Raw genomic sequence first — 115,343 nt, 5'->3', positions numbered from 1 at the left:
GCTGGCCGAATTGCTTTGGCCTGGCGAAGAACCAGGAAGCGGCAGGCGCAAGCTCAAACGCATCCTGTTCGACGTGAAAGCGGCGCTCGGCGAAGAATGCTTCGAGATTCATCGTGATCTGCTTTGCCTGCGGCCGGACGCGCTGCCGTGGGTCGACGTTCATGCGTTGTCTTTGGCGATTGGCGAGTTGCCGTCCGACGACCGGCTTGCGGAGGCCGCCGCGGACGCAGCGCCGGAACGGCTCGAAGCGTTGTCGGAAACCGCGGCGCTCTACCGGGGGGAATTCCTCGCCGATATCCAGATCGACGACGCCGGTGAGTTCGAACGCTGGATGGATGCGCGTCGCGTCGCTTACCGTTGTGCGATCTCGCGCTTGCGGCGGTTTCTCACGGAAGGATTTGCGCAGCAGGGCGAGTTCACCCGCGCGGCGGCCCACGCTCGCCGCCTGACGGTCGAGGAGCCTTGGGATGAATCCGCGTGGCAGTTGCTGATCGGTTTGCTGATGCGCGCCGGCCGCCGGAGCGAGGCGCAAGCCGAACTCGAACACTGCCGGGCCGCGCTCGACGTGCCGCCGCACCGCGACACGCTGGCGCTCGTCGCGACGCCGACGCTCCCGGTCGCGCCGATGTTTGCCGAGGTGGCGGAGCGTCGCCAGATCACGGTCGCGTATTGTCAGCTGACCGTGCCGCGCTGCGACGATCCGGATAGCTGGGCCGCCGCGCTCGTGGCGCCGCGCAAGCGCTGTGAAACGATCCTGCAGGCCGCGGGCGGCTACATCGTGCACGCGCCGGGTGGCGGGATGTTCGCGTACTTCGGCTTTCCGGTCACCCATGAAGGTGCCGTTCGCCAGGCCGTGACAGCCGCACTCGAATGCCGCGATTCGATCAGGGCAGACGGGGCGGCCGGTGCGCCCGAGCGCGGCAGCGTCGACATTGTGTTCGGCATCCATACCGGGCTGACGCTGAGTGCTGCCCACGAGAATCAGCCGGATCTCGGTTGCCGGCTGACGCGCATCGTCGGCTTGCTCGCCAATAGCGCGCGTGCCGGCGAAGTCCTCATGAGCGATGCGACGGCCGAACTGCTGCCGGAATGCGATTTCCGCGCCGTGCGTCAGGTGTTCGTCAGCGATGCCTCCACGGGCGAACGAGTAGAGGCGCTGCTGGCGATGCCTCTGGATGCCGCGCTGCCGGCGCAGGAGCGCGGCACGCTGATCGGACGCGACACGCAATTGACACAGTTGGACCATGCGTTACGCCAATGCGCTCAGCTATCCATGCGCGCACTGCTGATGACAGGTGACGCGGGGACAGGAAAATCGTCGCTGGTCAGGCAATTTGTGAAGAGCCGGGGCATGGCGGCGCTCGAATTGCGCTGCCGGCCCGAATTGGCGGCCACGCCGTTTCATCCGTTCCGGCGCTGGCTTCGCGATGCCGCGGTACCGAAGACCCCACGCGCTCAAGCGGCGCTCGAAGCTTTGAGCGATGTGTTCGGCGACCGGTCGAACCGGCTCGAAGGCGCGTCGCCTGAGGTCGAAACCATCGTCGCTCACCTGCTCGCGTTACTCGAAGAAGCCGTGCCGGACGGCGGCCTGATCTGTCTCGATGACCTGCAATGGGCCGACCCCGGCACCTTGCAACTCGTGGCGCGCCTGGTTGAAGCACCGCTGCATCGGCGCTTGCCGATACTTCTGGGGCGCGACGATTTTGCTGTGCCGTGGCCGTCGACCACCGCAATTGCCCGCATCCAGCTCAAGCCGTTGTCGCCCGAATCGAGTATGGAGCTGATCGCAACACTCACGCAGGGCGCCGCGCTCGAGCCCGACACGGAGGCGCAAATCGCGAGGCGTGCGGACGGGGTGCCGCTCTACCTGGTGGCGCTCGCGCGTGCTGCGGCCAATGCCGAGCGCCTACCGGCCAACACCGTGCCGCCGTGCCTGCACGAGTTGCTGATGGGGCGCATCGATTCCGCCGGCGCTGCCAAGCCATTGGCGCAGCTTGCTGCCGCGAGCGGCCGGGATTTCACCGCCGCATTGCTCGCCGACGTGGCAGGGCGCAGTGTCGGCGAAATCGAGCCGCTGCTCACCACCCTGCTGCAAGCGCGGCTCATCGTGGCGACGGGCGCGGGTTGCTATGCATTCCGTCATCCGATGCTGCGTGAAGCGGCCTATCAGTCGCTCTCGCGTGAGCGGCGGCAATGGGCGCATCAGCGCGTTGCCGGTGCGCGTCTCGCACTCGAAGGTGTGTCGAAATCGAACGCATAGCCATGACGTGAGCTTCGCAAGGAAGCTCGCGCTGTGCGCGTCGCGGCACTTGCGCGTGCCTGCATTCAAGGCGCTGAAGCGCTTGCATCAAGGACGGAAACGTTTCGGAAACGCGGTCTTCCCATCATGACGGCAATTCGCTGAACCTTGCGGGCACGTTATTCAGGGTTCGGCGAATCGCAAGTTAGGGAGCGTTGCGCATCGCACGCGAAAGAAACATAAAACGACCGTCCGGGCTTTCATCCAATGCCATCTTTTCCGTGCAGGACGCCGACACGCTTTAACGTGTTGCATCGCACAGCCTTGCTGACGGCAGGCCTGTGTGCCGCATGGCCAGCATTCCCGCAGACTGCGCCGATCCCACCCACTTCGGGGCAACTGCTCGAAGCGATCAAGCCGCCTGCCCAGGTGCCGCCTGCCGACCCGAACGTGGTCGTCAAGCCGCCCGAGACGCCGCCGGCGCCGAAGGTCGAAGCGCCCGATCTGCGCTTTACGCCGCAGGGTTTTCGCTTTACCGGCAACACCGTCATCTCGAGCGAGGAACTGACCGCCTTGCTCGCACCGTATGCGTTTCACGAGGTCGATCTGGACGGTCTGAACGAGATTGTCGACAAGGTGAAGACGCTCTATCGCCAGCGCGGCTACTTCCTTGCCGTCGCATTCCTGCCGAAGCAGAACATTTCGGACGGTGTCGTGGCGATCGGCATTCTCGAAGGGCGTCTCGGCAAGATCACGGTCAAGCATCCTTACCCGGCCGAAGCACGCGTAAGCGAAGATCAGGTGCTCGGCATGCTGCGCGCGCGATTGAAGGAAGGCGACATCATTACCGAGAAGTCCGTCGAAACTCCGCTGCTGCTGATTCGCGATCTGCCCGGCGCGGTGATTCGTTCGACGCTCAATCGCGGCGCACAGGTCGGTACCGCCGATCTCGAAGTCGAGGTGCTGGCCGAAAAACCCAAGCGGATCACCGGCGAAGTCGACGTGGACAACTACGGCAATCGCTATGCGGGTGCCTATCGGCTGGGGCTGAAGGCCAGTCTCGTGAGCCCGCTCGGGATCGGCGACCTGCTGACGGTGCAGGGCTTCATCACCAACCAGAACCTGAGCGACTTCGGCGACGTGAGCTACCTCGTGCCGGTGGGGCACCTGGGAACGCGCGTGGGTATCGACTACGGCCGGCTCAACTATTCGCTCGGCAAGGAGTTCGCCGACCTGAATGCGCACGGCACCGCCGACGTCGTCAATCTGTTCGTCCTTCATCCTATCGAGCGAAGCAAGGACGTGAATCTGTTCGCGCAGGTGGGTCTGACTTATGAACAGCTGAACGACAAGCAGAGCGGCGCGCAGGCGCAACAGAAAAACATCGTTGGACTGAAGGCTCAAGTGAACGGCGATTCGCGCGACACGGGCTATGTCAACGTGTACACCGCCGGCGTGATGTTCGGCACGCTCAGCTTTGGCAGCGACGCCGAGAAAAGCGATGACGCCAGCGTGAACGGTTTTCACACGAAGGGCTTCTTCACGAAGTTCTATGGCGACTATCAGCGTCTTCAGCAGCTCGCGCCGAATCTCGCCTTGTTCTTCTCCGCGTCCGGCCAGGCTGCCTCGAAGAATCTGACTGCGGCGGAGAAGTTTTCGCTGGGCGGCGCGAACCGCGTGCGCGGCTATCCCGAAGGCGAAGCGATCGGCGACGACGGCTTCGCCACCACGCTCGAATTGCGCTACACGGTGCCGGGACTGCATATCGGCGCAGGCGGCTTTGTGCTGACGAGCTTCTTCGACTTCGGCTACATCCGGTCCAACGCCAAACCGGGCGACGCGCCTGCACCCGATCCCGGCCAGTCCAACAGCGTGCGCCTGCTGAGCTACGGAGTCGGGATGAACTTCGGCGCGCCTAACAAGTACCTGTTCCGCACCAGCATCGCGTGGCACGGCGGCAGGAAGCCGACCTCCGATACGCACGACAACACGCCGCGCGTCTGGGTGCAATGGGTGCAGTTCTTTTGATGCGGACCTGAGGTCCGTGCGCAGGGGAAACGGGATGCGGCGGAAAAACGGATCGGTGAGTCGCTCCGATCGTGCTTTTGACGAGAGCTGTCATTGCACGCGCGCCCTCTCATGGGCGCCAGGCGCGCTGGCGCTCGTCGTGGGGTCCGCGCTGCTGCTGACGAGTGCGGCCGTGTTTGCGCAGACCCTGCCGGGCGGTGCCAAGGTGGTATCGGGCAATGTCACGGTGACGCAGCCCAACGGTCAGCAACTGGTGGTCAACCAGGGGAGCAGTAGCGCGATCATCAACTGGCAGAGCTTTTCGATCGGTTACGGTAACAACGTCACGTTCGTTCAGCCCAATGCGAGTTCCGTCGCGCTCAACCGGGTGGTGGGCGGCTCGCCGTCGTCGATCTTCGGCAGCCTCACGGCGACCGGCAAGGTCTTTCTGGTCAATCCGGCGGGCGTGCTGTTCGCGCCGGGAGCGTCGGTGAACACCGGCAGTTTCGTCGCGTCGACGCTCGGGATCTCCGACAGCGACTTCCTCGCTGGGCGCTATACGTTTCAGAACGACGGTTCGGCCGGTAGCATCGTCAATCAGGGGGCGGTGAACGCGCGCGACGGCGCGGTGGTTTTCATCGCGCCGCAGATCGTCAACGCCGGCAATGTGAGCGCGACAGGCGGCGTGGCACTGGCCGCGGGCGATCGCGTCAGCATGACGCTGGACGCCGAGAGTCCGTTGTCGGTGAGTGTCGATGCGAGTGCGCTGAAGGCCAGTATTACGCACAGCGGCACCATTTTCTCCGGCGGCCCGGTGTTGCTGAGCGCGCAGACGCGTGACAGTGCGCTGGATACCGTCATCAATAGCAGCGGTGTGATTCGCGCGCGGTCGATCAGCTCGAATGGCGAAGACATTCAACTGAACGGCGGCGCTCAAGGCATCGTATCGATCAGCGGCACGCTCGACGCGAGTGGCGCAGGGGCGAGCGGCCACGGCGGCAATATTGCGGTGAGCGGCGATCAGTTGGCGCTCGCCGGTACGGCGAAACTCGACGCGTCGGGTGCGGTAGGCGGCGGCACGATCCTGGTGGGCGGGGCCGCGCATGGCGCGGGGCCGTTGCAGAACGCCTCGACGACGACCATCGAGAAGGGCGCGGTGCTGGACGCGAGCGCGATGGATCAGGGTAATGGTGGGCAGGTCGTCGTCTGGTCCAATGATCGCACGCAATTTTCCGGAGCGATCGCCTCGCGCGGTGGAGCCAACGGCGGCAATGGCGGCAACGCGGAAATATCGAGCAAGGGGGCGTTCGTCGTGGACGGCTCGGTCGATCTGAGCGCGCTGCACGGTCAGCGCGGCACCTTGCTGCTCGATCCGTTCGACCTGTGCATCGTCTCGACAGACCCCGGCACCTGCGGGACTTTGGCATCGGGAAGCGGCACTTACACCGCGGGCGCGAATGATTCGTATGTGTTGACGTCGACGCTGGTGGGGCTCTCGTCGACTACCAACCTTGTGCTTCAGGCCACGAACTCCATCATCTTCATGGCGGATCTGGCGCTGAACGCGACGACTACGCCGTCTTCGCAGGGATCGATATCGCTCGAGGCCACCAATGCCATTCTGATGAATGGTCATTCACTGTCGACTGACGGCGGCAACATATCGATGCTCGCCGGGGCGGGCGGCATATCGCTTGGCAACCTGAGTTCGGGCACGGGGGCGATCAGCCTTGGATTGACGAACGCGAGTGGGACGATAACCCAGGCAAGCGGCAGTTCGATTTCAGGGTCGGGCGGATTGACGTTGAGCGGCGGGATTGTCGAACTGAGCCAGGGCAACACGTATAGCGGCGGCACGAACGTCACGGATGGCACGTTGGTCCTGACCGGCAACGGTGCGGCAGGCGCTTCGACAGGCGCGATCACGGTGGGCAGCGGTGCTGCGCTGAATGTGCAGAACATACTTGGCAATGGAGTGGCGCTGAATGGTGGGACGCTGGAGACGACCACAGGTAGCGGCACAGTGAACGGCCAGGTGACGCTGAACGGCAGCAACACGTTCTCGACCGGCAGCAACGCGACGCTGACTGTCAGCGGTGCCGTTATCGATGGTTCGTCGGCAGGCGTGCTGACCGTGAACGGTGCGGGCACAGTGACGCTGACCCGCACTAATACCTTCAGCGGTGGCACGACGATCAACGGTGGCACGTTGGCGGTGACCAGCATCGCCGGCGCTTCGACCGGCGCGATCACGGTGGACAGCGGTGCAGCGCTGGACGTGCAGAACACGCTTGCCAACGCGGTGACGTTAAATGGCGGGACGCTGGAAACGACCACCGGCGCCGGCACCGTGAGCGGAACGGTTGCGCTGAGCAGCAGCGGCACTTTTGCGACCGGTTCCGGCGCGACGCTCACGGTAAGCGGGACGGTGAGCGGCGGCGCATCGCCGAATGCCCTCACCGTGGGCGGGCCGGGGACGGTGGTGCTGAGCGGAGGCAACACTTATACCGGCGGCACGCTGGTGAGCGGTGGCACGCTGCAGGGCAATACGCAGAGCCTGCGGGGCAGCATCACGAACAACGCGTCGCTGGTCTTCGATCAGGCAACGAACGACACGTTCAGCGGCACGATCGGTGGGACGGGTGCGGTCACGAAACAGAACACCGGCACGCTGACGTTCGACACGACGCAAAACTATGGCGGCGGCACGAGCGTCACGGGTGGCACGTTGGCCCTGACGGGCGGCGGCATGGCCGGCACTTCAGCGATCACGGTGGGCAGCGGTGCAGCGCTGGATGTGCAGAACACGCTGGCCAATGCGGTGACGTTAAATGGCGGGACGCTGGAAACGACCACCCGCACCGGCACCGTGAGCGGAACGGTTGCGCTGAGCAACAGTGGCACTTTTGCGACCGGTTCCGGCGCGACGCTCACGGTAAGCGGGGCAGTGAGCGGCGGCGCATCGCCGGATGCACTCACCGTGAGCGGGCCGGGGACGGTGGTGCTGGGCGGAGTCAATACATATACCGGCGGCACGCTGGTGAGCGGCGGCACGCTGCAGGGCAATACGCAGAGCCTGCGGGGCAGCATCACGAACAACGCCTCGCTGGTCTTCGATCAGGCATCGAACGGCACGTTCAGCGGCACGATCGGTGGGACCGGTGCGGTCACGAAACAGAACACCGGCACGCTGACGTTCGACACGACACAAAACTATGGCGGCGGCACGAGCGTCACGGGTGGCACGTTGGCACTAGCCGGAAACGGGACCGCAGGCACTTCAGCGATCAGTGTCGGCAGCGGTGCAGCGCTGGATGTGCAGAACACACTGGCCAATGCCGTGGCGCTAACCGGCGGGACGCTGGAGACAACTACCGGTACCGGTATCGTGAACGGCCTGGTGACGCTGAACGGCAGCAACGCGTTCTCGACTGGCAGCAACGCGACGCTGACTGTCAACAGCGTGATTGCCGACGGTACGCCCGCCGGAGCGCTGACCGTCAGCGGGGCAGGCACGGTCGTGCTGACCGGCATCAACACCTTCAGCGGTGGCACGACGATCAACGGTGGCACGTTGGCGGTGACCGGCACCGGCACAGCGGGCGCTTCGACAGGCGCGATCACGGTGGGCAGCGGCGCGGCACTGGATGTACGGAACACGATTGCCAACGCATTGACGCTGACCGGCGGCGGCACGCTGGAAACCACAACCGGCAGCGGCATCGCGAACGGCGTCGTCACGCTGAACGGTAGCAACACGTTTGCGACTGGCAATAACGCGACATTGACTGTTAGCGGCGCTGTTGTCGACGGTACGCCTGCCGGCGCGCTGATCGTGAACGGTACGGGCACCGTAGTGTTAACCGGAGTCAACACGTACTCCGGCAGCACGCTGGTGAGCGGTGGCACGCTGCAGGGCAATACGCAGAGCCTGCAGGGCAGCATCACGAACAACGCCTCGCTGGTCTTCGATCAGGCATCGAACGGCACGTTCAGCGGCACGATCGGTGGGACCGGTGCGGTCACGAAGAAGAACACCGGCACGCTGACGTTCGACACGACGCAAAACTATGGCGGCGGCACGAGCGTCACGGGCGGCACGTTGGCCCTGACGGGCGGCGGCATGGCCGGCACTTCAGCGATCACAGTGGGCAGCGGTGCAGCGCTGGATGTGCAGGACACACTCGCCAATGCGGTGACGTTGAACGGCGGCACACTGGAGACGACCACCGGCGCCGGCACCGTGAGCGGAACGGTTGCGCTGAGCGGCAGCGGCACTTTTGCGACCGGTTCCGGCGCGACGCTCACGGTAAGCGGGGCAGTGAGCGGCGGCGCGTCGCCGACTGCACTCACCGTGAGCGGGCCGGGGACGGTGGTGCTGGGCGGAGTCAACACGTACTCCGGCGGCACGCTGGTGAGCGGTGGCACGCTGCAGGGCAATACGCAGAGCCTGCAGGGCAGCATCACGAACAACGCCTCGCTGGTCTTCGATCAGGCATCGAACGGCACGTTCAGCGGCACGATCGGTGGGACGGGTGCGGTCACGAAACAGAACACCGGCACGCTGACGTTCGACACGACGCAAAACTATGGCGGCGGCACGAGCGTCACGGGTGGCACGTTGGCACTAGCCGGAAACGGGACCGCAGGCACTTCAGCGATCAGTATCGGCAGCGGTGCAGCGCTGGATGTGCAGAACACACTGGCCAATGCCGTGGCGCTAACCGGCGGGACGCTGGAGACAACGACCGGTACCGGTATCGTCAGCGGCCTGGTGACGCTGAACGGCAGCAACGCGTTCTCGACTGGCAGCAACGCGACGCTGACTGTCAACAGCGTGATTGCCGACGGTACGCCCGCCGGAGCGCTGACCGTCAGCGGGGCGGGCACGGTCGTGTTGACCGGCATGAATACCTTCAGCGGCGGCACGACGATCAACGGCGGCACCTTAGCCCTGACCGGCACCGGCACAGCGGGCGCTTCGACAGGCGCGATCACGGTGGGCAGCGGCGCGGCACTGGATGTACGGAACACGCTTGCCAACGCATTGACGCTGACCGGCGGCGGCACGCTGGAAACCACAACCGGCAGCGGCATCGCGAACGGCGGCGTCACGTTGAACGGCAGCAACACGTTTGCAACTGGAAGCGGCGCCAGACTGACGGTAAACGGCGTCATCGGCGATGGCACATCGAAAGGCTTGCTGACGGTCAGCGGACCGGGAACAGTGGTGCTGACCGGCCTGAACACCTACAGCGGCGGCACGGCGGTTGCGGGCGGTACGCTGCAGGGCAATGCCACCAGCCTGCAAGGCCATATCGGTCTCGCGAGCGCCACTTCGCTGGTGTTCGATCAGGCGGCGAACGGTACCTTCAACGGCTCGATTAGCGGTGCGGGTGCGGTCACGAAGCAGAGTGCCGGCACGCTAACGCTCAATGGCGCGCAGAGCTACAGCGGCGGCACGACGGTAACGGGCGGCGCACTGCAGGGCAATACCACCAGTCTGCAAGGCGACTTCGCGCTAGCCGGCGGGACGGGGCTGGTGTTCGACCAGGCATCGAACGGCACTTTCAACGGCAAGATCAGCGGCGCCGGCGCGGTGACAAAACAGAACGGCGGCACCTTGACGATCGGTACGGACCAAACCTATACCGGCGGCACGAGCGTGACGAACGGTACGTTGACCCTGACGGGCAACGGCACAGCGGGCGCTTCGGCAGGCGCGCTCACGGTGAGCAGCGGCGCGGCGCTGGACGTGCAGAACACGCTTGCAAACGCGGTGACATTAAACGGCGGGACCCTGGAGACGAGCACGGGTAGCGGCATCGTGAACGGCGCGGTGACGCTCGACGGCAGCAGCCTCTTCGCGACCGGCAGCAACGCCGCACTCACGATCAACGGTGCACTCGGCAACGGCGCATCGGCGGGGGCGTTGGTCGTCGGTGGAGCGGGCCTCGTGACGCTGAACGGCGTCAGCAGCTTCACGGGCGGCACGAGCGTGACAGGCGGCACGTTGCAAGGCAATACGGCCAGCCTGAACGGCAACATCGCGCTTGCCGGCGGCACACGTCTCGTCTTCGACCAGGCGTCGAACAGCACCTTCGACGGCGCTATCAGCGGCGGCGGCGCGGTGAGCAAGCAGAACACCGGCACGCTGAGCTTCGACACGGCCCAGACCTACACCGGCGGCACCGCCGTGACTGCCGGCACGCTGGCACTGAAGAACAGCGGTACGGCAGGCGCTTCGACCGGCGCGATCACAGTCGGCAGCGGCGCCTCGCTCGATCTGCAGAACACCCTGGCGAATGCCCTCACGCTGGCGGGCGGCACGCTGGAAACGACAACCGGCAATGGTGTCGCCAACGGGCTCATCACGCTGAGCGGCGGCAGCACGATATCGGCCGCGTCGAGCGCAACGCTCACCGTCAACGGCGTGATTCGCGACGGCGGCACAGGCCAGTCGCTGAACAAGCAGGGCGCGGGCCTCGTTACGTTGAACGGCGCCGATAGCTATACCGGCGGCACGTCGATCATCCAAGGCACACTGGCCGTGGGCGCCGGCGGTTCGCTCGGCAGCGGTCTCGCGACGGTGAACGGCGGCGCCACGCTCGCGCTCGCCGGCGCCACGCTCGGCAACAACGTCAGCCTGCTCGACGGCAGCACGCTCGTCGCGAGTGGCGGCCTCGACACCTTGTCTGGCGCGCTCAACGTGCGCGGCGCCACGTTCGACATCGGCGCCGGCTCGACGCTCAACGCCGCCAACGCCTTCAATCACTTCACCGGTGCGACGACGTTCACCGGCGGCGGGTCGCTCGCGCTCAGCGCCGACACGGGCGGCATCCAGCTCGGCACGACGACGCTCGCGAATCTGAAATTGCAGTCGGATGGCGCCGTCACGCAATCTGCCGCCGCGACGATCACGGGTACGACCTCGATTGCGACGACCGGCGGCGCCGCGATCACGCTCAACCAGGCCAATCAATTCGGCAACGCGCTGCAATTGAGCGGCGGACCGGCCAGCGTGAACAGCGCGGCCGCGCTGAACTTCGGCGCGTCCAATGTGGCGTCGCTGAATGCGAGCGCGGGCGGCGACATCACACAGACCGGCGCGCTGCAGGTGAGCGGCGCGACCACGCTCAGCACGCCGAACGGCAATCTGATTCTCGATCTGGACAACACCTTCGGCGCACTGGTTACCGCTCGCGCCGCAGGCGGCTCGCTCAAGAGTGCGCAGGATCTCGCGTTGGCACTGTCGACACCGGGCACGATGAACGTGACGGCGGGCGGTGCGCTCACCGTCTCCGGCACGGCCGGCACCTTGTCGACGACAAGCGGCGGCGCCACGACGTTCGGCGCCACGCTGATCGGCGACGCACTCACGGTGGTCGCGGGCGGTCCCGTCACAACGGCGAGCGGTGCGTCGGTGAGCGCGAACAGCATCACGCTCACGTCGAAAGCGACCCAGAATATCGGCGCGGCGCGGCCAGGCGAGTTCGCTTTGAACAACGTCGGCAAGCTGTCGCTCGTGTCCGGCTTCGACGCGTTTTTCCTGCTGCCAAACGGCCAGCAGACCCGCTTCTCGATCGGCACGAAGGTCAACTGCGCGCGCGTCAACATGGGGCCGTGCCTCGGCAATAACGTGCTGATCAGCGCGATTTCCTCGGTGCAGGCGGGGATTCAGTCGGCGATGGTGAACCAGATGCATCAGGAGGACGAATTCACGCTCAAGGTGAAGTACGGATTCGCCGGCGATCTCGCGCAGGTTCAGACCTATCCGCATGAGGGCGATCTCGAGGTGCGCCAGCCCGCGCCGTGCCGACTCGCCGATCATGCCGTCGCCGAACCGCGCGACGAGAGCGTGCGGTTGCGCGCTGCGGAGGTTTGTCCGTGAACTCGCTCGTCAGAGTGCTCACGCAATCGCTTATGACGGCGCTTGTGAAGCGGCTAGCAAGGTGGTTCCTGAAACGGACGATTGTGTCCACATTCGCCGCGGCCGTATGGTGGACCGCTGTCATCGCCACTGCCGTCGCGACTGTCTCTGCCGTCTCTGCCGTCGCTGCAGAGCCACAAGCGGCGTGCCCGCTCGGTTACCCGCTGCCGCCACCCGCGCACGTGCCGAAGGAAACGGCCGAGGCACCCCACCGCGTGCCGCTCGCGCGCATGGACGATCCGCGCTGCGCCGGGCAACCCAGCGCAGCGGTGGACCGGCTTGCGGCCTATCACTGCGCGCAACTGTACGACGCGGCCGGCCGGCTCGAAGAAGCGCTTGGGTGGTACGGCATCGCAGCCGTAGCGGGCTATGGCCCCGCGCAAAAACGTCTTGGCAACCTGTACGGCGGCGAGGGCGACGTCGCGCGCGATTATGCGTGTGCCGTGTACTGGCAGCGCCGGGCGCGCGAGTCCGGCGAATCGATCGATCTTCCGCACGTTTTCATGGGGGGCACGCCGCCTTGAGCGGCCGCAGCGATGGAAGAGCTACAACAACTCGGCAGATATCAGATCCGGCGCGTGCTTGGGCGCGGTGCGATGGGGGTCGTCTATGAGGGCGTCGATCCGAAACTGAACCGGCCGGTCGCGATCAAGACTATTCTCAAGAGCCAGCTCTCCGATCCGGAAATGGCGGCCGAATATCAGGTGCGCTTCGAGCGGGAAGCGCAGGCCGTGGCACGGCTGAGCCATCCGCATATTGTCGGCGTGTTCGATTTCGGCGAAGAGAATAACGTCGCCTATATCGTGATGGAGCTGATTCGCGGCGAGGAGCTCAAGGCGTACCTCGACAAGGGCACGCAGTTCGCCGTGAAGGACGCGGTACGCATGACCGGCGAATTGCTCGACGCGCTCGGCTACGCGCACGAGCAAGGCATCGTGCACCGCGACGTGAAGCCGGCGAACGTGATGCTCGACGCGCAGATGCGTGTCAAGCTGACCGACTTCGGCGTCGCGCGTCTGTCGGATACCGGCAGCGACGGCACCCAGGCCGGCACGATGGTCGGGACGCCTAGCTATATGTCGCCCGAACAGGCGATGGGCAATCCGGTCGGCACGCGCTCCGACATCTTCGCGGCCGGCATCGTGCTGTATCAGTTGCTGACCATGAAGCGGCCGTTTGTCGGCGACGGCCACTGGGCCGTGCAGCGACAGATCATCCAGGACGACCCGGTGCCGCCGTCGGTGCAGAATCCGGCGCTCGACCCGGTTTTCGACGCGATCGTGTTCCGTGCGCTCGCGAAAAATCCCGAGGAACGTTATCCGTATGCGCGGGCGTTCAAGGAAGATCTGCAGCGCGCGCTTGCCGGTCAGGCGATCGACGAGGACGAAGCGACCATGCTCGCCGTGGCCGCGGCGCGGGCCAGGCCGCCGGGCGAGACCGGGGCGGCTCGCGGCACGCGCGTCACGAACGATTCGAGTGCGGTTGAGATCGAGTTCTGGAAGACCATTAAGGACAGCAGCGATCCGGACGAATTCGAGCTTTATATCGCGAAGTTTCCGAACGGGACGTATGCGGATCTCGCGCGCCGCAAGCTGGCGAAGCTGCACGGCGATGATTCGGCGGCGTCCCGCTCCGGTGTGCGTGATGAGGGGGTAGCGGAAGGGGGCACGCGGCTCGCGCTCGATCGGCCAGGTCAGCCGGGGTTGCCGGCGGCTTCGAGCGATGGGTCGGTGCGGGTTGCGCCGGTTGCGAAGAAGTCCGGCAGGACCGTGCTGATCGCGGTCGCGTCGGTGGCCGTGTTGGCCGTGGGCGGAGGCGGCTATTTCATGCTCAGGCAAAGCGCGCCGGTTCCGGCGAGCGGCGGCGGGTCCTCGGCAAGCGTGGCGCCGCCGGTCAATGCGAATGGGTCATCGTCGCTCACGGCTGGAAAAGCGGCAGAGGCATCTGCGTCGCAAGGTTCTGCGTCTGGTGCCGAGGCACGGATTGCGCAGACGCCACCCGCGAGCGCGACGGGCAGTGCGAGCGCCTCAGGCGCCACGAATACGGCCGTGGCCACAAGCACCACAGGCAGCGCAAGCAGCGCGAGCACGGCGCAGCGCGAAGCCGCACGTTTGAAGGCTGCATCCGCTGCCGACGCCGAGCGCCGCGCGCGCGAGGCGCTGGCGAAGAACCGCGCTTCAGAAGCGGTGGTGAGCGCGAGTAAAGCTGCCAAGCCGAATGCTGCACCGACGGCGGCATCAACCGCCGTTGCCGCAGTGCAGACGCCGCATACGACCGCTGCTCAAGCTGGGGCGCCGGTTAGCAGCGTAGTGGCGTCGCATGCTGCCCCGACGTCTTTGTCACCGACGCCTTTACAAGCAAATGCGGCCAACGCGGCCAACGCACAAGCAACGCCGCTCGGCACAACTGCGCCCACGGTCGCCGCCAAGCCGACCGAATCGCCCGCTGCCGCCGAGCCGAAAGTCTCGTCCGCCGATCTGCTTGCGCAGGCGGCGAAGCTGCAAGGGGAAGGCAAGCTTAACGACGCGGTACGGCTCTACAAACGCGCGGCGCGTGGCGGCAACGGTCAGGCGGCGAAGCAGCTAGGCGACATCTACGGGAACGGCGCGGGTGACGTGCCGCGCGATTACGCGGAATCGATCCGCTGGTACAACGTCGCGCGCACGGCGGGGGTGGATGTGCCGGATGTGAGCAAGCGGTAGGGACCCTCGCACGCTTCCCGGCTGCAGTCGGGAAGCGTGCCAGCCGTTGCCGATGCAATAGATGCCTCTTCATGCAGCCGTGATGCTGCCCGCGGTGAGCAGGAATGAACGGGCGGCGATCATTCAAAGGAGTGCAGCATGAGCGTACCCAAGGAACATTTCGAGCAGAAGCAAGGTATGTCAGAGTCGACTACCCACGCTCTTGCATCATTCTGGAGTGAGGTTAAGGCGGCAACCGGTAACAACACGCTCGGCGTGATACGGATGACTGGCCTACTGGATGCCGAACGGAGTCGCACAAACCCTGCGGGTCCACTACCGGTTAGCGCCACATCCGTGCTAGGCGGATACGAACTGGGAAACGTTGAGCCGCATCAGAAAGGGGACGTGCAACAGGTTTACTGGCTGCCCTGGAAAAACCAGAGTTGCGAATACGTACCGATGACTACGCTAACTGAGTCTGGGTGCCGATATTTCTTGACCAGCATGTTGACTGGCTGCAGATTCGTCGTCACGGAGACCTATGTAGCGCATATCTCCACCCAGTCGTGAAATCGTCACCAGTCAGGCAGGAAGGGATGTCGCCGAGATCATGATGTACTCGGCGAAAGCGAGCCTGCAACCCACCGTCTCAAGGCGGCGTTTGTCGATTTCTGAAGCCGGAGGGGAAACGATGACAGAAGCCGAGACGCATCAGAGCTATCTGCGCTCAGGCACTCGTGGGTCAGGCAGCGCTTTCGTCATTGGCTACGTCGAGAACGATGTCTGGGTATTCAAATGGCTGAAACATGAAGTATCTCAGCACTTTCCAAAAGGGTCCTGGTCGATTCTTCAATAAAGGGCAACCCACCACGGAAACGTTTGGGAAACGCACCCTCTCAATAATTCACCCCGCAATCAAAAAAAAGGGGTGAACGTGTTCGATGCCGATGCAATCCTGACCGAGTTATCCGTGGACGCGCCGTGCGGCAGCGACCTGGAATACGACGCGGCTTTTCTCGAGCTCGAAGAACTCGCCAAGGGTAAGGAAGAAGCGCAGTTCGGCGCGACGGTCATTGCGGGCGAGCCGCCTGACTGGAAAGCGATCCGCAAAGCCTGCCTCGCGTTATTCACTCGCACGCGCGATCTGCGCATTGCCATCCACCTGACCCGCGCGATGCTCGAAACCGAAGGCATCGCCGGGTTCACTGATGGTCTGGTAGTGCTCGACCGCCTGCTCGACGCGCACTGGGACCACGTGCACCCGCAACTCGATCCGGACGACGACAACGATCCGACGATGCGCGTCAACGCGCTCTCCGCGCTGATCGAACCCACTACCGTGTTGCGCACGCTGAAGGCCGCGCCGCTCATCGACGCCGGCGTGGCGGGACGCGTGAGTCTGCGCGACATCGAGATCGCCAACGGCGAGATGCCGGCCCCGGAAGGCGAGGAAGCGCCGACGACGACGCTGATCGAAGGGATCTTCCTGAACGTCGATCTCGGCGTGTTGCAGCAGTCCGCAGCGGTGCTCGAGGAAGCCTGCGCACGCATCGAACACATCGAATCGCAGCTCACGCAACGGGTGGGTGCCGCACGCGCCATCGATCTCACCGAACTCACCCGGCTGCTCAAACGCGCCCGCGATTTCACGGCCCAGCGCTTGCAGCGCCGCGCGCCGGCGGATGCAGTCGAAGCGGGCGAAGCAGCCGCCGCGAACAACGCAGACGGCGACGCCACCCAATCCGGCGCGAAGGCCCCTGCACGCAAGGATGAAATCACCGGCCGCGACGACGTCACGCGTCTGCTCGACAAACTCTGCGCGTATTACGAGCGCCACGAACCGTCGAGCCCCGTGCCCCTGATGCTGCAGCGCGCGCGGCGCCTCGTGACGATGAATTTCCTCGAAATCGTCGCGGACCTCGCGCCGGAAAGCATGGCATCCGTCCGCCAGGTGGGCGGCATTCAGTCGGAGTAATCCCAGCAACCCCTTCGTAAGCGGAGAGTCATCGTGGCCAAGGAAAGCAGTCAGAAATTCATCGCTCGAAACCGGGCGCCGCGCGTCCAGATCGAGTATGACGTCGAGGTGTACGGATCGCAGAAGAAAGTGCAGATCCCGTTCGTCATGGGCGTGCTTGCCGATCTGTCCGGCAAACCGGCTGACCCGCTCGCACCGGTCGCCGATCGCAAGTTCCTCGAGATCGACGTCGACAACTTCGACGAGCGGATGAAGGCGACCAAGCCGCGCGTGGCGATCCAGGTGCCGAACACCCTCACGGGCGAAGGCAATCTCTCGGTCGATATGACCTTCGAGAGCATGGACGACTTCTCGCCCGCGGCGATCGCCCGCAAGGTCGGCTCGCTCAACCAGTTGCTCGAAGCGCGCTCGCAGCTCGCCAATCTTTTGACCTACATGGACGGCAAGACCGGCGCGGAAAGTCTGATCGCGCAACTGCTCGAGCAGCCGGCGTTGATGCAGGCGCTCACCTCGGCCCCGAAGCCGCAGGAATAACCTCAATCGCTACCGACGGAGTTTCACATGGCCGAGACCAGTACCGAATCACAAGCGTCGCCAGGCGGCGAGACCGTTGAGCTCAGCGAGTTCGCGAGCCTGCTGCAAAGGGAATTCAAGCCGAAAACCGACAAGGCGAAAGAGGCCGTCGAAGAGGCCGTCAAGACACTCGCGGTGCAGGCGCTCGCCGGCACCCATCTGGTGTCGAGCGACGTGCTGGCCACCGTCGGCGCGTTGATTGCCCAGATCGACAAGAAGCTCACCGAGCAGATTCATCAGATCCTGCACAACGAGGAGTTCCAGGCACTCGAAAGCGCCTGGCGCGGCTTGCATTATCTGGTGAATAACACCGAGACCGACGAGATGCTAAAGATCCGCGTCTTCAACGTTTCGAAGAACGAACTGGGCAAGACCCTCAAGAAATACAAGGGCACCGCGTGGGATCAAAGCCCGGTGTTCAAGAAGATCTACGAAGAAGAATACGGCCAGTTCGGCGGTGAACCGTTCGGCGCACTGGTCGCCGATTACTACTTCGACAACAGCGCGCCTGATGTCGAATTGCTCAGTTCGATGGCGAAGATCGCGGCCGCGGCGCATGCGCCGTTCATTAGCGCGGCCGATCCGGCCGTCATGCTGATGGACTCGTGGCAGGAGCTCGCCAATCCGCGCGATTTGACCAAGATTTTTCAGACGCCCGAGCATGCCGCATGGCGTTCGTTCCGCGATTCGGACGACGCACGCTACGTCGGCCTGACGATGCCGCGCTTCCTTGCGCGCGCACCCTACGGCGCGAATACGAATCCGGTCGAGGAATTCGACTTCGAGGAAGAGACGAGCGGCGACCCGAAGAACTACACGTGGTCGAACGCCGCGTATGCGATGGCCGTCAACATCAACCGCTCGTTCAAGACCTATGGCTGGTGCTCGCAGATTCGCGGCATCGAATCGGGTGGGGCGATCGAAGGTTTGCCGGTGCACGCGTTCCCGTCGGACGACGGCGGTGTCGACATGACCTGTCCGACCGAAATCGCGATCAGCGACCGCCGCGAAGCGGAGCTCGCGAAGAACGGCTTCATGCCGCTCATTCACAAGAAGAACACGGATTTCGCCGCCTTCATCGGCGCGCAGTCTTTGCAGCGTCCCGCTGAATACGAGGATCCCGACGCGACCGCCAACGCCAACCTCGCGGCGCGCTTGCCATACCTGTTCGCGACTTGCCGCTTCGCGCATTACCTGAAATGCATCGTGCGCGACAAGATCGGTTCGTTCAAGGAACGCCGCGACATGGAGATCTGGTTGAACAACTGGATCGGCCAGTACGTGGAAAACAACCCGGCCACCGCGACCGAGGCCGACAAGGCGCGCAAACCGCTCGCCGGTGCGGAAGTCGTGGTGGAAGAAGTCGAGGGCAATCCGGGCTATTACGGCGCGAAGTTTTTCCTGCGCCCGCATTACCAGCTCGAAGGACTGACCGTGTCGCTGCGGCTCGTCTCGAAGCTGCCGTCGGCCAAGAAGTAATCGGGTTAGCAGCTCCGGCAGCCCGGTGTCCATCGGGTTGTTGCTCACTTATCAAGAGGAAAAAAATGATTCTCCTTAACTTCGGAACAAAGATCAAAGGCACCTCAAAGGTCGAAGGCCATACGGAATGGATCGCCGTCAACTCAATCCAGCTGGGCGTCGGCAGAGCCATCTCGACGAGCAGCGACGGCGCGACGGATCGCGATACGAGCAATCCGTCGTTCTCGGAGATGACTTTCACGAAGCCGACCGATATCGCGTCGGCCGACCTGTTTGCCCAGGCGACCTATGGCAAGTCGCTCGGCAAGGCGGAGATTCACTTCATCCAGACGGGCGGTGCGGACAAGACCGACCAGGTGTATCTGAAGATCGAGCTCGAAGAGGCGATCGTCAGTTCCTATTCGCTGTCGAGCGGCGGTGATCGCCCGTCCGAATCGTTCTCGGTGAACTTCGCGAAGATCTCGTACCAGTACGACCAGTTCGACGGCGCCAAGGTGACGACCGGCACGCCGAAGAAGTGGGACCTGAGCACGAACAAGGCGACGTATTGATTCCGACGGTTGAGCGATAACGACCTTCACCGTTCTTCATGCCGCGGCGCTCGCGCCGCGTGCCGGGGAACTCAAGAGACACGCCATGACGACTCAGGATCTGTTGCGAAGCGGCCGGCTCGACGACGCACTCGCCGCGCTGACGCAGGAAGTACGCGCCAATCCGGCCGATCCGAAAAGCCGCGTATTCCTGTTTCAGCTGCTGGCCGTGCTTGGGCAGTGGGAGCGCGCGAATACTCAGCTTGCGGTATGCGGCGAGCTGGACGCCGGCGCACTGGCCATGGTGCAAAGCTACCGCGAGGCGTTGCGTTGTGAGGCGCTGCGCGCGGAGGTATTCGCGGGGCGGCGTACGCCGGTCATCTTCGGCGAACCTGAAACGTGGATCGCGCTGATGCTTGAAGCACTGAAGCGCGATGCCGACGGCGCCCTCGCCGAGGCCGCGCACATTCGCGAAGAAGCCCTCGAGTTGGCACCGGCCAGCAGCGGCACGCTCGACGGCGAGCCGTTCGAATGGATTGCCGACGCGGATGCACGCCTCGGGCCGCTGGTGGAGATGATCGTCAACGGCCGTTACTACTGGGTGCCGTTTCACCGGCTGACCCGGATCGCGTTCGACGCGCCGACGGATCTGCGCGACACCGTGTGGATGCCTGCCCAGGTGACCTTTGCGACCGGCGGCGAGAGCGTCGCCTTCGTGCCAACCCGCTACGACGGCACACTCGCCACGGCGAACGACGCGCTGAAACTCGCGCGCCGCACCGAATGGCATGAGTCGCACGGGGGTGTGTTTGTCGGTGTGGGACAGCGCGTCTTTGCAACCGACGCGGGCGACCACGCGCTGATGGACGTGCGCGAAATCCAGATCGACGCAGCGCCCGCAGCGCCGCTGCAGTGAGGCGACCATGGCCGAACTGACCGCCAGGGAGCGTCTTCAGCCGTCGCTGCTCGACCGGCTGACCGACGACGAACCCGACAACGCGCAGGAATCGCGCGAGCGCCGCGTGCTGTCGATGCGTACGCTGCGTCAGGCGGTGCTGCGCGATCTCGCGTGGCTCTTCAACTCGAACGGCATCGGCATTCTGCAGGATCTCGAAGCATTTCCGCTCGCGGCGCAATCGGTCGTCAACTATGGCATGCCCGATTTTTCCGGGCAGACCGCCTCGGGCATCGACATCGAAGGTGTCGCGCGACGCATGCGCCAGGCGATCTGGGACTTCGAGCCGCGCATCTTGCGCAACACGGTACAGGTGCGGCCGATCGCGTTCGACCAGAGCTCGCATAACCAGCTCGTCTTCGAACTCGAGGGCGAACTGTGGGGGCAGCCCGTGCCCGAGCGTCTGTTCCTGAAGACCGAACTCGACCTGGAAATGGGCGAGATACGCGTAACCGATTTCGACGCGGTGTTTTCCTGATGGACACGCGCCTGCTGCGCTACTACGAGCGCGAACTCCAGCATCTGCGCGAAACCGGCGGCGAATTCGCACGCGAATTTCCGAAGGTCGCCGGACGACTCGGGCTTGAGAGTTTCGCGTGCGCGGACCCTTACGTCGAGCGCTTGCTGGAAGGCTTCAGCTTTCTCGCTGCACGCGTGCAGATGAAAATCGACGCGGAGTTTCCACGCTTCACCGAACATCTGCTTGAACTGGTCTATCCGCATTATCTTGCGCCGACACCGTCGATGGCGGTCGTGCAGTTCGCGCCGGACCTGGCCGAAGGCAGTCTTGCAGCGGGTTTCACGCTGCCGCGCGGCACGGTGCTGAAAAGCATTCTCGGCAAGAACGATCAGACGCCGTGCGAATACCGCACCGCCCACGAGACCACACTCTGGCCGCTCGAGATCGCCCACGCGCAGTATTTCGCACACGCGGGCGAGATTGCCGGGCTCGATTTTTCGCGGCTCGGCACCGTGCGCGCCGGCTTGAGACTACGCTTGCGTAGCACCGCCGGTCTGGCGTTCAACGAACTGTCGCTCGAACGCCTGACGCTGCATCTGCGCGGCGGCGATGCGCTGCCCGCGCAGTTATACGAGCAGATCTTCGGTCATGCGCTGGCGCTGGTCGCGATGCCGGCGAGGACAAACGCCAACGGCAACGCTGTGTGGCACGAGGTGATCGACCGGGCGCAGATCGGCCGGGTCGGTTTCTCGCCGGACGAAGCCTTGCTGCCGCATGGGCCGCGTTCGTTTCACGGCTACAGGCTGCTGCACGAGTATTTCGCCTTCCCGCAGCGTTACCAGTTCGTCGAACTCGGCGGTCTTGCTCGCGCCGTCAGCCGGTGCGCGGACAACGAACTCGATCTGGTGATCCTGTTCGACCGGTTGCAGCCGTCGCTCGAAGGCGGCGTTGGGACGGAAACGTTCAGCCTGTTCTGCACGCCGGCGATCAACCTGTTCCCGAAGCGGGCCGATCGCATTCACCTGACGAAGCAACATGCCGAGTTTCATCTGATTCCCGACCGTACCCGGCCGATGGATTTCGAAATCCATCAGGTGGTGTCCGTCACCGGTCATGGCAGCGGCAAGGACGAGCAGCAAGTCTTCCGGCCGTTCTATGCAGCCAACGATCTGATGAACGAGCGCGAGGCGGGTGCGTACTACCAGGTGCGCCGCGCGCGCCGCGTGCTGTCCGAGCGGCAGCGTCGCCAGGGGCCGCGTTCGAGCTATATCGGCAGCGAGATGTTCGTCTCGCTGGTCGACCCGCTGGAGGCGCCTTACCGCAGCGATCTGCGCCAGCTCGGTGCCGAGCTGTTGTGCACCAATCGCGATTTACCGCTGTCCATGCCGCTCGGACTCGGCAAGACCGATTTCACGCTGGAGGCGAGCGCACCCGTGCAGTCCGTGCGCTGCGTCGCGGGCCCCACTGCGCCCGCGCCATCGTATGCGGAAGGGGAAGTGGCGTGGCGCGTGGTCAGCCATCTGTCGCTGAACTATCTCTCCCTGCTCGATCAAGGCGAGAAGGAGGGCGCTTCGGCGTTGCGCGATCTGCTGCGCCTGTACGTGGGCGTCGCCGACACGGTCGGGCACCGGCAGATCGAAGGCGTGCGCTCGGTGGCGTCGCAGCCCGTCGTGCGGCGCATTCCGGCGCCGGGACCTATCGCCTACGGGCGTGGCTTGCAGGTCACCGTGACGATGGACGAAAGCGCATTCGAAGGCGCGGGCATTTTTCTGTTCGGCAGCGTGCTCGAGCAGTTCTTCGCCAAATACGCGTCGCTCAATACCTTTACCGAGACCGTCGTGCGTTCGACCACGCGTGGCGACATCATGAAATGGCCGGCGAGGAGCGGACGATGCGAGATCCTGTAGCGCGCCTCGCGCCGCTCGCTGACGAGCCACGGCGCTTCGACTTTTATGCGGCCCTGCGGCTGATCGAAGCCGCGTACCCGGACAGTCCGCGCTTGGGCCGCTCGCAGCGCGCCGCCGACGATCCCGTACGGCTCGCCCAGGCCGTGACGCTCGCATTCGAGCCGGCGATGATCGAAAAGCTCGAATGGCGCGGCGAGAAGCCGCCGCGCATGGAGGTCAACTTCCTCGGACTGAGCGGACCGAACGGACCGTTGCCGCTGCATCTGACCGAGTACATCCGCGACCGTTTGCGCAATTCGGCCGATCCGACGCTGGCGCGGTTTCTCGATGTGTTTCATCACCGCATGCTGTCGCTGTTCTATTGCGCGTGGGCCAACGCGCAGCCAGCGGTCAGTCTCGACCGCCCCGAAGCCGACCGTTTCGCGGCGTACGTCGCCTCGCTCGTCGGGCTCGGCATGCCGTCGCTGCAGCATCGATCGAGCTTGCCCGGCGTCGCGAAGCTTCACTACGCGGGGCGTCTCGCCGATCAGCGCCGCAATGCGGAAGGTCTGGCTGCGCTGCTCGCCGATTTTTTCCGCGTGGCAGTGCGTGTCGAACCTTTCGTCGGGCATTGGATGCGCTTGCCCGTGGACGAGCGCACGCGTCTGAAGACGGGCGTGAGCGCCGAACGGCTCGGCGTGAGCACGGTGCTGGGCAGCGCGGTATGGAACGTTCAGCACAAGTTCCGTTTGCGCATCGGTCCGCTCGACTTCGAGCCCTTCTGCACGCTGTTGCCGGGCGGCGCGAACCTCGCGCGCCTGATCGATTGGGTTCGGCAGTACGCGGGCGATGCGCTCGCCTGGGATGTGCGGCTCGTGCTCAGAAAGGAACACGTGCCGCCGCTACGGCTCGGGCGCACCGCGCGGCTGGGTTATACGACCTGGGTCGGCGCTCGCGAGCACAAGCGCGATGCCGATCAGTTGCTGTTCTATCCGGTTCCTTCGCGATCCTGAGACGGCGAGTCTCTCGTGTCGGAGAAAGAACATTTCGTTAAACGTGGGCACCCATACGCTCCAGAGGACATCCATGGCTGAGATCAGTCGCGTCGCGCTGTTCGGAAAGTTGAACGGGCTCGCTTACCGGGCGATAGAAAGCAGTACGGTGTTCTGCAAGCTGCGTGGCAATCCGTACGTAGAGCTTTCTCACTGGATTCATCAGATCCTGCAACTGCAGGACTCCGACCTGCATCGCATCATTCGTCATTTCGACCTCGACGCCGCGGTGCTCGCGCGCGACCTGACGGCGGCGCTCGATCGCATGCCGCGCGGCTCGACCTCGGTCACCGATCTGTCGTCGCAGGTCGAGGAGGCGGTGGAGCGCGCATGGGTGTACGGCACGCTGATGTTCGGCGAGTCGCAGGTGCGCACCGGCTACATCATGGTCGGGTTGCTGAAGACGCCGGGTTTGCGCCATTCGCTGCATGCGATCTCGCGCCAGTTCGAGAAGGTCAAGAGCGAGACGCTCGCCGACGCATTCAATGAAATCGCTGGCGGCTCGCCGGAGGCGAACCTCCCGGCGACGGACAACTTCCAGATGGGCGCGGCGGCACCCGGCGAAGCCAGCGGTGCGCTCGCGCCCGCCGCGCTCGGCAAGGGCGAGGCATTGAAACGCTTCACGCTCGATCTGACCGAACAGGCGAGAAGCGGCAAGCTCGACCCGATCGTCGGGCGCGACGAAGAAATTCGCCAGGTGATCGACATCCTGATGCGCCGGCGCCAGAACAATCCGATCCTCACTGGCGAGGCCGGCGTCGGCAAGACCGCGGTGGTCGAAGGATTCGCGCAGCGCATCGTGGCAGGCGACGTGCCGCCGCAGTTGCGCGACGTGCGTCTGCTCACGCTCGACGTCGGTCTGCTGCAAGCGGGCGCGAGCATGAAAGGGGAATTCGAGAACCGTCTCAGGCAGGTGATCGAGGAAGTGCAGGCCTCGGAAAAACCGGTGATCCTGTTCATCGACGAAGCGCATACGCTGGTGGGCGCGGGTGGCGCCGCGGGCACCGGCGACGCCGCCAACCTGCTCAAGCCGGCGCTCGCGCGCGGCACGCTGCGCACCGTCGCGGCGACCACCTGGGCCGAATACAAGAAGCACATCGAGAAGGACCCGGCGCTCACGCGCCGCTTCCAGGTCGTGCAGGTGCCGGAGCCGTCGGAGGACAAGGCCCTGCTGATGATGCGCGGCATTGCCTCGTCGCTGGAGACGCACCATCGCGTGCAGATTCTCGACGAAGCGCTCGATGCGGCCGTCAAACTGTCGCATCGCTACATTCCGGCGCGGCAATTGCCGGACAAAGCCGTGAGCCTGCTCGACACGACGTGTGCACGCGTTGCGGTCAGCCAGCACGCCACGCCCGCCGCGATCGACGATGCCAGAAAGCGCATCGCCGCGCTGGAAACGGAGTTGGCGATCATCGGCCGCGAGACGGCGGTCGGCGTCGATACGCTCGAGCGCGAAACGCTGGCGACACAAAAGCTCGTTGCCGAGCGTGCCCGGCTCGCCGAACTCGACGCCCGCTGGCAGACGGAAAAGACGCTGGTGGATCGCATCCTCGAGCTGCGCGGCAAGCTGCGCGACGCGACCGGCAAGGTCGAAGGCGCGGCGGATACCGGCAGCGCCGAAACATGGCTCGCGCAGTTGAAAGATCTGCAGGCGCAACTTGCCGCGCACCAGGGCGAGACGCCGCTGATTCTGCCGACTGTCGATCACCAGGCGGTCGCCTCGGTGGTGCAGGACTGGACCGGGATTCCGGTCGGCCGGATGGTGAAGAACGAAATCGAGAATGTGCTGAAACTCGCCGATACGCTGTCGCAGCGGATCATCGGCCAGCGTCACGCGCTCGACATGATCGCCAGACGTATCCAGACCTCGCGCGCGGGTCTCGACAATCCGGGCAAGCCGATCGGCGTGTTCATGCTGGCCGGCACCTCGGGCGTGGGCAAGACCGAGACCGCGCTGGCACTCGCGGAGGCCTTGTACGGCGGCGAGCAGAACGTCATCACGATCAACATGAGCGAGTACCAGGAGGCGCATACCGTCTCGTCGCTCAAGGGTGCGCCGCCGGGGTACGTGGGCTACGGCGAAGGCGGCGTGCTGACCGAGGCGGTGCGCCGCCGCCCGTACAGCATCGTGTTGCTCGACGAGGTGGAAAAGGCGCACCCGGATGTGCATGAAATCTTCTTCCAGGTCTTCGACAAGGGCTGGATGGAAGACGGCGAAGGCCGCGTGATCGACTTCAAGAACACGCTGATCCTGCTGACGACGAACGCCGGCACCGACCTGATCACGAGCCTGTGCAAGGACCCGGACCTGATGCCCGACGCCGACGGCATCGCCAAGGCCTTGCGTGAACCGCTGCTGAAGGTGTTTCCGCCGGCGCTGCTGGGCCGCCTCGTCACGATTCCGTACTACCCGCTGAATGACGAGATGATCGGCGCGATCATCCGCCTGCAACTCGGACGTATTGCGCGGCGCGTCGCGCAAAGCCACAAAGTGCCGTTCACCTATGACGACGAAGTGGTCAGGCTGATCGCGAGCCGCTGCACGGAGCTCGAAAGCGGCGGCCGGATGATCGACGCGATTCTCACCAACAGTCTGCTGCCTGCCATCAGCGGCGAATTTCTCACGCGCCTGATGGACGGCAAGCCGGTGCGGCGCGCTCACATCACCGTGTCGAACGGCGAGTTCGGTTATGCATTCGATTGAGGAGCGGCGCTGCCATGGCTAGCCAGGTCTCGATGGGCGCGACCCTGAAATGCTCGTTCGGCGCGGCGCCGTCGAGCCTGGTCGTGCTGCCTGCCAACAAGGTGTTCGCGGAAGGGCCGCCGGCCGCGAACATCATGGATCACATTCCGCTCGTGAACATCATGACGTTCGGTACCTGCAACTCGGCCTCGAACCCGACGGTCGCCGCCGCGACGGCCGCCGCGCTCGGCGTGCTGACGCCGATGCCCTGCGTGCCCGCGACGGTGTCGCCGTGGACGCCCGGCGCGCCGACGGTGACGATCGGCAATTTCCCGGCACTCGACAACACGTCGACCTGCCTATGCACCTGGGGCGGCGAGATCAGCTTCGTCGCACCGGGCACCGTCAAAACGATGATTCCCTAGAGGTTGACGCGTGGCGACCTTGGCGACCACCTCCATGACCACTCAGAAGAACCGTCCGTGCGCCGTGTCGAGCCCGCTCGGCGAAGACGTGCTGCTGTTTGCCGGCATGAACGGCAGCGACGAACTCGGCAGGCTCAGTGAATACCGGCTCGACCTGCTGAGCGAGAGCGATTCGATCGCGCTGCACGACATTCTCGGGCAGCCGATGGGTGTGCGCATTGACCGGCCGGGTAGCAACCCGCGGCATTTTCATGGCTACGTCACGCAGTTTGCGCACACCGGCTGGCGTGGCCGCTTCGCGACCTATCAGGCGACGCTGAACCACTGGCTGTGGTTTCTCACGCGCGCACACAACTGCCGCGTGTTCCAGAACAAGACGGTCGTCGAGATCATCAAGGATGTGTTCAGCGAGTATCCGGCGAGTTTCGATGCGTCGCTGTCCAACACGTATGAAGCGCTGCCGTATTGCGTGCAATACCGCGAGACCGACTTTGCCTTCGTGAGCCGCCTGATGGAGTCGGCCGGCATCTACTATTTCTTCCGTCAGGATGCGTCGAGCCACACGCTCGTGCTCGCCGATTCCTACGCGGCGCACAACACACTCGACGACGCCGGATCGATCCGTTACGTGCCCGGTGGTGCGGGCGGCACGCGCGGCATCGAATGCATCGGCGAGTGGACGCTACAGGGCGCGTTGCAGACGCACGAGCAGAGCGCGGCGGATTTCAACTTCGAGATGGCGACCAATCGCGAGGCCAGTATTCCGCTGGCGCAGGCCGCGTTGCAGTCGAGCTTCGAGAACGCCAGCGCGGCGCGCTTCGATTATCCTGGCGGCTTCTCGACCCGGGCAGCCGCCGAGACCGTGGTCCGCACGCGCATGGAGGCGATCGAGGCGCGGGCCCAGCGCGTCAGCGGCCGCTCGAATGTCTGCGCGATCAGTCCCGGTGGACTGTTCGATCTGTTCGACCATCCGCGCGCCGATCAGAACACGCACTATCTCGTGACGGGCGCCCGCTACGCGATTTCATACGGCGGCTACGAGCCGGCAGGCGGTGCGGCGGAAGGCCTGCTGTTTTCCTGCACGTTCGACGCGCTCGACAGCACGCACGCCTTTCGCACGCCGCTCACGACACCCAGGCCTTCGATACGCGGCCCGCAGACCGCTTTCGTGACCGGCAACACCGATCAGGAAATCTGGACCGACCAATACGGCCGCGTCAAGGTGCGGTTTCACTGGGACCGCTCCGGCGTCAGCGATGGCGACAGTTCGTGCTGGGTGCGCGTCGCCCAGTCGTTCGCCGGCAAGCGCTGGGGAGCGCTGTTTGTGCCGCGCGTCGGGCAGGAGGTGGTGGTCGAATTTCTCGACGGCGATCCCGACCGGCCGCTCGTCACGGGCACGGTCTACAACGCCGGCATGATGCCGCCCTACGCACTGCCGGACAACGCCACGCGCACGGCGATCAGAAGCGATTCGTTCAAAGGCGGCGACACCTACAGCGAACTGCGCTTCGACGACAAGGGCGGCAGCGAGCAACTCTTTCTCTTTGCGGGCCGCAACCAGGACAACACCGTCAAGAACGATTCGCTCGAATCGGTGGGCAAGGACCGTCATCTGTCAGTGGCGGGCAATCACTACGCCAAGGTTGCGGGCGATCGGCACGACACGGTGCAGGGCGCGCACAACGGCAAGATCGGCGGGACACTTTCGTTCGACGTGACGGGCGACACCCAGCACAAGTCCGGCGGCAATCTCGCGCTGAGCGCCGGCGGGCGCATCGATCTCAAGGCCGCGACCATCACGCTGGAAGCGGATCAGATGCTGACCTTGAAAGTCGGCAGCAGCACGATCGTACTGGCCGCGGATGGCGTCTCGATCTCCGGCACGACGGTCGCCATCGTCGGTTCGGCGATGGTCAATATCAACGGCGGCGGCGCGAACAGCGGAGGATCCGCGCAAGCGGCCGCGCCGCAAGCGCCCGACGCGCCCACGGAGGCCGACGATGGCACGAGGTAATCCGTCATGTTCCTGATACTTCGCGTCGAACACTATCGCAACGCAGCGGCGCCCGCGGCGATCGAAAGGAAGTTCGGGGTGGACGGCGGCACCATCGGCCGTTCGACCGACAACGATCTGGTCTTGCCGGACCCGGACAAGCTGATCTCGCGCGCCCATGCCCGCATCGAGTTCCGCGACGGCAGTTTCCTGATTCAGGACGTGGGCAGCAATCCCAGCGTGTTGAACGGGCGGCCGTTGGGCGGTTCGCGGCAGGCCCGTCTGACGCACGGCGACGATCTCGCGGTGGGCGAGTATCTGTTGAGCGTGGTGGTGCAGGCCGAGGCGCCGGTGGCGGCGCCGTCTCCGGCGGCGGCCCGCAATGGTCTCGACGATCTGCTGGGTTCCGGGGGAGGCTTGCCATTGCCCGATCCGCTGGCGTTGCCGCCGGGCCTCGACGCGTTGCAGATCGGCAGCGGACCGGCGGACGATCCGCTCGGACTCAATGGGCCGTTGAACTCGCACGCGGGGCCGTTGGCCGACGCGCTGTTCGAGCGCCCATCGCTCGAGCGGACGCCGGGCTACAGTGGCTCGATGGGCGCGCAAGCGGCTCCGGAGTCGTTGCCGTTCACCGGCGCATCGATGGGGATTCCTACGGATTACGATCCGTTTGCGGATCTGGGGCAGGGTGGTCGCGGTGGTCGCGGTAGTCATGACGGGGTGGCGGCATCGCCGCAGCAGGCGCAAGTGCGTGTGCATGCGCAGGCTGTGAGCGAAGCGCCGGTGGCGGCGCCCGCGCCGGTGTTGCTGCCGGAGTTTACGATTTTTGGTCGCTCCGAGCCGGGGCCGGCTACGCCAGTGCCGGCCGCGTCAGCGTCGCCTGCGCCGTGGCCGGTTACGCGTGATGACCGAGCGGATTCGCTATCGGCGGGCTTGCAGAATGAGCGGGCGGGCACGCCGCCTGTGATTACCCGGCCGGGGCCGGTCAGGCCGATGCCGGACGTCACGCTCGCCGAAGTGCCGGCTCAGCCAGCGGTGTTCGCGCAGGGCGCCCACGCCGCCTTGCCGCCTGTTTCCGCTCGAGTGGAGCACGCGGCGGCGTCGCTCGCTGTTGCCCACGCAGCCCCCACGCAGGCAATGCAGGCGCTTGCGGCGATTCCCGCATCTCACGTTCAGGCGGCCCCTGCCGAGGCAGTTCAAGCGACGCCGGCAGCGCGGCCAAATCCAACGACCCAGCCCGCGCCGGCGTCCGCATCCGCTCCGGCACCGGCATCCGCATCCGCATCCGCGCCAACCCAGGACGCCATCCTGCAAGCGCTCCTCAAAGGGCTCGGCGTGCCCGATCTGCCGCTTGGCTCGCGTAGCGCGGTGGACCTTGCCGAACTGGTCGGCCAGATGCTGCGCGAATCGCTCGGTGGAACCATCGACGTACTGATGGCGCGCGCGCTGACCAAAAAGGAGATCCGCATCGACATGACGGTGATCGGCGTGCGCGACAACAACCCGCTGAAATTTTTCCCGGACGTGGACAGTGCGCTCATGCAGATGCTGTCGGGACGCGGCGTGGGTTATTTGCCGCCGCTCAAAGCGATCTGGGCTTCCTTCGACGATATCAAGGCGCACGAACTGGCGATGGTGGCCGGCATGCGCGCGGCGCTGCTCGACGTGCTCAAGCGTTTCGATCCGGCCGCGATCGAGAAGCGCATCGCGGCACCGACGGTGATGGACAAGATGCTCGGTGGCAACCGCAAGGCGCGCCTGTGGGACCGCCAGGTCGAAATGTACGACGAGATGGTGCGCGAGGCCGACGACGACTTCCAGCGCCTGTTCGGCGAACGTTTCGCGAGCGCTTATGAAGACCAGATCGGACGTATTCGCTCGAAATGAAAACTCGCTCTCCACTGGACCTGTTCCACCGCTTGTTCCACCACTCGCCGTCGACTTCGCGCGAGAACGCGCCTGTGCGGCCAACGCGCACCGATGACATGCGCCGCCTGCTCGTCCTAGGCGCGGCAAGCTCATTGCTGGCCGGTTGCGGCATGCTGGACAAGCTGCCCTTGATCGGCAAGGCCAAGCCGCCGCCACCTCCACCGGCTCCCGCCGCGCCGCCGCCGCAGCTTATCGACGTCACGCTGAAGGCCGCCGCAGAACTCAATCCGGACGTCACCGGCCGGCCGTCGCCGCTCGCGGTCCGGCTTTACCAGCTGAAGTCGGCGAGCAAGTTCAGCAACGCCGATTTCTTCGCGCTGTTCGATCACGACAACGCGTTGCTCGGCGCCGACCTGCTGGCGCGCGAAGACCTCCAGATCGAGCCGGGCGCGAGCCGCACCGTGGTGCTGGAGCGTGCCAGGGAGGTTCGCCAGGTCGCCGTGCTGGCCGCGTATCGCGAGGTCGACTCGGCGAGCTGGCGCGCGGTCGTCGACGTATGGGCGGCCGACGTCAAACGGGTCGAGGTTCGGCTCGAGGCGCTCGGCGTCGTGATCGCGGCAGGAGCAGGCGCCGCAGTCGCGGCAAGTCGAGGCGGCGCTCCCCACTCGTAGATTGCGCAGCACACCTGGGCCGTCGGCGGGTGGCCAGCGACAGTCCCGAACGCGTCAGGCAAGCAGACGAATCGATGAATCGAAGCATCACCGGAGTTACCACACACGATGTCCTGGAACAATAAAGTCATCTGGTCCGAGGGGATGTTTCTGCAGCCGCAGCATCTCCAGCAACACGACCGTTACCTGCACGCGCTGGTCGAAGCGCGAGCGGCCGGGCTGCGGCCGTATGGCTGGGGCTTCACCGCGCTCAAGCTCGACGACGCGCAACTCGCGCTCGGCAAGCTGGCGATTCTGGAATGCGCGGGCGTGCTGCCTGACGGCACGCCGTTTGCGCTCTCCGCCGACGACGCCCCGCCGCCGGGCATCGAGATTCCCGATGACGCGCGCAACGCGCTCGTCGTGCTGGCGCTGCCGGTGCGCCGACCCGGCATTCCAGAGGCCACCGCCGCGCCGTCCAGCGAAAGTTTCGCGCGCTACGGCACGCTCGAATACGAAGTGAACGACAGCAACGCGGACGGCACCGGCGCGGCGCTGCTGCAGATCGGCAAGCTGCGCCTGAGACTCGCGTTCGAATCCGAAGTGGTGAACGCGCATGCGTGCCTCGGCGTCGCGCGTGTGATCGAACGGCGCGCGGACAACCGCGTCGTGCTCGATCCCGATTACGCGCCGCCGTGTCTCGACTACCGGGTGGCGCCGCGGCTCGCTGCTTTTGCCGACGAATTCACCGGACTGTTGCGCCAGCGCGGCGAAGCGCTCGCGAGCCGGCTGACCGCGCCGGGCACAGGCGGCGCTGCCGAGATCCAGGACTTTCTGCTGCTGCAACTCGTCAATCGCGCCGAGCCGCTGATCGCGCACCTGGCGAGCATGACCGGTTTGCACCCGGAAGAGCTGTTCCGCGTCGCCGTGGCGCTGGCCGGCGAGTTGGCCACCTTCTCGCAGGCGAACAAGCGCACCGCGCAATACCCCGTGTACCGGCATGACCGGCTCGCCGAAACCTTCATGCCGGTGATCGCCGATCTGCGGCAATCGTTGAGCATGGTGATGGACTCCGCCGTCGTGCCGATTCCGCTCGATGCGCGCAAGTTCGGCGTGCATGTCGCGGTGGTGCCGGACACCGAGCTCTACAAATCCGCGATGTTCGTGCTCGCGGTCAATGCGCAGATGCCCGCCGAAACCGTGCGCAACAGTTTCGCGCTGCAGGTCAAGATCGGGCCGGTCGAGAAAATCCGCGACCTCGTCAATCTGCAACTGCCCGGCATCGCCTTGCGCGCGCTGCCGGTCGCGCCACGGCAGTTGCCGTTCCACGCCGGCTTCACGTACTTCGAACTCGACCGCAGCAACGATCTGTGGAAGCTGCTGCCCACCTCGGCCGGCTTCGCAATGCACGTGGCGGGCGAATTCCCAGGTCTGCAACTGGCGTTCTGGGCCATCAGGAGATAGCCGATCATGAGTCGAGACGACTTCCCTGCGGATCAGGACGCGACTTTCCTGGTGCCGCGTCCGGGCGGCAAGAGCGCTGTGTCTGGCGCGTCCGCCGCATCAGGCGACATACCGGCTTCCACGCAGCCGCCAACCCAGCCGCACGCGGCGGCGTCGACGCCGCTCGACGCACTCGCCTCAGGCCCGATCCCGACGAGCGGACTCAATCCGCTGTTGCGCGCGGCCAACCCGCTGCTCGACCTGATCGTGCCGCTGCGCCACATGTCGACCCATTCCGATCTCGAGGATCTGCGCCGCCGTCTCGTCGACGGCGTGCGCCAGTTCGAGAGCGAGGCCCGTGCGGCCAACCTCAGCGTCGAAACGTTGTCGGCGGCGCGCTATGCGTTGTGCACCTTTCTCGACGAAACCGTGTCGAGTACGCCGTGGGGCGGTGGTGGCGCGTGGTCGGGGCGCAGCCTGCTGATCCTGTTCCATAACGAGGCGTCGGGCGGCGAGAAATTCTTCATGATCCTGCAGCGGCTCGCGCAGGACCCGCGCACCAACCTCGAGGTGCTCGAGCTGATGTATGTGTGTCTCGCGCTCGGCATGGAAGGGCGCTACCGCCTGATCGAAGGCGGCCGCGCACAGCTCGACGTGTTGCGCGAGCGCTTGCTGGTGATGATCCGCGAGCGGCGCGGACCGCTCGAACGCGACCTGTCGCCGCATTGGCAAGGCGTCGTCGACAAGCGCAATCCGCTGATGCGGATGCTGCCGATGTGGGTGCTCGCCGCGCTCACCGGCGTAATCCTGATGGCGCTGCAACTGGCGTTCTCGATCAGTCTGAACCGGACGTCCGACCCGGTATTCGCCGCGCTGCACGGCGTGAAGACGGCAGTGGCCGAGCCCGCCGCCACGCCGCAGGCCGTCGTCGCGCTCGAACCCGTGAAGCCGCGCCTCGCGGCGTTTCTTGCGCCCGAGGTCAGCCAGGGGCTGGTCAGCGTGGTCGAGACGCCCGGCAAGTCGACGGTCACGCTGCATGGCGACGGCATGTTCGGTTCCGGCAGCGCGGATGTGTCGCGCAGTTTCTATCCGCTGCTCGATCGCATCGGCGACGCGCTGAAGACCGTGCCGGGCCGCGTCGTGGTGGCGGGGCATACGGACGACCAGCGCATCGTGTCGGCGCGCTTCCCGTCGAACTGGCATTTGTCGCAAGCCCGCGCCGAAGCGGTCAAGCAGGTGCTCGCCGCGCGCACCGGCGCGCCCGCGCGTTTCGCCGCCGAGGGGCGCGGCGATACCGAGCCCCTCGTGCCCAACGACAGCGCCGCGAACCGCGCGCGCAACCGGCGGGTCGATGTGACCGTCGTCACGTCGGGTACGCCATGACTGCCGCGCTTCCCCCTGTGTTCCCGCTGTGTTTCCGTTTTGTCTTTCGCCAGGTCACCTGTCATGAAACGTCTCTTTAGCTGGCTCATCCGTGCCTGGGTGCTGGCGTTCTTCGGCGCGCTCGCGCTCGCGTTGATCGTCTGGTTCGACGGGCCGCTCGTCGCCTTCAACGGCAACGCGCCGCTGGAATCGGCGTCGAGCCGCCTGACGTTGATCGCGATCATTTTTGTGCTGTGGGCCGGCTTCTTCGTCGGCAAATGGTTGATCGGGCGCATCGCCAGTTCGAAGCTGATGCAAAGCGTGGCGGCGCAACCGGCCGCCGATCCGGCATCGACATCGGCATCGCCCGCAGCGGCTGCGGGAGCGACGTGTTCGGCCGCCGAAGTCTCGGCGCTCAACCAGCGCTTCCAGGAAGCGCTGACGATTCTGCGTCAGGCGCGCGGCGGCCGCCGCTTCGGCGGTCAGTATCTCTATCAGACACCGTGGTACATGTTCGTCGGTGCGCCGGGCGCGGGCAAGACCACCGCGCTGGTTCACTCGGGCCTGAAATTTCCGCTTGCCGACAAGCTCGGCAAGGAGGCGATTCGCGGCATAGGCGGCACGCGCAACTGCGACTGGTGGTTCACCGACGAAGCCGTGCTGCTCGACACAGCCGGCCGCTACACGACTCAGGACAGCGATTCCGAAGCCGACAAGGCGGCGTGGACGGGCTTCCTGCAACTGCTGAAGAAATACCGTCGGCGCCGGCCGATCAACGGAGTAATCGTCGCGGTGTCGGTCGCCGATCTGCTGCGGCAATCGGATGCCGATCGTAAGACGCAGGCGCAGGCGATCCGCGAGCGGATCAAGGAATTGCACGAGCGCCTGGGCATCCGCTTTCCGATCTACGTGCTGGTCACGAAATGCGATCTGATGGCGGGCTTTGTGGAGTTCTTCGACGACCTCGGGCGCGAGGAGCGCGCGACGGTCTGGGGCATGACGTTTCCGGTCGCCGACGCGGCGAACGTCGACCAGTTGCTGGCCACGTTTCCGGCCGAATTCGACGCCCTGGAAGCGCGCCTGCAGGCGCGCGTGCTCGACCGTCTGCAACAGGAGCGGGACGTGCGGCGGCGCGCGCTGATCTACGGTTTCCCGCAGCAACTAGCGTCGTTGCGCGACCTGCTCGGCGGCTTTCTCGGCGACGTCTTCCTGTCGAGCCGCTATGAAGAAAACGCGCTGCTGCGCGGCGTGTATTTCACCAGCGGCACCCAGGAGGGCAGCCCGATCGATCGCGTGATGGGCGCGCTGGCGGCGAGCTTCGGCGTCGATCGCCAGGTGCTGGTGGCGAACGCGGCGAGCGGCCGCAGTTATTTCATTACGCGGCTTCTGCGCGACGTGCTGTTTCAGGAGTCGGGCCTGGCCGGCGCGGACCTGCGCGTCGAGCGCCGCCGTGCGTGGCTGCAACGCGGTGCCTGGGTGCTGGCCGCCGTCCTGATCGTGCTGGTGACGGCGGGGCTCGTGACCAGTTACGTGCGCAACAGGAGCTACGTGCACGAGGTTGCGTCGCAGGTGGACGCCATCGATGCCCAGGCGCGCAACCTCGTGCCGAGTGCCGGTGTGCTGAGCGTGTTGCCGCTGCTCGATGCCGCGCGCAACATTCCCGGCGGCTATGCGGATCGGAACAGCGGCGCGCCGTTTCTGATGACGCTGGGTCTGTATCAGGGCGACAAGCTCGGCTCCGCCGCGCAGGGCCTGTATCAGCGTCTTTTGCGTGAGACGCTGCTGCCGAGAGTGGTCGGCCGTCTGGAACAGCAGTTGCGGCGCGGCGACGCGAACAACCCGCAATATCTGTACGAGACGCTGCGGGTCTACCTGATGCTGGGCGACCCACGCCATTTCGACGCCGAATCGGTCGGCGCGTGGGCGGACTACGATTGGGACCGCAATCTTGCCGGGCATGTTACCGACGACCAGCGCAAGGACTTGTCGGCGCATATGGCCGCGCTGCTCGAACATCTGCAGGACGACGACCCGGTCACGCTCGACGCTGCGCTGGTCGCTTCGACCCGCGAGGCGCTCGCCAGGATCCCGCTGCAACAGCGGGTCTACGCGTCGCTGATGCGCAATCTGCCACGCACGGGTTTGCAGGACGTGTCGCTGGCCAGCGCGGCGGGGCGCGACGCGGCACTCGTGTTCGTGCGCAAGAGCGGCGAGCCGATGACGCGCGGCGTGCCGGGCCTCTATACGCGCGACGGTTACCGGCAATTCCTCGCGCGCCGGGATCTGGCGGTGGCCGACGTCGTCAAGGACAACTGGATATTGGGCAAGGACGAGGCGGTCACCGACCCGGCGGCGGTCGAGCAACTGAATGCGCAAGTGCTCGAGCTCTATTACGACGACTACATCAGACGCTGGGACGCATTCCTGTCCGATATCGGCATCGTGCCGTTTCGCGACCTCGATCAGGCCGCGCGGGTGGTGAACGTGCTCGCGCAGCCTACCTCGCCGCTGAAGAAATTCCTGAGCGTGGCCGCGAAGGAAACCACGCTCGGCGACGTCAAGCAGAGTACCTTGATCGATACCGCGAAGGGCAAGCTCGACAGCGTCAAGAAGAAGCTGGAGAGCGCGCTTGCCTCGTCCGACGATGCGGCGCCCGCGCCGGCGGCAGCACTGCAGAATCCCGTCGATCTGCATTTCGAGTCGTTGCATCAACTCGCGGCGGCGGGCGCGGGCGGTGCCTCGCCGCTCGATTCGCAACTCGCCTCGCTCAATGAAGTGTTCGTCTATCTCGATGCCGCCAATACCGCGAAGCGCCAGGGTGCACCCGCGCCCGCGTCGGATGCGTTGATGAAGCTCAAGCAGGGTGCCGCAGGCAAGCCTGCACCCCTTGCCGCCATGCTGACGGGCGTGGCGGACGCGGGATCGTCGCTGACGCTCGGCAGCGAGCGGGGACGGCTGAGTTCGCTGTGGGTGGCGAACGTCGCGTCGTTCTGCCACCAGGCGATCGACGGCCGCTATCCGCTCGTACGCACCGCGAGTAATGCGGTGACGCAGGACGACTTCGGTCGTGTATTCGCGCCGGGTGGCCTGATCGACGATTTTTTCCAGCACAACCTGTTGCCTTACGTCGATATGTCGAAGGCGCGCTGGAGCTGGCGGCCGTTCGGCAACGTGTCGCTTGGGATTCCGGAAGATGTGCTCGCGCAGTTCCAGCGCGCCGCGCAAATCCGCGATGCCTTCTTTTCGGGCGGCGGCAAGATGGCATCGGCCCGCTTCGAATTGAAGCCCGTCACGATGGACGCCGCCGTGACGCAAGTCACGCTCGACATCGATGGACAGACGCTCACGTATGGGCACGGTCCCACGCGTTCGACCGCGTTCCAGTGGCCCAACGGGAAAGTCTCGAGTTCGGTGCGCGTCGACTATGCGCCGGCGGGGGCGGGCGGCAGCAGCGGTTATTCCACCGACGGCCCGTGGGCGTGGTTCAGGATGATCGACAAGGGCGTGCTGGAGCCGACCGCGCAGCGTGACCGCTACAACCTCACGTTGGATCTCGATGGCCGCAAGGTCACGCTGGAGCTGCGCGCGAGCAGTGTGGTGAATCCGTTCAATCTCGACGCGCTCAGCAAATTCAGTTGTCCGGCGAAACTATGAGCGAAGGCTTCGATACACCGGGCTTTTTCGGCAAGGCCATTACGCATGGGGATTTTCTGTCGCGACGCTTGCCTGCCTCCTTTCTCGATCGCTGGGACGACTGGTTGCAGCGCGGACTGCACGCGAGCCGGCAGCAGTTGGGTGCCGACTGGCTCGGCGCGTATCTGACGAGCCCGGTGTGGCGTTTCGTGCTTGGGCGCGGTGTGTGCGGAGAGCGGACCTGGGCGGGCGTGATGATGCCGGGCATCGATCGTGTCGGGCGATATTTCCCGCTGACTATCGCGGCGAGTTGCGGCGTGGGGGTCGATCTCGTCGAGTGGATCGGCGCGAGTGGTGAGTGGTACGAGCGCCTCGACGTGCTGGCACGTTCGACGCTCGACGAGTGCTTTCAGATCGACTCGTTCGATGCAGCACTCGCACGGTTGATTGCGCCGACCTTGCATGAGGCGCGTGCGGAGAAGGCGAAGTTCTGCCTCCCGCTGGCTTCGTTATCGGGTGACGAACTCATACATGGCGCGCACACATTGATGATCGATCTGCTTCAGACGTGCGCGGCCGGGCTCAGCTTCTGGTGGAGCGAAGGCGGCATGGCGGGCGAAGCCGTGTTGGTCGGATGTGAGGGGCTACCTGCCGAGCGGCAGTTTTGCGCACTGGTCGGCGCCGGTTGGGAAGCGTCGGGATGGACGATTTTATGCCGGGGACCCGCGCGCTAAGGTAGCCACTTTTGTTGGGGCTCTGCCAAGCCGTATTCCCAGGCAATCGATTGGTATGCGGAAATAGCCCAATACCTGGAGGCCTGGAGGCGAACGTGACGTAGGGCATGCATCGCGGTTGCGTCAGGGTACGGCAAGACACGTCAATGGCGGCTCCCGACGCTACGCGTCGAACCACACCAGCACGACCGTGACGTTGTCTTTGCCGCCGTGCTGTTTGGCGAGTTCGACAAGCTGGTGACTGCACGTTGCCAGTGCGTCCGGCGTGGCGTTGCGCAGCACGTCTGAAATCTGCTGGTCGTTCACCATGCCGTGCAGGCCGTCCGAGCACAGCAGATAAAGATCGCCCGGCCTCGGCGTGAGCCGATGCACCTCAGGCTCGACCATGGGAGACGGGCCGATCGCTTGCAGCAACTCGTTGCGCCCCGGCAGATTGACGGTGATGCCCGCGTCGAGCGCTTTTTGATAGAGCGTCTGATCGCTCGTGATCTGCAGCATCCGGTTATCGCGCCAGCGATACAGCCGGCTGTCGCCGACATGGAACACCACCATGCTCGCCGAGTGCGGTTGGCGCCAGAGGCCTGTCATCGTGGTGCCCATGCCGCGGCCCTCGGGACGCATGTCACTGCGATTCATCGCATAGAGCCGCTCGTTGACATGTTCGACCGCCCGTTTTGCAACGGTAATGGCCGGATGCGTGCGTTGCGGCGCGGTGCCGTCTGATTGCGCTGAATATCGGCCCGGCAACGTGGCGTCGGGATCGTCGCGCGGTTCATGATGAAACGCGTGCGGATCGACCTCCGCGATGAACTGATGGAACAGCGCCAACGCCTCGGTGCTCGCGACTTCACCGGCATCGTGACCGCCCATGCCGTCGCACACGATGACAAGACCGAGTGCGTCGTCAACCAGGAAGTTGTCTTCGTTGTTGCGGCGCACGAGCCCGATATCGGATAGACCGAATGCGTAGCCCGTGGCGAGCCGGTGGATCTGATTGGGCGGGGTGGCTTTCAAGTGAGTCGTGTCGAGTCAACGCAGGCAGGGATGAGAGAAAGCATCTTGTTTCAAGCCATTATCCATAAAGACCTATCGGCGTCAACGATAAACGGCCTGTAAAAACGCACTGCATGAGCGTCGCCTTGGGGCTGCGTTCCAGTTAGCGACTTTGACATGATGCCGGGAACGTTTGGGAAACGCATGCGACGTCATCTGACCTGTAGCGGGTGGGAACTCGAGCGCATAGGATGAACGAGCCCGGTCCCGCGCTTCTGAACGTCAAGGTCGATACGATGACGCATCGTGATGCCGCCGAAGATCGAGTGGGGGGCTGCGTACGGAATGATCCTGATCGATGATAGCGGCTAGCGGCAACGTGACGCCCGCGGGGCATGCAGGACCGGTCCGAAAGCCCAGGAATCCGCCGGGACAAGCACGGAGTGGCGACGAGCTCAGCGCCCGACTTTGCATGGTTGTTTCCTGTGGCGAAATTGCATATTTATGTAATGCGGAATGCCTCTTTCGGCATTATTGTGACGAATTGCTACGTCTGCAATCTTTCGGCGAGCGGAGCGCGGGCTACTACCTGATAAAGGCGCCATCGGTTTGTTCAGAAAGCCCTTGGATGGCGATGCTTTGTCGGAGCTTCTCGTGTGACATTGATTCCAACCACAAGGACGACTTTGAAACGACCTATTCCGCTCGCCAGAGGCAGATATTCAAAGCGTGCAATCGGGATGACCGCGATTGCCGCGGTTCTCGCGTCAGGGTGCGCAGGTTCGCCGTCCATTGGCGTGCTCGGCGCGTACTTTCCCGACTGGCTGTTCTGTATCGTCGCGGGCGTCGTGCTCACGGTCGTCATCTATCTGGTTCTCAAGCGTTTGCAGGCAAACCATCTGATGGGACCTCCGGCCGTGGTGTATCCCACGCTTGTCGCTTTCCTCGCACTCGCTGTCTGGTTAATACTGTTCCAACACTGAAGCTCCTCAGGTGGGTGCAATGGCGACGACTGCCAGCAAAACATCGAACAGAAAATGGCCGGCCATCATCCTGGTCGTGGTGACGCTGTTGCTGCTGCTTTTCGTTATCCGGCTGCTTGACCGTGCGCCGCGCACCGACGACGCCTACGTCTACGCGGATACGATCGACGTCGTGCCCGAGGTCAACGGCCGTATCGTCGAGATGGCCGTGCACGACAATCAGGCGGTGAAGCAGGGCGATCTGCTGTTCCGCATCGATCCGCGTCCGTATCAGGATGCGCTGACGCGGGGCAACGCGTCCCTCGTCGCGCTCGACCGCCAGATCGAACTGACCCAGCGCACGGTCAATGCGCAGCAGTACAACGCGCAGTCGGTGCGTGCGGCCGTCGAACGCTCGCGAGCCGCCGCCAGCCAGGCGTCCGATACGCTGCACCGCATGGAGCCGCTTTTGTCACACGGTTATGTGTCGGCGGAAGACGTCGACCGTGCGCGCACCGCACAACGCGCCACGCAGGCCGAACTCAGCGCCGCGCAACTGCAGGCGCAGCAGGCGGCAGCGGCTGTGAGCGGCGTCGATGCGCTGGTCGCGCAACGTGCCGTCGTGATGGCGGAGATCGCGATTGCCGAACTGAACCTCGAATATGCAACCGTGCGAGCCCCGTTCGATGGGCGCGTCGCGTCGTTGAAAACATCGACAGGACAGTTTGCGTCGGCGCTCAAACCGGTCTTCACCTTGATCGACACGCGCCACTGGTATGTGGTCGCGAACTTTCGCGAGACGGAACTCAAGGGCGTCAGGACGGGGACGCCCGCCACGGTCTACCTGATGAGCGATACGGGCCAGCGCTTTACGGGCAGCGTCGATTCGATCAGCTATGGCGTCGCGCCCGATGAAGCCGGTCTTGCATTGCCCGGCGGCTTGCCACGCATTCAACGCACGCTTAACTGGGTCCATGTATCGCAGCGCTTCCCGGTGAAGATCCGGGTCGACAAGCCGAACCCGGAGCTGTTTCGCGTCGGTACGTCGGCGGTGGCCGTGCTGGAACCCGGGCGTGGCAACGACAGCGAGCGTCATTGAGGAACGCCCATGGCCGTCGCCGACTATCTACCCGTCACGCTGCGCGATGCAGGCGCTTTCCTGAAGCGCGAGCTTGCGCCTTTCCCCGGCCGCGTCAACGTGATGTTGCGTGCCATGCTGACGAGCGCCATCGTGATCGTCGCGTCGATGGCGCTCGAAGTGCCGGAGCTCGCGCTGTCGCTGCTGGTGGTGTTCTACGTCACTCAGTCGAACGTGGTGCTCACGCGGCTGGTCGGCGTGATGTTCATCGGCGGATCGACGCTCGCGATCGGCCTGTCGATCCTGCTGCTGAAGTTCACATTCGACTACCCGTTGCTGCGTATTGTGACCGCGAGCCTGCTGTTCTTCGGCAGCGTGTATCTCCTGCGGGTGCTCAAGATCGGCGTGGTGTTCTTCATCGTCGCGATCGTTGTGATCTATGTGCAGAGTTTTGTGGACCGGACCGACCAGGCGGATCTGCTGATACGAGCCGTGCTGTGGGTATGGGTCGCCGTCAATTATCCGATCGCGCTGACGCTCCTGGTCAATACGCTGCTGTTGCCCGCTGAACCGCAGTTGCAACTCAAGGCGGAAATTCATCGGCAACTCGCGTCGCTGGAAGCGCGGCTGACGCAACTGTTCGATGGCAGCACGAATGCCGCGCCGATCACGCTGGCGGCCGTCCAGCAAGGCGCGCTCACGCTGCAGAAGCTGCTGCGGTTCACGACGATGCGCGATGCCCACTATCGCGAGCATCAGGCGTTACAGCTTGCGGGCATCGCGACAGTGTCGCGTCTTTATCGCGGCGCGAGTCAGTTGCCCGATACGTGGCCGGAGGCATCGACGGCGCGACTTGCGATGGTGCGCGAGCTGCGCGCGAACGTCCGGGCGCTTGACGAGTCGGTGATGTCGGGCGAGCCCTATCGCTACGTCGGCATTGCGACGCCTGAAGGCCGCGCTGTCGCCGATGCGATGCCTGCGGCCGCCGAATTGCAGCGCGCGCTGCACGCCTACGCCGATCTGGTCGCAAGCGGTGCCGCCGCGTCCGGCAAGCCGCCCGCGAGCGAGCCAATGGTCGCGCCGGACGCGTGGACCAATCCTGCGTACATGCGCTTTTCGCTAAAGACGCTGCTCGCTGTGCTTGTCTGCTACGTGTTCTACAACGCCGTCGACTGGCAGGGCATCCACACGATCATGCTGACCTGCCTGATCGTCGCGCTGCCGAGCCTCGGCGCATCGACGCAGCGTGCGTTGCTGCGGCTGACCGGGGCCGCCGTCGGCAGTGCGCTGGCGCTGTTCATGGTCGTGTTCGTCGTTCCACATCTCGACGACATCGTCGGCTTGTTGCTGATGGCGTTGCCTGTCGTCGCGTTTGGGGCGTGGATAGCGGCGGGTTCGGAGCGGATCGGCTATGCCGGCCTCCAGCTGGTGTTCACCTTCTCGCTCGCCTTGCTCGACCAGTTCAGCCCAACCACGAATCTGACTGAAATCCGCGACCGGATGGTCGGCATTCTGCTGGGCGTCGGCGTGGCGACCTTCGTCCAGATGTCGTTCTGGCGGGAGGGCGAGGGCGACGTGCTGCGTCAGAAACTCGCCACGATGCTGCGCACCATTGCCGCACAGTTGCGCACTCCACAGGCGGGCGCCGACCAACGGGACGAGTTGCCCTATGCGCAGCGGCAGCTGCAGGCGTGGGCCGCGCTGGCCGAGTGCGAAGCGACGCTGTCGCGCGTCGCGCTGGAGCCCGACTGGCAGGAAGTGGAGCAGGCGCAGCTGACACTGCGCGCGCAAACCGTCCTCGCGCAGGGGCGCGAAATCATGCTCGCTGGCGATGCGTTGCGCAACACGCTCGCGGCGCAAGCGGGATCGTCGAGCCCACACACTATCGATGCGGTGCGCGCGGCCCAGGAACAGGCGTCCGTCGAACTCAACCGGTACGCGGATGAACTTGCGGTCAACCCACCCGATGCGCACGCGCCGCGGCGCATCGAGATCGCTGGGCAAGCCGTCGAAGCGGCCGACGGGTCGCTCATCGCCGCAGCAGGCGAACTGTCGCGGCAGCTCGCGGGCTTGCCGGACTGGCGCGTCGAGGCACCCGTCGCGGCGCCCTCATCACAGGCCATACGAACATGAACGACCCCCATGCTCATTATCGTTCGCGGCCCGCTCCCCCAAGGGAACTACCTTCGGGGCGCGAGGGGGCGAATGCCTCCCTTGAGGCGGCCCGGCGGGAGTCATCGTGAAAGCGCGATCGGGTGTACGCGACTGGCGATGGCGTCGACGCTTTTTATACGTCGCGTGGATGTCGTCCGTGCTGCCAGGTTGCGCGCTGATCCATCATAACGGCAAGCCCTATACCGAGATCGCGCCCGAGCAGATCAATCTCGCGAACGACATCCATCTCGCGCGCGACGGCTGGCCTGCCGCGCGCTGGTGGACGCGCTATCGCGATGCGCAGCTCGAGGCGCTGATCGATCAGGCGCTAGCCGATGCGCCGACGATGGTGATTGCGCGCACGCGCGTCGCGCAGGCGAGGTCTGATGTCGAGCTTGTCAGAGCGGGGTCGAACCTTCAGGTGGTCGCGTTGGCGTCGCTGGATCGCGAGCATATTTCCGCGAACGGCTTTCTCGGCCCGTTCGCGAAGAACGAACCGGCTGCGGGGCTGACGGGGCCGTGGTACACCGAGGGCATCGTCGGGCTTGGCGCGAGCCTGGACGTCGACATCTGGGGTAAGCAACGCGCGCAGATTGCCGCGTCGCTCGGCGTGAGCAATGCGCGGCTCGCCGAGACGTCCGCCGTCGAACTCGAAATCTCGACGGATGTCGCGCAGCTTTACTACGGCATTCAAACGACTTATCAGCTCATCGATCTGTTGAACGAATCGCATGAGATCGCGGAGTTCGCGGTGCAAGCACACGAAGCGCGTGCTGCGCGCGGCCTCGAAGCCCGCACCCAGCTCGAAGAAGCACGGGCGCAGCAACTGGGCACCGAACGGCAGATTGTGTCGGCGCAAGGGCAGATAAAACAGTTTCGCGAATCGATGCGGGCGCTGGTCGGCGCGGGCTCCAACGGCCTGCCCGCGATCGAGCCCGTGGCACTGCCGCGCTCGCACGCGGCCTTGCCGACGACGCTCTCGTACGAACTGCTCGCACGGCGTCCCGACCTGCAGGCGATGCGATGGTATGTAGAGGCGTCGTTCGACCGGATCGACGCAGCGAAAGCGGCGTTCTATCCGAGCTTCGACATCAAGGCGTTTTTCGGCCTCGACGCATTGCATCTCGCGGACCTCTTCACGCATGCAAGCCAGCAGATCAACCTCATTCCGGGCCTGACCTTGCCGATTTTCGACGGCGGCAGGCTCAACGCGAACCTGAACGGCGCACGCGAGGGCAGCAACCTGTTGATCGAGCAGTACAACCAGGCTGTCCTCAACGCGGTACGCGATGTCGCGGAGACGGGCAGCCGTCTGCAGGCTCTCGATGCGGAGACCGACTTGCAGAAGCAACGGATCGAATCGATTGCGTTCGCGAGGGACAGCGTCGAAGCATCTTATCAACGCGGACTGACGAGCCGGCTCGCGGCGCTGGAAGCGCGCCAGCCGGTGATCGCCGAACAGGTTGCGCTGCTCACGCTCAAAGGTCAGATGCTCAGTCAGGAGATTGCATTGACAAAGGCGCTCGGCGGCGGCTATCGCGCCGATCAGCCCGTCGAACTGAAGCCGCGTTGAACAGTGCGGCGAGGGTGTTCAGAACTGTTGTGCGCGAAACGACTCGATTCCGCGCGGTACACGTTGAACGACCACGATGCCTCCGTCAGATACGTCGGGCAGACGTTGGCCTCGAACATTGGCCTCAAACAGCGGGCTGCGATGCCCGGGCCGTGCTGGACCGGTCACCGGCTTTTTCGGGCATCGGCTACGCAGGGTTGGAATCGAGGAAAACATAGAGGACCGCGATCTTCCCATCACGAACGATGACCACATCCCAGCCCGCATACTCGGGTGCTTCGCCGCGTGGGCCAGAACCCCAAGCCAGAAGACCGGCGTTGTGGAGAGACTTGGGTTCGCCGTGCGGTGCATAAGCGAAGTGCGGGTGCGTCGCACGAAGATCTCCGGCGAATTTGTCGAGAGCGTCGTGCCCGACGAATACACCCGGAGGCACGTAGAGCGCGCAGTCCTCGGTATAGAGCTCCTCGATTGCCGCGCGACGACGCGTTGCGTCGCCCTCACCGAAGACCTCCTGGAGGTTGCGATAAAGCAGTTCCTGGGTACGGTCGTTCATGACACTTCTCCTTGATCGATGATCGGCGATGGCTTCGATGCCGCCCTGCGCATTGCCATCATGGAAGATTCGTCGCTCGTCGCACGTCTCATTGCACCCGTGTGCCGATTTGTTGTCGCAGCGCCTACCTATCTGTCTCGCTATGGTCGTCCTCAGCACCCGGATGAACTTGGCGCCCACCAGTGTCTGACCTACGCCAACAGGAGCAAGCGCGACGTCTGGCGCTTTACCCATGAAAATGGCGAGACATGCGCCGTTACACCGACCGGGGCGTTGCGAGGAACGAGCGTGGAGGCTTTGCTGCCCACGGTCCTCGCTGGACTTGCTCTGACCGAGCTTCCTGAGTTTGTCGCGACGCAGTATTTCGCGGACAAGCAGCTCGAGCCTGTTTTGACCGATTGGCGTTTGCCTGAAGGTGGTTTGTATTTCGTGACACCCAGTGCCCGCGCACGGCCTGCGAAGGTGAGCGCGTTGGCCGATTTCTTCATCGCCAAGCTCAGCGCGGCGCAATGGAGCATAGAGACGCTTGAGGGTTGGAAGCCATCGGGTCGGAGCAGAAGGTGAATTTACGGGCATTGGGCCGTCGGGCCGGTGATCGCGGGAAACCCTCCGGCAATTGCGTTTCATAAGCCGTTTCATAAGCGTTTCCTATCGCGCAAGAACGAACCCGTCTTGGCGTGATTTGCGGGGGCGATATACCGTTATATCCGTGTTACAGCGGCAGCAAGGAAGGCAATGGAGAGCGCCTGGCGATCACTGTCGGCCGGCCGGGCAGCCGCGGGTAGCCAGTGCGGCATCTGTCCGTCGACAGACGCAGATCGACTCCCGTCTTCGGACTGATGTGATGTGCCCGGATGAGCGCGTCGTGCCTACTCGTTCCTGACCTGCATGAGCCGCTCCCCTTACACTTGGAAGCGAAGATCGACCATGTACAAAGCCATCAGGAAAAACCCTTCGGCGGCTCAAGCTGCCGACAAGATCCTTACCGCATTGCGTGATATTCCCGTCTCTGCTCTCAGCGACAACATGCATCGCAACATCGGCAGTGTGGGACTCCACCCCTATCAACGGCCCGGCAAGAAGACGATGGCCGGCACCGCGGTCACGGTGCGCTCGCGAGGCGGCGATAACCTGACTTACCTGCGCGCCCTGGAGTTTTGCCGTCCAGGCGACGTACTGGTCGTGGACGCGGGCGGCGATCTCAACAACGCTGTGGTCGGCGGGATTCTGTCGTTCTACGCAGCCAGCATCGGCGTTGTCGGTTTGGTGGTAGATGGCGCAATCCGCGACGTCGCGGAAATTCGCGATCGGGACTTTCCCGTTTACGCGCGCGGGGTCACGCACCGGGGGCCGTATAAGGACGGTCCGGGTGAAATCAATGTGCCGGTGTCGGTCGGAGGAATGGTGGTCAATCCGGGCGACATTGTCGTGGGTGACCAGGATGGCTTGCTGGCCATTCCGCAGGAGGATGCCGAGCATGTCATTGAAAAGGCGCTAGCCGTTCTGGAAGCCGAGGCCGAGACGATGCGGGCGATGAAGGAGGGCCGCTGGAACCGTGCGTTTATCGATGCGCTCGAAGCGCGATGCAACAACTGAGCAAAGCGTGGAGAGAAGGGCAAGAACCGACGTCTGCACCGCGACGTCGGTTTTTTTATAGCATGCAGATCCCGAAGTTTGCCGTCGTGAATCCCGTAGACCCACGCGTGTACCGAGCGCGACTGGCCTCGCGCCCAGGCATCCTGAACGACAGTTGTGCGCACGCACGGCGACGAACGCGGATTGCCGCGTTATCGCCGCTTCACGTGCGCGATCAGTGCGCGATCAATCGAAGCTCACCAGCACCTTCATCGATTTTGAACGGTCGCCGGCTGTCTGGAACGCCTTGACCGAATCCTGATACGGGAAGATGCCCGAAATCAAGGGCTTCACGTCGATCAATCCCTTGTTCAGCAACTCGACGGCAACCGCGAATTCTTCGTGAAAACGGAACGCGCCGCGCAGATCGAATTCCTTGGCGACAATGACGTTGATCGGCAACGTAATGTCTCCACCGAGGCCAACCTGGACGATCACGCCGCGTGGCTTGAGCACGTCGAAAGCGCCACGCAAGGCCGCTGCGTTGCCGCTCGCCTCGAACAGAACGTCGAAGCTGCCCTTGTCGGCGGCGAACGGCTTGAGCGCGTCCGGCGTCTCCGCGATGTTGAGCGCAAGGTCGGCTCCGACCTTTTTCGCGCTGTCGAGCGGCAGCGTATTCACATCGGTTGCGACGATCGTCGCCGCACCGGCCCTGCGCGCAGCCGCCACGATCAACGCGCCGATCGGTCCGCATCCTGTCACGAGCACACGCTTGCCGAGCAACGGACCCGCGCGTCGAACGGCGTGAAGCGCGACAGAGAGCGGTTCGGCCATCGCGGCTTCCGCATCGCTAAGGGAGTCCGCCACCGCGTGGGCCTGTGAACGGTCGATCACGATCTCCTGCTGGAATGCGCCTTGCACGTGCGGCGTACGCATGGCGCTGCCGTAATAGCGCATATCCAGACAGTGATTCTGCAGCCCTTGCTGACAGTATTGGCACAGACCACAAGGCCGGCTCGGGCTGATTGATATCCGTGTGCCGACGGGCATATCCGTCACGCCAGTTCCCACACGCGAGACGGCGCCGGAAACTTCATGGCCGAGTACCATGGGTTCCTTGATGCGAACCGTGCCGAAACCGCCATGATTGAAGTAGTGGAGATCGGAGCCGCAGATACCGCCGGCCCGAACCCGTATTAGCAACTGGTTTGCTTCCGGTTCAGGCGTGGGAACATCCTCGATGCGCAGATCGAGGGGGGCGTGAATGACAAGTGCATGCATGGTAAGCGCCTCTAACGGTGAATGCGGGATCAGCACGCTATACGGTAGCGTCTAAAGTCCCGACCGACAAAGACCGATGTTGTCTGGGCCGATAGTCGCCGCTTATGGATGCTCATTCGAGCGCCTTGGTCATGTTCTCGATGCCCTTGCCGGTGAGCTTATCGATCAACGCCTTCAGCGCATGCTGTGCTCACGCGACCGCCGATCCGTAGCCTGGAACGATCACGACGGGTAGCTTTCGGCAGGGATGCCGATACTCATGCGTGTTCCTGTTGGGATGGGTGGGTGGACGGCATTGGCGGATCGAGGTCTGCCTTCTGATCCTGGCGCTGCGCATTGACGATCGGGACAAGATAGGGTGTCCCGATGTTGTTTGACCTTCGGAGAGGTCTGTCGGGGTCGGGCGACACCGGACAGACCTTCAATGCCACCAATCCTAGAACTTGTGACGCAGACCGATTGCTGCCTCGAACAGCGAGTTGTAGCCAAAAAACGGCTGGTTCGAACCGGAGGCGGCAGCGAGCGTCGTCCACGCGCCGGTGAGGTGGTTGTAATCCACGCCGACATAGACATCGGTGCGCTTGCTCAAGAAGTAGTCGAGCGTCGGGCCGCCGGTGATGCGTGTACCGCTCTTGCCAGCGTGGTGGACAAAGTCGATGTAGAACGGCAGATCGAGCACGAGTGACGGCGTAATGTAGTACTGGACCGCGGTGGAGAACGAGTCGTTGCGATAATCCGCCGGATAGACGTGGCTGTAGATATACGAGCCGAACACCTTCGCCGCACCGAATTTATAGGTTGCGCCCGCGGTGAAGATCTTTTGCGAGCTGTCCGGGATTGTCACGCCGAAGTAAGTGCTGCCGTAGACGCTTGTCGAAGGCGTCAGGCCGCCGATGTCGTTCACGACCTGGTAGGCGGCGCCGACGCTCAAGGGGCCGTTGTCATAGGAGAGGCTGACGGCCGGCGACGAGTTCTGGTGAAAGTTGCCCGCTGTCTGGCCAAACGTATAGGCACTTTTAAGGGTGAAGCCGGCAAGCGTCGGCGAGGTATAGCGCACGCTATTGTCCAGACGGCCGCCGCCGGTCAATCCGGCGCCCTGAAAGCCGATTGTGCCGGTGTAATTGGCGAACGCATAGATGTCGTGCGTCCATCCCATTTCGTGCACCAGGGTGTATTGACGCCCCATCGTCACCGTGCCGTAAGGGCTTTTGAGCCCGACCATCGCGGTGCGGCCGAACAGGCGGGCGGTGCCGGACGGCGTGGACTGCTGTGTCACGCCGGTATTCGGTGTGAAGCCGCCTTCGAGCTGGAAAATGGCGGCCAACCCGCCGCCGAGATCCTCGGTTCCCTGCAGACCCCAGCGGCTACCCTGAATTTCGCCGCCGCTGCCCATCGTGAAAAGCTTCCCGCCGGATTTGTTCTGGTGGGTGTCGTAGCGCACGGCTTCGTCGATGATGCCGTATAAGGTGACGCTCGACTGCGCGTGCGCGACCCCGGAGATTGCCAGTCCAAACCCGGTTAGTATGCCTAAAGTGTGCTTTTTCACGAATAGATCCCCTTGCAGATTGACGAAAAATGGAAAACTCCAAGCCGACTGCCGCGTCCTGTCGGCGCGGCATGTCTTTTTACAAAGCGACGACGCTGCGTATGCACGTCGTCGCCGTACTCTCAGTTCAGTGCGGCGACCGCGACTGCAATCTTTCTGCAGCCCTCATCGATGATCTCGATGCTCGTGGCGATCGACATCCGGAAGAAAGGTGAAACGCCATAGGCCGATCCGGCAACCAATGCGACGCCGGCGTGCTCGAGCAGATAGAGAACGACATCCGCGTCGCCCTCGAGGCGCTTGCCTTGCGGCGTGGTGCGGCCGATCATGCCGCTGCAATTGACATACAGATAGAAGGCGCCGCCCGGCGTCTTGCAACTAATACCGGGAATCGCGTTGAGAGCTTCGAGCGCGCGGTCGCGGCGCTCCTTGTAGGTCCGCACCGATTGCTGTACGAAGGTCTGGTCGCCGTTTAGCGCCGCAAGCGCCGCAGCCTGGCTGATCGAGCAGGCGTTGCTGGTGGATTGGGACTGAAGCGTGTCCATGGCCGCGATCAGGTCGGCGGGGCCGGCGGCGTAGCCGATGCGCCATCCGGTCATCGCGTAGGTCTTGGAAACGCCGTTGACGACCAGTGTGCGCGAACTGAGTTCGGGTTCGATCGACAGCAGGTGCTGCGACGCTTCGCCTTCGAAGCGGATGTGTTCGTAGATGTCGTCCATCATCACCAGCACGTGCGGGTGACGCAGCAGCACATCGGCCAGCGCGCGCAGTTCGCTGGCGTGATAGGTCGCGCCGGTCGGATTGGTCGGCGAATTGATGATCAGCCAGCGCGTGCGTGGCGTGATTGCCGCTTCGAGGGTGGCGGGCGTCAATTTGAAGCCGTCTTCCTCGGTGCAGGGCACGACGACCGGCACACCGTCGCAGGCGAGCGCCATGTCCGGGTATGACACCCAGTACGGGGCGGGAATCAGGACTTCATCGCCTGCTTCCACGGTGACGGCGAGCGCGTTGAAGATCGCGTGTTTGGCACCGCACGTCACGATGACGTGTTTGGGATCGTAGGAGAGACCGTTCTCGCGATGCAGCTTCGCGGCGATGGCGGCGCGCAGCGCCGGCGTGCCCGCCGTTTGCGTATAGCGTGTTTCGCCGCGCTCCATCGCTTCGAAAGCGGCCTGGCGAATGTGCGCCGGCGTGTCGAAATCGGGTTCGCCGACCACGAGGTTCACGATGGTTTTTCCCTGCCGCCGCAATTCTGCGGCCCGGTCGGCCGCGGCACTGCTCGGCGAAGGTTTGATTCGCTGGACGCGGGCGGCAATTCGCGATGCACTCACACTTGACTCCTGAACGGCATTTGACGAGCCTTCACATTAAGCGCGCGAAAAAGTTCAAGCCAAGATGACTTTCCGCTGGCGCAATAACATCCACTTATGACGCGACGACGTGCGCGCGCTTCTACGTGCGCTTCTACGTGCATTGCTGCGTGCATTTCTGCGTGCGCTTCCGGCTTGACTGGCCCAGGTCCAAGCGGGAATACGCTGACAGGCCGCGTTTTTGGCGCGGCCCGAGCGGGCACGAGGTTTTTTTAAGCACTGTGCGCCGGGCGGCGCTTGCCCTATCATTGTCGCCATCCCTTAACGTCTAGACGTGACTACCGTGAACCTGCGGCGTTTGAAGTACTTCGTGAAGATCGTCGATATCGGCAGCCTGACGCAGGCTGCCGAAGTGCTTCATATCGCCCAGCCGGCGCTGAGCCAGCAGTTGATCACGCTCGAGGACGAGTTCCAGCAACAGTTGCTGGTGCGTACCAAGCGGGGTGTGACAGTCACCGAGGCGGGCGCGACGCTGTATCGCCACGCCCAGCTGATCCTGCGTCAATACGAACAGGCGCAGGCCGACGTGAAGAGTGCCGGCCAGACGCTGTCAGGCCAGGTCTCGGTGGGGCTCGCGCCCGGCACCGGAGCGTCGGCACTGTCCTTGCCGCTGTTGCGTACCGTGCGTGCCCGGCATCCGGATATCCTGCTTTACATCAACGAGAATTTCGGCACGACGCTCAGTGAGCTGATCATGAACGGGCGTATGGACATGGCCGTGCTGTATGGCGATAAGCCCGTACACGGCTTGTCGTTCCAGCTTCTGATGAACGAGGAACTGTTCCTCGTGGCGCCGCGCAGCATGGGGATTACGCAGGAGCAGATCGGCGTGACTGAATTGCGCGACGTGCCTTTGCTGCTGCCGCGTCCGTACAACTATCTGCGCAAGTACGTCGACGAGGGATTCGCGCGCGTGCAGATGATCCCCAAGGTCGTGGCCGAAATCGAATCCGCGTCGACGTTATCGGCTGCGGTGAGCGCGGGTATCGGTGCGACCATCCTGCCCGATTCCACCGCAAGGGTCGTGGCCGGGGCGGGCGACGTCGTGCAATGCCGTATCGTGTCACCCGTTATCAAGATTCCGCTGTCGGTCTGTCTGTCCGACCATTTGCCTCTTTCCGAGCCCGCCGCGGCCGTCAAGGACATCCTGCTGGAGCTGGCAGGCGACCTTGCGCTCGACGTGCGCTTCGAGTCCGGCGCCGATACATAAGCGCGCCTTATCGCTACAAAGCCAAACCGTCTTGGCGCAAATTTTATGCGCCGGATACATTGAGTCCATCGTCGATCGCCCGGTTCGCAGTGAGCCAGAGCGACGAGGCTAGCCGTCACGCGGGCGAGACAACTGGAGATCGAATCTGGTTGCCGAACAGCCCCGGCGGTGCTTCGCGCACGCCAGTCGACCGGCGCGCGTCCAACCGGCCACGGACTCAAAGATGGATCTCCAGAAGATTAAGGCGCTTATCGACCTGTTGGCGGAATCTCCGCTAGCCAAGCTCGAAGTCATCGAGGGCGAGGATCGGGTCAGGCTTGTGAAGGCGAAACGGCGCGGCAAACGGGCCGATGTGGCATCGAGCGATGAAGGTGTAGCTATGACGTCCGCCCCGGACGTTCGAGGGGCTCGAGGGGCTCGAGGGGCGCGAGGGACGCAAGGGGCTCAAGCGACTCAAGCGCCGCTCGCCGAGCCGGCGCAATCAGTCGACGTAACCCGCGCACCCCCTGCAACCGCAAATGAGCCGAAACTCGTTCGTGCGCCCATGTTCGGCGTCGTTCATCTGACGCCGGCGCCCGGCGAGGCGCCATTCGTGAATCCCGGTGGCACGATCGAAGAAGGGCAGGTGCTCTGCACGATCGAGGCAATGAAGATGTTCAACGCGATCGAGTCCGAGTTCGGCGGCGCTGTTCTGGAGATTCTCGTGACTCCGGGCAGCGAAGTGGAATCCGGACAGCCGCTGTTTCGGATCGGCTGATCGACCATGTTCAACAAGGTACTGATTGCCAACCGCGGCGAGATCGCGCTTCGAATCCAGCGCGCCTGTCGTGAACTAGGCCTTAAAACCGTCGCCGTCCATTCCGAGGCCGACGCCGATGCGCGGTATGTGCGGCTCGCCGACGAAGCGCTGTGCATTGGTCCTGCTGCACCGGGGCAGAGCTATCTGAACCGGGCCGCGATCCTGTTCGCGGCGCACGTGAGCGGCGCGCAGGCGATTCATCCCGGTTATGGCTTTCTTTCGGAAAACGCGGATTTTGCCGCGCAGGTCGAGGCCGCCGGTATGGCCTTCATCGGCCCCCAACCCGCTTCCATCCGGACGATGGGCGATAAGGTCGCCGCCAAACGGGCCATGCGCGCGGCCGGTGTGCCCTGTGTCCCGGGCCCGGACGGCGGTCTGCCGGACGACCCCGCGGAGATCCTGCGGGTCGCGCAGGAGATCGGCTATCCGGTGATCGTCAAGGCCGCGGGCGGCGGCGGCGGGCGGGGGATGCGAGTGGTGCCGGGCCCTGAGCAGCTGCTCGATGCGGTGTCGGTGACGCGCGAAGAAGCACGCCGAGCCTTCGGCAAGCCGGAGCTCTATGTCGAGAAGTTTCTCGAGCATCCGCGTCACGTCGAAATTCAGGTTTTGTGCGACACGCACGGCAATGCCCTGTGGCTCGGTTCGCGCGACTGTTCGCTGCAACGGCGCCATCAGAAGGTGCTGGAAGAGGCGCCCGCGCCCGGCATCGCCCCCGAGCTGATCCGGCAAGTGGGCGAGCGCTGCGTCGAGGCCTGCCGGCAGACGAATTACCGCGGCGCGGGCACCTTCGAATTTCTGTTCGAGAACGGTCAGTTCTATTTCATCGAAATGAACACGCGGCTGCAGGTCGAGCATCCCGTGACGGAAATGACGTCGGGCATCGACATCGTGCAGGAACAGATCCGGATCGCTCAAGGGCATGCGTTGACCCTTCGTCAGTCGGACATTCGCACGCTTGGCCATGCTCTGGAGTGCCGGATCAACGCCGAGGACCCGTTCACATTCGTCCCTTGTCCGGGGAAGATTTCCGTTTGGGAACTGCCTGGCGGCAACGGTGTACGGGTGGACTCGCATTTGAGCGGCGGCGCTGTCGTGCCGCCGTATTACGATTCTCTGATCGCCAAGGTCATCACCCACGGCGCAACCCGTGAAGAGGCGCTGGCGCGCATGCGTCTTGCGCTTTCGGAGATGCGCGTCGAAGGCATTCGCACCAACGTGCCATTGCATCGGGCCATGCTCGAGGACGAGGGCTTCGGTGAGGGCGGGGTCGATATTCATCATCTGGAGCGTTGGCTCGCAAAGAGGAAACAGACATGACGCTGACCGTTGAGCATGCGTCGATCGCGCATGCGGACGTAGTCGAACGGTTACGTCCGGATTCACAGAGGACCGCTCTTGCAATGAACCAGGATGAATCGGAGCAGCCGCTTTGCATCAGCATGCTGGGTACGACGGCCATGCTGTTCGAGGCGCCGGGCGCACTCGATCTGCGTGCGCAGCGCCGCATCTGGACCCTCGCCCGCGAGGTGGAATCATGGCCGGGCGTGCGTGAAGCGGTGCCGGGCGTAACCAATCTGATGCTGACGTTTGCCACGCCACCCGCGGATCCGGACTCGCTCGGCGCTGCGTTGCGCGATGCGTGGGCAGCGGCGAGCGAGTTGCAGATCGACGGGAAGGTGGTGGAGTTGCCGGTGCAATACGGCGGCGAGTTCGGGCCGCATCTGCAGGATGTGGTGAATCACACCGGGTTGTCTGTCGACGAGGTCGTGCAATTGCACTGCGCGCCGCTCTATACGGTCTATGCGCTCGGCAGCCATCCGGGTTACTGCTATCTGGGCGGCATGGACCCGCGTATCGCCACGCCGCGGCGCAAGGTGCCGGTGCTGGGGCTGCCTGGCGGCGCGGTGTCGATCGGCGGGGTGCAGACCGGGGTCTCCGCATCGGCGGGACCGAGCGGCTGGAACACCATCGGCCATACGTCGATGTCGTTCTTCGATCCGGCACGTGAGAACCCGGCTACGCTCGCGCCCGGCGACATGATCCGTTTTCGCGTCGAGAGGATTGTTCCATGATCGAGATCTTGTCTTCGTCCGCGCTTGCGACGGTGCAGGACCAGGGGCGTGAAGGCTATCTGCGCTACGGCGTCGGAACGGCCGGCGCGATGGACCGGTTGGCGCTCGCGGTCGGCAATCTGCTGCTCGGCAATCCGGACGACGCGGCCGGCATCGAAATTCCGATGTTTCCCTTTCGCCTGCGCTTCCTCGAAGATCTTGCGTTCGCCATCACCGGCGCCGATTGCTCGGCCCGGTTGGGCGAGCGGCCCGTGTTGCCGTGGTGGACGGTGCATGCGAAACAGGGCGACGTGCTGACGATCGGCGTGCCGGCCAGCGGCACACGCTGTTACCTGTCGCTCGCGGGCGGCGTGGACGTACCGGTGGTGCTCGGCTCGCGCAGTACGCAATTGCGCGGCGAGTTCGGCGGCTACAACGGTCGTCAATTGCAGAAGGGCGACGTGGTGAAGGCAGTGGGCCTCGCCGAGACCGCACCGCAAGATCCGATGCTCGCCGCGGGATTCGGCACCGTGCCGCCCGAGTACTCGTTGCCGGCTCCGTTGTCGCTTCCCGCAGCCGATGCAGGCGAAACCGTGGTGCGCGTGCTGCCCGCCGCGGAGTACGACTGCTACCAGCCGGAATCGCTCGAAGCGTTCTGGCGCGACGGGTGGAAAGTGACGCCGCAGAGCGATCGCTACGGATATCGCCTCGCCGGTCCGACATTGATCGCGACGCATACGATCGAAAAGCGCTCGCATGGGATCGTGCCGGGTGTGATCCAGGTGCCGCATAGCGGACAGCCGATCATCCAGCTTCGGGATGCGCAGCCGTCGGGCGGCTATCCGAAGATCGGCACCGTGATCGAAGCGGATTTGTGGCGACTTGCGCAGGCGCGCATTGGTACGAAGATTCGCTTTGTTCAGACGACGTATGCGGAAGCCGTCGCCGCACTGGAAGAACTGGACAGCTATCTCGTCAAGGTGCGCAATCTCGTTGCGCTGTTTCGTCCTTCCCGACACTGACACATGACACAAAAAATCGAAGTGGATATCGGCGAGCTTCGGCAAATCACGTCGTGGCTGGCAGCGGCCGATATCGAGTTCATCGAAATCAGCAAGCCCGGGGCGACGGTTCGTTTGACAATGGAGCAGGCGTCTTGCGCGGCCGATGCGGACGCGTCGGCGCAGGTGGATTCGCCTATAGCGCGCTCTGGACGAGCGGGCGCGCCGGAACCGTCGCTGAACGAGCAGGCCCTCAGCGTCACCGCGAAGTCGGCAGGCATTTTTCTGACCACGCATCCGGCGCGTTCAACGCCGTTAGTCAGCGCGGGCGCTCACGTCAAACTGGGCGACATAGTCGGCTTGCTGCAGATCGCGCAGTTGTGCGTTCCGGTGGTCGCGCCAGTGGATGGCGTGGTCATGCGGATATCCGTCGCGCATGGAGCAACGGTCGGTTACGGAACCCCATTGATCGAGCTCTCGCCGTCGGCGTAGACGCATATCGACAGACAGAAGCTGAGCCGGTGTTCTCCGCTGCGGATTGCCCGGCACAGACCGCTTAAAGAATGGAGAGTGGATTGTGGAAATCGACCTGAACGCGGACCTGGGCGAAGGCTTCGGGCCATATCGGATGGGCGAGGACGAAGCGATGCTCGATATCGTGTCGTCCGCCAACGTCGCATGCGGCTATCACGCGGGCGACCCGGTCATCATGGACAGGACGGTGCGCATGGCACTGGCGCGCAATATCGATGTCGGCGCGCATGTCGGCTTTCCCGACCTGATGGGCTTCGGCCGGCGGCAGATTCAGGCGGACCCGCTTGAACTGGCGAATTACGTGGTGTATCAGATGGGCGCGCTTGCGGGTATCGCCAAGGCGGCGGGACATCGCGTCACGCACATGAGCTTTCATGGCGCGCTGGGCAACATGGCTGCAGCATCGTATGAACTGGCCGAGCCGCTGGTGCGGGCGGTCGCTGAATTCGATCGCGATCTGATCATCAGCGTCTCGACGAACACGGAAATCGAACGGGCCGCCGACCACATCGGGATCCGCACGGCGAACACGTTTCTCGCCGACCGTGCCTACGACGACCAGGGCGCGCTCGTGTCGCGCAAGCTGGAAGGCGCGGTCATCAAGGACCGCGCGGCCGTCCTGGCACGCGTCAAGGAGTTGCTCGAAGAAGGCACGATCACGACGATCGCGGGCAACAAGCTCAAGGTCGCGGTCCAGTCGATCCTGCTGCACGGCGATACGCCCGGCGCTGTCGAGCTCGCGCGCACGGTGCGTGGCGTGATCGAAGCGGCGGGCGGCCGGGTCGTGCCGGTGTCGAAGCTCGTACGCTAGGCGACGCATCGGACCGCAATCATGCGGCGCTCAGCCGGCCTTGAGTTCAACCATAAGCCGGTCTTATCGCTACAAAGCCAATCCGTCTTTGCCTCACGTTTTCACGGTGTATACATTGGTAGCAGGCTTATCGCACGCCTCGAAAAGGGCGACAGTTCAGAACCATAGATAGAGGTCATTCATGCCGTTTTCAGACTATAAGACCGCGCTGGTGACGGGCGCTTCGACCGGGATGGGCGCCGCGATCGTCGAGCGCTTCTGCCGTGAGGGACTCGAAGTGCATGCGCTCGCCCGCAACACGGATCGTCTGAATGAGCTGGCGGAGCGAACCGGTTGCATCCCGCACGCGATCGACGTGTGCGATCTGGCGGCGGTGACGAAGCTCACCCAGGAAGTACCTTTCGATATCGTCGTGAACAACGCCGGCGTATCGCGCAAAGGCTCGATACTGGACGCGGGCGTCGAAGACATCGATGTGCAGGTGGAAGTGAACCTGCAAGCCGTTCTGCATATCGTGCGGCTCACCATGCCGGGCATGGTTGCCCGCGATCGCGGTCATATCGTCAACATCAGTTCGATCGCGGCGATCTACAACTTCAACGGCAACTCCATCTATCACGCGACGAAGGCCGGCATCCATGCGTTGTCGCGCCAGTTGCGAGTGGATGCGACCGGCAAGCGTGTGCGCGTGACGGAAATCTGTCCGGGCCGCGTCGCCACCGATATCTTTGGCCACGTGCATGGCGATATCGAAGAAGCGCGCAAGAAGTTTATCGATGGCTTCGAGTTGCCGCTGCCGTCCGATATTGCCGATGCCATCGCCTTTGCGATTGCCGCACCGCTCGCGGTCAATATCAGCAATATGGAGATTCTGCCCACGCTGCAGGTGCCGGGCGGGCTGACGACGGTCAAACGCGATCCGGCCGATCACAACGAGTAAGTGCGAGCATGTCTTCGAATCTTGCTGCTTTGGCAGGCGGCGAATGAGCGCGCATTGACCGATGTCGCGGCTATTCCATTGCATTCGTGAGATCTCGACCGCGGTGACCCACGAGGTCGGCGCGTTCGGCTAACCCATTTCGACTCTCGCGCAACGGCCGCGCGAGACCATCACCCGAGCCCAACAAGGAGGTTTTCCATGCGTGCATCGGTACTGGTTACCCGTGCGTCATTTCCGGACATCGTCGATCGCCTGCGCGCGAACTTTGATGTGACCGACAACCCGGAAGACACGATCTGGACGCAGCCGGAGCTGATTGCCCGGCTGCAAGGCAAGGTGGGGGCCATGACGGCCGGCAGCGACCGGATCGACGCGACCTTGCTCGACGCCTGCCCGCAACTCAAGGCGGTATGCAACATCGGCGTGGGCTACAACAACGTCGACGTAGAAGCCTGTACCGCGCGTGGCGTGCTGGTGACGAATACGCCGGACGTCCTGACGGATACCACCGCCGACTTCGGCTTCGCGCTGATGATGGCAACGGCACGGCGCATCACCGAGTCGGAACACTTCCTGCGCGCCGGCGAATGGACCAAGACCGGGCGCTATGACATGTTCGTCGGCAGCGACGTGCATGGTTCGACGCTCGGCATTCTCGGCATGGGACGTATCGGGCAGGCCATCGCGCGGCGCGGCGCATTCGGTTTTGGCATGCGCGTGATCTATCACAATCGTTCGCAACTGGCGCCGGATGTCGAGGAGGGCTGCCGGGCACGCTATGTCGACAAGGAGACGCTGTTGCGCGAATCCGATCATCTGATCGTCGTGGTGCCTTACTCGGCCAGCTCGAACCACGCGATCGGCACTGCGGAACTCAAGCAGATGAAATCGTCGGCCACACTGACCAACATCGCACGCGGCGGCGTGGTGGACGATGCCGCCTTGGCGGTGGCGCTCAACGAAGGCAGCATCGCGGCGGCCGGTCTGGACGTGTTCGAAGGCGAGCCGGTTGTCTGCCCGGCGCTTCTCGCGCAAAAGAATGTGGTATTGACGCCGCATATCGGCAGCGCGTCGGTCAGCACGCGGCGCGCGATGGCCGCGCTTTGCGCAGACAATTTGATTGCCGCGCTGGGGCACGGCGCATCGGCCGGCAAGCCGCCGACACCGGTGAACCCGCAGGTGCTGACGCGCCCGACCGCCACGGCCTGAGCGTCGACCGGCGCTACATGCTGCGCCGGCGTTGTTTCGCAAACGTGAGCGCTCCGATAGAGGAGCGCGCCAAGCGATGAGGCGCCCGCAGAGGCGCCACATACTGGAGACAAACACCATGCTGGACCACGCCTGTTCCGCTGCCGGAAGCCGTCCCGATTCATCATTCCCGAAACTTATTGCACCAGAAGAAAGGCCTCTGCAACAGCCTTTTTTTGCGAGCTAGTATCAATTCAACACGGAAGTCAATGACGACTTCCGGCGGGATAGCGATGGTGCCGCAGGTCGAGTCGGACCGGGATCATCGCTTCGATCCGAATCATTGGGACGTGCAACATGAAACTTCATTTTGACCTGGCGACGGTACTGCAAGGCGACTATGGGGCGCTGCTTCTCCACGGGATCGAGCTCACCCTTGCGATGGCAGCGTTGGCGTGGATGCTCTCGCTGGTCGTGGGCATTCTTCTCACGCTGATCCGCATGACCAATAATCGTCTCGCGACGACCTTCGTCGCGGCGTTCGTGGCCTATCACCGCAATGTGCCGATGCTGGTCCAGATCCTGTTCTGGTACTTCGGCATTTCGAACATCCTGCCGGGCTCATTGCAGGCGCTGCTGAACAACTACAACGGCCAGTTCATTTTTGCGGTCGTGGCGATCGGGTTGTGCAGTGCGGCCTATCTCTCCGAAGATATCCGCAGCGGATTGCGTGCGATTCCTTACGGTCAGTACGAAGCTTCGCGTGCGCTGGGCCTGAACTTCCTGAATGGCATGCGTTTCGTCGTTCTCCCGCAAGCGCTGCGCAATGCGATTCCGCCGATGGTCAATCACGCAGTCTTGCTGTTCAAGAATACGAGTCTCGCGATGGCGATCGGCGCAGCGGAGCTGACTTATGTCACCCGGAAGATCGAGAACGACACCTTCCTGTCGTTCGAGTCGTATTTCGTCGCCACGGTGCTGTATCTCGGCCTCTCTCTCGTCATCATGCTGTGCGGCGCCAAAATCGCGATGCACTACCGCATTCCGGGAGTGAAGTGACATGTTCGACATCCTGCGCGACAACTGGACTCTGCTGCTCATCGGGCAGTATCCGCACGGCCCGCTAGGCGGCATCGTGCTGACGATACTGCTGTCGCTTTCAGCGCTCGTCATCGCATTTCCCCTCGGTATCCTGGTCGCACTGGCGCGCATCAGCCCGTTCCGGTTTCTGCGGGCGCCGGCCACAGGTCTCGTCTACATGGTGCGGGGCATCCCGCTCCTGATGGTGATCTTCTGGGTGTACTTTCTCGTGCCAGTTCTGACCGGCTATCCGGTCACCGGGTTTGTCACGATGCTGTGCGCGCTCGTCATCTACGACTCGGCCTATCTCGGGGAAATCATCCGTGCGGGCATCGAGGGGCTGCCGAAAGGGCAGGCCGAAGCCTCGAGGGCGCTCGGCATGAGCTACATGAAGACCATGCGTGCGGTCATCCTGCCGCAGGCGCTTTACAACGTGGTGCCGAGCATGGTCACGCAGTTCGTATCGACGATCAAGGAGACCTCGCTCGGTTACATCATCAACGTCCAGGAGATCTCCTTCGCGGCGGATCAGATCAACAACCGGCTGCTGACGAAGCCGTTCCCCGTGTATCTGATTCTCGCCTTGAGCTACTTCGCTCTGTGTTATGCGCTGACGCAGCTTGCGCAGCATCTGGAGCGGCGCGTGACACGCAAGCGGGCTGGCGTCGCCGCGAGGACCCAGAAGGCGGGCGCCGTTGCGCTGTCCGATCCTCAGCCCACCGAGAACTAGGCGTTCAAACACTTCGAGGTAATTCGCATGATCAAGTTTTCCAGCGTCAACAAATGGTACGGCGAATATCACGCTCTCGTGGACGTGAACGCCGAAGTTCGCAAAGGCGAAGTCGTAGTGGTCTGCGGGCCATCCGGATCGGGCAAGTCGACGCTGATTCGCACCGTCAACCGGCTCGAGGAGATCAACCGTGGGCAGATTTTTTTCGATGGCCAGAACATTCACGACAGGAAGCTGGGTCTGAATGCTTACCGCAGCCGTATCGGTTTCGTGTTTCAGCAGTTCAACCTGTTTCCACACCTGTCCGTGCTCGACAACATCACGCTTTCGCCAATGCGGGTGAACGGCCTCAAGCGCGCGGAAGCCGAACGCAAAGCGGCAGATTTGCTCTCGCGTGTCGGTCTGTCGAGCAAGGCCAATGCTTACCCTTCGCAATTGTCCGGCGGTCAGCAGCAGCGGGTCGCGATCGCGAGAGCGCTGGCGATGGATCCGCCGGCGATGTTGTTCGACGAGCCTACCAGCGCGCTCGATCCGGAGATGGTCGGCGAAGTGTTGAACGTGATGAAGAGCCTCGCGCAGGAGGGCATGACGATGATGTGCGTCACGCATGAGATGGGGTTTGCTCGTGAGGTTGCCGACCGCGTCTGGTTTATGGACGCGGGGAAGATTCTCGAAACGGCGGAGCCGGAGGCGTTCTTTTCGCGCCCCAAACACGAACGCGCTCAGCGATTCCTGTCCGATCTTCGCACGCATTGAGGCAAGGCAGAACGGTATCGCCTCCGAGATTCCAGTTTGACCACGTTTGATCAGCAGTCGATTGCTTTACACATAAACTTCAGGAGCGTCACGATGCAGGTAAAGAGGATTTTCGCGGGGATGTTGGTCGTTGGCGGTGCGGTTGCATCGATTGCTCCGGCTCATGCTGATCAATTGGCCGATATCAAGAGTCACGGCGAGTTGAGCTGCGGCGTGTATTCGAACGTCGAGCCCTTCTCGTATCCCAATGCGCAGACGCGTCAACTCGAAGGTATGGATGTGGACCTGTGCAACGCGGTCGCAAAACAGCTGGGCGTGAAGGCGAAGCTCGAACCGTTGGCCGTCGAGGCACGCATTCCGCAATTGAAGCTGGGTCGTGTCGACATCGTGGTCGCCAATCTTGCCTACACCAAGAGCCGCGCCACGCAGATTGCCTATAGCGACTCGTACTACTCGACCAAGGAAGTCCTTGTCGTCAAGAAGGCTGACGCGGCCAAGAAGCTGACCGATTTCGCGGGTCAGAAAATCAGTGCCGCCGACGGCTCGACGTCCGCGCAGTCGATTCCAATTTCGATCAAGGATGGCCAGGCAGTGACCTTTCACGATACCAGCTCGGCGTTTCTCGCACTCGAACAGGACAAGGTCAAAGGCTTCGTCACCAATCAGATGACCGCGACAAAAATCGCGAAGCAGGTGGAAGGTACGGACGGCGCCGTGGCGATTGCGGCCGAGCCGATGCTGATCGAGCCGATCGCGGTGGGCTTGCGCCAGAACGAGCCGGCCATGCTGGGCGCGGTCAACAAGGCTTTGGCGGCGATGGAGCAGAGCGGGGAGATGAGCAATATTTTCAACAAGTGGCTCGGACCGAAGACGCCTTATGGCCTGACCCGGACCGACAAGGTCACGCCGATCGACCAGCTCAAGTTCACGCCGGTGTCCTGAAGCCGAAAGCGCGTGATGCAGCGGTGCGCTCTCATCTGCGTACCGCTGCCTGTTGAATGGCCGGGGCGATTGCGCGGGTGGCTGGGCGGCTTGATCATGAGTTTCCAGCGGCCCTGGTCGCGGATCAATTCGATACGCTCGAGTCGCCTGTGGGCGAAGCCGGTGTGCTCCATCTTTCTGCTTCGCAGGACCTTGCGTGCAGCATGAGAGAGGTCATGCAATGGCTGAGCGCGCCGGTTGGTGCTGGATGGAAGTCGGACGAATTAGAGTCGAACAGGAGTTGAGTTGAACAACAATCTGAAGATGTTTGATCTGTCGGGGCGTCGCGCTCTGGTCACCGGGTCGAGTACCGGTATTGGCTATGCGCTCGCCAAAGGATTGGCCGGCGCCGGCGCTGAAGTCATTCTGAATGGTCGCAGCGAGGCCAGGCTGGCGGAGGCTGTCAGCCGTTTGCGCGCCGAGGGGGCGAGCGTCCATGCCGCGAGTTTCGACGTAACGTCAGCCAATGAGGTCGAAGCGGCGATCGCGCAAATCGAGCGCGAAATCGGCGCGATCGACATTCTCGTCAACAACGCTGGCATGCAGCGTCGCGCACCGCTCGACCAGTTTTCCCATGAGCAATGGCAGGAGCTGATGAAGACCAACGTCGACAGTGTGTTCCTGGTCGGACAAGCGGTGGCGCGGCATATGATCGATCGCCAGCGCGGCAAGATCATCAATATCTGTTCGGTGCAAAGCGAACTGGGCCGTCCCAACATTGCCGCCTACACCGCGAGCAAAGGCGCCGTGAAGATGCTGACGAAGGGGATGGCGATCGACTGGGGCCAGCACGGGATTCAGGTCAATGGCCTTGGGCCGGGCTACTTCAAAACGGAACTGACCGAAGCGCTCGTCAAGGATGAAACTTTCAGCAGCTGGCTGATCGGACGCACGCCGTCGCGACGTTGGGGCGATGTGGAAGATCTCGTCGGCGCCGCCGTGTTCCTTGCGAGCAACGCCTCGAACTTTGTCAACGGCCATATTCTTTACGTGGATGGCGGGGTGACTGCCACGCTGTAGTTTGTTGATATGGAGCGCCACAGATTGCCGAATGCGCGTCGATTCTGAAAATCGAAGATGCTCTATCACCAATTGTATTTGGCGTTGGCTAGCACGGTTCGCTCGTTGCCGAATGCGCAGACCGAGTACGATTGGCAGCCGCTGATGTAGTGACGGTCGAACAGGTTTGTCACGTTCAGTGCGAAATTCCAGTTGCGGGTGTGATAGTGCAGTGCTGCGTCGTACAGCGTATAGCTTGCGACCGTCAGCGAGTTGTCCAGCGCACCCGCGGACGCGCTCTGGTAGCGGATCCCACCACCGATCCCGAAGCCCGCGAGCGCTCCTGTATGCCATGTCCAGTCGGTCCACAGCGACGCCATCTGGCGCGGGCGCGGAATGTCGACCGGCCAGTTGTTCAGCGACGCGTCGTTCGCCTTCACGTTCTTTACGTCCTGATAGATGTACGACGCGATAATCGACAGTTCGCGCGTCACGTTTCCGACCGTGCTCAGCTCGATGCCGCGCGAACGCACCTCGCCAGTCTGCACGAAGGACGTGCCGGTCGGATCGAGATTCGTCGGCGCCGGTGTCACGACGTTCGTCTGGTTGATCTGGTAGACGACTGCGCTCAACATCAGGTTCTTGCCGGGCGGCTGCCAGCGCAGGCCCGCCTCGATCTGCCTGCCGCGCGTCGGCTCGGGCAATCCGCCGCCGAACATCTTCACACCGATGACCGGATTGAACGATGTCGAATAGCCGACGTACGGTGACAGCCCGTAGTCGCCCTGGTACGTGAGGCCGACGCGGCCCGAGAACGCGCTGACATCCTGTTTCGTCTGCGTGCTGGCCTCGCGGTCGTCCTGGCGCGCGTCGACCCAATCCTCGCGGCCGCCGAGCGTCAAGGTCCAGCGGTTCCATTTGACCTCGTCCTGCGCATACACGCCGAACGTGTTCGTCGCCGTGTACAGGTCGCTGTGGCCCAACGACGTCGGGCCAGAGAAGATCGCGGTCGTGACAGGCGTGTAGACCGGGTTGTAGAGGTTCAGCGCCGGCGCCAGCGCGAGCCACACGCTGCCGGTCGTCGTCTGCCGGTTGTACTGGAAGCCGAGCAGCAGCCTATGCTCGAGCGGCCCCGTGCCGAAACGCGCCTGCGCGTTGTTGTCGACGTCGAAGCGGCTGTAGTTCAGTTGGAACAGCCCTGCGTAACGCGTAATGTCGGTCGTGCTGCCGTTGGCAAGGCCGCCGCCAAAAACCGACGCGTCGTCAAGCGACAGGTGCATCCAGCGCAGGTTCTGGCGCAACGTCCACATCGAATTCAGGTCGTGCGAGAACTGGTAGCCGAGCGACCACTGTTTCTTCCGGTAGTCATTGAATGTCGGTTCTCCCGTGTAGACGTCGTGTGACAGCTGCCCATTCGGGTTCGGCAGTACGGTGCCCCGCGCGGGCAGGAAGTTGTGTGAAATATCATTCCAGTCCTGCAGGTAGGTCGCAGTGAGCGTCAGCGAGGTGTCGGAATCCGGCCGCCAGCGCAGCGACGGCGCAAGCGCGACGCGCTGGTCCGCGTTCGGGCCGGTCAGCGCATTGCCGTCGCGCGCAACGCCGACGAAGCGATACGCGTACTTGCCGCCGGCGTCGAGCTTGTCGCCGATGTCGAACAGCGTCTCCTTGCGCGCGTAGTTGCCGACCTGCACGCCAACCTCGCGCACGCGCTCGCCGTCGGCCTGCTTCGTCTGCACGTCGACGATCGCGCCCGGATCTCCGGCCCCATACAGCACCGACGTTGGCCCACGTAGCACAGTGACGCTGTCGATCATATACGGGTCGACGCGCCAATTCGCGATGGGTGTGGTATTCGGCGCTTGCAATCCGTCGATGAACAAAGTGGGAGTAAAACCGCGCAGCGCCGCATACAAGTCGGTGCGGCTGTCGGATCCGAACGATGCGAAGCCTGGCACGTAGTGCAGCGCCTGGTTGAGATCGGTCGCGCCGGTCATCTCGATCTGCTGCGCAGTGACGACGTTGATCGTTTGAGGAACCTCGGTGATCGGCGTATCGGCCTTCATGCCGGTCGCGGTGCGTTTACCGACGAGCCCGACTGATGACACGTTCGCCACGCCTGTCACCGTGATCTCCGGCAGCGTGACGTCAGGCGCCACATCGGCCCGTACCGCGTCGCCCTTCGCTTGCGTATCGTTCGCCGGTTGTGTCGCCTGCGCATAGGCATGGCCGGCCGCCGCCGCGCAAAATATCTCCCCCGCAGCGACCGCGATCGCACGTCGCCACGTGCCCGTTGCCCACCCCATATTCTGTTGCCCCATCATGCTGGCGAGCCTGCTCGGCCGGCCCGTTTATCAAAGAGCGACAGCCATCCGGCCGCCGCCCCCATTTTTTCCGTGAACGTCGCACGCTACAGTGGCGCGTCCCACTCCCGTCGACTTGCCAACAACGTGACAGCATGACGTTACGTTAGCCGTGTCGCGAGACATGGCTTGTTTCGTTCGTTGCAAGAGCAAGAGCCTCGATACCTGCGAAATCCAGCGCTTCGAGGCAATGCCGCAGGTCGGTCAGAAACGCTGCGCATGAGGGGTGAATCCTGATCATGTTTTCGATCCATCGCTCTATGTCAGTCAGGCGTCCGTCTTTCGCAAGAACGGCCAGTTCGCGGCGATCGCTCTCTGGAGGAACGGTAACGGCGAGCCGGTGTTTGCGTGGTGGGCGGATCTGCGCAGAGCCGCCTGAAGAATACGGTACGACCTTCGACGGCGACGCATCCGCATCTTCCGCAATGGGAACGATGAGTTCGAAAGAAAATGAGGTACCACGCTGCGGTGCGCTTGAAACGCGCAAGTCGCCGCCCATTGTGTGGACAATACGCTGCGCAATAAAAAGGCCGAGACCCGTGCTGCCGTTCACGGACTGTATCTGGCGAAAAGCCGTAAAGAGTTTCGACTGCTCTTCGATGTCGATACCGATGCCGGTATCTGCGACTTCAAAAGCCATGTGCCATTGATCGTCCTGCCGGCGCGCTCTCACTGTCATCATGACGACGCCGTCACGCGTGAACTTGGACGCATTGGACAGCAAATTGAGCAAAACCTGCTGCAATCGGCGGCCGTCGATTGTCAGTCGACGGGGCAACGATGTCAGTGCCTGGTAGTGGAACTGGTTATTCAGCTGAGCGCAGAGTGCGAGTGCGTATTCGGCAATGTCATCGAGAAGTGCAGGCAGATCGGTTGCGACCGGTACGATATCCAACGGTTGCAACTCGGCTTTCGCGTACCCGATCAGCTCGTCGATCAGGCCGAGTTGATAATTCACGCTGCGCTCGATGGCATGGATCAGGCTCGTCTGCTTCGAATCCGCCAGATGCAGCAGCAATCTGGCGTAGCTTGAAATCGTTGCAAGCGGCGCACGGAGGTCGTGACTGACATAACCCAGGGTTTCAATCTTTTGCTGGTTTTTCTCTTCAGCGTAAAGCAATGCTTCGTTCAGCGCCAATGTGCGCTGTGCAACCTGGTCGCGTAGCCGGTCGTGCTCGGTTCTTTGCCAGTCCGCAAGTTCTGTCCTTGCCGCTATTCGCTGCTTTCCAACGTGGTTTATCCATGCCGCAAGCACAATAAGATTGGTGGCCAATCCAATGATTGCGACGACCGGGTTCGGATGAATGTCGGACTTCAGCCATGCCAGACCGGCCGGCAAGGATCCGAGCGTTTCGAGCATGCGCAACGCAAAGTTGAACAGCGAGAAGATCATGGTGAGCAGCATGATCCGCGCGGTGGGTGTCGACTGACGCGCAAGCCGCGCAGCAACGCCCACCGTGAGAACACCGAACAGCGCGTTGACATACATGCCGGCTTGCGCGAAAACGAACAGATTGCCGAATGCGGCGCCTATCGCTGCGATGCACTCCAGCAACGCAAAGCCGATCAATATATAGCGGGCGGGCAGGCTCGCTTTTTCGTCGTGTGCGATGCGCAAGATGAAGACGATAAACAGCAGCACGGCAATACATCCGAATACCGTCACGCTTCTGGAACTCCACTCGGTTGCGTGCGGCCATAGATATACTTTTGTATAGGCGCGATCCGCAGCTTCGAATAGCGCTGTCATGGCGCAAAGCGCCGCCAGGACGAGAAACGAGGCGCTGCGGGAAAAATAGGCGATGAGCAGCGCACACCACGCCAGTGCCAGTGTTCCGCCGATCAACCCTCCGTCCCAGAGCGCTGCACGTTTTTCCAGCCCGTCATATGCCGTTGCCGAATACAGCCTCGGTTCGAGCGTGAGTGCGGTGTCGCTCGCCACCCGGATGAGGAAAAGAAGCTGTTCACCGGGAGCGAGCGTGAAATCCACCAGGGGATAGCGGGACGAAGATGACCGCGATGGCAGGTCGGCGGGACCGGTGCCGTCATGTGTCCAGTGGCCGCCGCGTCCGGTGTAAAAGTCTACGTTCTGGAGGCGCGCGTCCGGAAGTGCAAGAACGAGCGGCAGGGCTGTTGAACTACGGCTCTTCACCACCACGCGTAGCCACCATGCAGAGTGGGTGAAACCTGGCTTTAACCTGTCCCGCTGCATGGGAAGGAAACCGCGCGGATTTCCTGCGGACAGCGTGAGTATGTCGTCTAACCCCATCTTGCCCGCGACGTCTTCGAATACCTGCACCTGATTCAGGGTGGGGACCCGTGGGGTTGGTTGCCCAGTCGTGTCGAGATCGACGGCTAATGAGTGAGTTGTCCAGCAGATCAGACATAAGAACAGCAAGCGGTGCCACCTGGCTGTTGTCATGATGGCGTTACTCTGCATCGATGGTGGATTCCTGGGTGTCAGTCAGGTCCCGAAAGCGAAGTTCTTCCCGATAGCTTGAGGGAGTCGTGCCGAATCGCTCGCGAAACGCCGTGGCGAAATTCGCCGCACTGGAAAAACCAATCTCGTCGGCGATGCTGGCGATACTCAATGGCGTGCTGCTCAACAGCCTTTGCGCAATCCGCAAGCGTTCGTCCCGGAGATACTCGAATACCGTCCGGCCAAGGTTGTCCCGAAACGCGCGCGACAGTCGTTTTTCATTGGTCCCCACGAGGCGGGCGAGTTGTTCGACCGTAGGCGGATTGTTCAGGCTTTGCGACAGATGTCGAATGGCCGCGCGAACGATGACACTGTCGCCTGTGAAGTCTGAAGCGGACACCTCTTCTTCGACTTGCCGATTGCCGCTTGCCCGGGTGAGGTGAACGCGAATCCGTGCAAGTACCTCGTCCGCCTCGAATGGCTTGAGCACGTAGTCCACGCCGCCGATTTCCAGACCGTTGAGGCGCTCGTGGAGTTCACCGGCCACGGTAAGAAATATGACGGGAATCGCAGAGGTGCGGGGGTCCGCGGCCAGAAGCCGGCAGGCAGCGAATCCATCCATCCGCGGCATCCGCACGTCCATCAGGATCAAGTCGGGTGAAATCGCCAGTGCTCGTTGATACGCTTGTGACCCGTCGAATCCGACACTGATTCGGCATCCAGCGTTGCGTAATACATCAATTAACAATCGAAGCTGGTCCGGCTGGTCGTCTACGACAAGAAGATGGGCGTCCGTGAGGGCGGTATTTCGGGGCGGCATCGTGTAGACGAAAAGAGCTGACGGGTAATGTTCCAGGGAGTTAACGGCGGTTGATTGCGCAACTTGAGGGTTGCGGGGTATCGATCGCCCGTCAGCATAAAGCCGCGAAGAATATCAGATTGTCAATTCAATTTAAATCCAGCGGTTTCCACACGGATAGAAAAAGAATTTTCTCCCGGGCAAAGCATTTCGCCCCTCGGGCAAAACAGTTGTGCGGTAACGCTGCCCATAATTTCTCGCGTCCTTACACAAAGTTTCTAAGTAATACATCTGTAACCATGGGTGGCAGGGGCTTGGAGTGCGGCGGTCGACGCCTCACGGCGGGAAGACGCTACCGAACGGCACGCCGTGAAAAACCAGACGACACGGGCAGGCTAAAGAGTCACACGGAGCGTGACGGAGACCAGATATGAATCCTTTTATTGACCACCAGATAAGTGAGAACGGAACGCAATGAACAAGAGCCGATATAGGTTGGTTTGGAATCGCCGACTTGGCGCGCCGGTAGCGGCAGCCGAGACGCAGCGCAGTGTGCTGGGGGAGCCGGGGCAAACGGCAATGGGGCAGGGCGGTGCTCCGCTGAAGTCGAAGGTCACACTGGCTGTATTGACAGCGCTCACGCTCTCGGCTGGATATGCACACGCGGATAACCTTGCTGTCGGTGGCGAGGTCGGTGGTACGACTGCAACGATAGGTGGCGCAACGGCACCGTCCGCCAGTACAGGCGGGACGTTTCCCGCTGTAGCTGGTGACGCGAGTAACACAAGTCAGAACACAGCGGTCGGCATCAATGTTGCCGCTAATGGCGGGGCCGCAACCGCTCTTGGAGATACGGTAACTGCAAGCGGCCAGAATGCCACCGCAGTCGGCGCAAATTCGGTCGCAAGCGGCACCAACGCGGTTGCGTTCGGCGGTGCGTCGAATGCGAGCGGCGTGCAGACGACGGCGATCGGTGCGCAATCGACGGCCAGTGCGTCATTTGCTACCGCGCTGGGAACTGCCAGTACTGCTTCGGGAGCCGGTGCGACCGCACTGGGTTTCCAGGCAAGGGCCACGAACACGGATTCGATTGCGATAGGCGAGGACGCATTGTCATCTGCGGTAAGCGCAATCGCCTTGGGCGGGAAGAGCAGTGCAACAGCGGTTGGCTCGGTCGCACTTGGTATTCAGGCGACGGCCAGTGGAACCAACACCATGGCAATCGGTACGGGGAGTTCTGCGGCTGGCTTTGGTGCGATTGCCGAAGGCGCGGGGGCAGTCGCCAACGGCGGAGTCGGAAGTGTCGCAATTGCGATCGGAGCAAACGCGATTGCAACGTCATCGGGTACGCCTGCCTCGCCCGTTGCAATCGGCACGGCGGCACAGGCGGTTAACGGAGAAGCCGTCGCCATCGGAAATAGCGCTTTTGCGCAAGGTAACGGCTCCATTTCCATGGGCGTGAGCGCCAATGCGGCAGTAGCGGGTACGGTTGCACTGGGCGGTCTCGCACAAGCGACGGGCGCAAATTCCATTGCGATCGGTAACGCGGCTGTAGCTTCGACTAACGAATCGACAGCGCTCGGTTCCGGCGCTGTCACACGTGCAGCAACGAACGTGAGTAGCGTCACGTTGAACGGCGTTACCTTTGGCGGCTTCGCAGGCGCGACGCCGACCGGGGTCGTGAGTATCGGCGCGGTCGGTCAGGAACACCAGTTGCAAAATGTAGCCGCAGGCCAGATCAGCGCAACAAGCACGGATGCTGTGAACGGCTCGCAACTTTTCTCGATTGCCTCGCAAGTCTCGGCTCTGTCCAGCAAGGTCGCTACGGTTACCGCGACCGTCAACACGATTTCGACAAGCGGCTCGAACGGCACGGTTGCCGATCCAACAGATACGGCAGTTGGCAAAAATTCGGTCGTGTCCGTTTCCAACGGAACTGCTGTCGGTAACGGCTCGAATGTTTCGGGCCAGGACGGTACCGCAATCGGCACCAATACGACTGTCACGGCTGCGCGCGCAACCGCCATTGGCACGAATTCCAAAGTCACGGCCACGAACGGAACCGCAGTCGGCGATGGTTCTAACGTCACCGGCACGAACGGAACTGCGATCGGCGCGAATTCCCAGGCCACCGCGAACAATTCGGTTGCCCTGGGTGCAAATTCAGTTGCAGACCGGGCCAACACGGTTTCGGTCGGTGCACCGGGTGCTGAGCGTCAGATTACCAACGTTGCAGATGGTACGGCTCCGACTGATGCAGTCAACGTGCGACAGCTCAATGGCGCGATCAACAGCGTGCGCGATGACATGCAGAAATATCGCCGTGACGCGAGCGCTGGTTCAGCGTCCGCAATCGCCATGGCGAATTTGCCGCAAGCTGTGTTGCCGGGTGAGAAGGTTGTAGCGCTCGCAGCCGGCAACTACGGCGGCCAGTCCGCGATGGCTGTGGGTCTGTCGGTCGCGACGCAAAAGTGGATGGTGAAAGGCTCGTTCACCACGGGCGTCTCTGGTCACGGTTCCGTGGGTGCAGGCGCGGGCGTTGGCTATCGCTGGTAAGTAATTTGTCTGTACCCCGCTGCCGTCGCACTTGTGTTGCAGCAGCGGGGAATATTGCAGGGGGAAGATCGTGTTAATAGAAATGCGACGTGGCATGAAAAGAAAACGCCTCGATAAATCCTGCCGCTATTTCCACGAAAAAACGCATCAACCGTCCACTTAAGCGTTTTTGCGCTCAGGTACGCGGGCCCGCGTGGTGTCGAGCGGCACCGTCCCGGCGGCATGCGCGAGCTCTGTCGCCCCTGAATGCGCCACCGCGCCCGCTGGATTCACGTGAGCCTGTTCGCGTGCCAGGCTCAGGCGGAACTGCTTGCAGCCGAACCACAACAGCACGGCGGCCAGCAGCGTGGCGACTAGGTTGACGATCGACATCGAACTGCCGACCGCTTTGGGCGAGCCGAACACCTTGTCGGTCAACAGCGCAACAAGGGTGGTGCCGATACCTAGCGCGATCAGGTTCGAGACCAGCAGGAACACCGCCGAAATCTGCGCACGCATCTGGTTGGGTGCGAGGGTCTGCATCGCGGCGGTCGAGGTGGGCATCGGGAACGAGGCGAAGAACATGGCGAGAACCAGCAACCCGAGCGAAACGCCCAGACTGTCGGCCTGCGTGAAGGCGACCGCCGGCACCAGCATCCCGACTGCGCCGATGAAGCCGGCGAGCATCGGGCCGTCGGCGCGGCCTTTCGTCATCAGCCAGTCGTTGAGCCACCCGCCGCAGAACACGCCGACGGTGTTCGCCGCGAGCAGAATCGTGCCGAGCATGTAGCCCGCTTCGACCGGTGTGAGCCCGAAGCGGCGGATATAGAACGCGGGCGTCCAACTCATCAGGCAGAAGAGCGTCATCGCGTAGAAGGAAAAGCCGAGGTAGTGGCAGAAGAACGTCTTGCCATGCGTGCGGATAAAGCGCAGCGAATCGCCCATCGATACTCGCTTTGCCTTCCCGGCGCCATCCTGAACCAGCCCTTTGCGTTGGGGATCGCACACGGTGAGGATAAACAGCAGCGCGACGAGGAAGCCCGGCAGCCCGACGATCAAGAATGTCAGCTGCCACGAACGCACATCGCCGAGGAGCGGCAGTGAGACGGTGGTCATCTGTTTCAGCAGATTGATCACGTACCCGCCGATCAGGAACGCGATCCCGCCGCCAATGAACGAGCCGAGAGAATAGACGCCTACCGCGCGCCCCAGCTTCTCCTTCGGAAAGTAGTCGCTCAACATCGAGTACGTTCCGGGGGAGAGCGCGGCTTCCCCCACGCCGACGCTCATCCGTGCGAGGAACATGTGGATGAAGTTCTGGCTGACGCCGCAGGCGGCGGTGGCGAAGCTCCATAGCGCAATGCCTGTCGCGATGATGCGCGGCCGCGCGAAGCGGTCGGCGAGATAGGCGAGCGGCATGCCCATCACCGCATAGAAGAGGGAAAACGCGAAGCCATGCAGCAAGCTGAACTGCGTGTCGCTCAGATGCAGATCCTTTTTGATCGGCTCGATCATCAACGCGAGCACCTGCCGGTCGACAAAGGAAAACACATACGCAAGCATGCAGATCACGACCACGTACCACTCGTAGGTATGGCGCTTGCCCTCAGGCTTGCTGTTCGTTGAGACGGCCATCTCGGTTCTCCAGTTATCGGCAATCGACGGCGCATGACGGCTCGTGTGCGCGCCTCGACGCTTGGGAATGGTTCGCCACGGGGCGTTCCGGAAATGCAGCGTACGCAATCAAATTTCCGAAACATATGCGTAAGGCCTGCGCACACATTGCTGCATTCACCTGGACAGCTAAGGCTTTTCCCAGGGCGATCCGCTCGAAGGCACATGGCGTAAGGCGCGAAGGCGTGCCGTGCGGGGCGCGATGCACGTCATTCGCGCTGTCTATGAGTGTTTTGTGCCTGCGTCGACCGACGTTCGAAATGGGTCTTGCTGAACTCGCTTCGTTTTCCGCTTCATCAAACGAATCACTGGGATGGCCTGCTGAAAAAACCATCCCGCCCCGCGAACTGCAGCACCTCGTCGCGCAACCCAGACACATTGGATAGGTCGGCTAACGTCGTATCCGGCAAGGCCATCCGCCGCTTTTCGTCAAGTTGCTAAGGATAGCCTTACAAAAAATCCAGACAGACCTTACGACGATTTCTCTTCAGCAATCTTCGCTCGTTGTCGATATGCGTGTAAGCAGCAAGGCTGCTTGCATTTTCGCCAGAAAAAATGTCGTTCCCGCTACCGCAGCGCTTGCCCAAAGCGGCAGCACGTGCGTGACTAAAGATCGCTACCGCCAGGTCGATAAAAGATCAGAAGACGCGTCCCTTTACACAAGAGCATTGAATAAGACTTCCCGAAATGTCTGGTTGGTGTGAGCGTTCGCGCATAGTTCTGCCTTTTCTGCGAATTGCTAGCTTTGCGCTGCTGGCCAGTGTCTGCGCGCCGGGATGGTCCGCTGACGCGCCGCCGACCACCGGCCCCCATCAGGATACTGACAGCGGAAGGAGCGTGGACACCGACCTGGCAACCTTGCCGCTCGAGGTGTTGATGCAGGAAACGGTGAGTACGGCAACGCGGCTCACGCAACCGATCTCCGATGCGCCTGCCGCTGTCTTCGTGCTGACGGCCAAAGACATCAAGGATTTCGAATGGAGAACATTAGCTGATGCATTGGCGTCTTTGCCGGGGCTTTACGTCAGCTACGACCGTGACTATGCGTATCTCGGCGGGCGCGGCTTCCAGCGTCCGGGCGACTACAACAGCCGCTTTCTGCTTCTGGTCGATGGCGTGCGGCTGAACGACACCGTCTACGACCAGGCGCCGATCGGCACGGATTTCCCGGTGGACATGGACCTGGTCGAGCGCATCGAATACGTTCCGGGCCCGGGTTCTGCCGTGTACGGTTCGAACGCGCTGTTTGGCATCGTGAATGTGATCACGAGGACCGGCGAGTCGCTCAGAGGCGCCGAGGTGGCCGTCGCCGCAGGCAGCTTCGGCGAGAAGCGCGCGCGGGCAAGCTACGGCTGGCATGGCAGTAACGGCGCCGATCTGGTGCTCTCCGCGAGTGCGTACGAGCGGCGTGGACAGGATCTGTACTACCCGGAATTCGACACACCGGATCAGAACAACGGCGTCGCGCAAGGTTTGGACTACGATCGCGCGCAGAGCTTTCTTGCCAAATTTGCTGATGGGGATTTCGGCCTGAGCATGGGCTACGGCAACCGCACCAAGGGCGTGCCGAATGCGCCCTATGGCGCGCTGTTCAATTCGCCTTCTAACACCACGGACACGCACAGCTTCATTAATGGTTCGTTCCATCACGCGGTAAGCGACGGCTTGCAGCTCGCCGCAGCAGTCTACTGGGGACGCTATGACTACCGCACCCCGAGCCTTTATGCGCCCGGTCCGGTGGAAAATATCGACGGCGATCACGCGCTCTGGTACGGAGGCGACGTGCATGCCACCATCACCTCTATTCCGGGGAACAGGATGGTCTTCGGAATGGACTACACACGCGATGCCGAGCGCGACCAGTACAACTACAACGTCGATCCCTATGCGGTCAATCTCGACGACAGGCACAGCAGCAATCGGGAGGGCGTGTACGCCGAAGACGAACTGCAGTTACCGGCAAATTTTTCGCTTAACGCCGGGCTACGCTATGACAAGGAGACCGTCGCCGGCGGCAACATCAGCCCCCGCTTGGCGCTTGCCTATAAGGCTAGCCCGCGGGACACCTTCAAGTTCGTCTATGGCCTGGCCTACCGCGCGCCTAACGCCTACGAGCTCTACTACGCGGTCGCGGGCGTCGGCGGGCAGCTGGCTAACCCGTCGCTCAAGGCCGAGCACATCACCACCAACGAATTCATCTACGAACGTGAAATCGGCGCGTCGGGCAGGGCGACGCTTTCGCTCTTCCACTACGACATCCGCGACCTGATCTCGGAGACGCGTGACCCATCGTCGGGTCTGTACATTTTCGAGAACCTGAACCGTGCGAACGCGGATGGCGCCGAACTGAGCTATGAGCAGAAATTTGCCGGCGGCGCGCGGATCCGCGCCAGCTATTCATGGCAGATCGCTCGCGACAGCAGCTCCGGCGCCATCCTGCAAAACTCGCCGCGCAACCTGTTCAAGCTGAACGTTGTGATGCCTGTCTACGCCAATGCCGCGCGCATTGGCACCGAGATCCGCTGTGTTTCCAGCCGGTTCGCGAATCAGGGACACGCGGCCGGCTACTGCCTCGGTAATGTGACGGTAGCCAGCTCACGCCTGATCAGACACGCGGATCTGTCGTTCTCCGTCTACAACGTGGCCAACGCGCGCTACACGGACCCGGCCGGCCCGGGCTTTGTGCAGGACGTCATCGTCCAGCAGAGCCGGGAGTTTCTCGTCAAGATGGTGTACGGGTTCTGACATGCGGTTCCCCCGTTCCCGCCGCGTTACCAGCATCCTGGCCTTCTTGATCTCGGCGCTGATCATCCTGTCGGCGTACGCGCAGGTGGACGTGTCCGCATTGAAGGCCGCGTATATCTTCAACTTCACCGAGTTCACGACATGGCCGTTGGGAAGTCTGTCCGACGCCGCACTTGTCGTGTGCGCAAACCGGGACACCGAACTGGGTGCCGCGCTGGCCAAACTTGACGGGCGAAATAAGGGCGGCCGGTTGTGGTCCGTCGTCCCATTGCCGACGAGGAGCGGTCAATGCAGATGCAATGTCGTCGTACTGGAAAGCGGCGCTCCCATTCCCAGTGCGGTGAAGGAAGTTCTCGCGTCGGATCAACCGGTTCTTGTCGTTAGCGATTTCGATACCGGCGACCATACGGCCATCATCCGCCTCTTCACTGAAGACAATCATCTTCGCTTCGACATCGAAAACCAGCAGGCGCTGCACCGGCATCTGACGCTCAGTTCCAAGCTGCTCCGTCTTGCAAGGAACGTCTTGTGACCGCGCGCGAAGAAGCTGCACCCAATCTGACGCGCGCTATCGGGCGCGTCAATATTGTCGGTATTGCCATCGCGTTGCTGATCTCCAGTGCCGGGTTGCTTGCCTACCAGGCGCTGTCGCTGCGATCCGCGCTCACTGCCGACGCCCGCCTGCAGGCGGCCATGGTGTCGGCCAATATCACCGCGTCGCTGATGTTTCATGACGTTCAGGCCACGACCGAAATACTCCGGCCGCTTGCCAACGTGCCCTACGTAGAGAGCGTCGTGGTGTTCAATCCGAAGGGAACCCAGCATGCGCGGTATGCCAGAGCAGGCATATCGGAGGATGAGGCCAATGAAGGGACGCTCAGCAGGGCCATGGTGCGCGATCACTTCACGCTGAGCGATGTCTTCGTTGCAACGCCGGTCATTCACGACGGCGAGACGTTGGGCACAGTCGTGCTCGTTGCCAGTACCGAAGGGATGGTTCAGGAGCTTGGGCGCTATGCCGGCTTTCTGATCGCAGCTTGTGCAGGCGCGCTCTGGGTATCGTCCGTCGTCACGTCGCGCATGAAAGCGCGTGTCTTCGCGGCCGAGCAGGAACTCGCCTACCTCGCGAACACGGACCCCCTGACGGATCTGCCGAACCGCCGCGCGTTTTACGAGGCGCTGGCCGCACGGCTGCGGCCTGGGTGCAACGAGCGTTTGGCGCTGATCCTGATCGACCTGGACAACTTCAAGATCGTCAACGACACGCTGGGTCATGGCGCAGGCGACGAATTGCTGCGTTCCGTGGCAGGCGCGCTGCGCGCCGCCGTTCGCTCCACGGATGTCGTCAGCCGCATTGGCGGCGACGAATTCGCGGTGCTCGCCGTCGACGATGCCGACCGCCATGGAAGCCGCCATACCGCCGAGCGCATCACGACCGTGCTGGCCCGGTCGTTCGACCTGCATGGTGCCGAGGTTCGGGTGACCGCGAGCGTGGGATTCAGCCAGTTCCCCGGCGACGCAGCGGACGTCGCTTCGCTCGTCAGCAGCGCGGACATCGCCTTGTACGCCGCGAAAAGCAGCGGGAAGAATGTCGCTGTGGAGTTCATGCCGCAGATGACGACGGATGCGCAGCGGCGTGCCCGGCTCGAACGTGAACTGAGGGACGCCATTGAACAGGACGCGCTCGAATTGGCCTATCAGCCTCAATATGATTGCCAGACAGGGCGGCTGGTCGGCGCGGAAGCCCTTGTGCGGTGGACTCATCCAACCGACGGCAACATTGCGCCGATGGAATTCGTCCCGATTGCGGAGAACAGCGAACTCATCCTCGCCTTGGGACAATGGGTGATGCGGCGCGCCTGTCGGGATGCTGTGCGCTGGAACACAGAGGCACGCAATCCGGTCGGCGTGTCGGTGAACGTATCCGCACGGCAGCTTCGCGAGCCCCGATTTCAACGTGACGTGCTCGACGCACTGAACGAGCATGCGCTGCCGGCGGATCTGCTCGAACTCGAACTCACCGAGAGCCTGCTGATGGCCAACATGGCCGTTGCGGTGAATGTGATGAAGCAGTTGCGCGCTGAAGGGATACGCTTGTCGATCGACGACTTTGGCACGGGTTACTCTTCGCTGTCCTACCTGCAGTCGTTTCCGCTCAGTCAGCTCAAGATCGACCGAAGCTTCGTGAAGGCGCTGCCGCAAGCGGGACAGCCCATTGTGACCGCGATTATTTCAATGGCGCACAGCTTTGGTCTCACGGTCGTTGCCGAAGGCGTCGAGTACCCGGCGCAACTTGCCTGGTTACGCGATGCCGGGTGCGATATCGTCCAGGGGTTTCTGACCGGCCGTCCGATATCTTTCGCGGAAATCGTACAGGTAGTCCGGAAGGCTGATGGATCTGCTGCCGCAACCGATTGCAGGATCGAATGACTACTGCCGTTTTTATTGCATTCGCGATCCTCGCCTACCTGAGATTCGGACGCTCCTGAACACGTCCGCGCCAACCTGTCGTTTCTCTACTTCTAACCTGAATGGGAATGCACCATGTCAACTTACAAAGCGCTTCGAGAGCAGATCGAACGGCTCACCCAGAAAGCTGAAGCTGCGCGAGCGGTCGAACTACAAGCCGTTATTGCGGAAATTCGAGCGAGGGTATCGGAATACGGCCTGACGGAGAAAGACATTTTCCCGCCCAGGCGTGGCCGTCCCGCCAAAACCGCAAAGCCAGTTGCAGCGCCGAAGTATCGAGATCCGAAAACGGGCCAGACATGGTCTGGACGCGGCCGGACACCCGCCTGGCTCAAGAGCAAGGATCGTGGCCGGTTTCTTATCAAGGGTTAAACCATGCTGGACGCCTGGAAGGCCTGATCGACGGGAGTGGCGGCGTGCCGACGCGAAGGGCCCTCTCGACATGTCGTTCACCCGCGCTATCGAGATGTCACGCCCGCTCCGGAGTTGGACATAAGCATGCTTTATTGAAAGTACACCAGCTCTCGAGAACACCGATGTACGCTGGCGGCTATGACGGGTTGTTCGTCCTGTTGTCATTCCTGATCGCGGTCTGGCGTCGTATTCAGTGCTGGACAGGGTGGGGCACATTTCGAGCGCTTGGAGACGCGCGGCGCACGGATGGCTTGCAGTCGGCGCCCTTGCCTTGGGCTCACCGCGGTTGCGGGCCCCGCCGATTCGGCGCGGTAAAAACAGATATGCACATTGAATTTTGGGGGCTTCGGTGACATTCGATATCGAGCAGCGGACTGAACAGTTCCTGAATATCGCGAAGGAAATCGACGCCATCGGGGCGGAACTCCAGGCATCGACGCAAGATGTTCCGAAAGACAGTACCGGAACGCGTCTGCACGCGCTTTCACGCCTTCTGCGGGATCTGAGCGCCGAGGTTGCCGCAGAAGTCGCCGTCGATATCGGCCGTCACAGCGGGATGCGTGAAACGCTCGCGGCCAGCGAGCGCCAGTTCCGCTCCCTCGCTGAGAATCTGCCCGACAATATCGCGCGCTGGGATTGCCTCGGCCACTATCTCTACATCAACCCGACTCATGAGCGGACGTTGCGCAGGCCGGCGGCAGAGGTGATCGGCACACGGATTCCAGCGTCGCACGACCACGTGGTTGCGGCTATCGCCCGGGTCGTCGCGACGGGTGAAGCACAGCCGTTCGTGCGCCAGACGGTTCGCGACGAGAAGGGCGAAGCGCGGGTGCACGAAGTCAGCCTCATTCCGGAGAGAGATGCAGAAGGGCAGATCGTCAGCGTGCTCGGAATCGGTCGCGACGTGACCCGCCAGGCGCAGACGGAAGATGCACTGGCGGCAAGCGAACGCCAGTTCCGGAGCCTTGCCGAGAATCTGCCGAACTATCTTGCGCGTCATACTACCCGTGCAGAGTTCGTCTACCTGAATCCCGGGCTGGAAGCCTTGTTCGGTCGCGGATTCGATGAGGTAGCCGGGACGACGCCAACGCAGCTCTATCCCGACGGGCGGTTTGCGGACTACGAAGGCGCAATTCTGGAGACAGCCCGTACGGGAGAGGAAGGTCAACTGGAATTGCGCTTCACGATGGAGGATGGGCAGCAGGGCATCCACCTCATTCACATGGTCGCCGAACGCGATGAAGCGGGCGTCGTCGCGTCAGTGCTGGCCATCGGGCTCGACATCACCGAGCGGCGGCGGGCCGAACAGGATCTCAAGCGTGCGCTCGATTTCGCCGAAGGGATCATCGCGGCCATTCCCGATCTTCTGTTCGAACTGGACCGCGATGGCAGATACCTGAATGTCTGGGCCAAAAACCCGGACTTGCTCGCAAGCCCTGCGACAACGCTGCTAGGCAGGACGGTCGGCGAAGTGTTGCCTGCGCAGCAGGCGAGCGCCTCGATGCAGGCTATCAGGGCAGCCGACCGGCAAGGGGTGACCTACGGCCACACGATTCCTTTCGACCTGCCGGATGGCAGTCGCCGGTGGTTCGAGCATTCGCTGGCGAAGAAACCGGGCGAAACGCCGGCGACCGACACGTTCCTTGCGCTGTCGCGCGATGTCACTGCCCGCGCGCACGCGGAACAGGCGCTCGACACGGCGCGTGTTCGCCTGCTCAGCGTGCTGCAAACCATTCCTGACATGGTGTGGCTGAAAGATACCGACGGTGTGTATCTGTCCTGCAACCATGCATTCGAGCGGATGATTGGCAGACGGGAGTCCGACATCATCGGAAAAACGGATTACGACCTCTTCAACGCGGAAGAGGCCGAGTTCAATCGAGAGAAAGACAGGGCTGCCATCGAGGCGCGACGTATCTGCATCAACGAGGAATGGGTCACCTATCAGGGTGCCAGTGAACGTGCGTTGGCCGAGAAGCGCAAGGTGCCGCTATTCGACGCCGATGGCAACGTAGTCGGGGTGCTCGGTGTCGAGCGCGACATCACGGAGCGCAAACGTATCGAGGAAATGCTCGCCAGTCGCGAGCGGGAATTCCGGACCCTGGTCGAGCATTCGCCTGACACGATCGCACGCTACGACAAAGGGTTCAGGCGCGTGTACGTCAATCCGACTTTCGCGGCGCTCATCGAGGGTGGAGCCGCCGCGCTGGTTGGCAAGAAACCGTCCGAATGTCCGGGCGGACCGAATACCCTTCTTTACGAGCAAAAGCTGGGGGAAGTATTCGCGAGCGGAAAAGCTAGCGAATTCGAGTTGAACTGGACAGAGAAGGACGGCGCGGAACATTGCCATCTGATCAAACTGGCCCCGGAACCCGGCGCGCACGGCACGGTTGAACATGTCCTGGCAGTGGGGCGCGACATTTCCGAATTGCACGTCTCGCGCCGGCAAATTCATCAGTTGGCCTACTACGATCCGCTCACCGCGTTACCGAACCGTATCCTGTTCAACGAACGTTTGAGGCGGATGATCGCCGATGGTGCCGCGCGTGGTCAGCAGGCCTGCGTGATGATGATCGACATGGATCGTTTCAAGGGCATCAACGACACCATGGGGCACGCAGTGGGCGACGAATTGCTGCGCGAGGCGGCCAGCCGCCTGAGCACCTGCGTGCGCCTCTGCGATACCGTGGCCCGTTTCGGAGGCGACGAGTTCGCCATTCTGCTGCCGGACCTGTGCGCCCATTCCATCCTGGAAGATATCTCGAGGACGATCCTCAGCAGGTTTGACGAGCGCTTCATGCTGAACGGGAAAGAGGTGTTCGTCTCGTGCAGCATCGGCGTTGCGGTGTATCCGCTCGACAGTGTCGATGCTGACGACCTGATGAAATACGCGGACTCGGCGATGTACTCCGCCAAACGCTCCGGCCGTCGCGGCTTCCGCTTCTACTCGAAAGACCTGACCGTCGATGCCACGGCGCACCTGCTGCTGGAGTCGGAACTTCGCCACGCGATCGAGCGCGGTGAACTCGAATTGCACTACCAGCCCAAGGTGTCGCTCGGTGATAATGAGGTGATCGGCTCGGAAGCCTTACTGAGGTGGACACGCCCCGGCGTTGGCCTCGTTCCGCCCGGTCAGTTCATTCCGATTGCCGAGGAAACCGGCCTGATTGCCGATCTGGGCGAGTGGGTGTTGCGCGACGCTTGCCGCACGGCTGCCGAATGGAACGTGGAGGGCGCAGCGCTCCATAAGGTGGCGGTTAACCTGTCGGCCAATCAGTTTCAGTTTGGGAACCTGGCCTCGATGGTGGAAGAGATTCTCGCCGATACCGGTTGTCGCGCCGAGTGGCTGGAACTCGAAATTACGGAGAGCGTACTGCTGGAGGAGGACGGCTCGATACTGAGCACACTTTCAGCGCTCAAATCCATGGGGCTTTCCATCGCCGTCGACGATTTCGGCACCGGCTACTCCGCGCTAAGCTACCTGGCCCGATTTCCCATCGACACGCTGAAGATCGACCGATCGTTCGTCCAGAAGGTGACGACGGACCAGCGTCATGCGGAACTCGTCAAGGCCATTCTGCTTATTGCGCAGTGCCTGGGACAGCAAGTCGTTGCGGAAGGCGTCGAGACGGCTGAGCAGGCGGCTTTCCTGCAGGCGAACGGTTGTCAGGTCGCGCAGGGGTACCTGTATAGCAAACCGTTGCCGAAGCGTGAGATGACCCCGATGCCACGGTATCTGATCGCCAGAAAACCGGAGACGATCGATCCCACTGCTGGACCGGCGCTCGACGCCGGCGCCGAATGTCTCGGCCAAAATTGAAATAACTGCGTGAAATAACGGCGCCACAACCGGTCCTTGCATCGCGGACCGGTTTAAAAAGCAGCCGCTGCCCGCATTGAACGGACGGCCATCGCTAGCAGGAGACAACCATGGATATGGGGACCGTTCCCCGATTCCATGCCGTTGCGTTGACGGTTCGGCGCCTCAGTGCGATGTCATCGGCTCGCCTGCTCAAGTTCGCCTTAAGGTGGACAATCACGCTCTGCGGTACATTTCTTCTTATGACCGATGTGGGCACAGCGGTGACTCCGCTGTGGCGAAATACCCTCGATGCAATCCGGGGCGCGACGGCCTGCTTGACGGCCTGCTTGATGGCCTGATCGTCACGCCTGCCCGGTGAATCGGGCACGTCTGTCATTGGCGTGAGCAAGGAGTGACGAGCTTGGACGAGCGCGTTCGTAAGGCGGCCAGACCTGCGACGAGTACCGAGCGCACCACGCTTGCGGCGAGAGAGGTATTGGAAGGTCGCCGCCGTGGCGCGCTGATGCTGCTGCCGTTTGCTGGACCGGCCGTCGTCGTCTCCGTTGCCTATATGGATCCGGGCAACTTCGCGACGAACATTCAGGCGGGCGCCCGCTACGGTTACGCGCTGCTGTGGGTGGTGCTGCTGGCGAACCTCGTGGCGATGCTGTTTCAGGCGCTGTCGGCGAAACTCGGTATCGCCACAGGGCGCAACCTTGCGGAACTGTGCCGCGAACGTTTCCCCAAACCTGCCGTGCTGCTGATGTGGGGCGTCAGCGAAATCGCCGCCATGGCAACCGACCTGGCCGAATTTCTCGGCGGTGCTATCGGGCTGTCATTACTGTTTCACATGCCGTTGCTGGTCGGCATGATGGTCACGGCCGTGGTGACCTACGGCCTGCTGTTGTTCGAGAGCGCGGGTTTTCGTCCCCTTGAACTGGCGATTGGCGCACTCGTAGGCATCATTGGCCTGTCCTACCTTGCCGAGCTGTTCATTACCCCGGTTGCGTGGCCGGCTGTATTCGTCCATACCTTTTCCCCTCAATTGCCCGACGCGGGTGCGCTGACGATTTCCGTCGGTATCGTGGGTGCGACCGTGATGCCGCACGCGCTCTTCCTGCATTCGGGGCTGACGCAAAGGCGAGCGCCCGCCAGGACAGAGCGCGAGCGGGCAACGTTGCTGAAATTCTCGAATATCGAAGTCGTTATCGCGCTGACCATTGCCGGGCTCATCAATATGGCGATGGTCATCATGGCCGCGGGTGCATTTCACCAGGGGCATCCGGAGGTTGCGGAGATCGAAACGGCCTATCACACGCTGGCGCCGCTATTGGGCATTGGGGCGGCAGGCATCTTTCTGTTGTCCCTGATCGCTTCGGGCGTATCCAGTTCCGTCGTCGGCACGATGGCGGGTCAGATGATCATGCAAGGGTTCGTGGGCTTTCGAATTCCGCTATGGCTGCGCCGGGCCGTCACGATGGTGCCGAGTTTCGTCGTGGTGGCGCTTGGGGTCAATGCGACCCATGCGCTCGTCATCAGTCAGGTCGTGTTGAGTCTTGCGTTGCCGCTGCCGATGACAGCGTTGCTATGGTTCACCTGCCACAGGGATGTGATGGGCGCATACACGAATCGCCCGTTCATCGCGGTGATCGCGACGCTGGCGGCGCTGACTGTTTTAGCGTTCAACGTCGTGCTGGTGCTGCAAACGTTCGGCGTCGACATTCCCGGCTTGCCGCGCTGAGACCGGCGGTGTGTCCGCAGCAGGACGCTACGGGCGCTGCCTTTGCGACCTGCTGAACAGCACCATCGCGATGCCGCCGAGGATCGCCGCGGAGGCGGCAGCCAGTCGCGCAGTGATCGCTTCCGACAGGAACGCCACGCCGCCAAATGCAGCGATGAGCGGCACCGACAGCTGTACGGTGGCGGCTCGCATGGCGGAAAGCTTGCCGAGCGCGGCATACCAGATGACATACCCGATGCCGGACGTGAGTGCACCGGAGGCAATGGCCAGGCCGACGCCGGCCGCGTTCGCATGAGCGTTGGCGACGAACAGCAGACTCACTACCAGGGCGAGCGGCGCCGCCCGTGCGAAGTTGCCTGCCGTGGCCGCCAGCGGATCGGCCACGGCGCGGCCGCGCAGCGAGTACACCCCCCACGCCACGCCGGCGGTCGCCATCAGCGCAGCACCGAGCGGCGCAGGCGCGGCGACACCCGGCGACACCAGGTAGACGAGCCCCGCGACCGCCAGAGCGAGACCCAGCCATGCAACGGATCCGAACATCTCACCCGAGCGCAGACCGCCGCCCAACATCGTCAATTGAACCGCGCCGAACAGGATCAATGCGCCGGTGCCCGCCGGCAAGGTTAGATATGCGAAGGAGAAGAACGCGACATACGCGAACAGCATCGCCGCAGCGCGCCAGTCGGCGTGGCGGGGCGACGATCGTTCCGACCGGAAGCGCACGATGACGGCAAGCGCAATCGCTCCGGAAATCAGCCTGATGCTGGCGAAGCTGGCCGGATCGATGCCTCGTTGCTGCAAGGCGAGCCGGCACAACAGTGAATTGCCCGCGAAGGCGAGCATCGCCGCCCCGGTGAGGGCGATCGTCTGCAAGGTGGGCAAGCCGCTGCGCGCTTCATGCATGGGTCGCCACCAGGACGATTGCCCAGGACAGCAGCGCGACACCGAGCGGCTTGCCGAGACGTCGGCCCCAGCGAACGTTCTTTTCGATCGCCATCACGGCCGCAAGCAGCAGCATCCAGCCGAGGCTGCCGGTGCCGAGTGCGAACATCAGCAGCATCAGCGCCCAGCAGCATCCGACGCAGAACAGGCCGTGCTGCATGCCCAGCGCGAACGCTTGCCGGGCCTGCGCTTGCCCACGCCAGTGCTCGATCACGAAACTCAAGGGCGTGCGGCATTTTTCGAGGCACTGGTACTTGAGCCTGCTGAACTGAAATGCGCCGGCCAACGCAATGGTCGCGGCGCCGATCAGCCAGCCATGCCAGGCCAATGTGGGTGCGCTCGCGAGCAGCGACAGCACCGTACTGTGAAGTGCATGCGCGAGGAGCCCGAAGGCGCCCCACACCGTCATGTAGCCGAGCACGAGCAGCATCAGCAGGCGCCCATGATCCGGGCGCCCGGCCGTCAACCGGTCGAAGATATTGAACAACGGCAAGGTGGTGGGCAGCATCATGGCCGCGGTCATGAGTATCCATGCGGCCGCGTAGAGCACCACGGGCACGATCACATCGCCGGCGGGAACGACATGACACAGAAACGCCGCGGGTCCTGACGCTGTCCAGTCACCGTGCTCGAGATAGCGTCCGTACGGGCTGCGCGCCCATGCCCACAAGGTCAGCCACGCGAGCGCTATCAGCACGGTCAGGACCGGTAGGAACACGTGATAGTGGCGCGACGCGCTGGACGGCGGCGCGCCTCGTGTCGGATTCATGCGTCAAAGACGAAGATGCTCTGCAGGGCGTTGTGATTCTTGATGTCGAGGTCGATGCCGAGGGCGGCGTTTCTGGATCGATAGGTCGGGGCCTTGCCGACAAACACCGGAGCCCCGGGCACCGTCGAGAATACGGTATCGGAGAGGGTCGTCTGGCCGCCGGTCGCGCCGAGATAGGGCTCCAGTTCGGCGTAGTAGTCCTTGCCGATCTCGAGTTCGCCCTTGCCTTCGACTACGGTGAAGCGGATCGGCGCCCGCTCCACCGACACGACCTGGCCGATGAGCTTGGCGAGTTCGGCGACGGGTCCGCCGGCCTGCCCGGTGTACACCTTCAGCAGTGCCTCTTCCTGCGCCTTGGAGGCCTGATCGTCGACGAAGATCGCCGCAGTCCAGTTGCCTTCAAGGATGTTGCCGGGTACATGAGCGACGGCTGCGATGGTAGTGCCGCTCACATCGACACCTTCGATCGTTCCCTTGTCCATGTGCCACGCGACGATGGTGTCGCAGGTGCCGTTGTCAGGATCCTCGCCGATCCAGCAGGGGCATAGGACCCTGCAGTTGCAAACTTCGAGCAGACGACCTTCCAGGTGATAGCTCATACGGACCTCCGTTGAAGATACGCGAACACCGGCTTGTGACAGTGATTCACGGCGACGGTGCACACGTCGATTTCCCAGAAACGATATGTTTTTTCTGCACGGCAGGTCTTCGTCGGGCAATCATTATTGAAAGCATAGTTAATCCCGCCCATCTATCAAGCGGGACACAAGCAGGACACGCCTCGGAGGGTTTCTTATGTCAGACCTTAGGCTGCGTCTCTTGTGCGGCGGAAGTCCATTCAACAGGCGTCACCGCATCGCTGCAAATCGAAGTGGATGTCTACGCCTCGATCTGCAGGCGTGCGCGGAGCCGGAACACACGCAGCGGGGAAACCCGGCCGAGGCCGCGCGGCTGCCCATCCGATGGTGCATCGCGACATTCGGGCATTCGACCCGCTTCGTCTGTGAGGCTGCCTTGCTGCGGGTGCATCACGCGGCGAGGCATTGAACCCCTGTGCGCGCCGGTATCGTCCAGAATCAGGCTGGTACGCGCTGCGGTTTGAATGCACAAGCGCAGCGGTGTTTGTACGGTAGCGCTCGTGCGTGCGAACTCCGCCGCGCGTACGATATCTGAATGCACATGGAGGGCGGTCATGACGACGGCTGCCAGTTTTCATATCGGCTACACGCAATACCTTGGCCCCAACGGCGAGCCCGCTCAGCCGTTGCCTGCGTTTGCGCGGGACCCGGCGGCGCTGATTCCGCTCTATCGCGCGATGATGCTGACGCGGGCGTTCGACACGAAGGCGGTCGCACTGCAGCGTACCGGCAAGCTCGGCACCTTCGCGTCGTCGGTCGGACAGGAGGCGATCGGCGTCGGCGTCGCGAGCGCGATGCAGTCCGACGACGTGCTGTTTCCCTCCTATCGCGACCACGCCGCGCAATTGCTGCGCGGCGTCACGATGACGGAAAGCCTGCTGTATTGGGGCGGCGACGAACGCGGCAGCGACTTCAGCGTGCCACGCGACGATTTCCCGAACTGTGTGCCGATCGGCACGCAGGTATGCCACGCCGCCGGCGCGGCCTATGCGTTCCTGTTGCGTCACGAGCCGCGTGTCGCGGTGGCGATATTCGGCGACGGCGGCACGTCCAAGGGCGACTTTTACGAGGCCATGAACATGGCTGGCGTCTGGCAGGCGCCGCTCGTCCTCGTGGTCAATAACAATCAATGGGCGATCTCGGTGCCGCGCAGCCGCCAGAGCGCTGCGCAAACGCTCGCGCAAAAAGCGATCGCTGCGGGAATCGACGGGCTGCAGGTCGACGGCAACGACGTGATCGCGGTGCATCAGGTGGTCCACGCGGCGCTCGCCAAAGCTCGCCGCGGCGATGGCCCGACGCTGATCGAAGCGCTCAGCTATCGCCTGGGCGATCACACGACAGCCGACGACGCGACGCGCTATCGCGACTCCGAAGTCCTCAGCAAGCAGTGGGAATTCGAACCGTTGCTGCGGTTGCGCACTTACCTGATGCGCATGAACGTCTGGGACAAGGCGCAGGACGAGCAACTCGGCAAGGCGTGTCTCGCGCAGGTCGAGCAGGCCGTCGACGCGTATCTGGCGATACCGCCGCCGGACACCTCCGCCATGTTCGATCACCTGTATCAAGCGTTGCCGCTGGCGCTGCGTGAGCAACTGGCGATGGCACAGCGATTCGCGCCTCCTGCGGGGAACCGCCATGGCTGACCTCAACATGGTCGAAGCGCTCAATCAGGCGCTCGCCTACGAACTGGCGCACGACCCGGCCGTCGTGCTGCTCGGCGAGGATATCGGCGTGAACGGCGGCGTGTTCCGCGCGACGGTCGGGTTACAGGCCCGCTTCGGCGCGCAGCGGGTGATCGATACGCCTTTGGCCGAAACCGCGATCGCCGGCACCGCGATCGGCATGGCGGCGATGGACCTGAAGCCGGTCGTGGAGATCCAGTTCAGCGGCTTCATCTATCCGGCCATCGACCACATCCTGAATCATGCGTCGCGTTTGCGGCATCGAACACGCGGACGGCTGGCGTGCCCGCTTGTGATCCGTGCGCCGTGCGGCGCGGGTATTCATGCACCGGAGCATCACTCCGAAAGCCCTGAAGCGTTGTTCACCCATATACCCGGACTGCGTGTCGTGACGCCGTCGTCACCGGCACGTGCGTACGGCTTGCTGCTTGCGTCGATCCGCGACCCGGACCCGGTGATCTTCTTCGAGCCGACGCGGCTGTACCGGCTCTTCAGACAGCCTGTGGAGGATAACGGCGAAGCGCTGCCGCTCGACACCTGCTTTACGCTGCGCGCCGGGTCGGACATCACGCTGGTGAGTTGGGGAGGCGCATTGCAGGACGTGCAGGCCGCGGCCGATCTGCTCGCGCAGGAGGGCGTGATGGCCGAGGTGATCGACGTGGCGACGCTCAAGCCGCTCGACATGAACACGATTCTCGCGTCGGTGGCGAAAACCGGACGTTGCGTGATCGTGCACGAGGGCTCGCGCACCGGCGGGGTGGGCGCGGAGATTGCCGCCGGCATCGCCGAACGCGGACTGTATTCGCTGCTCGCGCCGGTGCAGCGCGTCACCGGCTATGACGTGGTAGTGCCGCTGTACAGACTCGAGAATCAATACATGCCAGGCACGGAGCGCATCGTTGCCGCGGTCAGGCAGACTCTGGAGGCGTCGTGAAGCCATGAAAGTCTTCAAACTGCCCGATCTCGGCGAAGGCCTGCAGGAAGCGGAGATCGTCGAGTGGCATGTCACGAGCGGTGACGACATTCGCGCGGATCAACCGCTGCTGTCGGTCGAAACGGCGAAAGCGATCGTCGAGATTCCGTCGCCGCAATCCGGCCGCATCGCGAAGCTGTTCGGCCAGCCGGGCGACGTCGTGCATCTGGGCGCGCCGCTTGTCGCATTCGAAGGAGAGGGCGACGATGCCGATGCCGGCACCGTGGTCGGTCACATGGAGGTCGGCCAGCATGTGGTGCGGGAAGCGCCGGCGGAGCCCGGCGGCGGCGCGGGGCTCGGCGCGGGTGCCGCCGTGATCAAGGCGATCCCGGCGGCGCGGGCGCTTGCGCGCAAGCTGGATGTCGATCTGGCGATGGTGACGCCGTCGGGGCCGGAGGGTGTGATCACGGCGGCGGACGTGCAGCGTGTCGCGAAGATCCTCGCCGAACTCGGGCCGCCCGAAGTGCTGCGCGGCGTGCGGCGCGCGATGGCGCAGAACATGGCGCGCGCGCAGAGCGAAGTGGCGGCGGCCACCGTCATCGACGACGCCGACATTCATGCGTGGCCGCCGCATACCGATGTCACGATCCGGCTGATCCGCGCGCTGGTGGCCGGATGCCGCGCCGAACCGGAGCTCAACGCATGGTTCGACGGCCATGCGGGGCGGCGCCACGTGCTCGCGAAGATCGATCTAGGCATCGCCGTCGACCTGCCGGACGGCCTGTTCGTCCCGGTGTTGCGCAACGTCGCGCTGCGCGACCCGGCGGATCTGCGCGCCGGGCTCGACCGGATGCGCGCCGACATCCGGGCACGCAAGATTCCGCCGGAAGAGCTGCGCGGCAATACGATCACGCTGTCGAATTTCGGCATGATCGCCGGTAAATATGCGGCTCCCGTGGTGGTGCCGCCCACCGTCGCGATTCTCGGCGCCGGGCGTATTCACGAGCAGGTCGTGGCGGCAGCCGGGGTTCCCGCCGTGCATCGGATCTTGCCGCTGAGTCTGACATTCGACCATCGGGTCGTCACGGGCGGTGAGGCGGCGCGTTTTCTTGCCGCGACGATCGCGGATCTGGAGATGGCACAGTAGCTGCGTCTGGAGGATCGGACACGCGCGCAGCGGCGACGGCGGACTCCGCGGGCTCAGCTGTTGCCTTCCTCGCGCGGATCCGGGGGCAAGCGCCGCTGTCCAACTGCATCCCCGACGCGCACACCGAGCTGAGCCGCGGCGCTGCCGCCGCTTACCGCAATCTCCACTAGCCCGATCGAGTTCTCGTACCAGAAGGCTTGACCGGCCGGTGCATCGGCAAAGACCCGGGCATAGGCGACTTCTCTGGACGCGATGTCCAGCCGGGCGCTCCGCGGCACGGTGCCGGCCCGCAGCCCGGTCAGCGCATTGCCGTAGTGATCCACGTAGATGACTTCGGCCAGATCGTCCGCACCACGCTGCACACGCAAACCTGCACTTTCAGCCAGCTTGTCGGGAAGCGGGTCCGCAAGCAGGTCGCCGCGGCTGAGCCAGGCTGCCACCGGGGCGAACAGATCGCGGCCATGGAACGAAGCCGAGAGCATCGCGGGACGCCATGTAATGCGCCAGGTTCGGGAATGCGCCGCGCGAGCCGCCACGACCGAGAGCAAACCGTTGTCCGGTCCCACGAACCACTGCGCGTCGGCTTGCAGCACGACCGCATCGCGCTCGCCGCCTACGCCGGGATCGACCACCGCCAGAAAAACCGTATCCGGCAGATACCAGCCTCGAAGCGCGGCGAGCAGATGCGCGCTTGCCCGCGGGTCGTAATTCGGCGCCGTGTGCAGCACATCGATGAGGGTGGTGCCGGCTGCCGCGTGCCGCAGCAAGGCGGTCTTCAGCTGTCCGACATAGATGTCGTCGGCCCCGAAGTCTGTGAACAGCGCGATCATCGCATAGCCTCCTTCCAACGCTGTGCCGTCCTATGTGCCTGTGTCCGGCGTATCGGGTCGCCCGACTGGCAGGCGGCTCACGGCGCCGCGCCGTCGCCCTGTTTCTTGTGCTGCGCGGCCATCCGCTCCTGCTGGGCGGGGGACACCGGATCGTAGTGGCTGAGCTGGATACTGTACGTGCCGTCCCCGCCGGCAATGGCGTTCAAACGCGACTGATAGTCGTTGAGTTCGGACAACGGCACCTGCCCGGCGACGACCACGGCGTTGCCGGCGGCCGTGCGCGTGCCATGAACCTGCCCGCGCTTGGCGGACAGGTCGCCGATGATATCGCCCATCGCGGCTTCCGGCGTGATCACCTCGATGTCGACGATGGGTTCGAGCAGCACGGGTTGGGCTTTCAGCACCGCGTCGATGAAGGCCTTGCGCCCGGCGGAGACGAACGCCACTTCCTTGGAGTCGACGGGATGGCTCTTGCCGTCGAAGACGGTGACGCGCACGTCCTGCATCGGGAAGCCGGCCAGCGGCCCGCTGTCGATGACCTGCTGGATGCCCTTTTCCACGGCGGGAATGAACTGGCCCGGGATGGCGCCGCCCTTGACGGCGTCGACGAACTCGAAGCCGGCGCCTCGCGGCAAGGGCTCCACGCGCAGCATGACTTCGCCGAATTGTCCGGCGCCCCCGGTTTGCTTCTTGTGGCGATGATGCCCTTCGGCCTTGGCGCCGATGGTTTCCCGATAGGCGATCTTCGGCGGCCGTGTGACGACCTCGAGCTTGTACTGCTCGGATAGCCGCTCCAGAACGAGGCGCAGGTGCAACTCGCCCAGGCCTCGCACCACCGTCTCGTTGGTGCCGACCGGGTGTTCGATGCGCAGGCACGGGTCTTCCGCACTCAGCTTTTGCAGAACTTCCCAGAGGCGCTGCTCGTTGCCCCGGCGCGCAGGCTCGATCGCCAGACCGTAGATGGGGGTGGGAAAGTCGAGCGGGGTCAGGTGGATGTTGCCGTCCTCGGGGGCGTCGTGCAGCACGGCATCGAAGCCGATTTCGTCGACCTTGGCCGTGGCGCAGATATCGCCTGGACCAGCCTGCTGGACGTCCACGTGCTCCTTGCCCTGCAGCATCATTAGATGGGCGACCTTGAACGGCTGACGGGCGTCACCGATATAGAGCTGGCTATCGCGCCTGATCGTGCCCTGATGGATGCGAAACACGGCCATCTTGCCGATGTAGGGGTCCACGACGATCTTGAAGGTATGGGCCAATACATGCTTGTCGGCGACCGGTTCGGCGCGCACGACCTCCCGGCGGCCGCCGGCATCGCGGTAGAAGAGCGGCGAGTTGCCTTCCAGCGGATTGGGCAGCAGCCGGACGAACACGTCGAGCAGTTCCGCGATGCCGACCCCGTTGGCCGCCGACGTGAAGCAGATCGGCACCAGATGACCTTCGCGCAGCGCCCGCTCGAAGGGCTCGTGCAGCTGCTCCGGGCTGATGGCTTCGCCTTGCTCCAGGTAAAGCTCCATCAAGGCCGGGTCGATCTCGACCACTTGATCGACTAGCGCATTGTGCGCGGCCGCAACGGACAGGAAATCGGCGTCGCCGGCAGGGTTGAAAAAACAGTCCACCACCTGGCGGCCGCTTAGTGCCGGCAGGTTGATGGGCAGGCATTCCTTGCCGAAGGCCTCCTGGATTTGCGTCAGAAGCCCCGGAAGGTCGACCTTTTCGCGATCGATGCCGTTCACGACGATCATTCTGCAGAGCTTGCGCTCCTGCGCCCACGCCATCATTCGCCGGGTGGTCATTTCGACGCCGGTCTGCGCATTGACGACGATGGCGGCAGTCTCCACAGCGGGCAGCGCACTGATGGCCAGCCCGGAAAAGTCCGGATAGCCGGGAGTATCCAGCAGATAAATACGTGTATCCCGGTAGTGCAGGTGGGTGACGGCGGCGTTCAGCGAGTGGTGGTATTTGCGCTCGAGCGGGTCGAAATCGCAGACCGTGGTGCCGCGCTCCACGCTGCCGGGCGCATGGAGCGCGCCGCCTCGGTGCAGCAGGGCTTCGACAAGCGATGTCTTGCCGCATCCGGCATGCCCGACCAGGGCGATCGTGCGGATGGCGTCGGGGCTGTAGCGCATGGCCGCCCTCGTCCAGTAGTGGATGTGGGGCCATTATTGGCGAAAACGGACCCGTGTGCCATACGGGATGATCGTCCCATTCGTCGTCAGTCCGCGCAGCCACGGCGCTGCCGTGCGCATGCTGCCCTCTCATGCTGCCTTTTCCATGCTGCTTTTTCCAGGTTTCCACAGGCGAGCCAAAGCGAACTATCCTTAAAGAATCTTGCGCAACAATCCCTCGTTTCCTTCCTTTCAGAGGAGGTGCGTCATGTCAATGTCTGCAACTCTCCAGAACTGCCTGCTCAGCAAGGGCTTCCAGTACGAAATCGTGCATCATCCGTACAGCCACTCCAGCATTGAAACCGCGGCGGCAGCGCATATTCCCGGCGACCGTCTCGCCAAGACCGTGCTTTTTGAAGACGAACACGGCTATGTGGCGGCTGTGCTGCCATCCACCTACGCCGTGCGGCTGTCCGAGCTTTGGGCCAAGACCGGACGCCACCTCCTGCTGGCCAAAGAGGTCGATCTGCGGGAGCTGTTCAAGGATTGCGACGCCGGGGCGCTTCCGCCGGTATGTACGGCCTACGGCATGCAAACTTATCTCGACGAGAGCCTGGCCCAGCAGCCGGACGTCTATTTCGAGGCCGGCGATCATCAGGAGCTGGTTCACATGGGCACGGATCAATTCCTGGAACTGATGGATCGAGCCGAGCGGGCACGCTTCGCCCGTCGCATGCAGGGTATGCCGACCTGAGCCGAGCCCGCCTGATACGGCAAGGCTTGTGCAGTGCGCCATAACAGGGCGCTGTGCCACCCAACCATTGCGCGAGGCAGACCATGCAACGCAGCGATACGGTGTTGAAGCAGGTGATGGCAGCCTTCGAACGCGAATCACACCTGAAGCTCCAGAATCATCCCATTCATATGACTTTCGACGGCGGCGCCTTGACCGTGGCGGGCGAGGTGCCGGATATCGCTTCCAAGAAACGCCTTCTTCAGTTGACCCAGGTACACAGCGAGGGCCAGCGTCTGGTCGATCGGCTGCGTGTCGCCGTCAACCCGCCGGTCGGCGACGGTGAACTGCGTACTCGAGTTTGCGACCGGCTGGTGCAGGCGGTGGATTTCCGCAATTGCGTGATATGTGCGCGCGTCAAGGGCCAGCTCGAAGTGCTGCGCGGCACCCTGGACGAGGCGGGCAACGACGGCAGCGGCGTCGTCGAGGTGACGGTCGAGGACGGCGTCGTGACCCTGACGGGGCAAGTGATCAGCCTGTCTCACAGGCGCCTCGCGAGTGTGACTGCCTGGTGGGTCGGCGGCTGCCGCGACGTGGTGAACCTGCTGGAGCTGGCGCCCGCCGAAGCGGACGGCGACGATGAGATTTCCGATGTCTTGCAACTGGTGCTCGAAACCGATCGGCGTGTGCGCGCCGAGCAGATCACCATCAACGTGGAAAACCACAGGATTACGCTGGCAGGCTGGGTGGCGACCGAAGCCGAAAAACGTCAGGCGGAACAGGACGCCTGGTGTCTGGATGCCATCGAGGGCGTCGTCAATCACATCCAGGTGCGGGCCTGATCCGACTGCAGGCCTGCGTAGTGCTTCTTCAACCGGTAAGACCTCTGCTCCGCAGCCGGGCAGGCCGACTCGCTGCACCCCTCGGCAGGACCGCTGCTCTGCTCCGCGCGCTGCCGCGATCGTCGGCAGCGGGGAGGGAAGCAGGATGCATTGCCGGATGTCGCTGTTTTCCATGGAACGGCGAGCGTGACGGGACATGAGTGCGCGCAAGTTTCTTTCGGGCGTGGCGCTCGCCGTGTTGTCCGGAGGATGCCTCGCTGCGGACGCGGGAAGTTCGTGTTCCCCGGCGTTCTCCGAGGTCGATGTCAAGGACGGCCTCAAGGTACAGGCCGATTGCGGATTGCCCGGCGAGACGCTCAACCGCGTCACAACCGGGCTGAACCGCGCGGTGCAGGGCGCGCGACTCTCCGGTGCGCAGCGGGTCACGCTCGCGAGAGCCGTCAACGCGATACTGGGTGCGGTGCATGCGCAATCGGGCCGCATGGGACGCAGGACCGATACCGCGCTCGCCAATGTCGAACCGCTTGTCGAGCGCCTCGCCGGGCAAATCAGGGCGCGGCCCGACGCAGATTGGGTGGCCGAAGCCCGGAACTGGGCTGCCCGTTACGAGGATCTGCTGCGCAGATCCTCGATCGCACGGAGTTCCGATCCGCTTGAACTGCAGATAGACGAGGCGCTCGAGCGCTTCGATCTGGATGGCGCGTCAACACTGCTGACGGGGCTGCTTGCCCAGCAACAGGGAACTGCACAGATGTTGGCGGCGCGTTGTTATGAGGCTGGCGAAATCGAGCTGCTGCGCTTCGCGCCGCAGAATGCATTGCCGTATCTGGACAAGGCCTACGCGTTGCAACCGGAAGACGCCGACATGGCGTCCGCATTGGCCGACGCTTTGCAGGAGCAACGCGAGTTTGAACGTGCGGAACCGATTGACCGCGCGCTGCTGTCGCGCTATCAGAGGCTCGCGCAGGAAAAGCCCGCGGCCTACCAGCCTCAAATTGCGCGCACGCTCGACAAGCTCGGCAACCTTTACATCGGTATGCAACGGCCAAAGGAGGCGGAGGCCGCCTATCTGCGGGCGCTGGAGATCTACTGGGTACTGGCGCAACAGAACCCGGTGGCCTACGGGCCCGCTGTGGCGGAAACCTTCGACAACCTTGGCGCTCTATATCGCGATACACAGCGCCTGAGGGAGGCAGCGGATGCCTACCGCGAAGCGCTGGACGTCGATCGTGCATTGGCCCATCGCGATCCCGCGACCTACAAGCCTGATATCGCGACGACCCTCAACGATCTCGGCATCCTGTACGACGCCACACAACGCACGAGCGATGCGGAGCAGGCGTATCGCGAGGCGCTGGACATTCAGCGAACTCTCGTGCGAAGCAACCCCGCGGCCTATCGCCCGGCACTCGCGCGTACGCTCAACAATCTCGGCAACCTGTATAGCGCCATGCAGCGACTGCAGCAGGCAGAGCATGCGTACAAGGAAGCGCTCACGATCCGGCGGCAGCTGGCCCGGGAGAGTCCGGCACTGTATCGGCCCGACGTGGCGCGCACGCTGACCAATCTCGGCGCGCTCTATCGCGCCACGCAACGGCCGAAGGATGCACAGCAGGCTTATCAGGATGCGTTGCAAATCTATCGTCCGCTCGTGCAGGAAGACCCGGCTGCCTACCAGCCGGACGAAGCGCGGACGCTGAACAATCTAGGTGTCCTTTTCAGTCACAGCGGCCGACCACGCGAGGCGGAAGACGCCTACCGGCACGCGCTGGACCTTTACCGGACCCTGTCGCGAGATAATCGCGCGGCCTACCGTCAGGATGAAGCGCGGACACTTGGCAACCTGAGCGCGCTCTTCAGCCAGACCCGGCGATCGCGCGAGGCCGACGAGACCCGACGTGAAGCAGCCCGTCTTCTCGACACAACGGACGCGCCGTAGATCGCACGGCAAATGGCCTTTGCGTTGGTGCGTTGGGTGCGTTGGGTGCGTTGGGTGCGTTGGGTGCGTTGAGTGCATCAGGTGCGTCTGGTGCATCAGGTGCTTCAAGTGCATCAGGTGCTTCAAGTGCATCAGGTGCATCAGGTGCATCAGGTGCATCAGGTGCATCAGGTGCGTCGCCGAGGCGGCACCCGGAGCCAGGTCAGCAGTACCGCCAAAGCGAACACCACATAAGCGAGCGTAAATACCCAGACCGGCGCTTCGAAATAGAGTAGGCGGCTCACCCAGCGCTGGATGAAGCCTTGCGCTCCAACCGAGTCATTTCGCAGCCAGTCTTCCAGCACGGTCAAAGGGCAGGCTACGCCCAGCACGGACAAGGCCGACACCAGGCCGATCGCGAACAGATGAGCGAGCCGGAACAGCCGATGGCGCACCCAATCCCAACCGAGGGCCGAGCCGACCCAGATGGCAGCGAGTCCGCCCACGATAAACAGCGCGATCAGTGCGTGCACGACGAGCACCGCATCGGCGAACAGGATCATGATGTCCTCACACCATTCACGGCAAATTTAGACTGGTTTTTGTGCGATGCCGCGATGCGCGCCGCACCTTGGCGCGGTATCGGATATAGACTGAAATTCGACCTGTACTCAGGTTGCCGCATCGTGTGTCCCCGACATGTGCGGGACCGCGCGATGCACGACGATAGGAGGCGCAAATGGCAGATGCAATTATCACCCCCCGGAATGACGGCCCTTACCACATCAAGGGCGACTTCAAGATTACCACCCAAGGCGGGAAAAATATCGATGTAGAGAAGGACGAAGTCTGGCTATGTCGATGTGGACACTCGAACAACAAGCCGTTCTGCGACGGCTCACATAAGAAGAGCGAGTTCAGGAGCAATCTCGACGAAAAGCCGGAGGAAGGAGAGGCGCCCTGATGCATTCGTTGCGGCAGACGAGTTTCGACAAAGCCGCAAAGTCGCCGATCAGACGGACGGATCCCCATCCAGTCGATCTTCCGTATCGTCCACGGTCATATCTTTGACGTTGCGCATGCCGTACGCGACCATCAGCCGATACAGTGTGACACGCGAGATTCCGAGCGCCGCCGCCGTCTCGCCCATCCGGTAATCGTGCCGCCGCAACGCGGTTTCGATCGCGCTGCGCTCGGCCTCTTCGCGTACGAGGTCGAGCGTCATTGTTTCCTTGTCGGCGGGCGATTCGAGGTCGAGATCATGGGGTGTCAGCAGCCTGCCTTCAGCCATCACGAGTGCGCGGCGCACGCGATTGTTCAACTCGCGCACATTGCCGGGCCACGGGTGGTTGCACATGGCGGCGATCGCCGAGGGCGTGAAGCCGCGAATCTTGCGCGTGCTTTCGGACTTGTACTTCTGCAGGACGTGATGCGCGAGTATCTCGATGTCTTTGCCGCGTGCGCGCAGCGGCGGCTCGTCGACACGCAGCACGCACAGACGGTGGAACAGATCGGCGCGGAAGCGTCCGTCGAGCATGGCGGCTTCGAGGTCGACGTGGGTCGCCGAAATCACGCGTATGTCGACAGGAATCGATTCGTGGCTGCCGAGCCGCTCGATCTTGCCCTCCTGCAGGAAGCGCAACAGGCTCGCCTGCGCTTCGAGCGGCATGTCGCCGATCTCGTCGAGAAACAGGGTGCCGCCGTTCGCCGATTCGATGCGGCCGATCTTGCGCTGGTCCGCACCGGTGAACGCGCCGCGTTCGTAGCCGAACAGTTCCGACTGAAGAAGATGCTGGGGAATCGCGCCGCAGTTGATCGCAATGAACGGCGCTTTACGTCGCGGCGAGCGCTCGTGGATCGCGCGAGCAGTGAGTTCTTTGCCGGTGCCCGATTCCCCGGAAATGAACACGCCGGCGTTGGTGTTGGCGACCTTGCGGATTGTGCCGAACAGCTGCTGCATCGCGTCGCAGGTGCCGATCATCTCGTGGTTGCCCGGACAGGTGGCTTCGGCGGCAGGATCGAAATAGTCCAGCTCCGCCATGCCTCGAGCATGCCCGAGCACTTGGGAGATCCATTCATACTGCAGCGGCAGCGTAATGTAGTCGAAACAATAATTGCGAATCAGTTCGCGCTCTACGCGGCTTGCCGTGCGGCCTTCAGCCGAGACCGCCACCCAGCCGACGGCCGGTTGGCTCAGGCACTCCTTGAGGGCCGCATAGTCGCGTGGCGCGAAGCCGTCGAAATCGATGAGACCCGCTGCGACGCCGGTTTTTCCGGTCGCGGCTTGCGCACCGGCAGCGGTTTTCGCCACCGTCACCTCCCAGCCGGCGAGGCGCATATTCGTCAGGAGCACGTCGCTCGGTGCGCGGGCAACGCAAATCAGACGGTGCTGCGTGTCCGGCCGGCGTTGGGGCGCGGAGTGCGCGGACTGCACTGGATCGGCCGTCACGCAAGAGGTCGTTCGAAAACGGTCTGGTGATTTTGGCACGATGTTCCCCCTTTCTTGTTACGTTGTTGCACGCCTGAAAATCGGCTGCGCGACGACGTTTGGTGCTTCGATGCTACTCGCTGCTGGTGCTACAAAAAAAACAATATCGATGTGGCCGTCCTAGCTGGGCTTGCGGAACGCCTATACGAGGATAGCGTCACGATTCGCCCGCGGCTGTATCGGTACTTTCCCCGGCGAATCGTGAATCGGAGCACGGCTCGTGACCGACGTACGCGATGCCGCCGTCCTGCGCGACGCATCAGAAGTGTCGCGTCACGCCGTGAGCACCTCGTGCGGTATGGCAAGCGACGTCGCGAGCCGGCTGATGTCCCAGAGGGCGTGCAAAAGTTGGGGAGGTCGATTTCGTCAGGCCGCCCTGGCTTGCGGCAGGGTTGCATGGTCTGTTCTGTTCGTCGTTCGGTGCCGGCTTGGCGGATAAATTGTCAGGCGTTCCCGATTTAGCCAATGCGTGTTGCGGCCCATGAAGTCTTCCCCGTATTGGGTCGTTTCCGTATTTGATTGCGCCAGCGACGGAGTTTTTCGGGAGTCTAAAGGAAGCGCGTCAGACCGTTTGTCTGGAAACGAACGAACACCGCGTCTTTTGCGCCCAGCCGGTTTATTGGCATTCTTCGCAGGGGAGCGGCAGCCCGATCAGAGTCGACTCGGGGTATCGACCTTAAACAGGAACAGTCATTCATCGAGGGCTGTACGCGGTCAGACCGAAAAGCCCACGTCGGTTGCAGTTTCCGTCGACTAAAACGGTCGAAGCTACGGCCGCCGTGCACTCAGACGCTGCCGTTGCATTCGAACTCGAGCGAGCGGCATCACGACACACGAGGAGGTATTCACCGCTTCTGCAAATTTCAAGCGCCGTGAGAACCAAAGATGCAACTGACGTTTCGGCGTTGTAACAACCTGCCAGTTTCCTTTGGGTAGCCGGATCAGTGCCGGCACTGCGCGTCATCCGTGTATCTCCTTACCAAAATAGTTCGGCTCCGTGTTCGAGCGAACATTCTTCGCATGAGCAAACAATTATTCGGCGAGCCGTCGCCGTATCGCAGACCCTGGACTCTTTACCTTTTCTGGCGGCGGGTTAGTCCGTTTTTCTTCGAAAAAACAAGCGGTTAGCGTGGCGAGGCGGGCAGGGCTCATTCGCGCAGACGTAGCGCTGATCGCAACAACACGTGCCCCCCGGTCCCAGCCATCTTTCGTACGTGGCGGTGAAGCATTTTTCCCGGCTATTTGGGTCGACTTCGCCAAAGGCTAATCAAAACTGAGACATTCCGGACGTCGCCAGCGCTCCGGGTCTTTTGCTTGTGCGAAACATTCAATGCCATCAAGCCTTTCGACGGGCTGGCATTCTTTTCGCTAAATGTCTCGCAACGGTGGCGCGCTGCTTGAGCAGTACAGGGCGCCGCGGTTTCAGGCGCCGTAGAACTGCTGACGGGGGTATCAATTCCGCGGCGCCAGAAAGCTTCGGCACATAACCAACCTTCATGGGCGGTATTGCCGACGGCGGGAAACAGCGATCACTGACATCGACGGTTATCGAGGTTTCCGCAGTGGTGGCGTTGGGGAGGGGGAACGGCTGGAGCACACGATGCCGAAACGATGTGCTCCAGTACCGAACCGGTGAGCCAGGCCAATTCCGGCTGCGCAGTCAGCAGCCTTTGATGATTGCTCGGTCCCGCAGCGGGCATGTTTGGGTGTACTAAAAACTTCTTCTTTTCAAGGAGCTTCAAATGCAAAAGACTCTCAACCTGATCCGTGATTTCGCCCGCGAAGAGGATGGTGTGACGGCGATTGAATATGGTCTGCTGGCTGCACTGGTGGCGGTCGCCATTATTACCGGAGCAGGACTTCTCGGCACGAACCTCAACAACCTGTTCGACAACCTCGGCACCAGAATGGGAACCGCAGCCACCGCAGCAGCATAGCGGACGGCAAAGGAGCTGCCCGTGTCTGTTTCGGGGCAGCTCCTTGCGTCGTACCGGCGAAGTGTGTTTGAGGAAAGGACTCTTTCGGGGGCTCAGATGCAAAAGACTCTTGATCTGATTCGCAATGTCTTGCGCGAAGAAGAAGGCGTGACGGCAATCGAGTACGGCCTGCTCGCCGCGCTGGTGGCGGTCGCGATCATCGGGGGCGCTACAGCCCTCGGCACGAATCTCAATACCTTTTTCAACAACATTGGTACCTGGTTTGGCAACATCACAGTGCCTTAAAAATTGAAAGGAGCGCTGGCCTTTTTTTCTTTGGGTCAGCTTCTTGTTTTGCCATGGCGAAACGAAAACGGGGAACTCCATGAACGCCTTCGAATTTCCGGTCGGTGTGTGCCTGTTGGGACTGGTAGTGGTGGCCGCAGGATCGGATCTACATGCGCGGCGCATTCCGAACTGGCTTGTGTTGACGGGGCTGATGCTGGCGCTGGTAGTGCAGTGGCGCCTGCATGGGGCAGGTGAAGGTGGCAGCCGCTGGGTGCTCGGCATGCTCACCGGGGGAAGCCTGTTCTTGCCGTTGTACCTGCTGCGCGCGATGGGCGCGGGCGACGTGAAACTGATGGCGGCGGTCGGCGCGTTCGTCGGTCCAGACATAGCGCTGGAGATTGTGCTGGTGACATGTCTGCTAGGCGGCGTATGGGCGCTGGCGGCGATCGTACTCAAGCGTGCAGTGAAGACCACCGGCGCGAACATGTTGGCGATCCTGCTGGCGGGCACCGCGCAGTTAGGCAACAAGGAAGCGCGAGGCGAAGGCGCTACGTTCGCCTCGGTAGGGTCGCTGCCATACGGCGTCGCGATTGCCCTCGGCACGATGGGTGTGATGTTTCTCCAGGCGAGAGTGAGCGCGCTCTGATGGCGAAGCGGTCAAGCGTCCAACCATGACGGAAAAACCCTCGTAGAAGGGGAAGGAAGCAACAAGCACAGCAGGGCTCGTGCGCGGCACGGGATAACCGGGGAAATAACATGACCGACAAATTGAAAACGGCGCCGGGCGCGCCGGCCGACATCAGTCGCCTGCAGGATGCCAGCCGGGCTCGCCTCAACGGCGGCGGCGCAGAAACGCATCTGCTGGCGCGTGCGCCACGCACGATCGCCGATACCGGCCTGGATCAAAATTTTCTGCTTGAACTGGTGGCCAAGACTGCCTTCCTGCTGGGCAAGGTGTCGCTGTCTCAACTGGTGCAGCGCCTGAAGCTGGGCGTCAACGTGCTCGACAGCGTGGTGGCCTTCGCGGTGCGCGAACGGGTGCTGGAGATCGTGCGGCGCGGCGCCAGCGATATGGACGTCGACCTTCAGTTGACCGATAACGGGCGTCAGCGCGCAGCCGAGTTCATGGCCCATTGCCGCTACGTCGGCCCGGCGCCAGTGGCGCTCGCCACATACGAAGCCGTGCTGCAGCAGCAATCGGTGCGGCAGATGCAGGCCACCCGCGCCGGCATGCGGGCTGCCTTTGCCGGTCTGACGATCAAGGCAGCGCTGCTCGACGAGATTGGCGGCGCAGTAAACAGCGGCAAGCCGGTGATCTTCTTCGGCCCGCCGGGCAGCGGCAAAACTTCGTTAGCCGAACGATTGGGAAGGCTGCTGCCGGGCCGGGTGGCCGTGCCGTACGCAATCGTGGTTGAAAACGAAGTCATCCAGATTTTCGACCCGCTGATCCACGAACTCTGCGACACGGCAACGCCCGACAGCGCGTTGAGCGCGCCCCCGGATGCCCGCTGGCAGATTTGCCGGCGACCTACCGTGCTCTCCGGCGGCGAGCTGACGCTCGACATGCTCGAACTGCGCTACGACGCGGCCAGCGGCTTTTACCAGGCGCCACCGCATGTGAAGGCCAACGGCGGCCTGTACGTTGTCGACGACCTGGGACGCCAGCGCGTGGCGCCGGCTGATCTGCTCAACCGCTGGATCGTGCCGTTCGATCGTGGACGCGACATGCTCACACTGCATACCGGTACGCGCTTTTCGCTGCCCTTCGATGTCTGGGTCGCGTTTTCGAGCAATTTCGCACCATCGGACCTTGGCGACGAGGCGTTCTTCCGGCGTCTCGGCTGCAAGCTGTATGTCGGCCCGCTCGATGTCGTCGAGTATCGCGCCGTGTACGAGCGGCGCAGTGAAGAACTCGGCGTGGCATCGGACGACGACGCCTTCGAGTACCTCGTCCATCACTTGCATATGTCGTCCGGCCGGCCACTGCTGGCGTGTTATCCGGGTGATCTGCTGCGCATCGTGCTGGCCAACGCGCGATACCTCGAACAGCCAGCCGTAGCAGACGGGCCGAACCTGCTGCGCGCCTGGAACAGTTACTTCGCGGTGGTCGGCGAACACGACAACCCGCCGCCACAGCAGCAGGGCAGCGCGGAGTGGGCAGCAAAAAAATTCGCGGCCGGTTAATTGACCGGATAAGCGGCCGGAAATTCTAGTCAGGAAACAGGTCAGGCATCAGGGAGATTCATCATGAAGAACGTACGTGCGTTGGTGATGTTGCTGGTCGCTGCAGTGGCGGGGCTCGGTGCGGTCGCGATGGCGTCGCGCTGGCTGATGGATCGATCGTCGGGGATGACGACCAAAGTCGCGGTCGCCGCCCTTGACCTCAATCTCGGGCAACGCCTTAACCCTGAATTCATCAAGATGGTCGACTGGCCGGCGGGCAGCATACCGGCCGGCGCCTTCACCGATGTGCAGAAACTCGACGGGCGTGTGATGAAAAACAGCGCGCTGCGCGGCGAACCGATTCTGGACGGCAAGCTAACGCCGGTCGGCACGCAGGGCGGGCTATCGGCGGTGATCGAAGAAGGTCGCCGCGCAATCACAGTACGCGTCAATGATGTGATCGGCGTGGCTGGCTTCGCTCTGCCGGGCAACTATGTCGACATCATCGTCAGCACGCAGCAAGACAAAAGCAGCACGAACAAATCGGGCAACGACGAAAGCATCTCCAAGATCGTTCTGGAAAAAATTCTGGTGCTGGCTGTCGCGCAGGAAGTGGGCCGCGACGAAACAAAACCGAAAGTCGTCAACGCGGTCACGCTCGAAGTCACGCCTGAGCAGGCGGAAAAACTCGACCTCGCGCGCAGTGTCGGCACGCTGTCACTCGTGCTGCGCAACCAGGTGGATACCGCGACGCTGCCTACCGTCGGTGCCACGAAGGTCACGCTGCTCGGCACGCCAGCCGTGCCGGCCTCGGCGCCTGCTGCTTTACCTGCGCGTCCGGCACGCGTGCACTACGCGGCACGACCTGCGGCGAAGCGCGACTGCGTCGGCGTGCTGTCGGGCGTGTTAGGCAGTGTCGAATGTTTCTAGGTTGGACTCGGTGGTATCTGCGATGACGGACCGCTGCAGCGGACACCACGAAGACAAAGAACGGAAGTCTCGATTGACCGATATCGGGTAACGGGGGCATGAAAAAATGAAGACGAAACAGGGGTTCTCATCCGGCGGCGCGATGCGTAGCCGCTCGCTCGGCGGCGTCGTGCTCGCCTCGGCGCTGTGCACCGGATTGCTTGTCGCGCAAAGCGGCGCAGCGCAGGAAGCGGCCGAAGTTCCGGCGCTCGCTAAGGCCAGGCCGAATGCGCCGTTGCCGGCCGGCCGCTCACCGATGCCGATGATGGTCAGCATGGCGCCGATGCCGGCCGGCGCTGCTGCCGCCGCTGCTGCCGCCGCGCCGCTTCGCGGCCCGAACTGCACCGGCGAGATCCATGATGAAACCAATGTCATCGTGCCGGTCGGCAAGTCGACGCTCGTGCCTCTCGCCGAACCAGCACGCAACCGCACGCTCGGCAATCCGACGATCGTGCAGGCCACACTGGTGGGGCCGCGCACGCTTTATCTCGTCGGCATGGCGGTCGGCACGACCAACATGATCGTGCAGGGACGCAGCGGCGCATGCCAGATGATCGACGTGATCGTCAACGTCGACGCCAATGGCGTGCAGCAATCGCTTGGGCAGCTGCTGCCTAATGAGCGCGACATCCGGGTATCGACCGCAGCAGGCAACCTGGTGCTCGGGGGGCATGTATCGAGTTCGCCTGCTGCCCAGCAGGCGATGGAGATCGCCAGGGCCTACGCGGACGCACAGCCCACCCAGCAATCGCAGGCTGGGTCCGGGAGCTTGGGTGGCATGCCTGTAAACCAGCAGAGTTCGAGCACCAGCAAGTCGGCCGCAGTGATCAACATGATGACGGTCGACGCGCCCCAGCAGGTGATGCTCGAAGTCAAGGTCGCCGAGGTGTCGAAGACGCTCATCAACCAGATGGGCGCGGCGCTCAACATTCAGGGCGGCTTCGGCTCATGGAGCGGGGCGCTCGTGAGCAATCTGCTGGCCGGCGTAACAAGCGCCATTACGGGCAGCAAGGCGAACAACCGCCCGTTAAAGTTCGCCATCGATGCGCAGAAGACAGACGACCTCGTCAAGATCCTCGCCGAGCCGAACCTCGTCGCAATCAGCGGCCAGGAGGCCACCTTCCTCGCCGGCGGCAAGATCTTCATTCCGGTACCGCAGAGCAGCGGCACCGGCGTGACGAGCATCACGCTCCAGGAAGAGGAATTCGGCGTCGGCCTGAAGTTCACGCCGACCGTGCTATCCAACGGCCATATCAGCCTGAAGGTTGCACCCGAGGTGTCCGAGCTGTCGCCGACTGGCGTCACGCTTAGCGCGTCCAACGTGAGCGGTGTGTCGATCCTGCCGCTCATCACGACCCGTCGCGCGTCCACCGTCGTCCAGATGAGCGACGGCGAGTCGTTTGCGATCGGCGGACTGATGAAGAGCAACGTCACCGGCGCGCTGAAAGCCATTCCCGGCATTGGCGAAGTGCCGGTGCTCGGTGCGCTGGCGCGCAGCACGTCGTTCCAGCAGGACCTGACGGAACTCGTGTTCATCATCACGCCGCATCTCGTCAAGCCGCTGCAAACCGCGGACCTGCCACTGCCCACGGACAGCTTCTCGCAGCCGAACGAGGCTGACGTCTACGCGACCGGCAACATGGAAGGCCGTCACCCGAAAATGCGTGCCGCGCCTGCCGAGGCTGCCCCGGCCGCTTCGCCGATGCCAGCCCCTGCTTCGGTGAGCCCGCCGTCACCGCAGCCCTTGCCCGCACCGGCGCCGCAGACGCCCGCCGCACCCGTTGCGACAGCGTTGCCGCGTCCTGAACCGCAGGCCGCGGTGCCGGGCCCGACGTCGGAAGCGGCGCCGTCAACAGCAGCGACATCGGCGACATCGCCAGCAACAACGGCAGCAGCGCAATCGGCCGCCGACCGTGAAGCCGAGCGCGCCGCGCGCATCGAAAGCGCTGCCGCCCGGATCGCCGCCGCAAGCATGCAGGGCCACAAGCCGCAGCAGGTCACAAAGACCGCTGTGGCCAGCCAGGCCGCCGAACACTGATGCCATCGTCAAGGAGACTCTCATGAAACTCGCACACATCGTCTTCCCGCATCGGTCCGTGCTCGCCGTGTCGATGCTCGCTGCCCTCAGCGGCTGCATGACCAGCACGCCGATTTGGGACGCCCACTTTGGCGAGGCCAAGCGCGCCGTCATGCAGGCGCAGATCATCGATCCGCACGCCGGCGAGCATGCGCAGTCCGCACCGGGCATCGACGGCAAGTCCGCCGTCTCGGCGATGGACACCTACGAAAAATCGTTTCAACAGCCCACCCCCGCGCCGAATGCATTCGTCATCGGCGTCGGGAGCAGCAGCGGGGCCGGCGGTCAGTGACAACATGTTAGGGAGGTCGTCATGCGTCACGTAAGGCAATCTGGTGCGCACGGTCCGGCTCGTCGGCGTGAGCGCGGCGTCGTGGCGATCATCGTCGCACTGACGCTCGCCGTGCTGATCGGCTTCGCTGGTCTCGCGCTCGATCTGGGCAAGCTGTACACCGCCAAGAGCGAGCTGTCCAACGCTGCCGATGCATGTGCGCTGGCGGCTGCACGCGATCTCACGAAGGCGGTGTCGCTGGCGACGCCCGAGGCAGCGGGTATTTCTGTCGGTGGGAAAAATCGGGTGTTGCTGCAGAGTGAAAATGTGGTGCTCACGACTAACAGCAACGTCACGTTCAGCAAGCAGTTTACCGGCCCGTATCTGACCAAAGACCAGTTCAGTGCTGCAGATGTGCCAAGCATCGGTTTTGTGCGCTGTACCGTCAACCGCGCCAACATCAGCAACTGGTTCATGCAGGTGATCAGCGCCACGCTCGGCACTTCAGCCGTTGCCGCAACCGCGGTAGCGTCGACCACGCAGTCACAGACGACGTGTGCACTGCCGGTGTCCGTTTGCCAGCCGCCAGCCGCAAGCCCCTATACGGTGGGCCAGTGGCTGGCCAGCAAGGTCGGCTCGAATAACCAGCTGACCGGCAACTTCATGTGGGTCAAGTATTACAACCCCGACGGGAGTCTCATGACGGTTCCCGAGATCAAGGCACTCCTGACGAGTGCGGGCCAGTGCTCGTTACCGACGGTTGGCAGCAAGGTCGGCGCGACAGGCAACATTCAGAGCATGGACGGTGCCTGGAATACCCGTTTCGGGATTTACCAGAATCCCTACAATGCTCCGCCTGATCCCTCCGCTGCGGTGCCCGATTTCACCGGTTATGCCTACTCGCCCGCGGCCGCCCCGTACAAAGGCGCGCCACAGCTCCAGAAGAATGTCTTCCCGGATTTCCGCGACAACCGGCGGCCGGGCCACACACCCTATCAGGGCGATACGGCATCGGGGCTGTCCGTTCAGGGATCCAACTCTGGGCCACAACCGACGAGCTATTACACCAATGGTGCCGACCGCCGGCTGGCGTTGGTTCCTGTGGTCGACTGCGGGGCGTTGACAAGCAGCCAAAAATCGACGATTCAGTCATGGGCCTGCGTGCTGATGCTTCACCCGATGGAGAAAAACATCAACCAGGCGCTCAACGGCACCATCTATCTGGAATATCGCGGCGATGCCTCCGACCCGACTTCGCCCTGTGCGTCGCAGGGTATCCCCGGCAGCACGACTGCCGGCATCGGGCCGATGGTGCCCGTGCTGGTGCAATAGGAGAGCCGTCATGCGCAATCGAATCAGATCCCCTCGCCGCATGCGGGGCGCCGTGGCCGTCGAATTCGCGCTGCTATCGATCCCGATGATCATTCTTCTACTTGGCATCGCCGAGTTCGGTCATGCGTTCTATGAGTACAACACCATGGTCAAGTCAGTTCGCGATGCGACACGCTTGTTGTCAGCATACGATCCGACGACGAACACCTACCCGATCGCGCAAGCCCAGTGTCTCGCTGCTTACGGCACGAATGATTGCTCGGGCTCCCCTCTCGTCGAGGGATTGACAACGAACATGGTCGTGGTGTGCGATCAGGTGAATACCAGCGGGTGTACCGGGCAATTCAAGAATGTGCAAACCGATCCGACTGGCGACACGATCAATCTCGTACAAGTGAAAGTCACCGGATATCGGTATTCGCAGATCACCGGTTTTTTCAATCTGGCGAATCTGATCTTCGGTGATATCAGCTGCGTGATGAGGCAGACGCTATGAAAACGCTCAACATCCATCGTTTGCCTGGCGCGCGGCGCCAGTGCGGTGCCGCGGCGCTCGAATTTGCCTTGATATCGATGGTTTTCTTCACGTTGCTGATCGGCATCATGGAGATGGGACGCGTGCTCTTTTACTGGAACACCGCGGCGGAAGCGACCCGGCTTGGCGCCCGTGTGGCGGTGGTGTGCGACATCAACAGCAGCCAGTCGGCGAGCAACCAGGTGATCGCAAAGATGCGGCAGTTGCTGCCGATCCTGCAGCCTGCCAACGTCAGTGTGGCGTACGCGCCGTCGGGCTGTGACGCTACATCATGCACTGCGGTCACGGTTAGCGTGACCAACGTCACGGTCAATACCGTCTTGCCCTTTATGCCGCTTTCAATATCGATGCCGCCATTCTCGACAACTTTGCCAAGAGAAAGTCTGAATAGTGTGAACGGCACCAATCCCACTTGCAGTTAGTACACCGCCTATCCTCAGGGAAGAACGAAATGATCGACATCCTCACGATTTCATCGGATCCCGCGCAAGCCAGCGCGATCGCACGGATCGTCGCGGCGGGAGAGTCCCATCACCGAGTCAGTACATCGACCGCCGGGCTGGCCGATCTGTGCGCGCATCAGCAGGCGCTCGATGGTGTCGATTTACTGGTTATCGATGGCGCGCAGATGACGCAGCAGGATTTCGGCACACTCACAGCGCTCACTGCACAGCGAGCCGGTTTGGCCTGCATGCTGCTGGCACCGTCGCCGTCCGCCGATCTGCTGATTCGTGCGATGCGTGCCGGCGTGCGCGATGTGCAGCCGTGGCCGGCTGATCCAAAAGACCTGCAGCATGCCATTGAAGGCATCGCTCAAAAAGTTACCGGCACGCGGTGTGAGGGTCGGGTGATCTCTTTCGTGTCCTGCAAAGGTGGAAGCGGCACTTCGTTCCTGGCCGCTAATCTAGGGTTCGCCGCGTCGGCGGTCGGCAAGCGTACGCTGCTGATCGATCTGAATCAGCAATTCGGTGAGGCGGCCTTTCTGGTATCGGAAGTCACGCCGCCCGCCACGCTGGCCGATGTGAGCATCCAGATCGACCGGCTCGACCCCGCATTTCTCGACGCGTGCCTGACTCACGTCAGCGATCGTTTCGATGTGTTGGCCGGCACACCTGATCCGGCCAAGGCAAAGGAAATCAAACCGGAACATTTGCAGCGGATTCTGCATCTGGTGCGAAGTCAATACGACCTGATCATTTTCGATATCGGCCAGAGCATCAGCAACATATCGATTGCGGCACTCGACCAGAGCGAGTGCATCTTTCCGGTGCTGCAGCTGAGTTTGCCGTATCTGCGTGGTGGCCGCCGGCTGCTCGATATTTTCCGCTCGCTCGGCTACCGGGGTGACAAGGTGCGCGTGCTGGTGAATCGCTATCAGAAGAAGGGGCCGGTTGGGTTGCCCGAACTGGAGAAGGCACTGGGCCTGAGGGTGGCCAGTGTAATTCCGGAAGACGGTGCTTCGGTGTCGGCGTCAATCAATCAGGGTGTACCGATTCTGCGGCTCGCCAAATCGAGTGGCGTGGCAAAGAGCCTGAGCGAACTGGTGCGAAGCCTGTCGCCGCCGCCGGCAAACGATCGTCGCGGCATTCTGCAGAAATTTTTCGGTAAGCCGGTGTTAAGCAGGGCTTGAGAGAGGAGAGGAAAAATGGAAAACATCTTGACGCTGCGCGAGCAATTTTGTGAACAAGGTGATGCGTCTGCGCACGAGCAAAGCCTTAGCCGGAACAAAATGGCCAGGAGAGCGTACCAGCAACTCAAGAAAAACGTGCACGAGGCCATTATTGAGCGCGTCGAGCTGGAAAAACTCCAGCGCCTGTCGAACGAACAGATTCAGCATGAATTGGCGCAGCTGGTCGAGCGCATCATCGAAGAAGACAACATTCCGATCAACGAGGTCGAGCGGCGCCACCTGGTGCGCGACGTGCGTGACGAGATGCTTGGCTTTGGACCACTCGAGCCGCTGCTGGCGGATCCGACGATCTCCGACATTCTGGTCAACACGTGCAAGCATGTCTATATCGAGCGGCGCGGCAAACTGGAGCTGACCGATGTCACGTTCTACGACGACGCGCATTTGATGAAAGTCATCGAAAAGATTGTGTCGCGCGTCGGCCGCCGCATCGACGAATCGAACCCGATGGTGGACGCACGTCTGCCGGATGGCTCACGCATGAACGCGATCATTCCGCCGTCGGCGATCGATGGCCCGCTGCTGTCGATTCGCCGTTTTGCCGTCAATCCGCTGACGGTGAAGGACCTGGTCGACTATCAGAGCCTCACGCCACCGATGGTTCAGATGCTCGAAGCGCTTTCCGCCGCCAAGATCAATACGTTGATTTCGGGCGGCACGGGCAGCGGCAAGACGACATTGCTCAACGTTCTGTCGGGGTTCATTCCGTCCGACGAACGTATCGTGACGATCGAGGACGCTGCCGAACTTCAGTTGCGCCAGATACACGTGCTGCGGCTTGAAACGCGTCCGCCCAACATCGAAGGCAAGGGGGAAATCACGCAGCGCTCGCTGGTGCGCAACGCGCTGCGGATGCGGCCCGACCGGATCATTCTGGGCGAAGTGCGCGGCCCCGAGGCGCTGGACATGCTGCAGGCGATGAACACAGGGCATGAGGGCTCGCTCGCGACGGTGCATGCCAATACCCCGCGAGACGCGCTGACACGGCTCGAGAACATGATCGGCATGGCAGGATTGAGTCTGCCGCAGAAGGCCGCGCGTCACCAGATCAGCTCTGCGATCAGCGTCATCATTCAGGTGGCGCGTCTTACCGACGGGCGCAGAAAGATCGTCAGCATTCAGGAAATCACCGGCATGGAAGGCGAGGTTATCAATTTGCAGGAAATCTTCACGTTCAAGCGTAGCGGCGTGGATAAGGACGGGAAGGTGTGCGGGCACTTTTGCGCGACGGGCGTGCGGCCGAAATTTTCCGAGCGGCTGCAAGCGTTTGGCGTGGCGGTGCCGGATACGTTGTATGACCCGACACATCACTATCCGGTCTAACGGACGGCTGACAAAGACGACTGGCAGGACGGAGGCGGCGGTGGGAATGCTGCCGCCGCAATAAAATGGGACATCGCCATGAACTATCTTTACTACGGCTTCATCATCCTGGTGTTCTTTGCGATCATTTTGTTGATCGAGGCCGGCAACATCTGGTGGCAGAGCCAGCACAGCAGCGCTGCCAAACGCCTCGAAAGCCGCATCCGCATGATGTCCGCAGGGGGGCATGCCAATGACAAGGCGGTGTCGATTCTCAAGCAGCGCGAATTGAGCAATTCACCGCTGATGACCCGGCTGCTGCTGCAGGTACCGCGCATTCATGTGCTGGATCGCTGGTTGGTTCAGTCGGGGCTGAGATGGTCGGTGGAGAAGTTTCTTTCTTACACCGTGTTTCCGCCGCTCGTGGTGTGGGCGGTCGGCAGCATGACCTACGTTTCGCCGCTGGCGCTATTGGCAGTGATGCTGATCGCGGGCGTCTTTGCGCCACTCAAAGTCAGCCGGGCCAAGGCCAAGCGGCTGAGACTGATCGAGGAGCAATTGCCCGAGGCCGCAGATATGATCAGCCGCTCGTTGCGAGCCGGTCATTCATTCGCCACGGCTCTCGGCATCGTGGGCGACGAAATGCCCGAGCCGATCGGTGCCGAGTTTCGCACGGCGTTCGACGAAATCAATTTTGGCGTGCCGCTCAACGACGCGTTGGGGGGGCTGGCCAACCGCGTGCCGATCAGCGATCTGCGCTACTTCGTGATCGCGGTGCTGATTCAGCGCGAGAGTGGCGGCAACCTGGCCGAAATTCTCGCCAATATCGGCCAGCTCATCCGCAGCCGGCTCACGCTGCTTGCCAAGGTCCGGGTGTTGTCGGCAGAAGGCCGGCTGTCGGCCTGGGTCCTTGGGGTTCTGCCGTTCGTGATGGCCTTTCTGATTTCAATAGTGAATCCGCGTTTCCTTCGCGTTTTGTGGACCGATCCGGCCGGCTTAAAACTGATCGGCGTGGCGCTGGTCATGATGATGATCGGCGTGGTCTGGATGAGAAAAGTCATTCGCATCCATGTTTGATCGAGACACGTCACCTTCATTCTTTGGAGATGGGTCGATCCCATGCCTGCCATGAAAAATGAACAAGTCATACTGCTGGCGATCGTTTTTGTGATTGTCGCCCTTGTCGCATTCGGGGTGATGGCGCTGCTCATGCCGAACTCGATCCATCGCCGCCTTGGTCAGCTCACGAGTTCCGGTCAGCCGTCGTCGGAACAGGGCGATGGCGAAGTCGCGCAATGGGTCAGGAAGATTGTGCAGGCGTCGCAGCCGATCGCCAAACTCTCGATTCCCAAAGAAGGTTGGGAACATTCGGTGCTGCGCACGAAATTCATGCACGCCGGATGGCGCAGTCCGTCTGCCCCCGGAGTTTTTTTTGCCGCCAAGACGGTTCTGGTCATTGGGCTGCCTCTCGTCTGCCTGATGGCGGTTGGCCCTTACCTGTCGAACAATAACGGCCGTCTGCTTATAGTCCTGCTGCTGGTGCTGGCGGGTATCGGCTATTACCTCCCCAATGTCGCCCTGGCTCGCCGCATACGCCTGCGCCAACTGACTATTTTCGAGGATTTTCCGGACGCGCTGGATCTCCTCACCGTGTGCGTGGAGGCGGGTCTCGGACTGGACGCGGCGCTGATGAAGGTGGCCGATGAAATGCACCTCAAAAGCCGGACGTTGAGCGAAGAATTGCAACTGCTGCTGCTCGAGTTGAGAGCGGGGTTAAGCAAGGAAACCGCGCTCAAGAACCTGGCACTTCGCACGGGCGTGGAAGACCTGGACGTGCTGGTCGCCATGCTGATTCAGGCGGAGCGCTTCGGCACCAGCATGGGCGATTCGCTGCGCGTGCATTCGGAAAATCTGCGGCTCAAGCGACGGCTTCGCGCCGAGGAGGCAGCCGGGAAAATCGCCGTCAAATTATTGTTTCCGCTCATGTTCTGCATATTTCCGACGCTGATGCTGGTGTTGCTCGGCCCGGCGGTCATTCAGGTTATACGCGTACTGTTGCCGACGCTGTCCGGTGAGGCAGGTGCGGCCTTATCACAGTTTTG

85 protein-coding genes and 2 pseudogenes (2 of these 87 cut by a window edge) are annotated in these 115,343 nt (G+C 63.0%); 70 read left to right on the top strand and 17 right to left on the bottom strand.

What is annotated here, in order from left to right:
* From DLM46_RS12815 to tagF, 22 genes are all read left to right on the top strand, one after another.
* Positions 1-2,260, top strand: partial view of an ATP-binding protein gene (locus DLM46_RS12815; RefSeq protein ID WP_115101140.1) — the 3' portion only. 230 nt of this gene lie to the left of the window's left edge; only the last 2,260 of its 2,490 coding nucleotides appear in the window; its start codon lies beyond the left edge, outside the window; the stop codon is at positions 2,258-2,260.
* Between the two features lie 285 nt (positions 2,261-2,545).
* A complete protein-coding gene (locus DLM46_RS12810; protein ID WP_165847965.1) occupies positions 2,546-4,267 on the top strand; it encodes a ShlB/FhaC/HecB family hemolysin secretion/activation protein in 1,722 nt (573 codons plus the stop codon).
* Positions 4,268-4,322: 55 nt separating this feature from the next.
* The gene (locus DLM46_RS12805; RefSeq protein ID WP_165847964.1) at positions 4,323-12,137 is read left to right on the top strand and encodes a beta strand repeat-containing protein; all 7,815 of its coding nucleotides are present in this window, start codon (positions 4,323-4,325) and stop codon (positions 12,135-12,137) included.
* On the top strand, positions 12,134-12,700 hold the full coding sequence (locus DLM46_RS12800; protein ID WP_115101137.1) for an SEL1-like repeat protein: 567 nt from the start codon (positions 12,134-12,136) through the stop codon (positions 12,698-12,700). The genes DLM46_RS12805 and DLM46_RS12800 overlap by 4 nt, the downstream gene beginning before the upstream one ends.
* A gap of 12 nt (positions 12,701-12,712) precedes the next feature.
* Positions 12,713-14,878: a serine/threonine-protein kinase gene (locus DLM46_RS12795; protein ID WP_115101136.1), complete on the top strand. Its 2,166-nt coding sequence runs from the start codon at positions 12,713-12,715 to the stop codon at positions 14,876-14,878.
* A 916-nt stretch (positions 14,879-15,794) separates the two neighbouring features.
* Entirely contained in the window at positions 15,795-16,835 is a 1,041-nt protein-coding gene (gene tssA / locus DLM46_RS12785) for a type VI secretion system protein TssA (protein ID WP_244306138.1), read from the top strand.
* A gap of 33 nt (positions 16,836-16,868) precedes the next feature.
* Entirely contained in the window at positions 16,869-17,369 is a 501-nt protein-coding gene (tssB, locus tag DLM46_RS12780; RefSeq protein ID WP_115101133.1) for a type VI secretion system contractile sheath small subunit, read from the top strand.
* A 27-nt stretch (positions 17,370-17,396) separates the two neighbouring features.
* Positions 17,397-18,887 carry a type VI secretion system contractile sheath large subunit gene (tssC, locus tag DLM46_RS12775; protein ID WP_115101132.1) on the top strand — a complete coding sequence of 497 codons (1,491 nt, stop codon included), beginning with the start codon at positions 17,397-17,399 and terminating at the stop codon, positions 18,885-18,887.
* Positions 18,888-18,952: 65 nt separating this feature from the next.
* On the top strand, positions 18,953-19,438 hold the full coding sequence (locus DLM46_RS12770; RefSeq protein WP_115101131.1) for an Hcp family type VI secretion system effector: 486 nt from the start codon (positions 18,953-18,955) through the stop codon (positions 19,436-19,438).
* A gap of 85 nt (positions 19,439-19,523) precedes the next feature.
* Positions 19,524-20,333 carry a type VI secretion system accessory protein TagJ gene (locus DLM46_RS12765; protein ID WP_115101130.1) on the top strand — a complete coding sequence of 270 codons (810 nt, stop codon included), beginning with the start codon at positions 19,524-19,526 and terminating at the stop codon, positions 20,331-20,333.
* A 7-nt stretch (positions 20,334-20,340) separates the two neighbouring features.
* The gene (gene tssE, locus DLM46_RS12760) at positions 20,341-20,850 is read left to right on the top strand and encodes a type VI secretion system baseplate subunit TssE (RefSeq protein ID WP_115101129.1); all 510 of its coding nucleotides are present in this window, start codon (positions 20,341-20,343) and stop codon (positions 20,848-20,850) included.
* A complete protein-coding gene (gene tssF, locus DLM46_RS12755; protein ID WP_115101128.1) occupies positions 20,850-22,739 on the top strand; it encodes a type VI secretion system baseplate subunit TssF in 1,890 nt (629 codons plus the stop codon). The genes tssE and tssF overlap by 1 nt, the downstream gene beginning before the upstream one ends.
* A complete protein-coding gene (tssG, locus tag DLM46_RS12750; protein WP_208866269.1) occupies positions 22,724-23,731 on the top strand; it encodes a type VI secretion system baseplate subunit TssG in 1,008 nt (335 codons plus the stop codon). Before tssF ends, tssG begins: the two co-directional genes overlap by 16 nt.
* A 73-nt stretch (positions 23,732-23,804) precedes the next feature.
* Complete coding sequence (gene tssH / locus DLM46_RS12745) at positions 23,805-26,477, top strand: type VI secretion system ATPase TssH (protein WP_115101126.1); 2,673 nt, start codon at positions 23,805-23,807, stop codon at positions 26,475-26,477.
* 14 nt (positions 26,478-26,491) lie between these two features.
* Complete coding sequence (locus DLM46_RS12740) at positions 26,492-26,881, top strand: DUF4280 domain-containing protein (protein WP_115101125.1); 390 nt, start codon at positions 26,492-26,494, stop codon at positions 26,879-26,881.
* Between the two features lie 34 nt (positions 26,882-26,915).
* Positions 26,916-28,895 carry a type VI secretion system Vgr family protein gene (locus DLM46_RS12735; protein WP_115101124.1) on the top strand — a complete coding sequence of 660 codons (1,980 nt, stop codon included), beginning with the start codon at positions 26,916-26,918 and terminating at the stop codon, positions 28,893-28,895.
* 6 nt (positions 28,896-28,901) lie between these two features.
* Entirely contained in the window at positions 28,902-30,761 is a 1,860-nt protein-coding gene (gene tagH, locus DLM46_RS12730; RefSeq protein ID WP_115101123.1) for a type VI secretion system-associated FHA domain protein TagH, read from the top strand.
* Entirely contained in the window at positions 30,758-31,414 is a 657-nt protein-coding gene (gene tssJ, locus DLM46_RS12725; RefSeq protein WP_115101122.1) for a type VI secretion system lipoprotein TssJ, read from the top strand. The genes tagH and tssJ overlap by 4 nt, the downstream gene beginning before the upstream one ends.
* Positions 31,415-31,522: 108 nt before the next feature.
* The gene (gene tssK, locus DLM46_RS12720; RefSeq protein ID WP_115101121.1) at positions 31,523-32,857 is read left to right on the top strand and encodes a type VI secretion system baseplate subunit TssK; all 1,335 of its coding nucleotides are present in this window, start codon (positions 31,523-31,525) and stop codon (positions 32,855-32,857) included.
* A 6-nt stretch (positions 32,858-32,863) separates the two neighbouring features.
* Positions 32,864-34,219 (top strand): DotU family type VI secretion system protein, encoded by a 1,356-nt coding sequence (locus DLM46_RS12715; protein WP_115101120.1) that lies wholly within the window; start codon positions 32,864-32,866, stop codon positions 34,217-34,219.
* A 63-nt stretch (positions 34,220-34,282) separates the two neighbouring features.
* The gene (tssM, locus tag DLM46_RS12710) at positions 34,283-37,852 is read left to right on the top strand and encodes a type VI secretion system membrane subunit TssM (RefSeq protein WP_115101119.1); all 3,570 of its coding nucleotides are present in this window, start codon (positions 34,283-34,285) and stop codon (positions 37,850-37,852) included.
* On the top strand, positions 37,849-38,565 hold the full coding sequence (gene tagF / locus DLM46_RS12705; RefSeq protein ID WP_115101118.1) for a type VI secretion system-associated protein TagF: 717 nt from the start codon (positions 37,849-37,851) through the stop codon (positions 38,563-38,565). Before tssM ends, tagF begins: the two co-directional genes overlap by 4 nt.
* Positions 38,566-38,727: 162 nt before the next feature.
* Here the strand turns inward: tagF and DLM46_RS12700 are convergent, their stop codons facing one another.
* On the bottom strand, positions 38,728-39,579 hold the full coding sequence (locus DLM46_RS12700) for a PP2C family protein-serine/threonine phosphatase (RefSeq protein WP_115101117.1): 852 nt from the start codon (positions 39,577-39,579) through the stop codon (positions 38,728-38,730).
* Positions 39,580-40,298: 719 nt separating this feature from the next.
* Here DLM46_RS12700 and DLM46_RS12695 point away from each other — a divergent pair.
* The 4 genes from DLM46_RS12695 to DLM46_RS12680 all read left to right on the top strand — a co-directional run bounded on the left by DLM46_RS12695 (position 40,299) and on the right by DLM46_RS12680 (position 45,325).
* Complete coding sequence (locus DLM46_RS12695; RefSeq protein WP_115101116.1) at positions 40,299-40,541, top strand: YtcA family lipoprotein; 243 nt, start codon at positions 40,299-40,301, stop codon at positions 40,539-40,541.
* Between the two features lie 19 nt (positions 40,542-40,560).
* Positions 40,561-41,619 carry a multidrug transporter subunit MdtN gene (mdtN, locus tag DLM46_RS12690; protein WP_115101115.1) on the top strand — a complete coding sequence of 353 codons (1,059 nt, stop codon included), beginning with the start codon at positions 40,561-40,563 and terminating at the stop codon, positions 41,617-41,619.
* A gap of 9 nt (positions 41,620-41,628) precedes the next feature.
* Positions 41,629-43,731, top strand: a complete 2,103-nt coding sequence (locus tag DLM46_RS12685; protein WP_115101114.1) for an FUSC family protein — start codon at positions 41,629-41,631, stop codon at positions 43,729-43,731.
* 169 nt (positions 43,732-43,900) lie between these two features.
* A complete protein-coding gene (locus tag DLM46_RS12680; RefSeq protein ID WP_115101113.1) occupies positions 43,901-45,325 on the top strand; it encodes an MdtP family multidrug efflux transporter outer membrane subunit in 1,425 nt (474 codons plus the stop codon).
* A 187-nt stretch (positions 45,326-45,512) separates the two neighbouring features.
* On the opposite strand, the gene DLM46_RS12675 is transcribed toward DLM46_RS12680, so the two are convergent.
* Positions 45,513-45,878, bottom strand: coding sequence for a nuclear transport factor 2 family protein (locus DLM46_RS12675; protein WP_115101112.1), 366 nt, complete (start codon positions 45,876-45,878; stop codon positions 45,513-45,515).
* A gap of 18 nt (positions 45,879-45,896) precedes the next feature.
* Here DLM46_RS12675 and DLM46_RS12670 point away from each other — a divergent pair.
* Positions 45,897-46,442, top strand: a pseudogene (locus DLM46_RS12670) (substrate binding domain-containing protein); the annotation flags it as partial.
* Between the two features lie 363 nt (positions 46,443-46,805).
* Entirely contained in the window at positions 46,806-47,474 is a 669-nt protein-coding gene (locus DLM46_RS12665) for an RraA family protein (protein WP_115101110.1), read from the top strand.
* Between the two features lie 65 nt (positions 47,475-47,539).
* Here the strand turns inward: DLM46_RS12665 and DLM46_RS40210 are convergent.
* From DLM46_RS40210 to DLM46_RS12645, 4 genes and pseudogenes are all read right to left on the bottom strand, one after another.
* Positions 47,540-47,635: pseudogene (locus tag DLM46_RS40210) on the bottom strand (carbonate dehydratase); the annotation flags it as partial.
* A gap of 64 nt (positions 47,636-47,699) precedes the next feature.
* Positions 47,700-48,734, bottom strand: a complete 1,035-nt coding sequence (locus DLM46_RS12655) for an L-idonate 5-dehydrogenase (RefSeq protein ID WP_115101109.1) — start codon at positions 48,732-48,734, stop codon at positions 47,700-47,702.
* Positions 48,735-49,170: 436 nt separating this feature from the next.
* Positions 49,171-50,280, bottom strand: a complete 1,110-nt coding sequence (locus DLM46_RS12650) for a porin (RefSeq protein ID WP_244306137.1) — start codon at positions 50,278-50,280, stop codon at positions 49,171-49,173.
* Positions 50,281-50,402: 122 nt separating this feature from the next.
* Positions 50,403-51,611, bottom strand: coding sequence for an aspartate transaminase (locus DLM46_RS12645; protein WP_115101108.1), 1,209 nt, complete (start codon positions 51,609-51,611; stop codon positions 50,403-50,405).
* A gap of 322 nt (positions 51,612-51,933) precedes the next feature.
* Between DLM46_RS12645 and nac the strand changes: the two genes are divergently transcribed.
* The 14 genes from nac to DLM46_RS12570 all read left to right on the top strand — a co-directional run bounded on the left by nac (position 51,934) and on the right by DLM46_RS12570 (position 64,751).
* On the top strand, positions 51,934-52,860 hold the full coding sequence (nac, locus tag DLM46_RS12640) for a nitrogen assimilation transcriptional regulator NAC (RefSeq protein ID WP_115101107.1): 927 nt from the start codon (positions 51,934-51,936) through the stop codon (positions 52,858-52,860).
* 544 nt (positions 52,861-53,404) lie between these two features.
* Positions 53,405-53,617 (top strand): acetyl-CoA carboxylase biotin carboxyl carrier protein, encoded by a 213-nt coding sequence (locus DLM46_RS40205; protein ID WP_244306136.1) that lies wholly within the window; start codon positions 53,405-53,407, stop codon positions 53,615-53,617.
* 6 nt (positions 53,618-53,623) lie between these two features.
* Positions 53,624-54,976, top strand: coding sequence for an acetyl-CoA carboxylase biotin carboxylase subunit (gene accC / locus DLM46_RS12630; RefSeq protein WP_115101105.1), 1,353 nt, complete (start codon positions 53,624-53,626; stop codon positions 54,974-54,976).
* 83 nt (positions 54,977-55,059) lie between these two features.
* Positions 55,060-55,731, top strand: coding sequence for a 5-oxoprolinase subunit PxpB (gene pxpB, locus DLM46_RS12625; protein ID WP_244306173.1), 672 nt, complete (start codon positions 55,060-55,062; stop codon positions 55,729-55,731).
* Positions 55,728-56,732 carry a 5-oxoprolinase subunit C family protein gene (locus DLM46_RS12620; protein ID WP_115101103.1) on the top strand — a complete coding sequence of 335 codons (1,005 nt, stop codon included), beginning with the start codon at positions 55,728-55,730 and terminating at the stop codon, positions 56,730-56,732. Before pxpB ends, DLM46_RS12620 begins: the two co-directional genes overlap by 4 nt.
* A 3-nt stretch (positions 56,733-56,735) precedes the next feature.
* Positions 56,736-57,203 carry an acetyl-CoA carboxylase biotin carboxyl carrier protein gene (locus tag DLM46_RS12615; protein WP_115101102.1) on the top strand — a complete coding sequence of 156 codons (468 nt, stop codon included), beginning with the start codon at positions 56,736-56,738 and terminating at the stop codon, positions 57,201-57,203.
* A gap of 85 nt (positions 57,204-57,288) precedes the next feature.
* A complete protein-coding gene (locus tag DLM46_RS12610) occupies positions 57,289-58,056 on the top strand; it encodes a LamB/YcsF family protein (RefSeq protein ID WP_115101101.1) in 768 nt (255 codons plus the stop codon).
* Positions 58,057-58,237: 181 nt separating this feature from the next.
* The gene (locus tag DLM46_RS12605; protein WP_115101100.1) at positions 58,238-58,996 is read left to right on the top strand and encodes an SDR family oxidoreductase; all 759 of its coding nucleotides are present in this window, start codon (positions 58,238-58,240) and stop codon (positions 58,994-58,996) included.
* 198 nt (positions 58,997-59,194) lie between these two features.
* Positions 59,195-60,205, top strand: coding sequence for a 2-hydroxyacid dehydrogenase (locus tag DLM46_RS12600; RefSeq protein ID WP_115101099.1), 1,011 nt, complete (start codon positions 59,195-59,197; stop codon positions 60,203-60,205).
* A gap of 336 nt (positions 60,206-60,541) precedes the next feature.
* On the top strand, positions 60,542-61,243 hold the full coding sequence (locus DLM46_RS12595) for an amino acid ABC transporter permease (RefSeq protein ID WP_115101098.1): 702 nt from the start codon (positions 60,542-60,544) through the stop codon (positions 61,241-61,243).
* A 1-nt stretch (position 61,244) separates the two neighbouring features.
* Positions 61,245-61,994 carry an amino acid ABC transporter permease gene (locus tag DLM46_RS12590; RefSeq protein WP_115101097.1) on the top strand — a complete coding sequence of 250 codons (750 nt, stop codon included), beginning with the start codon at positions 61,245-61,247 and terminating at the stop codon, positions 61,992-61,994.
* A gap of 27 nt (positions 61,995-62,021) precedes the next feature.
* Complete coding sequence (locus DLM46_RS12585) at positions 62,022-62,750, top strand: amino acid ABC transporter ATP-binding protein (RefSeq protein WP_115101096.1); 729 nt, start codon at positions 62,022-62,024, stop codon at positions 62,748-62,750.
* 120 nt (positions 62,751-62,870) lie between these two features.
* Positions 62,871-63,692, top strand: a complete 822-nt coding sequence (locus DLM46_RS12580; protein WP_244306135.1) for a transporter substrate-binding domain-containing protein — start codon at positions 62,871-62,873, stop codon at positions 63,690-63,692.
* 303 nt (positions 63,693-63,995) lie between these two features.
* On the top strand, positions 63,996-64,751 hold the full coding sequence (locus DLM46_RS12570) for a glucose 1-dehydrogenase (RefSeq protein WP_115101249.1): 756 nt from the start codon (positions 63,996-63,998) through the stop codon (positions 64,749-64,751).
* Positions 64,752-64,816: 65 nt separating this feature from the next.
* Here DLM46_RS12570 and DLM46_RS12565 read toward each other — a convergent pair whose 3' ends face one another.
* The 3 genes from DLM46_RS12565 to DLM46_RS12555 all read right to left on the bottom strand — a co-directional run bounded on the left by DLM46_RS12565 (position 64,817) and on the right by DLM46_RS12555 (position 70,329).
* Positions 64,817-67,033, bottom strand: a complete 2,217-nt coding sequence (locus DLM46_RS12565; protein WP_115101248.1) for a TonB-dependent siderophore receptor — start codon at positions 67,031-67,033, stop codon at positions 64,817-64,819.
* Positions 67,034-67,196: 163 nt separating this feature from the next.
* Positions 67,197-69,530, bottom strand: coding sequence for a sensor histidine kinase (locus DLM46_RS12560; protein ID WP_115101093.1), 2,334 nt, complete (start codon positions 69,528-69,530; stop codon positions 67,197-67,199).
* Positions 69,520-70,329 carry a response regulator transcription factor gene (locus DLM46_RS12555; RefSeq protein ID WP_115101092.1) on the bottom strand — a complete coding sequence of 270 codons (810 nt, stop codon included), beginning with the start codon at positions 70,327-70,329 and terminating at the stop codon, positions 69,520-69,522. Before DLM46_RS12555 ends, DLM46_RS12560 begins: the two co-directional genes overlap by 11 nt.
* Positions 70,330-70,782: 453 nt before the next feature.
* On the opposite strand from DLM46_RS12555, the gene DLM46_RS12550 reads away from it, so the two are divergent.
* Positions 70,783-72,864, top strand: a complete 2,082-nt coding sequence (locus DLM46_RS12550; protein WP_115101091.1) for a YadA family autotransporter adhesin — start codon at positions 70,783-70,785, stop codon at positions 72,862-72,864.
* A 159-nt stretch (positions 72,865-73,023) separates the two neighbouring features.
* Here the strand turns inward: DLM46_RS12550 and DLM46_RS12545 are convergent, their stop codons facing one another.
* Complete coding sequence (locus tag DLM46_RS12545; RefSeq protein ID WP_115101090.1) at positions 73,024-74,478, bottom strand: spinster family MFS transporter; 1,455 nt, start codon at positions 74,476-74,478, stop codon at positions 73,024-73,026.
* An 876-nt stretch (positions 74,479-75,354) separates the two neighbouring features.
* On the opposite strand from DLM46_RS12545, the gene DLM46_RS12540 reads away from it, so the two are divergent.
* The 6 genes from DLM46_RS12540 to DLM46_RS12510 all read left to right on the top strand — a co-directional run bounded on the left by DLM46_RS12540 (position 75,355) and on the right by DLM46_RS12510 (position 85,688).
* Positions 75,355-77,262, top strand: coding sequence for a TonB-dependent receptor plug domain-containing protein (locus tag DLM46_RS12540; protein ID WP_482811933.1), 1,908 nt, complete (start codon positions 75,355-75,357; stop codon positions 77,260-77,262).
* 1 nt (position 77,263) lies between these two features.
* Positions 77,264-77,794, top strand: coding sequence for a YfiR family protein (locus DLM46_RS12535; protein WP_115101088.1), 531 nt, complete (start codon positions 77,264-77,266; stop codon positions 77,792-77,794).
* The gene (locus tag DLM46_RS12530) at positions 77,791-79,692 is read left to right on the top strand and encodes a putative bifunctional diguanylate cyclase/phosphodiesterase (protein WP_208866268.1); all 1,902 of its coding nucleotides are present in this window, start codon (positions 77,791-77,793) and stop codon (positions 79,690-79,692) included. Before DLM46_RS12535 ends, DLM46_RS12530 begins: the two co-directional genes overlap by 4 nt.
* 114 nt (positions 79,693-79,806) lie before the next feature.
* Positions 79,807-80,103 carry an H-NS histone family protein gene (locus tag DLM46_RS12525; protein WP_115101087.1) on the top strand — a complete coding sequence of 99 codons (297 nt, stop codon included), beginning with the start codon at positions 79,807-79,809 and terminating at the stop codon, positions 80,101-80,103.
* Positions 80,104-80,494: 391 nt separating this feature from the next.
* The gene (locus DLM46_RS12520; protein ID WP_208866267.1) at positions 80,495-83,965 is read left to right on the top strand and encodes a sensor domain-containing protein; all 3,471 of its coding nucleotides are present in this window, start codon (positions 80,495-80,497) and stop codon (positions 83,963-83,965) included.
* Between the two features lie 403 nt (positions 83,966-84,368).
* Complete coding sequence (locus DLM46_RS12510; RefSeq protein ID WP_115101086.1) at positions 84,369-85,688, top strand: Nramp family divalent metal transporter; 1,320 nt, start codon at positions 84,369-84,371, stop codon at positions 85,686-85,688.
* A gap of 27 nt (positions 85,689-85,715) precedes the next feature.
* Here the strand turns inward: DLM46_RS12510 and DLM46_RS12505 are convergent, their stop codons facing one another.
* Genes DLM46_RS12505 through DLM46_RS12495 form a run of 3 tightly spaced genes read right to left on the bottom strand, consistent with a single transcriptional unit; the run spans position 85,716 to position 87,998 of the window.
* Positions 85,716-86,591 (bottom strand): DMT family transporter, encoded by an 876-nt coding sequence (locus DLM46_RS12505; RefSeq protein ID WP_115101085.1) that lies wholly within the window; start codon positions 86,589-86,591, stop codon positions 85,716-85,718.
* A complete protein-coding gene (locus DLM46_RS12500; protein WP_115101084.1) occupies positions 86,584-87,399 on the bottom strand; it encodes a DUF2182 domain-containing protein in 816 nt (271 codons plus the stop codon). The genes DLM46_RS12505 and DLM46_RS12500 overlap by 8 nt, the downstream gene beginning before the upstream one ends.
* On the bottom strand, positions 87,396-87,998 hold the full coding sequence (locus DLM46_RS12495; protein WP_115101083.1) for a DUF1326 domain-containing protein: 603 nt from the start codon (positions 87,996-87,998) through the stop codon (positions 87,396-87,398). The genes DLM46_RS12500 and DLM46_RS12495 overlap by 4 nt, the downstream gene beginning before the upstream one ends.
* Before the next feature lie 593 nt (positions 87,999-88,591).
* Between DLM46_RS12495 and pdhA the strand changes: the two genes are divergently transcribed.
* Genes pdhA through DLM46_RS12475 form a run of 3 tightly spaced genes read left to right on the top strand, consistent with a single transcriptional unit; the run spans position 88,592 to position 91,779 of the window.
* The gene (gene pdhA / locus DLM46_RS12485; RefSeq protein WP_115101081.1) at positions 88,592-89,680 is read left to right on the top strand and encodes a pyruvate dehydrogenase (acetyl-transferring) E1 component subunit alpha; all 1,089 of its coding nucleotides are present in this window, start codon (positions 88,592-88,594) and stop codon (positions 89,678-89,680) included.
* Entirely contained in the window at positions 89,673-90,653 is a 981-nt protein-coding gene (locus DLM46_RS12480; protein WP_115101080.1) for an alpha-ketoacid dehydrogenase subunit beta, read from the top strand. The genes pdhA and DLM46_RS12480 overlap by 8 nt, the downstream gene beginning before the upstream one ends.
* A gap of 4 nt (positions 90,654-90,657) precedes the next feature.
* A complete protein-coding gene (locus DLM46_RS12475; RefSeq protein WP_115101079.1) occupies positions 90,658-91,779 on the top strand; it encodes a dihydrolipoamide acetyltransferase family protein in 1,122 nt (373 codons plus the stop codon).
* 53 nt (positions 91,780-91,832) lie between these two features.
* Here the strand turns inward: DLM46_RS12475 and DLM46_RS12470 are convergent, their stop codons facing one another.
* A complete protein-coding gene (locus DLM46_RS12470; protein WP_115101078.1) occupies positions 91,833-92,609 on the bottom strand; it encodes an SAM hydrolase/SAM-dependent halogenase family protein in 777 nt (258 codons plus the stop codon).
* Positions 92,610-92,686: 77 nt separating this feature from the next.
* Positions 92,687-94,738 carry an elongation factor G gene (gene fusA / locus DLM46_RS12465; protein WP_115101077.1) on the bottom strand — a complete coding sequence of 684 codons (2,052 nt, stop codon included), beginning with the start codon at positions 94,736-94,738 and terminating at the stop codon, positions 92,687-92,689.
* A gap of 247 nt (positions 94,739-94,985) precedes the next feature.
* On the opposite strand from fusA, the gene DLM46_RS12460 reads away from it, so the two are divergent.
* From DLM46_RS12460 to DLM46_RS12450, 3 genes are all read left to right on the top strand, one after another.
* Positions 94,986-95,471, top strand: a complete 486-nt coding sequence (locus tag DLM46_RS12460; RefSeq protein ID WP_115101076.1) for an aminoacyl-tRNA deacylase — start codon at positions 94,986-94,988, stop codon at positions 95,469-95,471.
* Between the two features lie 83 nt (positions 95,472-95,554).
* Positions 95,555-96,292, top strand: coding sequence for a BON domain-containing protein (locus DLM46_RS12455; RefSeq protein ID WP_115101075.1), 738 nt, complete (start codon positions 95,555-95,557; stop codon positions 96,290-96,292).
* 196 nt (positions 96,293-96,488) lie between these two features.
* Positions 96,489-98,231 carry a tetratricopeptide repeat protein gene (locus tag DLM46_RS12450; protein ID WP_115101074.1) on the top strand — a complete coding sequence of 581 codons (1,743 nt, stop codon included), beginning with the start codon at positions 96,489-96,491 and terminating at the stop codon, positions 98,229-98,231.
* 167 nt (positions 98,232-98,398) lie between these two features.
* Here DLM46_RS12450 and DLM46_RS12440 read toward each other — a convergent pair whose 3' ends face one another.
* Positions 98,399-98,773 carry a DUF2784 domain-containing protein gene (locus DLM46_RS12440; protein ID WP_115101073.1) on the bottom strand — a complete coding sequence of 125 codons (375 nt, stop codon included), beginning with the start codon at positions 98,771-98,773 and terminating at the stop codon, positions 98,399-98,401.
* 176 nt (positions 98,774-98,949) lie between these two features.
* Between DLM46_RS12440 and DLM46_RS12435 the strand changes: the two genes are divergently transcribed.
* Complete coding sequence (locus DLM46_RS12435; RefSeq protein ID WP_115101072.1) at positions 98,950-99,174, top strand: CDGSH iron-sulfur domain-containing protein; 225 nt, start codon at positions 98,950-98,952, stop codon at positions 99,172-99,174.
* A gap of 48 nt (positions 99,175-99,222) precedes the next feature.
* Here DLM46_RS12435 and DLM46_RS12430 read toward each other — a convergent pair whose 3' ends face one another.
* Entirely contained in the window at positions 99,223-100,659 is a 1,437-nt protein-coding gene (locus DLM46_RS12430) for a sigma-54 dependent transcriptional regulator (RefSeq protein ID WP_425273982.1), read from the bottom strand.
* Between the two features lie 1,781 nt (positions 100,660-102,440).
* On the opposite strand from DLM46_RS12430, the gene DLM46_RS12425 reads away from it, so the two are divergent.
* From DLM46_RS12425 to DLM46_RS12360, 14 genes are all read left to right on the top strand, one after another.
* The gene (locus DLM46_RS12425; protein WP_115101071.1) at positions 102,441-102,635 is read left to right on the top strand and encodes a Flp family type IVb pilin; all 195 of its coding nucleotides are present in this window, start codon (positions 102,441-102,443) and stop codon (positions 102,633-102,635) included.
* Between the two features lie 96 nt (positions 102,636-102,731).
* A complete protein-coding gene (locus DLM46_RS12420) occupies positions 102,732-102,920 on the top strand; it encodes a Flp family type IVb pilin (protein ID WP_115101070.1) in 189 nt (62 codons plus the stop codon).
* 79 nt (positions 102,921-102,999) lie between these two features.
* The gene (locus DLM46_RS12415; protein ID WP_115101069.1) at positions 103,000-103,548 is read left to right on the top strand and encodes an A24 family peptidase; all 549 of its coding nucleotides are present in this window, start codon (positions 103,000-103,002) and stop codon (positions 103,546-103,548) included.
* 110 nt (positions 103,549-103,658) lie between these two features.
* Positions 103,659-105,086 (top strand): ATP-binding protein, encoded by a 1,428-nt coding sequence (locus DLM46_RS12410; RefSeq protein ID WP_115101068.1) that lies wholly within the window; start codon positions 103,659-103,661, stop codon positions 105,084-105,086.
* Positions 105,087-105,149: 63 nt separating this feature from the next.
* Complete coding sequence (cpaB, locus tag DLM46_RS12405; protein WP_115101067.1) at positions 105,150-105,995, top strand: Flp pilus assembly protein CpaB; 846 nt, start codon at positions 105,150-105,152, stop codon at positions 105,993-105,995.
* Positions 105,996-106,101: 106 nt separating this feature from the next.
* On the top strand, positions 106,102-108,072 hold the full coding sequence (locus tag DLM46_RS12400; protein ID WP_115101066.1) for a type II and III secretion system protein family protein: 1,971 nt from the start codon (positions 106,102-106,104) through the stop codon (positions 108,070-108,072).
* 22 nt (positions 108,073-108,094) lie between these two features.
* Positions 108,095-108,403 (top strand): hypothetical protein, encoded by a 309-nt coding sequence (locus tag DLM46_RS12395; protein ID WP_115101065.1) that lies wholly within the window; start codon positions 108,095-108,097, stop codon positions 108,401-108,403.
* 81 nt (positions 108,404-108,484) lie between these two features.
* Complete coding sequence (locus DLM46_RS12390; RefSeq protein ID WP_425273981.1) at positions 108,485-109,714, top strand: pilus assembly protein TadG-related protein; 1,230 nt, start codon at positions 108,485-108,487, stop codon at positions 109,712-109,714.
* Positions 109,715-109,724: 10 nt separating this feature from the next.
* Positions 109,725-110,210: a TadE/TadG family type IV pilus assembly protein gene (locus DLM46_RS12385; protein ID WP_115101063.1), complete on the top strand. Its 486-nt coding sequence runs from the start codon at positions 109,725-109,727 to the stop codon at positions 110,208-110,210.
* Positions 110,207-110,671, top strand: a complete 465-nt coding sequence (locus tag DLM46_RS12380; protein ID WP_115101062.1) for a TadE/TadG family type IV pilus assembly protein — start codon at positions 110,207-110,209, stop codon at positions 110,669-110,671. The genes DLM46_RS12385 and DLM46_RS12380 overlap by 4 nt, the downstream gene beginning before the upstream one ends.
* A 29-nt stretch (positions 110,672-110,700) precedes the next feature.
* Entirely contained in the window at positions 110,701-111,879 is a 1,179-nt protein-coding gene (locus DLM46_RS12375; RefSeq protein ID WP_115101061.1) for a CpaE/TadZ family protein, read from the top strand.
* A 27-nt stretch (positions 111,880-111,906) separates the two neighbouring features.
* Positions 111,907-113,262 (top strand): TadA family conjugal transfer-associated ATPase, encoded by a 1,356-nt coding sequence (locus DLM46_RS12370; RefSeq protein WP_425273986.1) that lies wholly within the window; start codon positions 111,907-111,909, stop codon positions 113,260-113,262.
* Positions 113,263-113,340: 78 nt separating this feature from the next.
* Positions 113,341-114,318 (top strand): type II secretion system F family protein, encoded by a 978-nt coding sequence (locus DLM46_RS12365; protein WP_115101059.1) that lies wholly within the window; start codon positions 113,341-113,343, stop codon positions 114,316-114,318.
* A gap of 42 nt (positions 114,319-114,360) precedes the next feature.
* Positions 114,361-115,343, top strand: partial view of a type II secretion system F family protein gene (locus DLM46_RS12360; protein WP_115101058.1) — the 5' portion only. It continues 1 nt past the right edge of the window; 983 of the gene's 984 nt are visible here — the first part of the coding sequence; it begins with the start codon at positions 114,361-114,363; its stop codon straddles the right edge of the window (only 2 of its three bases are visible, at positions 115,342-115,343).

Origin of the sequence: Paraburkholderia lacunae (assembly GCF_003353175.1) — a bacterium.
Lineage (GTDB): Bacteria > Pseudomonadota > Gammaproteobacteria > Burkholderiales > Burkholderiaceae > Paraburkholderia > Paraburkholderia lacunae.
This window is presented reverse-complemented; position numbering and strand designations above follow the sequence as displayed.

Excerpts from the sequence above, each read along its gene's own strand:
- tssJ (WP_115101122.1), top strand. The coding sequence starts at position 30,758 with ATGAAAACTCGCTCTCCACTGGACCTGTTCCACCGCTTGTTCCACCAC.
- DLM46_RS12620 (WP_115101103.1), top strand. The coding sequence starts at position 55,728 with ATGATCGAGATCTTGTCTTCGTCCGCGCTTGCGACGGTGCAGGACCAG.
- DLM46_RS12495 (WP_115101083.1), bottom strand. The coding sequence starts at position 87,998 with ATGAGCTATCACCTGGAAGGTCGTCTGCTCGAAGTTTGCAACTGCAGG.
- DLM46_RS12450 (WP_115101074.1), top strand. The coding sequence starts at position 96,489 with ATGAGTGCGCGCAAGTTTCTTTCGGGCGTGGCGCTCGCCGTGTTGTCC.
- tssE (WP_115101129.1), top strand. The coding sequence starts at position 20,341 with ATGGCCGAACTGACCGCCAGGGAGCGTCTTCAGCCGTCGCTGCTCGAC.
- DLM46_RS12600 (WP_115101099.1), top strand. The coding sequence starts at position 59,195 with ATGCGTGCATCGGTACTGGTTACCCGTGCGTCATTTCCGGACATCGTC.
- DLM46_RS12410 (WP_115101068.1), top strand. The coding sequence starts at position 103,659 with ATGACCGACAAATTGAAAACGGCGCCGGGCGCGCCGGCCGACATCAGT.
- fusA (WP_115101077.1), bottom strand. The coding sequence starts at position 94,738 with ATGCGCTACAGCCCCGACGCCATCCGCACGATCGCCCTGGTCGGGCAT.
- DLM46_RS12565 (WP_115101248.1), bottom strand. The coding sequence starts at position 67,033 with ATGGGGTGGGCAACGGGCACGTGGCGACGTGCGATCGCGGTCGCTGCG.
- DLM46_RS12455 (WP_115101075.1), top strand. The coding sequence starts at position 95,555 with ATGCAACGCAGCGATACGGTGTTGAAGCAGGTGATGGCAGCCTTCGAA.
- mdtN (WP_115101115.1), top strand. The coding sequence starts at position 40,561 with ATGGCGACGACTGCCAGCAAAACATCGAACAGAAAATGGCCGGCCATC.
- tssM (WP_115101119.1), top strand. The coding sequence starts at position 34,283 with ATGAAACGTCTCTTTAGCTGGCTCATCCGTGCCTGGGTGCTGGCGTTC.
- cpaB (WP_115101067.1), top strand. The coding sequence starts at position 105,150 with ATGAAGAACGTACGTGCGTTGGTGATGTTGCTGGTCGCTGCAGTGGCG.
- DLM46_RS12580 (WP_244306135.1), top strand. The coding sequence starts at position 62,871 with ATGTTGGTCGTTGGCGGTGCGGTTGCATCGATTGCTCCGGCTCATGCT.
- DLM46_RS12425 (WP_115101071.1), top strand. The coding sequence starts at position 102,441 with ATGCAAAAGACTCTCAACCTGATCCGTGATTTCGCCCGCGAAGAGGAT.
- DLM46_RS12585 (WP_115101096.1), top strand. The coding sequence starts at position 62,022 with ATGATCAAGTTTTCCAGCGTCAACAAATGGTACGGCGAATATCACGCT.
- DLM46_RS12420 (WP_115101070.1), top strand. The coding sequence starts at position 102,732 with ATGCAAAAGACTCTTGATCTGATTCGCAATGTCTTGCGCGAAGAAGAA.
- DLM46_RS12535 (WP_115101088.1), top strand. The coding sequence starts at position 77,264 with ATGCGGTTCCCCCGTTCCCGCCGCGTTACCAGCATCCTGGCCTTCTTG.
- DLM46_RS12560 (WP_115101093.1), bottom strand. The coding sequence starts at position 69,530 with ATGCAGAGTAACGCCATCATGACAACAGCCAGGTGGCACCGCTTGCTG.
- DLM46_RS12500 (WP_115101084.1), bottom strand. The coding sequence starts at position 87,399 with ATGAATCCGACACGAGGCGCGCCGCCGTCCAGCGCGTCGCGCCACTAT.
- accC (WP_115101105.1), top strand. The coding sequence starts at position 53,624 with ATGTTCAACAAGGTACTGATTGCCAACCGCGGCGAGATCGCGCTTCGA.
- tssF (WP_115101128.1), top strand. The coding sequence starts at position 20,850 with ATGGACACGCGCCTGCTGCGCTACTACGAGCGCGAACTCCAGCATCTG.
- DLM46_RS12550 (WP_115101091.1), top strand. The coding sequence starts at position 70,783 with ATGAACAAGAGCCGATATAGGTTGGTTTGGAATCGCCGACTTGGCGCG.
- DLM46_RS12395 (WP_115101065.1), top strand. The coding sequence starts at position 108,095 with ATGAAACTCGCACACATCGTCTTCCCGCATCGGTCCGTGCTCGCCGTG.
- DLM46_RS12595 (WP_115101098.1), top strand. The coding sequence starts at position 60,542 with ATGAAACTTCATTTTGACCTGGCGACGGTACTGCAAGGCGACTATGGG.
- DLM46_RS12380 (WP_115101062.1), top strand. The coding sequence starts at position 110,207 with ATGAAAACGCTCAACATCCATCGTTTGCCTGGCGCGCGGCGCCAGTGC.
- DLM46_RS12740 (WP_115101125.1), top strand. The coding sequence starts at position 26,492 with ATGGCTAGCCAGGTCTCGATGGGCGCGACCCTGAAATGCTCGTTCGGC.
- tssC (WP_115101132.1), top strand. The coding sequence starts at position 17,397 with ATGGCCGAGACCAGTACCGAATCACAAGCGTCGCCAGGCGGCGAGACC.
- DLM46_RS12505 (WP_115101085.1), bottom strand. The coding sequence starts at position 86,591 with ATGCATGAAGCGCGCAGCGGCTTGCCCACCTTGCAGACGATCGCCCTC.
- DLM46_RS12400 (WP_115101066.1), top strand. The coding sequence starts at position 106,102 with ATGAAGACGAAACAGGGGTTCTCATCCGGCGGCGCGATGCGTAGCCGC.
- DLM46_RS12765 (WP_115101130.1), top strand. The coding sequence starts at position 19,524 with ATGACGACTCAGGATCTGTTGCGAAGCGGCCGGCTCGACGACGCACTC.
- DLM46_RS12715 (WP_115101120.1), top strand. The coding sequence starts at position 32,864 with ATGAGTCGAGACGACTTCCCTGCGGATCAGGACGCGACTTTCCTGGTG.
- DLM46_RS12470 (WP_115101078.1), bottom strand. The coding sequence starts at position 92,609 with ATGATCGCGCTGTTCACAGACTTCGGGGCCGACGACATCTATGTCGGA.
- DLM46_RS12460 (WP_115101076.1), top strand. The coding sequence starts at position 94,986 with ATGTCAATGTCTGCAACTCTCCAGAACTGCCTGCTCAGCAAGGGCTTC.
- DLM46_RS12365 (WP_115101059.1), top strand. The coding sequence starts at position 113,341 with ATGAACTATCTTTACTACGGCTTCATCATCCTGGTGTTCTTTGCGATC.
- pdhA (WP_115101081.1), top strand. The coding sequence starts at position 88,592 with ATGACGACGGCTGCCAGTTTTCATATCGGCTACACGCAATACCTTGGC.
- DLM46_RS12795 (WP_115101136.1), top strand. The coding sequence starts at position 12,713 with ATGGAAGAGCTACAACAACTCGGCAGATATCAGATCCGGCGCGTGCTT.
- DLM46_RS12735 (WP_115101124.1), top strand. The coding sequence starts at position 26,916 with ATGACCACTCAGAAGAACCGTCCGTGCGCCGTGTCGAGCCCGCTCGGC.
- DLM46_RS12525 (WP_115101087.1), top strand. The coding sequence starts at position 79,807 with ATGTCAACTTACAAAGCGCTTCGAGAGCAGATCGAACGGCTCACCCAG.
- DLM46_RS12555 (WP_115101092.1), bottom strand. The coding sequence starts at position 70,329 with ATGCCGCCCCGAAATACCGCCCTCACGGACGCCCATCTTCTTGTCGTA.
- DLM46_RS12605 (WP_115101100.1), top strand. The coding sequence starts at position 58,238 with ATGCCGTTTTCAGACTATAAGACCGCGCTGGTGACGGGCGCTTCGACC.
- DLM46_RS12615 (WP_115101102.1), top strand. The coding sequence starts at position 56,736 with ATGACACAAAAAATCGAAGTGGATATCGGCGAGCTTCGGCAAATCACG.
- DLM46_RS12480 (WP_115101080.1), top strand. The coding sequence starts at position 89,673 with ATGGCTGACCTCAACATGGTCGAAGCGCTCAATCAGGCGCTCGCCTAC.
- tagF (WP_115101118.1), top strand. The coding sequence starts at position 37,849 with ATGAGCGAAGGCTTCGATACACCGGGCTTTTTCGGCAAGGCCATTACG.
- DLM46_RS12415 (WP_115101069.1), top strand. The coding sequence starts at position 103,000 with ATGAACGCCTTCGAATTTCCGGTCGGTGTGTGCCTGTTGGGACTGGTA.
- tssG (WP_208866269.1), top strand. The coding sequence starts at position 22,724 with ATGCGAGATCCTGTAGCGCGCCTCGCGCCGCTCGCTGACGAGCCACGG.
- DLM46_RS12475 (WP_115101079.1), top strand. The coding sequence starts at position 90,658 with ATGAAAGTCTTCAAACTGCCCGATCTCGGCGAAGGCCTGCAGGAAGCG.
- DLM46_RS12570 (WP_115101249.1), top strand. The coding sequence starts at position 63,996 with ATGTTTGATCTGTCGGGGCGTCGCGCTCTGGTCACCGGGTCGAGTACC.
- tssH (WP_115101126.1), top strand. The coding sequence starts at position 23,805 with ATGGCTGAGATCAGTCGCGTCGCGCTGTTCGGAAAGTTGAACGGGCTC.
- DLM46_RS12675 (WP_115101112.1), bottom strand. The coding sequence starts at position 45,878 with ATGAACGACCGTACCCAGGAACTGCTTTATCGCAACCTCCAGGAGGTC.
- tagH (WP_115101123.1), top strand. The coding sequence starts at position 28,902 with ATGTTCCTGATACTTCGCGTCGAACACTATCGCAACGCAGCGGCGCCC.
- tssK (WP_115101121.1), top strand. The coding sequence starts at position 31,523 with ATGTCCTGGAACAATAAAGTCATCTGGTCCGAGGGGATGTTTCTGCAG.
- DLM46_RS12685 (WP_115101114.1), top strand. The coding sequence starts at position 41,629 with ATGGCCGTCGCCGACTATCTACCCGTCACGCTGCGCGATGCAGGCGCT.
- DLM46_RS12770 (WP_115101131.1), top strand. The coding sequence starts at position 18,953 with ATGATTCTCCTTAACTTCGGAACAAAGATCAAAGGCACCTCAAAGGTC.
- DLM46_RS40205 (WP_244306136.1), top strand. The coding sequence starts at position 53,405 with ATGTTCGGCGTCGTTCATCTGACGCCGGCGCCCGGCGAGGCGCCATTC.
- DLM46_RS12680 (WP_115101113.1), top strand. The coding sequence starts at position 43,901 with ATGTCGTCCGTGCTGCCAGGTTGCGCGCTGATCCATCATAACGGCAAG.
- DLM46_RS12655 (WP_115101109.1), bottom strand. The coding sequence starts at position 48,734 with ATGCATGCACTTGTCATTCACGCCCCCCTCGATCTGCGCATCGAGGAT.
- DLM46_RS12435 (WP_115101072.1), top strand. The coding sequence starts at position 98,950 with ATGGCAGATGCAATTATCACCCCCCGGAATGACGGCCCTTACCACATC.
- DLM46_RS12385 (WP_115101063.1), top strand. The coding sequence starts at position 109,725 with ATGCGCAATCGAATCAGATCCCCTCGCCGCATGCGGGGCGCCGTGGCC.
- DLM46_RS12590 (WP_115101097.1), top strand. The coding sequence starts at position 61,245 with ATGTTCGACATCCTGCGCGACAACTGGACTCTGCTGCTCATCGGGCAG.
- DLM46_RS12545 (WP_115101090.1), bottom strand. The coding sequence starts at position 74,478 with ATGGCCGTCTCAACGAACAGCAAGCCTGAGGGCAAGCGCCATACCTAC.
- pxpB (WP_244306173.1), top strand. The coding sequence starts at position 55,060 with ATGAACCAGGATGAATCGGAGCAGCCGCTTTGCATCAGCATGCTGGGT.
- DLM46_RS12440 (WP_115101073.1), bottom strand. The coding sequence starts at position 98,773 with ATGATCCTGTTCGCCGATGCGGTGCTCGTCGTGCACGCACTGATCGCG.
- DLM46_RS12375 (WP_115101061.1), top strand. The coding sequence starts at position 110,701 with ATGATCGACATCCTCACGATTTCATCGGATCCCGCGCAAGCCAGCGCG.
- DLM46_RS12665 (WP_115101110.1), top strand. The coding sequence starts at position 46,806 with ATGTACAAAGCCATCAGGAAAAACCCTTCGGCGGCTCAAGCTGCCGAC.
- DLM46_RS12695 (WP_115101116.1), top strand. The coding sequence starts at position 40,299 with ATGACCGCGATTGCCGCGGTTCTCGCGTCAGGGTGCGCAGGTTCGCCG.